Source organism: Albidovulum litorale (genome assembly GCF_025751495.1).
Lineage (GTDB): Bacteria > Pseudomonadota > Alphaproteobacteria > Rhodobacterales > Rhodobacteraceae > Albidovulum > Albidovulum litorale.
The window spans coordinates 334071-448217 of the sequence record NZ_JAOWKZ010000002.1 but is presented as its reverse complement, the minus strand read 5'-3'; the positions used below and the strand labels follow the sequence as shown (position 1 = coordinate 448217).

Annotated in this window: 102 protein-coding genes and 2 tRNA genes (1 of these 104 cut by a window edge); 52 read left to right on the top strand and 52 right to left on the bottom strand. The window is 63.3% G+C overall.

Features of this window, described 5'->3' with window-relative positions:
* Nucleotides 1–142: 142 nt before the first annotated feature.
* On the bottom strand, nucleotides 143–397 hold the full coding sequence (locus OEZ71_RS08025) for a hypothetical protein (protein ID WP_263739430.1): 255 nt from the start codon (nucleotides 395–397) through the stop codon (nucleotides 143–145).
* Nucleotides 398–884: 487 nt separating this feature from the next.
* Between OEZ71_RS08025 and OEZ71_RS08020 the strand changes: the two genes are divergently transcribed.
* The 6 genes from OEZ71_RS08020 to OEZ71_RS07995 all read left to right on the top strand — a co-directional run bounded on the left by OEZ71_RS08020 (nucleotide 885) and on the right by OEZ71_RS07995 (nucleotide 5250).
* The gene (locus tag OEZ71_RS08020; RefSeq protein ID WP_263739429.1) at nucleotides 885–1178 is read left to right on the top strand and encodes a ribbon-helix-helix domain-containing protein; all 294 of its coding nucleotides are present in this window, start codon (nucleotides 885–887) and stop codon (nucleotides 1176–1178) included.
* Nucleotides 1179–1266: 88 nt separating this feature from the next.
* A complete protein-coding gene (locus OEZ71_RS08015) occupies nucleotides 1267–1662 on the top strand; it encodes a VOC family protein (protein WP_263739428.1) in 396 nt (131 codons plus the stop codon).
* Between the two features lie 31 nt (nucleotides 1663–1693).
* The gene (locus OEZ71_RS08010; RefSeq protein ID WP_263739427.1) at nucleotides 1694–2215 is read left to right on the top strand and encodes a Twin-arginine translocation pathway signal; all 522 of its coding nucleotides are present in this window, start codon (nucleotides 1694–1696) and stop codon (nucleotides 2213–2215) included.
* Between the two features lie 12 nt (nucleotides 2216–2227).
* Nucleotides 2228–3796 (top strand): GMC family oxidoreductase, encoded by a 1569-nt coding sequence (locus tag OEZ71_RS08005; RefSeq protein WP_263739425.1) that lies wholly within the window; start codon nucleotides 2228–2230, stop codon nucleotides 3794–3796.
* Nucleotides 3797–3869: 73 nt separating this feature from the next.
* Entirely contained in the window at nucleotides 3870–5111 is a 1242-nt protein-coding gene (locus OEZ71_RS08000; protein WP_263739424.1) for a PQQ-dependent sugar dehydrogenase, read from the top strand.
* Nucleotides 5112–5174: 63 nt separating this feature from the next.
* A tRNA-Trp gene (locus tag OEZ71_RS07995) sits at nucleotides 5175–5250 on the top strand.
* Nucleotides 5251–5346: 96 nt separating this feature from the next.
* Here the strand turns inward: OEZ71_RS07995 and OEZ71_RS07990 are convergent.
* Nucleotides 5347–5964 (bottom strand): arylesterase, encoded by a 618-nt coding sequence (locus OEZ71_RS07990; RefSeq protein WP_263739422.1) that lies wholly within the window; start codon nucleotides 5962–5964, stop codon nucleotides 5347–5349.
* A gap of 79 nt (nucleotides 5965–6043) precedes the next feature.
* On the opposite strand from OEZ71_RS07990, the gene OEZ71_RS07985 reads away from it, so the two are divergent.
* Both OEZ71_RS07985 and OEZ71_RS07980 read left to right on the top strand, forming a co-directional pair.
* On the top strand, nucleotides 6044–6742 hold the full coding sequence (locus tag OEZ71_RS07985; protein WP_263739421.1) for an ABC transporter ATP-binding protein: 699 nt from the start codon (nucleotides 6044–6046) through the stop codon (nucleotides 6740–6742).
* On the top strand, nucleotides 6739–9267 hold the full coding sequence (locus tag OEZ71_RS07980; RefSeq protein ID WP_263739419.1) for an ABC transporter permease: 2529 nt from the start codon (nucleotides 6739–6741) through the stop codon (nucleotides 9265–9267). The genes OEZ71_RS07985 and OEZ71_RS07980 overlap by 4 nt, the downstream gene beginning before the upstream one ends.
* Nucleotides 9268–9335: 68 nt before the next feature.
* Here OEZ71_RS07980 and OEZ71_RS07975 read toward each other — a convergent pair whose 3' ends face one another.
* A complete protein-coding gene (locus OEZ71_RS07975; protein WP_263739418.1) occupies nucleotides 9336–11780 on the bottom strand; it encodes a heavy metal translocating P-type ATPase in 2445 nt (814 codons plus the stop codon).
* 219 nt (nucleotides 11781–11999) lie between these two features.
* The gene (locus OEZ71_RS07970) at nucleotides 12000–12833 is read right to left on the bottom strand and encodes a prephenate dehydratase (RefSeq protein WP_263739417.1); all 834 of its coding nucleotides are present in this window, start codon (nucleotides 12831–12833) and stop codon (nucleotides 12000–12002) included.
* A gap of 120 nt (nucleotides 12834–12953) precedes the next feature.
* Here OEZ71_RS07970 and OEZ71_RS07965 point away from each other — a divergent pair, with 120 nt between their 5' ends.
* From OEZ71_RS07965 to OEZ71_RS07940, 6 genes are all read left to right on the top strand, one after another.
* Nucleotides 12954–13478 carry a c-type cytochrome gene (locus tag OEZ71_RS07965; protein ID WP_263739416.1) on the top strand — a complete coding sequence of 175 codons (525 nt, stop codon included), beginning with the start codon at nucleotides 12954–12956 and terminating at the stop codon, nucleotides 13476–13478.
* 200 nt (nucleotides 13479–13678) lie between these two features.
* Nucleotides 13679–15556 (top strand): extracellular solute-binding protein, encoded by a 1878-nt coding sequence (locus OEZ71_RS07960; RefSeq protein ID WP_263739415.1) that lies wholly within the window; start codon nucleotides 13679–13681, stop codon nucleotides 15554–15556.
* Nucleotides 15557–15574: 18 nt separating this feature from the next.
* Nucleotides 15575–16660, top strand: coding sequence for a microcin C ABC transporter permease YejB (locus OEZ71_RS07955; RefSeq protein WP_263739414.1), 1086 nt, complete (start codon nucleotides 15575–15577; stop codon nucleotides 16658–16660).
* Complete coding sequence (locus tag OEZ71_RS07950; protein ID WP_263739413.1) at nucleotides 16660–17763, top strand: ABC transporter permease; 1104 nt, start codon at nucleotides 16660–16662, stop codon at nucleotides 17761–17763. Before OEZ71_RS07955 ends, OEZ71_RS07950 begins: the two co-directional genes overlap by 1 nt.
* Complete coding sequence (locus tag OEZ71_RS07945) at nucleotides 17760–19361, top strand: ABC transporter ATP-binding protein (RefSeq protein ID WP_263739412.1); 1602 nt, start codon at nucleotides 17760–17762, stop codon at nucleotides 19359–19361. The genes OEZ71_RS07950 and OEZ71_RS07945 overlap by 4 nt, the downstream gene beginning before the upstream one ends.
* Nucleotides 19358–20569 carry a glycosyltransferase gene (locus OEZ71_RS07940; protein ID WP_263739411.1) on the top strand — a complete coding sequence of 404 codons (1212 nt, stop codon included), beginning with the start codon at nucleotides 19358–19360 and terminating at the stop codon, nucleotides 20567–20569. The genes OEZ71_RS07945 and OEZ71_RS07940 overlap by 4 nt, the downstream gene beginning before the upstream one ends.
* Before the next feature lie 76 nt (nucleotides 20570–20645).
* Here OEZ71_RS07940 and hemN read toward each other — a convergent pair whose 3' ends face one another.
* Nucleotides 20646–22001, bottom strand: a complete 1356-nt coding sequence (hemN, locus tag OEZ71_RS07935; RefSeq protein ID WP_263739410.1) for an oxygen-independent coproporphyrinogen III oxidase — start codon at nucleotides 21999–22001, stop codon at nucleotides 20646–20648.
* A gap of 55 nt (nucleotides 22002–22056) precedes the next feature.
* On the opposite strand from hemN, the gene fnrL reads away from it, so the two are divergent.
* Nucleotides 22057–22803, top strand: coding sequence for a transcriptional regulator FnrL (gene fnrL, locus OEZ71_RS07930; RefSeq protein WP_263739409.1), 747 nt, complete (start codon nucleotides 22057–22059; stop codon nucleotides 22801–22803).
* Between the two features lie 279 nt (nucleotides 22804–23082).
* Here fnrL and OEZ71_RS07925 read toward each other — a convergent pair whose 3' ends face one another.
* From OEZ71_RS07925 to OEZ71_RS07905, 5 genes are all read right to left on the bottom strand, one after another.
* A complete protein-coding gene (locus OEZ71_RS07925) occupies nucleotides 23083–23709 on the bottom strand; it encodes a queuosine precursor transporter (protein WP_263739408.1) in 627 nt (208 codons plus the stop codon).
* An 87-nt stretch (nucleotides 23710–23796) separates the two neighbouring features.
* Nucleotides 23797–24690, bottom strand: a complete 894-nt coding sequence (locus OEZ71_RS07920) for an esterase-like activity of phytase family protein (protein ID WP_263739407.1) — start codon at nucleotides 24688–24690, stop codon at nucleotides 23797–23799.
* The gene (mepA, locus tag OEZ71_RS07915; protein ID WP_263739406.1) at nucleotides 24663–25559 is read right to left on the bottom strand and encodes a penicillin-insensitive murein endopeptidase; all 897 of its coding nucleotides are present in this window, start codon (nucleotides 25557–25559) and stop codon (nucleotides 24663–24665) included. The genes OEZ71_RS07920 and mepA overlap by 28 nt, the downstream gene beginning before the upstream one ends.
* Nucleotides 25556–26929, bottom strand: a complete 1374-nt coding sequence (locus tag OEZ71_RS07910) for an MFS transporter (RefSeq protein WP_263739405.1) — start codon at nucleotides 26927–26929, stop codon at nucleotides 25556–25558. The genes mepA and OEZ71_RS07910 overlap by 4 nt, the downstream gene beginning before the upstream one ends.
* 59 nt (nucleotides 26930–26988) lie before the next feature.
* A complete protein-coding gene (locus tag OEZ71_RS07905; RefSeq protein WP_263739404.1) occupies nucleotides 26989–27519 on the bottom strand; it encodes an acyl-CoA thioesterase in 531 nt (176 codons plus the stop codon).
* Between the two features lie 138 nt (nucleotides 27520–27657).
* Here OEZ71_RS07905 and OEZ71_RS07900 point away from each other — a divergent pair, with 138 nt between their 5' ends.
* Together OEZ71_RS07900 and recQ are read left to right on the top strand one after the other, a co-directional pair.
* Nucleotides 27658–27951 carry a YggT family protein gene (locus OEZ71_RS07900; protein ID WP_263739403.1) on the top strand — a complete coding sequence of 98 codons (294 nt, stop codon included), beginning with the start codon at nucleotides 27658–27660 and terminating at the stop codon, nucleotides 27949–27951.
* 62 nt (nucleotides 27952–28013) lie between these two features.
* A complete protein-coding gene (gene recQ / locus OEZ71_RS07895; RefSeq protein WP_263739402.1) occupies nucleotides 28014–30059 on the top strand; it encodes a DNA helicase RecQ in 2046 nt (681 codons plus the stop codon).
* A 67-nt stretch (nucleotides 30060–30126) separates the two neighbouring features.
* Here recQ and recR read toward each other — a convergent pair whose 3' ends face one another.
* From recR to OEZ71_RS07880, 3 genes are read right to left on the bottom strand one after another with little or no spacing between them, the layout of a single operon-like run.
* Nucleotides 30127–30726, bottom strand: coding sequence for a recombination mediator RecR (gene recR / locus OEZ71_RS07890; RefSeq protein WP_263739401.1), 600 nt, complete (start codon nucleotides 30724–30726; stop codon nucleotides 30127–30129).
* A gap of 7 nt (nucleotides 30727–30733) precedes the next feature.
* A complete protein-coding gene (locus tag OEZ71_RS07885) occupies nucleotides 30734–31087 on the bottom strand; it encodes a YbaB/EbfC family nucleoid-associated protein (protein WP_263739400.1) in 354 nt (117 codons plus the stop codon).
* Between the two features lie 10 nt (nucleotides 31088–31097).
* Nucleotides 31098–32843: a DNA polymerase III subunit gamma/tau gene (locus OEZ71_RS07880; protein WP_263739398.1), complete on the bottom strand. Its 1746-nt coding sequence runs from the start codon at nucleotides 32841–32843 to the stop codon at nucleotides 31098–31100.
* Nucleotides 32844–33042: 199 nt separating this feature from the next.
* On the opposite strand from OEZ71_RS07880, the gene OEZ71_RS07875 reads away from it, so the two are divergent.
* The 4 genes from OEZ71_RS07875 to OEZ71_RS07860 all read left to right on the top strand — a co-directional run bounded on the left by OEZ71_RS07875 (nucleotide 33043) and on the right by OEZ71_RS07860 (nucleotide 36552).
* Nucleotides 33043–33651: a dimethylsulfonioproprionate lyase family protein gene (locus OEZ71_RS07875; protein WP_263739397.1), complete on the top strand. Its 609-nt coding sequence runs from the start codon at nucleotides 33043–33045 to the stop codon at nucleotides 33649–33651.
* A gap of 66 nt (nucleotides 33652–33717) precedes the next feature.
* Nucleotides 33718–34461 carry a metallophosphoesterase gene (locus tag OEZ71_RS07870; protein WP_263739396.1) on the top strand — a complete coding sequence of 248 codons (744 nt, stop codon included), beginning with the start codon at nucleotides 33718–33720 and terminating at the stop codon, nucleotides 34459–34461.
* Nucleotides 34462–34507: 46 nt separating this feature from the next.
* Complete coding sequence (locus OEZ71_RS07865; RefSeq protein ID WP_263739395.1) at nucleotides 34508–35344, top strand: metallophosphoesterase; 837 nt, start codon at nucleotides 34508–34510, stop codon at nucleotides 35342–35344.
* A 29-nt stretch (nucleotides 35345–35373) separates the two neighbouring features.
* Nucleotides 35374–36552 carry an acetyl-CoA C-acyltransferase family protein gene (locus OEZ71_RS07860; RefSeq protein WP_263739394.1) on the top strand — a complete coding sequence of 393 codons (1179 nt, stop codon included), beginning with the start codon at nucleotides 35374–35376 and terminating at the stop codon, nucleotides 36550–36552.
* Nucleotides 36553–36646: 94 nt separating this feature from the next.
* Here the strand turns inward: OEZ71_RS07860 and pbpC are convergent, their stop codons facing one another.
* Nucleotides 36647–38680 (bottom strand): penicillin-binding protein 1C, encoded by a 2034-nt coding sequence (gene pbpC / locus OEZ71_RS07855; protein WP_263739393.1) that lies wholly within the window; start codon nucleotides 38678–38680, stop codon nucleotides 36647–36649.
* Entirely contained in the window at nucleotides 38677–44127 is a 5451-nt protein-coding gene (locus OEZ71_RS07850; RefSeq protein WP_459542629.1) for an alpha-2-macroglobulin family protein, read from the bottom strand. The genes pbpC and OEZ71_RS07850 overlap by 4 nt, the downstream gene beginning before the upstream one ends.
* Before the next feature lie 152 nt (nucleotides 44128–44279).
* Between OEZ71_RS07850 and OEZ71_RS07845 the strand changes: the two genes are divergently transcribed.
* Nucleotides 44280–46487 (top strand): response regulator, encoded by a 2208-nt coding sequence (locus OEZ71_RS07845; protein WP_263739391.1) that lies wholly within the window; start codon nucleotides 44280–44282, stop codon nucleotides 46485–46487.
* A 121-nt stretch (nucleotides 46488–46608) separates the two neighbouring features.
* Entirely contained in the window at nucleotides 46609–47001 is a 393-nt protein-coding gene (locus OEZ71_RS07840; RefSeq protein ID WP_263739390.1) for a carboxymuconolactone decarboxylase family protein, read from the top strand.
* A 76-nt stretch (nucleotides 47002–47077) separates the two neighbouring features.
* Here OEZ71_RS07840 and OEZ71_RS07835 read toward each other — a convergent pair.
* Nucleotides 47078–47154: transfer RNA gene (locus tag OEZ71_RS07835), tRNA-Met, on the bottom strand.
* Nucleotides 47155–47216: 62 nt separating this feature from the next.
* Nucleotides 47217–48227, bottom strand: coding sequence for an NAD-dependent epimerase/dehydratase family protein (locus OEZ71_RS07830; protein WP_263739389.1), 1011 nt, complete (start codon nucleotides 48225–48227; stop codon nucleotides 47217–47219).
* 116 nt (nucleotides 48228–48343) lie between these two features.
* On the opposite strand from OEZ71_RS07830, the gene selD reads away from it, so the two are divergent.
* Nucleotides 48344–50524, top strand: coding sequence for a selenide, water dikinase SelD (selD, locus tag OEZ71_RS07825; RefSeq protein WP_263739388.1), 2181 nt, complete (start codon nucleotides 48344–48346; stop codon nucleotides 50522–50524).
* A 108-nt stretch (nucleotides 50525–50632) separates the two neighbouring features.
* On the opposite strand, the gene mnmH is transcribed toward selD, so the two are convergent.
* The 4 genes from mnmH to nudC form a co-directional block, all read right to left on the bottom strand.
* The gene (gene mnmH, locus OEZ71_RS07820; RefSeq protein WP_263739387.1) at nucleotides 50633–51697 is read right to left on the bottom strand and encodes a tRNA 2-selenouridine(34) synthase MnmH; all 1065 of its coding nucleotides are present in this window, start codon (nucleotides 51695–51697) and stop codon (nucleotides 50633–50635) included.
* A gap of 37 nt (nucleotides 51698–51734) precedes the next feature.
* On the bottom strand, nucleotides 51735–52334 hold the full coding sequence (locus tag OEZ71_RS07815; RefSeq protein ID WP_263739386.1) for a L,D-transpeptidase: 600 nt from the start codon (nucleotides 52332–52334) through the stop codon (nucleotides 51735–51737).
* A gap of 152 nt (nucleotides 52335–52486) precedes the next feature.
* On the bottom strand, nucleotides 52487–52960 hold the full coding sequence (locus tag OEZ71_RS07810; protein WP_263739385.1) for an SRPBCC family protein: 474 nt from the start codon (nucleotides 52958–52960) through the stop codon (nucleotides 52487–52489).
* A gap of 39 nt (nucleotides 52961–52999) precedes the next feature.
* Nucleotides 53000–53959: an NAD(+) diphosphatase gene (nudC, locus tag OEZ71_RS07805; RefSeq protein WP_263739384.1), complete on the bottom strand. Its 960-nt coding sequence runs from the start codon at nucleotides 53957–53959 to the stop codon at nucleotides 53000–53002.
* Nucleotides 53960–54174: 215 nt separating this feature from the next.
* Between nudC and OEZ71_RS07800 the strand changes: the two genes are divergently transcribed.
* Together OEZ71_RS07800 and OEZ71_RS07795 are read left to right on the top strand one after the other, a co-directional pair.
* Entirely contained in the window at nucleotides 54175–56154 is a 1980-nt protein-coding gene (locus tag OEZ71_RS07800) for a bifunctional 2',3'-cyclic-nucleotide 2'-phosphodiesterase/3'-nucleotidase (RefSeq protein WP_263739383.1), read from the top strand.
* 83 nt (nucleotides 56155–56237) lie between these two features.
* Nucleotides 56238–56576, top strand: a complete 339-nt coding sequence (locus OEZ71_RS07795) for a hypothetical protein (RefSeq protein ID WP_263739382.1) — start codon at nucleotides 56238–56240, stop codon at nucleotides 56574–56576.
* A gap of 15 nt (nucleotides 56577–56591) precedes the next feature.
* On the opposite strand, the gene OEZ71_RS07790 is transcribed toward OEZ71_RS07795, so the two are convergent.
* The 16 genes from OEZ71_RS07790 to deoC form a co-directional block, all read right to left on the bottom strand.
* Nucleotides 56592–57872, bottom strand: coding sequence for an amidohydrolase family protein (locus tag OEZ71_RS07790; protein ID WP_263739381.1), 1281 nt, complete (start codon nucleotides 57870–57872; stop codon nucleotides 56592–56594).
* Nucleotides 57872–58816 carry an ABC transporter permease gene (locus OEZ71_RS07785; protein WP_263739985.1) on the bottom strand — a complete coding sequence of 315 codons (945 nt, stop codon included), beginning with the start codon at nucleotides 58814–58816 and terminating at the stop codon, nucleotides 57872–57874. Before OEZ71_RS07785 ends, OEZ71_RS07790 begins: the two co-directional genes overlap by 1 nt.
* The gene (locus OEZ71_RS07780) at nucleotides 58816–59865 is read right to left on the bottom strand and encodes an ABC transporter permease (protein ID WP_263739380.1); all 1050 of its coding nucleotides are present in this window, start codon (nucleotides 59863–59865) and stop codon (nucleotides 58816–58818) included. The genes OEZ71_RS07785 and OEZ71_RS07780 overlap by 1 nt, the downstream gene beginning before the upstream one ends.
* Nucleotides 59855–61399: an ABC transporter ATP-binding protein gene (locus tag OEZ71_RS07775; protein ID WP_263739379.1), complete on the bottom strand. Its 1545-nt coding sequence runs from the start codon at nucleotides 61397–61399 to the stop codon at nucleotides 59855–59857. The genes OEZ71_RS07780 and OEZ71_RS07775 overlap by 11 nt, the downstream gene beginning before the upstream one ends.
* Nucleotides 61399–62424 carry a BMP family protein gene (locus tag OEZ71_RS07770; RefSeq protein ID WP_263739378.1) on the bottom strand — a complete coding sequence of 342 codons (1026 nt, stop codon included), beginning with the start codon at nucleotides 62422–62424 and terminating at the stop codon, nucleotides 61399–61401. Before OEZ71_RS07770 ends, OEZ71_RS07775 begins: the two co-directional genes overlap by 1 nt.
* Before the next feature lie 96 nt (nucleotides 62425–62520).
* Complete coding sequence (locus tag OEZ71_RS07765) at nucleotides 62521–63216, bottom strand: ABC transporter ATP-binding protein (RefSeq protein WP_263739377.1); 696 nt, start codon at nucleotides 63214–63216, stop codon at nucleotides 62521–62523.
* Nucleotides 63217–63918, bottom strand: a complete 702-nt coding sequence (locus OEZ71_RS07760; protein WP_263739984.1) for an ABC transporter ATP-binding protein — start codon at nucleotides 63916–63918, stop codon at nucleotides 63217–63219. It abuts the gene before it with no gap.
* The gene (locus tag OEZ71_RS07755) at nucleotides 63915–64856 is read right to left on the bottom strand and encodes a branched-chain amino acid ABC transporter permease (protein ID WP_263739376.1); all 942 of its coding nucleotides are present in this window, start codon (nucleotides 64854–64856) and stop codon (nucleotides 63915–63917) included. Before OEZ71_RS07755 ends, OEZ71_RS07760 begins: the two co-directional genes overlap by 4 nt.
* Entirely contained in the window at nucleotides 64853–65734 is an 882-nt protein-coding gene (locus tag OEZ71_RS07750) for a branched-chain amino acid ABC transporter permease (RefSeq protein ID WP_263739375.1), read from the bottom strand. The genes OEZ71_RS07755 and OEZ71_RS07750 overlap by 4 nt, the downstream gene beginning before the upstream one ends.
* Nucleotides 65735–65774: 40 nt before the next feature.
* The gene (locus OEZ71_RS07745; RefSeq protein ID WP_263739374.1) at nucleotides 65775–67067 is read right to left on the bottom strand and encodes an ABC transporter substrate-binding protein; all 1293 of its coding nucleotides are present in this window, start codon (nucleotides 67065–67067) and stop codon (nucleotides 65775–65777) included.
* A 106-nt stretch (nucleotides 67068–67173) separates the two neighbouring features.
* Entirely contained in the window at nucleotides 67174–68532 is a 1359-nt protein-coding gene (locus tag OEZ71_RS07740; protein WP_263739373.1) for a hypothetical protein, read from the bottom strand.
* The gene (locus tag OEZ71_RS07735; RefSeq protein WP_263739372.1) at nucleotides 68532–69113 is read right to left on the bottom strand and encodes an amino acid synthesis family protein; all 582 of its coding nucleotides are present in this window, start codon (nucleotides 69111–69113) and stop codon (nucleotides 68532–68534) included. The genes OEZ71_RS07740 and OEZ71_RS07735 overlap by 1 nt, the downstream gene beginning before the upstream one ends.
* Before the next feature lie 240 nt (nucleotides 69114–69353).
* Nucleotides 69354–70052: a fumarylacetoacetate hydrolase family protein gene (locus tag OEZ71_RS07730; protein WP_263739371.1), complete on the bottom strand. Its 699-nt coding sequence runs from the start codon at nucleotides 70050–70052 to the stop codon at nucleotides 69354–69356.
* Nucleotides 70053–70156: 104 nt separating this feature from the next.
* Nucleotides 70157–70774, bottom strand: coding sequence for an outer membrane protein (locus OEZ71_RS07725; RefSeq protein WP_263739370.1), 618 nt, complete (start codon nucleotides 70772–70774; stop codon nucleotides 70157–70159).
* A gap of 176 nt (nucleotides 70775–70950) precedes the next feature.
* The gene (locus tag OEZ71_RS07720; RefSeq protein ID WP_263739369.1) at nucleotides 70951–73308 is read right to left on the bottom strand and encodes an aldehyde dehydrogenase family protein; all 2358 of its coding nucleotides are present in this window, start codon (nucleotides 73306–73308) and stop codon (nucleotides 70951–70953) included.
* Between the two features lie 7 nt (nucleotides 73309–73315).
* Nucleotides 73316–74290: a deoxyribose-phosphate aldolase gene (gene deoC / locus OEZ71_RS07715; protein WP_263739368.1), complete on the bottom strand. Its 975-nt coding sequence runs from the start codon at nucleotides 74288–74290 to the stop codon at nucleotides 73316–73318.
* Nucleotides 74291–74499: 209 nt separating this feature from the next.
* Here deoC and OEZ71_RS07710 point away from each other — a divergent pair, with 209 nt between their 5' ends.
* Nucleotides 74500–74838, top strand: coding sequence for a hypothetical protein (locus OEZ71_RS07710; protein WP_263739366.1), 339 nt, complete (start codon nucleotides 74500–74502; stop codon nucleotides 74836–74838).
* Between the two features lie 6 nt (nucleotides 74839–74844).
* On the opposite strand, the gene uraH is transcribed toward OEZ71_RS07710, so the two are convergent.
* Nucleotides 74845–75204, bottom strand: a complete 360-nt coding sequence (uraH, locus tag OEZ71_RS07705; protein ID WP_263739365.1) for a hydroxyisourate hydrolase — start codon at nucleotides 75202–75204, stop codon at nucleotides 74845–74847.
* A 146-nt stretch (nucleotides 75205–75350) separates the two neighbouring features.
* Here uraH and puuE point away from each other — a divergent pair, with 146 nt between their 5' ends.
* The 4 genes from puuE (at nucleotide 75351) to OEZ71_RS07685 (ending at nucleotide 79560) form a co-directional block, all read left to right on the top strand.
* Nucleotides 75351–76766, top strand: coding sequence for an allantoinase PuuE (puuE, locus tag OEZ71_RS07700; protein ID WP_263739364.1), 1416 nt, complete (start codon nucleotides 75351–75353; stop codon nucleotides 76764–76766).
* Nucleotides 76763–77599, top strand: a complete 837-nt coding sequence (locus tag OEZ71_RS07695; protein ID WP_263739363.1) for a bifunctional allantoicase/(S)-ureidoglycine aminohydrolase — start codon at nucleotides 76763–76765, stop codon at nucleotides 77597–77599. The genes puuE and OEZ71_RS07695 overlap by 4 nt, the downstream gene beginning before the upstream one ends.
* A 71-nt stretch (nucleotides 77600–77670) precedes the next feature.
* On the top strand, nucleotides 77671–78162 hold the full coding sequence (locus tag OEZ71_RS07690; RefSeq protein ID WP_263739362.1) for an ureidoglycolate lyase: 492 nt from the start codon (nucleotides 77671–77673) through the stop codon (nucleotides 78160–78162).
* Nucleotides 78163–78213: 51 nt separating this feature from the next.
* Complete coding sequence (locus OEZ71_RS07685) at nucleotides 78214–79560, top strand: uracil-xanthine permease family protein (protein WP_263739361.1); 1347 nt, start codon at nucleotides 78214–78216, stop codon at nucleotides 79558–79560.
* A 45-nt stretch (nucleotides 79561–79605) separates the two neighbouring features.
* Here OEZ71_RS07685 and OEZ71_RS07680 read toward each other — a convergent pair whose 3' ends face one another.
* From OEZ71_RS07680 to bhcA, 6 genes are all read right to left on the bottom strand, one after another.
* Entirely contained in the window at nucleotides 79606–80145 is a 540-nt protein-coding gene (locus OEZ71_RS07680; protein WP_263739360.1) for a hypothetical protein, read from the bottom strand.
* A 92-nt stretch (nucleotides 80146–80237) separates the two neighbouring features.
* Nucleotides 80238–81224 (bottom strand): type I glyceraldehyde-3-phosphate dehydrogenase, encoded by a 987-nt coding sequence (locus OEZ71_RS07675; RefSeq protein ID WP_263739359.1) that lies wholly within the window; start codon nucleotides 81222–81224, stop codon nucleotides 80238–80240.
* A 98-nt stretch (nucleotides 81225–81322) separates the two neighbouring features.
* The gene (gene bhcD, locus OEZ71_RS07670) at nucleotides 81323–82282 is read right to left on the bottom strand and encodes an iminosuccinate reductase BhcD (protein ID WP_263739358.1); all 960 of its coding nucleotides are present in this window, start codon (nucleotides 82280–82282) and stop codon (nucleotides 81323–81325) included.
* A gap of 77 nt (nucleotides 82283–82359) precedes the next feature.
* Entirely contained in the window at nucleotides 82360–83523 is a 1164-nt protein-coding gene (gene bhcC, locus OEZ71_RS07665) for a 3-hydroxy-D-aspartate aldolase BhcC (RefSeq protein ID WP_263739357.1), read from the bottom strand.
* A 10-nt stretch (nucleotides 83524–83533) separates the two neighbouring features.
* The gene (gene bhcB / locus OEZ71_RS07660; RefSeq protein ID WP_263739356.1) at nucleotides 83534–84502 is read right to left on the bottom strand and encodes a beta-hydroxyaspartate dehydratase BhcB; all 969 of its coding nucleotides are present in this window, start codon (nucleotides 84500–84502) and stop codon (nucleotides 83534–83536) included.
* Nucleotides 84499–85686, bottom strand: coding sequence for an L-aspartate--glyoxylate aminotransferase BhcA (bhcA, locus tag OEZ71_RS07655; RefSeq protein WP_263739983.1), 1188 nt, complete (start codon nucleotides 85684–85686; stop codon nucleotides 84499–84501). Before bhcA ends, bhcB begins: the two co-directional genes overlap by 4 nt.
* A 174-nt stretch (nucleotides 85687–85860) precedes the next feature.
* Between bhcA and bhcR the strand changes: the two genes are divergently transcribed.
* Entirely contained in the window at nucleotides 85861–86670 is an 810-nt protein-coding gene (gene bhcR / locus OEZ71_RS07650; protein WP_263739355.1) for an HTH-type transcriptional regulator BhcR, read from the top strand.
* A gap of 97 nt (nucleotides 86671–86767) precedes the next feature.
* On the opposite strand, the gene OEZ71_RS07645 is transcribed toward bhcR, so the two are convergent.
* The 3 genes from OEZ71_RS07645 to OEZ71_RS07635 all read right to left on the bottom strand — a co-directional run bounded on the left by OEZ71_RS07645 (nucleotide 86768) and on the right by OEZ71_RS07635 (nucleotide 89989).
* Complete coding sequence (locus OEZ71_RS07645) at nucleotides 86768–87253, bottom strand: hypothetical protein (RefSeq protein WP_263739354.1); 486 nt, start codon at nucleotides 87251–87253, stop codon at nucleotides 86768–86770.
* Between the two features lie 15 nt (nucleotides 87254–87268).
* A complete protein-coding gene (locus tag OEZ71_RS07640) occupies nucleotides 87269–89239 on the bottom strand; it encodes a protein meaA (RefSeq protein ID WP_263739353.1) in 1971 nt (656 codons plus the stop codon).
* 123 nt (nucleotides 89240–89362) lie between these two features.
* Nucleotides 89363–89989, bottom strand: coding sequence for a hypothetical protein (locus OEZ71_RS07635; protein WP_263739352.1), 627 nt, complete (start codon nucleotides 89987–89989; stop codon nucleotides 89363–89365).
* 168 nt (nucleotides 89990–90157) lie between these two features.
* On the opposite strand from OEZ71_RS07635, the gene OEZ71_RS07630 reads away from it, so the two are divergent.
* The 5 genes from OEZ71_RS07630 to OEZ71_RS07610 all read left to right on the top strand — a co-directional run bounded on the left by OEZ71_RS07630 (nucleotide 90158) and on the right by OEZ71_RS07610 (nucleotide 96473).
* The gene (locus tag OEZ71_RS07630; protein ID WP_263739350.1) at nucleotides 90158–91597 is read left to right on the top strand and encodes a 1-acyl-sn-glycerol-3-phosphate acyltransferase; all 1440 of its coding nucleotides are present in this window, start codon (nucleotides 90158–90160) and stop codon (nucleotides 91595–91597) included.
* A 96-nt stretch (nucleotides 91598–91693) separates the two neighbouring features.
* On the top strand, nucleotides 91694–92986 hold the full coding sequence (gene ccrA, locus OEZ71_RS07625; protein WP_263739349.1) for a crotonyl-CoA carboxylase/reductase: 1293 nt from the start codon (nucleotides 91694–91696) through the stop codon (nucleotides 92984–92986).
* Between the two features lie 497 nt (nucleotides 92987–93483).
* A complete protein-coding gene (locus OEZ71_RS07620; protein ID WP_263739348.1) occupies nucleotides 93484–94197 on the top strand; it encodes a helix-turn-helix transcriptional regulator in 714 nt (237 codons plus the stop codon).
* 71 nt (nucleotides 94198–94268) lie between these two features.
* A complete protein-coding gene (locus tag OEZ71_RS07615) occupies nucleotides 94269–94901 on the top strand; it encodes an acyl-homoserine-lactone synthase (RefSeq protein ID WP_263739347.1) in 633 nt (210 codons plus the stop codon).
* A 42-nt stretch (nucleotides 94902–94943) separates the two neighbouring features.
* Nucleotides 94944–96473 carry an ATP-dependent DNA helicase gene (locus OEZ71_RS07610; protein ID WP_263739346.1) on the top strand — a complete coding sequence of 510 codons (1530 nt, stop codon included), beginning with the start codon at nucleotides 94944–94946 and terminating at the stop codon, nucleotides 96471–96473.
* A gap of 46 nt (nucleotides 96474–96519) precedes the next feature.
* Here the strand turns inward: OEZ71_RS07610 and OEZ71_RS07605 are convergent, their stop codons facing one another.
* Nucleotides 96520–97305: a HalD/BesD family halogenase gene (locus tag OEZ71_RS07605; protein ID WP_263739345.1), complete on the bottom strand. Its 786-nt coding sequence runs from the start codon at nucleotides 97303–97305 to the stop codon at nucleotides 96520–96522.
* A 102-nt stretch (nucleotides 97306–97407) separates the two neighbouring features.
* Here OEZ71_RS07605 and OEZ71_RS07600 point away from each other — a divergent pair, with 102 nt between their 5' ends.
* Complete coding sequence (locus OEZ71_RS07600; RefSeq protein ID WP_263739344.1) at nucleotides 97408–98292, top strand: LysR substrate-binding domain-containing protein; 885 nt, start codon at nucleotides 97408–97410, stop codon at nucleotides 98290–98292.
* Here OEZ71_RS07600 and OEZ71_RS07595 read toward each other — a convergent pair.
* Nucleotides 98279–98599 (bottom strand): DUF1244 domain-containing protein, encoded by a 321-nt coding sequence (locus tag OEZ71_RS07595; RefSeq protein WP_263739343.1) that lies wholly within the window; start codon nucleotides 98597–98599, stop codon nucleotides 98279–98281. The two genes, OEZ71_RS07600 and OEZ71_RS07595, sit on opposite strands and share 14 nt — an antisense overlap.
* A 15-nt stretch (nucleotides 98600–98614) precedes the next feature.
* On the bottom strand, nucleotides 98615–99358 hold the full coding sequence (locus tag OEZ71_RS07590; RefSeq protein ID WP_263739982.1) for an N-formylglutamate amidohydrolase: 744 nt from the start codon (nucleotides 99356–99358) through the stop codon (nucleotides 98615–98617).
* Nucleotides 99359–99493: 135 nt separating this feature from the next.
* Between OEZ71_RS07590 and pyk the strand changes: the two genes are divergently transcribed.
* The 6 genes from pyk to pheT all read left to right on the top strand — a co-directional run bounded on the left by pyk (nucleotide 99494) and on the right by pheT (nucleotide 105751).
* Nucleotides 99494–100939: a pyruvate kinase gene (gene pyk, locus OEZ71_RS07585; RefSeq protein WP_263739980.1), complete on the top strand. Its 1446-nt coding sequence runs from the start codon at nucleotides 99494–99496 to the stop codon at nucleotides 100937–100939.
* Nucleotides 100940–101067: 128 nt separating this feature from the next.
* The gene (gene rpmI / locus OEZ71_RS07580; protein ID WP_263739342.1) at nucleotides 101068–101268 is read left to right on the top strand and encodes a 50S ribosomal protein L35; all 201 of its coding nucleotides are present in this window, start codon (nucleotides 101068–101070) and stop codon (nucleotides 101266–101268) included.
* A 12-nt stretch (nucleotides 101269–101280) separates the two neighbouring features.
* Nucleotides 101281–101643, top strand: coding sequence for a 50S ribosomal protein L20 (gene rplT, locus OEZ71_RS07575; protein ID WP_263739341.1), 363 nt, complete (start codon nucleotides 101281–101283; stop codon nucleotides 101641–101643).
* Nucleotides 101644–101773: 130 nt separating this feature from the next.
* The gene (gene pheS / locus OEZ71_RS07570) at nucleotides 101774–102856 is read left to right on the top strand and encodes a phenylalanine--tRNA ligase subunit alpha (RefSeq protein WP_263739340.1); all 1083 of its coding nucleotides are present in this window, start codon (nucleotides 101774–101776) and stop codon (nucleotides 102854–102856) included.
* Complete coding sequence (locus OEZ71_RS07565) at nucleotides 102853–103245, top strand: DUF2513 domain-containing protein (RefSeq protein WP_263739339.1); 393 nt, start codon at nucleotides 102853–102855, stop codon at nucleotides 103243–103245. Before pheS ends, OEZ71_RS07565 begins: the two co-directional genes overlap by 4 nt.
* Before the next feature lie 97 nt (nucleotides 103246–103342).
* Nucleotides 103343–105751, top strand: a complete 2409-nt coding sequence (gene pheT, locus OEZ71_RS07560; RefSeq protein WP_263739338.1) for a phenylalanine--tRNA ligase subunit beta — start codon at nucleotides 103343–103345, stop codon at nucleotides 105749–105751.
* On the opposite strand, the gene OEZ71_RS07555 is transcribed toward pheT, so the two are convergent.
* Nucleotides 105741–106652 carry a LysR family transcriptional regulator gene (locus OEZ71_RS07555; RefSeq protein WP_263739337.1) on the bottom strand — a complete coding sequence of 304 codons (912 nt, stop codon included), beginning with the start codon at nucleotides 106650–106652 and terminating at the stop codon, nucleotides 105741–105743. The genes pheT and OEZ71_RS07555 overlap by 11 nt on opposite strands.
* 85 nt (nucleotides 106653–106737) lie before the next feature.
* On the opposite strand from OEZ71_RS07555, the gene OEZ71_RS07550 reads away from it, so the two are divergent.
* Nucleotides 106738–107391, top strand: coding sequence for a class I SAM-dependent methyltransferase (locus OEZ71_RS07550; RefSeq protein WP_263739336.1), 654 nt, complete (start codon nucleotides 106738–106740; stop codon nucleotides 107389–107391).
* Nucleotides 107392–107417: 26 nt separating this feature from the next.
* On the opposite strand, the gene OEZ71_RS07545 is transcribed toward OEZ71_RS07550, so the two are convergent.
* On the bottom strand, nucleotides 107418–107699 hold the full coding sequence (locus OEZ71_RS07545; protein ID WP_412175611.1) for an Rdx family protein: 282 nt from the start codon (nucleotides 107697–107699) through the stop codon (nucleotides 107418–107420).
* 161 nt (nucleotides 107700–107860) lie between these two features.
* Here OEZ71_RS07545 and OEZ71_RS07540 point away from each other — a divergent pair, with 161 nt between their 5' ends.
* The 7 genes from OEZ71_RS07540 to ilvD all read left to right on the top strand — a co-directional run.
* Complete coding sequence (locus tag OEZ71_RS07540) at nucleotides 107861–109216, top strand: arylsulfotransferase family protein (protein WP_263739334.1); 1356 nt, start codon at nucleotides 107861–107863, stop codon at nucleotides 109214–109216.
* Entirely contained in the window at nucleotides 109209–109448 is a 240-nt protein-coding gene (locus OEZ71_RS07535; RefSeq protein WP_263739333.1) for a hypothetical protein, read from the top strand. The genes OEZ71_RS07540 and OEZ71_RS07535 overlap by 8 nt, the downstream gene beginning before the upstream one ends.
* Nucleotide 109449: 1 nt before the next feature.
* On the top strand, nucleotides 109450–109821 hold the full coding sequence (locus OEZ71_RS07530) for a hypothetical protein (protein ID WP_263739332.1): 372 nt from the start codon (nucleotides 109450–109452) through the stop codon (nucleotides 109819–109821).
* Entirely contained in the window at nucleotides 109814–110842 is a 1029-nt protein-coding gene (locus tag OEZ71_RS07525; RefSeq protein ID WP_263739331.1) for a sulfotransferase, read from the top strand. Before OEZ71_RS07530 ends, OEZ71_RS07525 begins: the two co-directional genes overlap by 8 nt.
* Nucleotides 110843–111002: 160 nt before the next feature.
* Nucleotides 111003–112484 (top strand): AMP nucleosidase, encoded by a 1482-nt coding sequence (locus OEZ71_RS07520; protein WP_263739330.1) that lies wholly within the window; start codon nucleotides 111003–111005, stop codon nucleotides 112482–112484.
* Between the two features lie 140 nt (nucleotides 112485–112624).
* Nucleotides 112625–112912, top strand: a complete 288-nt coding sequence (locus OEZ71_RS07515) for an HU family DNA-binding protein (RefSeq protein WP_263739329.1) — start codon at nucleotides 112625–112627, stop codon at nucleotides 112910–112912.
* A gap of 209 nt (nucleotides 112913–113121) precedes the next feature.
* On the top strand, nucleotides 113122–114147 hold the 5' portion of the coding sequence (ilvD, locus tag OEZ71_RS07510) for a dihydroxy-acid dehydratase (RefSeq protein WP_263739328.1). It continues 804 nt past the right edge of the window; the window shows 1026 of its 1830 coding nt (coding positions 1–1026); the start codon lies at nucleotides 113122–113124; the stop codon falls past the right edge of the window.

The window sequence follows — 114147 nt, the reverse complement described above, 5'->3', positions numbered from 1 at the left end:
TTTTCTTTGACCCACGTCCGGGTAACGAGGCGTCTGACCTTCACGTCAAAGGGGCGGCCGAACCGGCCGCCCCCTAACGCCCGACGGCCCTTTCAGCCGTTGCACAGATAGAACGTGCTCGCGACCTGTCGGGGATGTCAGGTCACTCGTTAATGATCGCCAGAACCTGACTGCGCGCGGCGTCACCCATTTCCTTGCTGTCGGCGATCTGCACGATACGCCGCGCCTGATCGATGGTCAGGTTGTCCACCTCACTGGAGGGTATACGCAGCTCGACCAGCAGACGGGTCACGGCATCGACGACCATGTTCATTTCGGCCTCAGCCGCGAAGGCGGCTCCGAAGGATGTGACGGAGATGATGGCTGCGGTCGCGCTGGCGGTGATAAGACGTTTCATGGAGTTGTCCTTTCAAGCAGTGATCTTGATGTTGCAGCGTCCTGCCGGCGGTTCGCGCCGACCGACCCCGGCTTATCCCGTCGTCAGAAGCTTGGAAAAACACGTTCCGGCTCACGCGAAGTCACGGCGATTTGGGCTTGACAGGTCAGGCCGGCAAAAAGCTCACACCGATGTTTGAGGTCCGAGATCAGCCCGTGACCGATTGTGCCTTCGGTGTCGGCCGAAAGGTGAAAATGACCGGTATTACCACGGTTCGGCAGTTGAAATATTTCAATCAATTCTGGTGCGAATTCTTGTCATTACCGGATCGCACAAGCGCGTGAATTCACGCTTTGAAGACCGAAAGGTCGATGTCCGCTCGCGTTTGGGTGAGAATGGATCGCATCCTTGTCAGAAATGACCCGCAGCCCGGGTTTTCAGCCAAAGTTGACGATTCGCCGCTTTGGTCGCAGGATCAGGGCTTGCACAGTCATGCAGGGGGCAGACCATGTGCCAGATCTTCGCCGGGCAAAAACCCGAACGCTATGAGTCCGAAACACGGCGCTTGCGGCTGAACGGCCAGAGCACTTCGATCCGGCTAGAACGTGCTTTCTGGCGCATCCTTGACCGGATTGCTGAACGTGAGGGACTGACGACTCCGGCCTTCATATCCAAACTCCACTCTGAAGTGCTGGAACTGCACGGAGAGGCGCCGAATTTCACGTCCCTCCTGCGCTGCGCCTGCACCATCCATCTTGGCGAGCTGGAGCAGGACGACACGGCGCGGTATGCCGCTGAATAGGCTAAAATGCCGCCTGTAGTATCGGGCTACTACCACAAGGCCAAATTGGTCATCTAGCCTTACCAAATCTGAGAGATTTGGAGGGCAGATGGCCAAGACGATCCACTCGATGATCCGCGTCCTGGATGAGGCGCGATCCGTCGACTTTTATTCCCGTGCGTTCGGGCTGAAGGTTGCCGATCGGCTCGACTTCGACAGTTTCACGCTGGTCTACATGTCGAATGCGGAAAGCGCGTTCGAACTGGAACTGACGGTCAACAAGGGTCGGACAGAGCCCTACGATCTTGGTGATGGCTACGGCCATCTGGCCGTGTCGGTCGACAATCTTGACGCGGAGCATTCCCGCTTAACCGAGGCCGGTCTGGCGCCCCGCAAGCTCGTCGAGTTCAAGAACGGCGACACGCTTGTCGCGCGGTTTTTCTTCATTGCGGACCCCGATGGCTACCAGATCGAGGTTCTTGAACGCGGCGGCCGGTTCCTGTGACCGGCCGCAATCATTTGTCAGGGAGGAGTGAATGACAAAAATCGAAAGGACCGGACTGACCCGGCGCGCGCTTCTGTCGCGGTCAGTCGCGGCGGGCGCGCTCTGCGTCACCGGAGCCGGTTTCATAGCGGCACCGAATGCGGCCTGGGCGGTAGAAGTTACGGTGATCACCGAACACCAGATGGCGACGCTGCTGCAGATGGCGCGCGACATCTACCCGCATGACCGGGTCGGCGATCAGTTCTACGCGGTTGCCGTGAAAGGTTATGATGCCGAGGACAAGAAGGCACTTGTGGATGAGGGCATTGCCGCCCTCGACGCCGCCGCGCAGGCGGCGGGTCATGCCGACTACGTCTCCATGGGTTGGGAAGAGGACCGGGTGAAAATCCTGCAGGGGATGGAAGATAGCGGGTTCTTTCAGACTGTGCGCGGCGGCCTCGTGACCGGCCTTTATAACCAGAAGGATGTCTGGCCAATCTTCGGCTATCAGGGCGAGTCCTTCAGCCAGGGCGGTTACATCGACCGTGGCTTCGACGACATCGACTGGCTGTGAGGGGGCGGAACCATGGCAGCACCATTTGATCTGAACGACGACTCGGTTGTCGTTGTCATCGGGACCGGCGCCGGCGGCGGGGTTCTTTCGAACGAACTGGCCCAGAAGGGTATCAGCGTCGTCGCGCTTGAGGCGGGTGGGCGTTACCTGCCTGAGGATTATATCAACGACGAGTGGGAGAGCTTCGGGCAGCTAGCCTGGCTTGACCCGCGCACCACGTCGGGCGACTGGCGCGTTGCCAAGGATTTTTCGGGCCTTCCGGCTTGGATCGTCAAGGCAGTCGGCGGCACTACGACTCATTGGGCGGGTGCGAGCTTGCGTTTTCAGGATCACGAGTGGAAGGCGTTGACGAGTTATGGCGCGGTCGAGGGGGCCAGCCTCCTCGACTGGCCGATCGATGGGGCGGAAATGGCGCCCTGGTACGAAAAGGCCGAGACCAAGCTGGGCGTAACCCGCACAGGCGACCGGGCGGGCCTGCCCGGGAACAACAACTTCAAGGTCTTTGAGAAGGGCGCCAAGGCGCTGGGCTATACCGAGGTCCATACCGGCCGAATGGCAATCAATTCCGCCGAATATGACGGTCGGATGGCCTGCCAGCAGACCGGGTTCTGTTTCCAGGGCTGCAAATGGGGGGCCAAGTGGTCCGCCGCCTATACCGACATCCCTGCGGGTGAGGCGACCGGCAATCTGGAAGTCCGCGAACGCGCCCATGTCGCGCGCATCCTGCATGACGACAGCGGCAAGGTTACCGGCGTCGAGTATTTCGACAAGGACGGCAACCTTCAGATGCAGAAGGCGCGGATCGTATGCGTTGCGGGCAACAGCTTCGAAAGCCCGCGACTGCTTCTGAACTCTGCCTCGAACATGTTCCCGAACGGGCTTGCGAACTCGTCCGATCAGGTCGGCCGCAACTATATGCGCCACATGACCGGTTCGGTCTATGCGGTCTTCGACAAGCCGGTTCGAATGTGGCGCGGCACGACCATGGCCGGGATCATTCAGGATGAGGCACGCCATGATCCAAGCCGTGGCTTCGTCGGCGGTTATGAACTGGAAACCCTCGCGCTTGGCCTTCCCTTCATGGCGGCCTTCCTCAACCCCGGCGGCTGGGGGCGCAGCTTCACCACCGCGCTCGACAGCTACGAAAACATGGCCGGTATGTGGATCGTTGGCGAAGACATGCCGCAGGCGACGAACCGGGTCACGCTGTCGGAGACAAAGGACCAGTGGGGCCTGCCGGTGGCCAATGTCCACTTCTCCGACCATGCGAACGATATCGCAATGCGTAACCATGCCTACAAGCAGGGTCAGGCGGTCTATGAGGCGGTGGGCGCAACCCGCACCTTCCCGACGCCGCCCTATCCTTCGACCCACAACCTCGGCACCAACCGGATGTCGGAGAAGCCCGAGGATGGCGTCGTCAACAAATGGGGCCAAACCCATGACATCGCCAACCTCTTCATATCCGATGGTAGCCAGTTCACGACTGGCGCCGCCGAGAACCCGACGCTGACGATCGTCGCCCTCGCCATCCGGCAGGCCGACCATATCGCCGGGGAGATGTCAGCGGGTAACCTCTGACCCTGTCGCGATGGCGTCTGCCCGGGACCCGTGCCCCCTGCACGGCCCGGGCAGACGTGCTAGTGATGGAACCATGTCGAGGATTCTTCTGACCCTTGCGGTTGTGGCGCTGACAGGTGCCGCTGCTCATGCCCAGACGGGTAACGCCACCAATGACCTTCCCAGAGTGCCGATGCGCGCTGACGCCAGTTTCACGCGCATCGAACAGAACGGCACCGGCGCGGAGGCTATCGGGAAAGTCCTGTCTCGGATTAGCCTTCCTGACGGCTTCGAGATCGCACTTTATGCCCGTGTTCCGGGTGCCCGGCACATCGCGGTCGCGCCGGGTGGGACGGTCTTCGTCGGCACGCGTGGGGACCGGGTCTGGTCAGTCACTGACACGGACCACGACGGAACGGCGGACGAGGTCCGGGATTTCGCTCCGGGGCTGGATTTTACCATGCCAAACGGTCCCTGCTTCGGGCCCGATGGCACGCTCTATATCGCGGAACAGAATCGGGTCATGGCCTTCCCTGAAGCCGAGGCAGCCGCTGACAGGCTCGACCCAATCGCCCTCGCACCGATAGCCGAGGGCGACCTGATCCCGCCCTCAGAAGAAAGCGGCAACCATTCCGCGCGGGTCTGCAGGGTCGGGCCGGACGGCATGATCTACATCTCGCTCGGCCAACCTTACAACGTGCCGCCGCCGCGAAAGCTAAGACTTTACGACACCTGGGGCATCGGCGGAATCATCCGGTTGCAGACGGACGGGACGGGCCGCGAAGTCTTCACCTACGGCATCCGGAACTCCGTGGGCCACGACTTTCATCCCGTAACCGGCGACCTCTGGTTCACCGACAACCAGGTCGACGGAATGGGCGACGATATCCCACCGGGTGAGATCAACCGCCAGACCGCGCCCAGTCAGCACTTCGGTTTTCCATGGTATGGCGGTGGGGATGTGCGTACCGACCGTTATGCCGGCACCAAGCCACCCGCCGGGTCGATCAAGCCGGTGGTGGAGACCGTGGCACATGCCGCCGATCTTGGCATGCGCTTCTACACGGGCGACATGTTCCCGGCAAAATACAGAAACGCTATATTCTCGGCGCAGCACGGGTCCTGGAACCGTTCCACGCCCGTCGGAGCAAGGGTCATGGTGACATTCATCACCAGTGAGGGTTCAGCGCGGACCGAGCCCTTTGCAGAGGGCTGGATCGCAGGTGACGGATCGTACCTCGGCCGCCCTGTCGATGTGGACATGTTGCCGGACGGGTCGCTTCTGGTCTCGGATGACCGCGCCGGGGCGCTCTACCGGATCAGCTATCGCGAATAGTGACTGCCAGCGTTTTCATTCTTGCAAAGCGCCGGGCCCGCGCGTAAGAACCGGCTCGGCCTTAGGGGTATAGCTCAGTTGGTAGAGCATCGGTCTCCAAAACCGAGGGTCGCGGGTTCGAGTCCTGCTGCCCCTGCCAGGCCTTCTTCCGAAAAGTCTCAGCGATTGCTCGGTCCGGTTGGTAAAAATCTTTGAAGATTTTTGCCAAGAAAATTTGAATTTTCTTGGTCCCGCCTCATTCGATGCGCTCCAGAAGGGTCAGGACCTCGGGCCCGAGCGTTTCGACGATAAGCGCGACGCCTTTCGCGTTCGGGTGCAGTCCATCTGCTTGTACGTAGTCGGCCAGCGCCTGCGAACGATCAGGCAGGGACAGTATGGGTTGCAGGAACGGCGGGGCGAGAAGTGCACCATGTTCCGCCGCGAGGTCAGGATAGACCGCATCGAAGGATGCCTTGTAGTCAGGCCCGTAATTTCCCGGCGCAGACATTGGAACGATCAGAACCGGAATTCCCCTGTCATTCGTGCGATCTAGGATCGCATCGAGGTTGGCCCGCGCGTCTTCGGGCTGCAACCCCCGCAACAGATCGTTGCCGCCAAGCGTCAGGATCATCGCGTCCACCTCAGGCGTCAGCGTCCAGTCGATGCGGGCCAGTCCGCCAGCGGTCGTGTCGCCGGAGACGCCTGCATTGACCACGATCGCCTCCGCCCCCTGACGCGTGAGCCATGCCTCAAGCTGGGCCACGAAGCCGTCCTCCGACGGCAACCCATAGCCCGCCGTCAGGCTGTCGCCAAAGGCTACTACTGTTACCGGTTCCGCCCGGACCGCACCGGCGGCCAGAGCCGAAAGGCTCAAAATCGTCGCAAGGGCGAGGTTGCCCTTCCGTCCGGTTGCCCCATATGCCTTAGAGCGGCAGAACGAGCGGAACGAGGCGATGAGCGAACCTATCCTTAAGCTTAACGATGCGCGGCTGGTGCTTGAGGGCAATGCCGGGCCGCTGGAAATCCTAAAGGGCATCACTCTTTCGGTCGCCCGCGGCGAGAGTCTGGGGCTTGTAGGTCCGTCCGGCTCGGGCAAGTCTTCGCTCCTCATGCTCATGGGCGGACTGGAACGTGCCACGTCCGGTCGGGTCGAGGCTTTGGGCCATGACCTGACAGCAATGGACGAGGACGCGCTGGCCCGGTTCCGCCGGGGTAATATGGGCATCGTTTTCCAGTCGTTCCACCTGATTCCGACGATGACGGCATTGGAGAATGTGGCGATCCCGCTAGAACTGGCCGGTGTTGCCGACGCCTTCGACCGCGCGGCGGCGGAGTTGCAGGCGATGGGGCTTGAGCCGCGGATGGATCACTACCCCGCGCAGCTTTCGGGCGGCGAACAGCAGCGCGTGGCCCTGGCCCGTGCCGCCGCGCCGCGACCCGCGATCTTTCTGGCCGATGAACCTACGGGCAATCTCGACGGCTCGACGGGCGAGGCGATCATGGAGCTGCTGTTCGGTTTGCGTGACCGGCACGGCGCGACGCTGGTCCTTGTCACCCATGCACCGGAACTGGCCGCGCGCTGCGACCGGGTGGTGCGGCTGATGGACGGGCAGATCGCGGGCGAGGATCTTGCCCGCAAGGTGGCCGAATGAGCCTGCCGCTCGCCGCACGCATCGCCCGCCGCGAGATGCGCGGAGGGCTTGGTGGGTTCACGGTCTTTCTTCTGTGCCTGATGCTTGGTGTTGCCGCCATTGCTGCCGTCGGCACGGTCCGTTCCGCGATCCAGACCGCAATCACCGATCAGGGTGCGGTGTTGCTGGGCGGAGATGCCGAGATGTCGTTCACCTACCGCTATGCAAGCGAGGACGAGCGCGCCTTCATGGAAGATCGGGCCACCCGCGTTGCTGAGATCGTCGATTTCCGCTCCATGGCCGTGGTCGGTGAAGGGGAAGGCGCCGAACGCGCTCTGACTCAGATCAAGGGGGTGGATGCGGCCTATCCGTTGACCGGTAAAGTCGTTTTGGATCCTCCCATGCCATTGGCCGAAGTCCTTGGAGACAAAGACGGCCTGCCGGGTGCGGTGCTTGATCCTGTGCTGGCCGACCGTTTGGGGCTCGGGATCGGTGACCGCTTCCGGCTGGGTGTGAAGGAATTCCGTGTCCGTGCAAGGTTGATGCGGGAACCCGATGGTGCGACGGCGGGATTCACCTTCGGCCCGCGCACCATCGTCAGGAGCGACGCGCTTGCCGGGTCGGGCCTACTGGAGCCAGGCAGTCTGTTCGACACCCATTACCGCCTGCTTTTACCAGAAGGCACAGATTTGCGGGCGATGAAGACAGAGGCCGAGGATGCTTTCAACGATACCGGAATGCGTTGGCGTGATGCGCGGCGCGGCGCGCCCGGAATGCAGCGCTTCGTCGACCGGATGGGGTCATTTCTAGTGCTGGTGGGACTCGCCGGGCTGGCGGTTGGCGGTGTCGGCATCGGTGCGGCGGTGACCTCATACCTTGACAGCCGGGTGGAGACGATGGCCGCCCTGAAGGCTATGGGTGCAGAAAGCCGGACGATCTTTGCGGTCTATCTCATTCAGGTCGGCGTTCTGGCGGTGATCGGCATCTTCGCGGGGCTGGCTCTGGGGGCGGCGCTGCCGGTACTGGCGGGACCGCTGATCGCCGCTCGGTTGCCGATCCCCGTTGAAATGGTCGTGGCGTGGAAACCGCTGGCCGAGGCGGGCTTTTACGGTGCTCTGGCGGCAGCGCTCTTCGCGCTCTGGCCCTTGGCGCGGACGCGCGACGTGCAGGCGGCGGCCTTGTTTCGTGATCTGGGGCCGGGGCGGCGGCGTTGGCCGGGTTGGCGGCTGGGGCTGATACTAGCCGGAGTAGCGGCCCTGTTGGTGGCGGTGGCGACAATCGCATCCGGCGTTCCGAGTCTTGCGCTCGGTACGCTGGGCGGGGTTGCGGCGGCGCTTCTGGTCCTGACGATCGCGGCTTTTGGTCTGAGCTGGCTCGCCCGGCGGACGGGCCATCACATGCGCGGCCGCCCGGCGCTGAGGCTTGCCCTCTCGGCCATTGGCGGGCCCAAGGAAGAGGCACGTGCGGTTGTGCTTTCACTCGGGCTTGGCCTGTCGGTTCTGGCCGCCGTCGGCCAGATCGACGCAAACTTGAGGGGTGCCATCGCGCAGGACCTGCCGGATGTGGCGCCCTCCTATTTCTTTGTCGATATCCAGCCTGATCAGATAGACGGGTTCCGCACACGGCTGGAAGACGATCCGGCGGTGACGAAAATCGAAAGCGCGCCGATGTTGCGGGGCGTGGTTACGAAGATCAACGGACGCGATGCGCGCGACGTGGCAGGTGACCATTGGGTTGTGCGCGGCGACCGGGGTCTGACTTACGCCGCCGCACCACCGCCCGATACCAAGGTCGTCGCGGGCGAATGGTGGCCCGAGGATTATTCCGGCCCGCCACAGATGAGTTTCGCCCTCGAAGAGGCGGACGAAATAGGCCTAAAGCTCGGCGACCGGGTCACGGTCAACGTACTGGGCCGCGAGATCGAGGCGGAGATCACTTCGTTCCGAGAGGTGGATTTCGGCACTGGCGGCATCGGCTTCGTGATGTCGCTGAACCCCGCCGCGCTGGCGGGCGCGCCGCATAGCTGGATTTCGACGGTCTATGCCGACGAGGCGGCAGAGGCGGTGATCCTGCGCGATCTGGCGTCGGCCTACCCGAACATCACCGCGATCCGGGTGCGCGATGTGGTAAACCGGGTGGCTGATGCACTGGCCGCGATTGCAAGGGCAACGGCGATTGCCGCAGGCGTTACGCTTCTGACCGGGGTCGTGGTTTTGATCGGTGCCGCGGCGGCGGGGGAGCGGGCGCGGATTTACGAGGCGGCGGTGTTGAAGACACTTGGCGCGACCCGAGGTCTGGTGCTGAAAAGCTTCGCCCTGCGCTCAGCCCTGATGGGGGCTGCGGCCGGGATCGTCGCGGTCGCCTTCGGCGCGGCAGCGGGCTGGGCGGTGATGGTCTTTGTTATGGAGGGCACGTTCCGGTTCGAACCGGTCTCGGCCATTTCGATCGTCACCGGCGGCGCGCTTGCCACGCTTCTCGCCGGGCTGGTCTTTGCGCTGCGGCCCCTTGCCGCGCGACCGGCGCAGGTGCTCAGGGCGCGGGACTGACGGTCAGCGCCCGGGGGTTTTCCACCCCCGGACCCCCGGAGAGTATTTCTGAACAGAAGAAACGGTGATCAGCTTTGTCTGCGCCACGGGCCTGCGCGGCGCAGGCGAAGAGCGTTGGTGACAACGAAGACCGATGAGAGCGCCATCGCCCCTGCGGCAAGCATGGGCGAGAGGAGCATGCCGTTCAGCGGATAAAGCAGCCCGGCGGCGACCGGGATCAGGACGACGTTATAGCCGAAGGCCCAGAAAAGGTTCTGGCGGATATTGCGCATCGTTGCGCGCGAGAGCCGCACCGCATCGGCCACCGCGCCGGGATCGCCGGTCATCAGCACGACCTCAGCCGCTTCGATGGCCACATCGGTGCCGGTGCCCATCGCGATCCCGATATCGGCGGCAGCGAGCGCCGGGGCATCGTTGATCCCGTCACCGGTGAACCCAATGGTGCCCTTTGCCTTGAGTGCTTCAAGTGCGGCGACCTTGCCTTCGGGCAGAACCTCTGCCTCGACATGGTCGATGCCGAGCGATGTGGCGATGGCCCCGGCTGTGGCGCGCGTGTCGCCCGAAATCATAGCGGTCTTCACGCCCATTGCGTGGAGCGCGGCGATGGCCGCCTTTGCGCCGGGCTTGACCGGATCCGCAACGGCGATCAGGGCGGCGGCGCGGCCGTCTAAGGCGACAAAGATCGGCGTCTTGGCTTCGGAAGCAAGACGCTGCGCCGTCCCGGTCAATTCGGATGCGTCAATCGCGGCTTCGTCCATGGCGCGGGCATTGCCGATCAGAATGTCGCGGCCCGCGACACGGGCCGTCAGGCCACGTCCGGCCTGCGCCTTGGTGGCATCGGCGTCATGCAGGGTCAGGCCGCGCGATTCGGCCTCCGAAAGGATGGCCAAAGCCAGCGGGTGTTCCGACCGGGCCTCGGCGCTAGCGGCGAGTGTCAGGACTTCAGCCTCGTCAAATCCCGCGGCAATCTCGATATCCGTCACCTTGGGGTGGCCTTCCGTCAGTGTCCCGGTCTTGTCGAAGGCGACGATCTGGACCTCTGAGAGCCGCTGCAATGCGTCTCCGCGCCGGAAGAGCAGGCCGAGTTCGGCCCCCCTGCCGGTCCCCACAAGGATCGACACTGGCGTTGCAAGGCCCATCGCGCAGGGGCAGGCGATGATGAGGACCGAGATGCCTGCGACCAGCGCATGGGTGAGCGCGGGATCAGGACCTATCGCGAACCAGACGATAAATGCGAGTGCGGCAAGGGTCATGACGGCGGGAACGAACCAGAGCGTGATCCGGTCGACCAGCGCCTGAACAGGCAGTTTTGCCCCCTGCGCGTCGGCGACCATCGCGATGATGCGGGCAAGCACCGTATCGGCACCAGTGGCGGTAACGCGATAGGTCAGTGCCGATTGACCGTTCACCGTGCCACCGGTAACGCTCGCCCCTTCCGCCTTTTCAACCGGTGCGGGTTCCCCGGTAAGCATGCTTTCATCGATCCAGCCGTGCCCGGTTACAATGATCCCGTCAACGGCCACTCTTTCGCCCGGCGCGAGGCGCACGACATCGCCCTGTTTCAGGTCTTCCACCCGAACTTCCGTCACGACGCCGTTGCGCTCGACCTGTGCCGTGTCGGGCCGGAGCCCGATGAGACGGCGGATCGCCTCGCCTGCCTGCCCCTTGGCGCGGGCTTCCAGCAAACGGCCAAGCAGGATCAGCGTGACGATGGTTGCCGCTGCCTCGTAATACACTCCGAGTGCCGCCTCAGGGAGAAGCGATGGGGCGAAGGTGGCGACGGTCGAATAGACGAAGGCAGCGAGGCTGCCCAAGGCGACGAGCGAATTCATTTCGGGCGCGCCGCGCAAGAGCGCGGGGAAACCATGCCGGAAGAAAAGCGCGCCGGGACCGACGAGAATCGCGGCCGTCAGCACGAACTGGATGCGCCAGGAAATGACCTCACCCAACGTGCCCATGACCCAGTGGTGGAAAGCGGGCACCATATGTGTGCCCATCGCCAGCACCACGACCGGGATGGAAAGCGCGGCGGAAATCAGGACCGAACGGCGCAGCTTTACCGCTTCATCGGCCTGACGGTCGGCAGGGGCGGCATCGTCCGTGATGGGCTTTGCAGCGTAACCGGCCGCAGTCGCCGCCGCAGCCAGTGCCTCTGCCGTCGTGGTGCCGGACAGGTAGTTAACGCGTGCGGACCCGGTTGCGAGGTTGACCTCGGCGCCGGTCACGCCAGGAACGGCCTTCAGCGCCCGCTCGACGCGCCCGACACAGGAGGCGCAGGTCATGCCTTCCACTTCCAGCCGTGCCTCGGCCCCGACCGCCGGATAGCCCGCCGCCCTAAGTGTTTCGGCAAGCGTACCAATATCGGTTTCCGAGAAATCGACACGGGCCGTGCCGTCGATCAGGTTGACCTTGGCATCTTCAACACCTGACACCGCTTTCAGCGCGCGTTCGACGCGGCCGACGCAGGAGGCACAGCTCATGCCCTGAACGGTGAAGGTGGTGTGGCTGGTCATCGGATGCTCCTTCAGCCGTTAAATGTGGGGCCGGGCAGCGATTGTCAAACCGAACTCATTCGTCGAGTTCGTCGGGCATTCCGAAACGGACTGCCAAGGCACGGCATGCCCTGAAGCGGCATGACTGCGCCAATGTGGAAAAAGCGAATGGGATTCGGTTGGCTTGACTGATTGAGAAACCGTACCGTCCGAGGGCCCAGAGCCTGACGATACCCGGCCTTAATGCCGACTTGGATCGGCCGGATAGACGCCAAGCAGCGTCATGGTGGAGGTGAAATAGTCCAGTTCCTCCAGCGCGCGCCGCACATTGGCGTCGTCGGGATGGCCTTCGATATCGGCATAGAACTGCGTGGCCGAGAATACGCCGTCGACCATGTAGCTTTCCAGCTTGGTCATGTTGACGCCGTTGGTCGCGAATCCACCCATCGCTTTGTAAAGCGCGGCCGGGATGTTGCGGACACGGAAGACGAATGTGGTCATCATGCCATGATCGCCCCGACGTTTGAGGTCGGGCTGCCGCGCCATGACGAGAAAGCGGGTCGTGTTGTGTTCGGCATCCTCAATATGACGTGCAAGCACATCTAGCCCGTAAATCTCTCCCGCGAGTTCAGAGGCCAGGGCTGCAACCGAACGATCCCCCCGCTCGGCCACGTCCCGCGCCGCGCGGGCATTATCGGAACTGATGCGGCCCTGAATGCCGTGTTCGCGCAGAAACGCCTCGCATTGCGGCAACAGCACCAGGTGGCTGTAAGCCTCTTTGATATCGCTGAGTTTTGCGCCCTTCACGCCAAGGACGTTGATATGTACGCGCACGAACGCCTCATCGACGATGTGCAGCCCGCTCTCCGGCAGAAGACGATGGATGTCGGCCACCCGGCCATAAGTCGAGTTTTCGACCGGCAGCATGGCCAGTTCCGCATCGCCCTTGCGCACCGCGTGAATAGCATCTTCGAAGGTGCGGCAGGGCAGGGGTTCCATGTCAGGATAGGCCTCGCGGCAGGCCTGATGCGAATAGGCTCCGGGCTCTCCCTGGAAAGCAATCCGTCCGGTCATGCGGGTGGCTCCTTGGCGACAGCCCGGGGGTCGGGCGATGTGCCGCGCTAACTATACCTTGAAACCCGGTAGGGGAAGCGGATAGATACGCCGCAACTCTATGCCATGGTGAGGCGCGACATGTTCGACACGATGACTTTAACGAAGGCTGGCGGCGCGCTCTGCGGCGCGTTCCTGATCTTCCTTCTGGGCAAATGGGCGGCCGAGTCGCTTTACCACACGGGCGCGGTGGCGCATGGCGATGAGGAAGTGGCGCAAGCCTATGTCATCGACACCGGCGCCGAAGAGGGCGGTGAGGCCGCTGCCGACGAGGGCCCGGATTTCGCGACCATCTATGCCTCGGCCGATGCGGCGGCGGGTGAGAAGGTCTTTGGCAAGTGCAAGGCGTGCCACAAACTTGACGGCTCCAATGGTACCGGCCCGCATCTCGACGGCGTTGTCGACCGGGCGGTCGGAGGTGTCGCCGGGTTCGGTTATTCCGACAGCATGGCCAGCCACGGCGGCAACTGGGACCCGGAGACGCTGAGCCACTTCCTCGAGAATCCGAAAGGTTTCATCGCCGGTACCAAGATGTCTTTCGCCGGTCTGAAGAAGATCGAGGACCGCGCCAACGTCATCGCCTATCTGGCGGCGAACGGCGGCTGATCCTCAAGAAATCAGAGTTTGAAAGGGTCGCTTATCAGAGCGGCCCTTTTTCTTTGGCTCACGGCCATTCTCACAAATTCGCAACTTGAAGCCCGCCCCCACAGCGTTCTAGGGTCCTTAACCAGAAAACCGGGCGTCGCTTAAGGCGTACCAAGGAGGAGGCGATGAGGTTGCAGGGTCCCCAAAAACCGGCCGGAAAAATGGCGCAGAGGCTCCACAACATGCGCGTTGCTGTGCTGTCGGCAATCGCGGCGTTCTCGTTTGGTCTTCCCACCACAGGTTTCGCGCAGGGAACCGTCACCACGTCGTACGGCTATTCCAATTTCGGCGAACTGAAATACCCTGCCGATTTCGAGCATCTCGACTACGTCAACCCCGATGCGCCCAAGGGCGGCGAGATTTCGATCTGGTCGCAGGGCAGCTTTGACAGTTTCAATCAGTATGCCAGCGACGGGGTTCCTGCGGCGCTGAACACGATCGGCAGCGAGGCGATCCTGACCTCTACTGCTGACGATCCCTATGGCTCATACTGCTTTCTCTGCACGACACTCGAATATCCGGAAGACCTGTCCTACGTGACGTTCAACCTGCGCGAAGACGTTAAGTTCGCAGACGGCACGCCGATGACGGCCGATGATGTCGAGTACAGTTTCAACCTGTTCCTGACGCAGGGAATCCTCGAATACCGCCGTGTGGTGGAAGGGTATATCGACCGGGTGGAAATCGAAGGGCCTTATCGCATCACCTTTTACTTCACCGACTCCGCCCCGATGCGGGACCGGGTGGGGTTCGCCGGTGGGACGCCCGTTTTCTCCAAAGCTTGGTTCGAAGAAACCGGAACACGGCTCGACAAGTCGACACAGCAGCCGTTCATGTCGACCGGCGCCTATGTTCTCGATAGTGCCAAGTTCAACAGCCGCATCGTCTACAAACGCAACCCCGACTACTGGGGCAACGACATCCCCTTCAACAAGGGGCGCAACAACTTCGATACGATCCGGGTGGAGTACTTCGCCGACAGTGACGCCGCCTTCGAAGGGTTCAAGGCCGGAGACTACACCTTCCGGACCGAAAACAATTCGCAGAACTGGGCGACGGGTTACGATTTTCAGGCGATGGACAAAGGCTGGGTGAGGCAAGAGGAAATCCCCGACGGAAATGTCGGTACACGGCTTTCCTGGGTCTTCAACCTCGACCGGCCGCACTGGCAGGATGCGAAGGTGCGCGAAGCGATCGGGATGATGTACAACTTCGCCTGGTCCAACAAGACGCTGCAGTACGGCTTTTTCCAAAACCCGACCTCCTATTGGCCGGGCTCTGACTTGGCCGCCAGCGGCGCGCCATCCGAAGGTGAAATCGCGCTTCTGAAGCCGCTGGTTGATGAGGGACTTCTTGATCCGGCGATCCTGACCGAAGACGCGAAAGTTCCGGTTACGCACGACGAAACCGCGAACCGCCCGTCGCGCAGCCTCATCCGGCAGGCAAGCAAGCTGCTCGACGAGGCTGGCTGGACAACCGGCAACGACGGGATCCGCCGAAATGAGAAGGGCGAGACACTGGATCTGACAATCATCCAGTTCAGCCCGACCTATGACCGGTTCGTCAATCCGTTCATCGAAAACCTCGCACTGATCGGCGTGCAGGGAAAACTCGACCGCATCGACATCTCGCAATATGTGGAGCGGCGCCGGAAGGGAGATTTCGACCTTGCCAATCAGGGATTCGATCTTGGATTTGAACCTTCCGGCGGGTTGGAGCAGTGGTTCGGGTCGAAAACCGCTGATGATAGTTCCCGCAATCTCATGCGGTTGCGCAATCCCGCCATCGACCGGCTGATAACCCATGTCGTGGCAGCTCAGACACTGGATGATCTGCGGACATCGGTCCATGCGCTCGACCGGGCGCTCAGGGCCGTGGGCTTTGATATTCCGCTCTGGTATCTGCCCAAGACCTGGGTTGCCTACTACGACTACTATCGACACCCTGAAAACCTGCCGCCGCTTTCCGTGGGCGAGTTGGATTTCTGGTGGTATGACGCGGAAGCCGCCGAACGGCTGAAGGCCGCTGGCGCCTACTAAGACCGGGAACACAGGACCGTGGGCGCCTATATTCTGCGAAGATTGCTGCTGATGATCCCGACCTTGTTCGGGATCATGCTGATCAATTTCACGCTCACGCAGTTCGTGCCCGGCGGGCCGGTGGAGCAGATCATCGCCCGGCTGGAAGGATCGGGCGACGTATTCCAGAACATCTCGGGCGGCGGCGATGTCGAAACCCAAAGCCAGACGGGCGGCGACGACCGTTATCTGGGCGCGCGTGGTCTGCCGCCTGAATTCATCGAAGAGCTGGAAAAGCAGTTTGGCCTCGATAAGCCAGCGCATGAGCGGTTCTTCAAGATGATGGGCGACTACCTGCGCTTTGACTTCGGCGAGAGTTATTTCCGCAAGATCTCCGTCGTCGATCTGGTGATCGAGAAGATGCCGGTTTCGATCACGCTCGGGCTCTGGTCGACGCTTCTGGCCTATCTGATCTCCATCCCGCTTGGCATCCGCAAGGCGGTGAAGGACGGGTCGGCCTTCGACACATGGACCTCGGGCACGATCATCGTCGCCTATGCGATTCCGGGGTTCCTCTTCGCGGTCCTGCTGATCGTCCTTTTCGCGGGCGGCAGCTACTGGCGCATCTTTCCGCTTCGGGGATTGACCTCGGACGGCTGGGAGCAGATGAGCATGATCGGCAAGGTGGCCGACTATTTCTGGCACATCACCCTGCCGGTTATCGCCTCGACCATCTCCAGTTTCGCTACGCTGACGCTGCTGACCAAGAACAGCTTTCTGGATGAGATCAACAAGCAATATGTCCTGACCGCCAAGGCCAAGGGTCTGAGCGAGGGCCGCGTGCTTTACGGTCATGTCTTCCGCAACGCGATGCTGATCGTGATCGCCGGGTTTCCCGGCCTCTTCCTCGCCGTCCTCTTCGGCGGCGGCCTTCTGATCGAGACGATCTTCTCGCTCGACGGGCTCGGGCGGCTTGGGTATGAGGCGGCGGTCGCGCGCGACTATCCGGTTGTCTTCGGCACGCTCTGGGTCTTTGGCCTGCTGGGCCTTCTGATCGGCATCCTGTCCGACCTCATGTATGTCTTCGTCGATCCACGCATCGACTTTGAAAAGCGGGCGGGCTGATGCGGTTGTCCCCCCTCAACCAGCGCCGCTGGCGCAACTTCAAGGCCAACCGCCGCGCGGTCTGGTCGCTCGGCATCTTCCTAGTGTTGTTCGTGTTTTCGCTGATGGCCGAGGTCGTGGCGAACGATAAGCCGATCGTCGTTTCCTATCGCGGCGGTTTGCATTTCCCGATCTACAAATTCTACCCCGAAACCGCCTTCGGCGGCGATTTCAGGACCGAGGCGGTTTATCGCGAACCGGAAGTGCGCTGCCTGATCGTCTCGGGCGGACTTGAGGACTGTTTCGACGACCCGGAAGGGGTGATCGAGGATGCCGCTGACGGCATCGTCAACGGCGAGGAGATCGAGAAAGGCTGGATGCTCTGGCCGCCGATCCCCTACCGCTACAATACGATCAACAACGTCGGTACCGCGCCCTCTGCTCCCGATGGCGATCACTGGCTGGGCACCGACGACACATCCCGCGATGTGCTGGCCCGGATCATCTATGGCTTCCGCCTGTCGATTCTCTTCACGCTGATCGTGACCACGATTTCCAGCCTCATTGGCATCGCGGCAGGTGCCGTACAAGGTTATTTCGGCGGCTGGGTTGATCTCGTGTTCCAGCGGCTCTTGGAAATCTGGGGATCGACCCCCGGCCTATACGTCATCATCATCCTCTTCGCGATCCTCGGACGCAGTTTCGGGCTTCTGGTCTTCGTCACCATCCTCTTCGGCTGGCCCGCATTAGTCGGTGTGGTCCGGGCGGAGTTCCTGCGTGCACGGAACTTCGAATATGTCCGAGCCGCCCGCGCGCTTGGAGTCAGTGACCGGGTGATCATGTTCCGCCACATCCTGCCCAACGCCATGGTGGCGACGCTGACCTTCCTGCCCTTCATCGTCACGGGTGCCATCGGCGGCTTGGCCGCCCTCGACTATCTCGGCTACGGCCTACCCTCTTCCCTGCCCTCGCTCGGTGAGCTTGCGTTGCAGGGCAAGTCAAACCTTCAGGCACCTTGGCTCGGCTTCTCGGCCTTTTTCACCTTCGCCATCATGCTCTCGCTTCTCGTCTTCATCTTCGAAGGCGTACGCGATGCGTTCGACCCCCGGAAGACCTTCAAATGAAGACCGTCCTCGATATCCGCGACCTGAAGGTCGATTTCCGGCAGGATGGCAAGCTGATCCATGCGGTGAAGGGGGTAAGCTTTACCGTCGGCAAGGGCGAAACCGTCGCCATTGTCGGGGAAAGCGGCTCGGGCAAATCGGTGACGGCTTTGTCGACCGTGGCGCTGCTCGGCGACAATGCCGAAGTGTCGGGCTCGGTCAAATATCTCGACCGCGAGATGATCGGCGCGCCGGAACCCGTGCTGCGCGACGTGCGTGGCAACGATATCAGCTTCATCTTTCAGGAGCCGATGACCTCGCTCAATCCCCTTCACACGCTGGAGAAGCAGCTGGCCGAAAGCCTGGCGCTGCATCAGGGACTGGTGGGCGAGGCCGCGCGAAAGCGGATCATCGAATTGATGGAGAAGGTCGGCATCGATAATGCCGAACGCCGTCTGGCCGACTACCCGCACCAGCTTTCGGGCGGCCAGCGCCAGCGGGTGATGATCGCGATGGCGTTGGCGAACGGGCCGGAGCTTCTGATCGCCGACGAACCGACGACTGCGCTGGATGTCACGATTCAGGCGCAGATCCTTGACCTTCTGGCCGAACTGAAAGAACGCGAAGGGCTGAGCCTTCTTTTCATCTCGCACGACCTCGGCATCGTCCGCCGCATCGCCGACCGGGTCTGCGTGATGCAAGGCGGCGAGATCGTCGAACAGGGGCCGGTGGAGCAGATTTTTGCGAACCCGCAGCACCCCTATACGCAAAAACTGCTCGCCGCCGAACCAAAGGGACGCCCTGATCCGGTGCCCGAGGGGGCCGAAGAGATCGTGCGCACGGACAACCTGCGCATCTGGTTCCCGATCCAGCGTGGGCTTCTGCGCCGCACGGTTGGTCATGTGAAGGCGGTGAATGCCGCGTCGATTTCCGTCCGGGCTGGCGAGACTCTGGGCATCGTCGGCGAAAGCGGTTCGGGCAAGACGACGCTCGCGCTCGCCATCATGCGGCTGATCGCGTCGGAGGGGCCGATCGTTTATCTCCGGCAAGATATCTCGGACTGGCGGCCACGCGATCTGCGCAAGCTGCGCCGCGACATGCAGATCGTCTTTCAGGACCCCTATGGCAGCCTCAGCCCCCGTATGACCTGCGAACAGATCATCGCCGAGGGCCTGACCGTGCACGGCGTGGAGAAGGGCCGGGATCGGCGCGAGATGGTGGCGGAGATCATGACCGAGGTCGGGCTGGACCCGGCAATGATGGAACGCTACCCGCACGAGTTTTCCGGTGGCCAGCGTCAGCGGATCGCAATCGCGCGGGCGATGATCCTCCGGCCAAGAGTCGTGGTGCTGGATGAACCGACCTCGGCTCTCGACATGACCGTACAGGTGCAGATCGTGGAATTGCTGCGGTCACTCCAGCGGCGTTACGGGCTCGCCTATCTCTTCATCAGCCATGACCTGCGGGTTGTCCGCGCTCTGGCGCACAAGGTTATCGTAATGAAGGCAGGTGACGTGGTCGAAGCCGGGGATGGCGACGCGGTCTTCGACAATCCACAAACCGGCTATACCCGCGAGCTGATGGCCGCCGCCTTCGGCCACGCGGTCCGCAGCGCATGAAGATCCTCCTCGTTCACCAGAACTTTCCCGGCCAGTTCCTGCACCTCGCGCCTGCGCTGGTCAGCCGCGGTCATCAGGTCGTGGGACTGACGGCTGCGCGCAACAAGCGCACCGCTCCCGTTCCGGTGCTGCGCTATCGCGATCCGGCCGAGAGAAAGGTGGAAGGTGCGGCCAAGACCTATGCCGAGATGTCGGAACGCGGCGTGTCGGTGGCGCGAGCGGCACTACAACTGACGCGACAAAAGGGATACGTACCCGACATCGTTTTCGGGCATGGTGGCTGGGGTGAAACGCTGTTCCTGCGCGAGGTTTGGCCTGAAGCGCGGCACCTGACCTATGCGGAGTTCTATTATCGCGCGAAGGGGGCCGATACCGGTTTCGACCCCGAATTCCAGAACGTCAATGGCCCGAACCTCTCGGTCGTTGCGCGGCGCGCGCATCTTTTGCAGGCGCTGGTCGAGGCTGATGCGGCACTCGCGCCGACGGCCTGGCAGGCCTCAACTTACCCTAAGGAACTGCGCAGCAAGATCAGCGTGATTCATGACGGTATCGACACCGACCGGGTCCGGCCCGATCCGGATGCACGGCTGTCTCTGCCGAACGGACGGATTCTGACGCCGGGGGACGAGGTTCTGAGTTTCGTGAACCGCAACCTTGAACCCTATCGCGGCTATCACATCTTCATGCGTGCCCTGCCCGAAGTGATGAAGGCGCGGCCCGAAGCTAAGATCGTGATCGTCGGTGGCGACGCACAGAGCTATGGGCCCGCGCCAGCCAAGGGCATGACGTGGAAGCAGATATTCCTCGACGAGGTGAAAGACCGGGTCGACCTCAGCCGCATCCACTTTCTTGGCAACGTTCCCTATCCTGAGTTCCTGTCGCTTTTGCAGGTCACACGCGTCCACGCCTACCTGACCTATCCCTTCGTCCTTTCGTGGTCGATGCTGGAGGCGATGAGCGCCGGGGCACTGGTCGTGGGCTCGCGTACGAAACCGGTCGAGGAATTAATCCGCGACGGGGAAAACGGGCGGCTGATCGATTTCTTCGACGTGGACGGCTGGGCAGAGGCCTTGACCGCTGCTCTGGCCGACCCGGAAGCGGCGGCACCCCTGCGTGCGGCGGCGCGGGCGACAATCAGCGACAGCTATGATCTGAAACGCCACAGTCTTCCGCGCCTTGTGGAATTCGTCGAGAACGCAGGTCGGTGATCGCGGTCGGCGTGGGACGGGTTTTGTTCCAAAATCCTTTCGCAGAAAAGTTTTGGAACAATACTTTTCTGCCCCGTCACACCGCCGGGCTGTGCCCCGCTTTTGACAGATCATAGGCGTCAAACGCCCGGGCAATCATCCGGGTCAGTGGCTTTGCGCGTTCCGGGATGCTGAACGCGTCGGGCCCTATATTGACCATATCGCCAAAGTCGCGTGCCGCAGTGTCGAAAAGCGTACGAAGCTGCTCTGCACTTATGTTGAAGTCTCGGCAGATCTCATTTGCGTCGATGCGGAAATCGCACATCAACGCCTCGATCATCCGTGCGCGCATCCGGTCCTGCCCTGCGAAACCATGGCCCTTTGCGGTGGCGAATTCGCCCGCCCTTACCGCCTTGGTATAGGCCGAGGTCGCAGACGCGTTCTGCGCATAGCCCTGCGGAAAGCGCGAAATCGATGACGCACCAAGGCCTATCAGCACCTCGGCCGTGTCATCGGTATAGCCTTGGAAGTTCCGCCTCAGACACCCCTCGCGTGCTGCCCGGGCCAGACCATCGGTCGGCAGCGCGAAATGATCGATGCCGATCTCGTCATATCCGTCAGCGACAAAGAGCTGGCGCGCCGTCTCAAACAGTTCCAGCCGTTCTTCCGGCCGGGGCAGGGTATCCGACGGGATCATCACCTGCCGCCGCGCCATCCAGGGGACGTGTGCATAGCCATAAAGCGCGACACGGTCGGGGCTGAGTGAGAGCAACTTCTGCACCGATGCCGCGATCCTGTCACGGTTCTGGCGCGGCAGGCCGAAAAGTATGTCGGCATTGAGTGATGCTACACCCCGATCACGAATCATGTCCGCGGCCTTCTTGGTGATCTCGAACGATTGATCCCGACCGATCATCTTCTGAATTGCCGGATCGAAGTCCTGTACCCCGATCGAGGCCCGGTTCATTCCCGCCGAGGCCAGTGCATCGAGTCGGTCGTCGTCGATCTCATTGGGGTCGATCTCTACCGAGAACTCCGCACCGTCGCCCAGCGGAACGACATCGAACACGGCGCGGGCAAGATCCTCCATGATCTGCGCAGGCATCAAGGTCGGCGTGCCGCCGCCCCAATGCAGCCGAGACAGGGTCACACCGGCGGGAAGCTGAGCCTTCAGCAACTGCAATTCGGCCTTCAGAACCTCGACATATGCCCGGACCGGGTCATCGGAAGTTGTTCCTTGTGTCCGGCAGGCACAGAACCAGCAAAGACGGCGGCAGAAAGGCACATGCAGATAGAGTGATATCCGCGCCCCTTCCGGGATAGCGCCGATCCAGTCCCGAAAATCTTCGGGACCGATGCACGAATTGAAATGCGGGGCGGTCGGATAACTTGTATAGCGCGGCACGCGCGCGTCAAAGAGTCCGAACCGCGAGAGTTGCGATTCAGCTGTCATGCGCCTAGCTTTAGACCGGGGTCGGTTCCCCACCTTGACACAGATCAAAATGCAGATGGCCCTTCAAGAAATCCCCCTCGCCCACCCGCAGTGCGGCTCTTGCCCGATCCGTCACAGGGCCGTTTGCGCGCGCTGCGAGGCCGATGAACTCATGTCCCTCGATGCGATCAAGTACTATCGCAGCTTCGAGGCGGGTCAGACCCTGATCTGGTCCGGCGACCGTATGGAATTTGTGGCCTCGGTCGTGACCGGCGTTGCGACGCTAAGCCAGGTAATGGAAGACGGTCGGACTCAGACCGTCGGGCTTCTTTTCCCGTCTGATTTTGTCGGCCGCCCGGGGCGCGATACTGCCCCCTACAATGTTGTGGCGACGACCGATCTTCTGATGTGCTGCTTCCGCAAGAAGCCGTTCGAGGACCTGATGGCGAAGACACCCCACATCGCCCAGCGACTTCTGGAGATGACGCTGGATGAGCTTGATGCGGCGCGTGAATGGCTTCTGCTCCTTGGCCGTAAAACTGCGAGAGAGAAAATCGCGAGCCTTCTGGCCATCGTCGCGCGGCGCGATGCGTCTTTGAAGATGCTGCCGGCCGCAGGCAAGCTTGTCATCGACCTGCCGCTGACGCGAGAGGCGATGGCGGACTATCTTGGCCTGACGCTTGAAACCGTTAGCCGACAGATGTCGGCACTGAAACGCGACGGGGTGATTGAGCTCGAAGGCAAGCGCCACGTGACAATTCCAAATTTCGACCGGCTTATAGAAGAGGCGGGCGACGATACCGATGGCGGTATACCAGGCTGAAAAGCCTCTCGCAGCACCGAATTTTCTTATAGCGTAAAACGGAAAGGGCCGCTCCGGGTTGGAGCGGCCCTCCGAGATCTACGGAGATGGGCCAGTTAGGGTGTCGAAGCTCGACAAGGCCCAGTCAGGGTTCAAAGCCCAAGCTGTTACCCTTGGGTCAACGCCCCCCTGACTGTCCCGACACCTCTCTCCAATATCACTCTAGACACTGGATCACCTCCTTTCTCTGCGTTGCCGTTATCCACAGGCTGCCACAGATTTTGTGTCTGTCAATTGTTTTTACGCAACGTTTGCCGTCAATCTTGTAACAATTGCCCGAAACGGCACAAGCGCCACCAGGGCGAGCGATAGTTTCACAATCCAGTCCGCAGTGGCCAGCGACACCCAGAGCGGCACCACTGCGCCCACGCCCAGAAGCGGGATCATCTCACCAGCCCAAGAGACGTCATTGGCCGGTTCAAGGAAGCTGAGCGAAGCGGCAAAGGCGATCGTGAAGAAGATCGCGGTGTCGACAGCCGACCCGACGAGGGTCGAAACCAGCGGTGCGCGCCACCAGGCGCCCTCGCGCATCCGGTCGAAGATCGCGACATCCAGAAGCTGTGCGACAAGGAAGGCAAGGCCGGAACCGATCGCGATGCGCAGGGTCACGAGCGGGCCGAACTCACCAATGATCTGCGTGCCGATCAGCGAACAGATCACGCCCACGACGAAACCGGCATAGACCACGCGGCGTGCGGCGGCAGGTCCGTGGATGCGGTTGGTGATATCGGTGACGAGGAAGGTGAAGGGGTAGGTGAAGGCGCCCCAGGTGAGGAACCAGTCCTCGATCACATATTGAACGAGGATGTTCGCGGCCACGACGATAGCGGCCATGGCAAGGATGCCAGGAAGAAGCTTGCGGGTCATGTTCTGTCCGTTTTTTACAAGGTCGCGGAGACTTGGTCCCATATCGGGAACGCGCGGCGTTTAAGCCCTCGTGCCTTGCCGGTCAAGTCATTCTGCGACGCGGTAGTCCACTATCTCGGTCCGCTGCACCGGCAGGAAGTTGTCATCCGAGATCATCGTCAGGCGGATCGCTCCCTCGGCGTCGCGCCAGACGGCGAGCCCTTCAAGGTTGTCATGAACCCCCGCGCCGGTTTGGAGGAGAACCTCGTCGCTGGCGACTCTGTCGCCATCGAGTGTGATACGCCTGACCCGGCTCATGAAACCGATCAGCGGCCAGAAATCGCGTTCGAGAAGGTACAGCCGCCCGTCCGGTCCGAAGTCCGCCCCAACCGGCAGCCAGTCGCCCTCCCGTCTCAGCAAGAAGGGAATATCGGCGGTTTCATTTTGCAGCCGGAAGACCGGAATGGGCGAGCCTGTGGCGGCCTCTAATTCAGGGATCGCGTAGAGGGCACCTCTGGCGTCAATTGCCAGCGCCTCAAGCCCTTTGTTCAGATTGAACCGGCGAAAATCGCGGGGGGCAAACTCCCGCACCCATGTCGCGCCGCGGTCACGGTATTCAACGATCCGGTCCTCGGTTTCATATGACAAGAATATTGTGCCGTCAGGACCGATGGCCAATCCCTCGGCATCGTCCATCGGATCGACGAGGCGTTGCCCGCTGCGGGAAGCCGGTATGATTGGTGTGGTGGCAGTGACCGAAGCGACCACGCCTCGCGCATCGCGGCTGAGTGTACCGGAATAGATTGCTGCGGTATCGGACACGGTGACGAAATGCAGCCCATCTTCGGCCAGATCAAAGCCCGAGAAGCCGCCGAAATGCGGATCGTCGTTCTGTTGCCAGACGAAGGTGCCAACATAATCGGCATGCGACGGAGCCGAGGCGCCGCCCGCGAGCGCCAACGCCGCGGCCGCGATCACTGCGAGGCGAGAACGACGGAGCATTGTTTTGGCAGGTCGGCCATCGTGAACTCACGCGCGCCTTTCTTGCGCGGTCCTTTTTTCTTCGATGGCTTAGGCGGATTCCGGAGCTGCTCCAGATACTCCGTCACCCACCAGGTCAGGGTCTCGTCGCAACCATTTCCGCCCTTGGACAGTTCGGAAACGGTCGGTGTCTGGGTCTGGCAAAGGCCCGACCCCGTCGGGCATTTCAGGCGCACATGGAAATGGGTGTTGTGACCGTAAAGCGGACGGATCTTCTGGAGCCAGGATTTGTCCGACCGCTTGGCGGTTCGGCACATCTCGATCTTCACTGCGGCGGCGACAAAGATGCGGTCGACGCGCGGATCGGATGCCGCTGCCTTCAATAGCGCGTGATGGGTAGGGGTCCAGTTGCCGTTGATCCGGGTCTGATCGTCGGTCCGCACGGAAACGGAACTGATACTCTCCCGCTCGCCCCGGCTTAGGTTCAGCCGTTTCGGCGGCAGCATCCAGATATCTGCATCCAGCCCGATCTGGTGGCTGGAATGGCCTGATGTCATCGGCCCGCCGCGCGGTTGGCTCATATCGCCGACGTAGAGCCCGGCCCAGCCAAGTTGCCGCGCGGCAACCGACAGGTCCATGACATATTGCACCAGTTCAGGATGACCCCAGTTGCGGTTCCGGGAAAGCCGCATCGCTTGCCAGGTCGGTCCGGTTTCCGGCAGTTGGACGAATCCCGCGCCGCAGCCCTTGGCGTAGGTGCCGATCGCATGTGCCTTATGCGCCGAGGCGGCCCGCTTCGCGCCAAAGAGCTGGTTCGCCAGCGGCTCCGCCACGGCGGGGCCGGTCCCTGCCAATGAGAAAGCAAGAATTGTTGCGAATATCTGCCTCACGCCATTCCCCTGTCGCCATCGGGTTTGACCCAGACTAACAAGATAAGACCGATGAGAAAAAGCCCGATGAGCGGAGTGATGCCGAGTTGCTGGCTGCCGGTCAGCGTCGACACCACCGCGATGAGTGCCGGCGCAAGGAATGACGTCGCCTTGCCCGATAGCGCGAAAAGGCCAAAGGCTTCGGCCGCGCGCTCGGGCGAAGTGTGGCGCACCATCAAGGTCCGGCTCGCCGCCTGAATCGTACCCCCGGCCGCGCCAATAAGGCCGCCGCAGATATAGAAGATCATGTCCGGCAGGGCCGAATTGGCCGCAATCGCGATGCCAAAGATGCTTTCCCGATTCATTCCCGCAACGATGCTGCAGACCGCGATAAGGACGAGGATCGAGGCTTTGATCACAGGCTTCGGCCCGAACCTCTGGTCCGCATAACCGCCCAGCCAGCTCGCCAGCGCCGCTGTTACGCCGCCGAGGATGCCGAAGATGCCGATCTGGGTGATCGACCAGTTAAGCACGCCCGAGGCATAGACCCCGCCGAAACCGAAGAGGCCGTTCAGCGCGTCGCGATAGAACATGGAAGAGCCGAGATAGGCGGCAAGGCTTCTGCGGTCTGCCAACCCGAGAACCGACTGCCAGAGCCCGGCAAGTGCCGCGCCCGCCCGCTGAACCATTCCCGCAGGGCGTTTTGGTTCGCGCACCCAGAGGAAGAACGGGATCATGAAGACGATGAACCAGATCGCCGAGAACGGTCCGACAAAGCGCGTGCCTTCCAGCGTTGAAGGATCAAGTCCGAGTGCCGGTGCCATGCCAATCAATGTCCGCCCGGTCTCGCCATTCTCGGCGAAGAACAGCAGCATGATGATCAGCGCGATCAACCCGCCGAGATAGCCAAAGGCAAAGCCGCTACCCGAAACCGAGCCGAGCTTTTCGTCTTCTACGAGGGACGGCATCAGGGCATTGGTGAAGGTCGTAGCGAACTCCATCGCGACGAAGCCGATGCCGAAGAAGAACACGGCCTGCGCCAGCATCGGCGCTTCGGGCGTGAGCTGCCAGATCCCGAGCGCGCCGACGACGTAGAGAACAGAGAAGAACCAGATCCAGATCATCCGCCTTCCGGACCCGTCGGCAATGGCGCCAAGGATTGGCGACAGGATCGCGATAACGACACCGCAGATCGTCAGTCCAAAGCCCCAATAGGCCTGCGCTTCGGCCTTGGCGACGGATTCGGTCATGCCCGAGGCCATGAACTCTGTCGTGGCGACCTTGGCGAAGTAGGGTCCGAAGATGAAGGTGAGTAGCAGGGTGTTGTACGGCTGGCTCGCCCAATCGAAGAACCACCAGCCCCAGATGCGCTTGCGTGCCGATAAGGTCATGTTCCTGCCCTCGCCTGTTGGCCGCGATCAAGCCCCAAAAGGCGCGCGCGCGCAAGCACTCAGCGTTCCGGTGGCCAGGGCCGTTCCGCATCGGCAGCGATCCAGGCGCGGGCCCAACTGGGCAGATCCGGGCTCGTCGTCACGAGACCCAGCGCCGCCAGAACCTCGGACGGGGGCACAATCCCTTTCGGCGACGTCACCGCTGAACGCAGCAGCATATGGCTTGTACATTCGCCTTTCCGCCACATGCTCTGCTCCATGTAGATGAAGCGCGCATCCCAGCCGATGCAGCGGCTGAGGATTTCCACACGGTCGAACATCCGCACTCGGCGGCGATAACGTACCGTATTACCCGCAACCGTGATGGCCCAGCGTTTCCGCCGCAAAACGCCCCCCAGACCGATGCGCATGGCAAGCGGTATACGCCCCAGATCGAAGAGCGTCAGTGTCCTGCCATTGTTCAACTCGGCCCAGAGGTCGAGGTCCCAGGGCCAGCAGATGTGATGCGAGACATGGGTGTCCGTGATCCCAAGCGGTTCAGCCCGGCTTGAGGTCCAGATTTCCTTGGTCATGCGCAGGAAAGGATACATCGGGCTCTCACGGGAAATGGCGCGCCGCTGGCCTGCCGCATGCGGGCCGCCCCGTCAATCAGTCACGTTGCGTAAGATGTTGCGCCGGGGCGTCCCGGCCATTACTTCTGGCCGGACCGAGACATGCCGGAGCACCTGATGCAGTCCTTGTACCAAATCCTGATGTTGATCCTTCAGATCGCCTGGGTCCTGATGATCGCGCATATCGTCATGTCGTGGCTGATCAGCTTTCAGGTGCTCAACCTGCGCCAGCCATTGGTGTCGCAGATCTGGTACGGGCTGAACCGGCTTCTGGAGCCGATCTATGCCCCGATCCGCCGGTTTCTGCCCCACACGCCGGGCCTCGACCTCGCGCCGCTTGTCGCCTTCATCGCCCTGATCGCGATCCGCATCGTTCTGACCAACAATGCGGGCTTCTTCTACGGCTACTGACCTTGCCCCCGGCGGGGCCATGTGAAAAAGTCCGGCCATCGAGCCAACAAGAACGCGAGCCAATGACCCGCGCAGAGGAACTTCTCTCCTCCGTTTTTGGATTCTCGGCCTTCCGACCCGGACAGGCCGAGATCGTCGCCGCCGTTGCGGGCGGGCGAAATACACTTGCGATCATGCCCACGGGCGGCGGCAAGTCTTTGTGCTTTCAGCTTCCGGCCCTGATGCGCGATGGCGTGACAGTGGTTATTTCCCCCCTGATCGCACTGATGCGCGATCAGGTCCGCGCGCTGCGCGAAGCGGGGGTGGAGGCCGGGGCGCTGACTTCGGGCAATACCGAGGATGAGACCGAAGAGGTCTTTCAGTCGCTGGATGAGGGGCGGCTCAGGCTGCTTTACATGGCACCGGAACGGCTCGCCTCGGGCGGCACCCTGACGCTGCTGAGACGGATCAGAACCAGCCTTATCGCGGTGGACGAGGCACATTGCGTCAGCCAGTGGGGCCATGATTTCCGCCCCGATTATCTTCGCATCGGCGAGTTGCGCCGGGCGCTGAACGTGCCCCTGGCCGCCTTCACCGCCACGGCGGATGAGGAAACGCGGGCCGAGATCGTTACCCGGCTGTTCGACGGGGCCGCGCCCGAAACCTTCCTGCGCGGCTTCGACCGCCCGAACATCCATCTTGCCTTTGAGGTCAAGGACCAGCCTCGCCGCCAGATTCTGACCTTTGCCGCTGCCCGAAAGGGACAGTCAGGTATCGTCTATTGCGGGACGCGCGCCAAGACCGAGACTTTGGCGCAGGCTTTAAGCGAGGCCGGGCACGTCGCCTGCGCCTATCACGCCGGGCTTGATCCCGATGCACGGCGCGAGGTGGAAAGCCGGTTCCAGCGCGAGGACGGGTTGATCGTTGTTGCCACCGTCGCCTTCGGCATGGGGGTCGACAAGCCCGATATTCGCTGGGTCGCCCATGCCGACCTGCCGAAGTCGATCGAGGCCTATTATCAGGAAATTGGCCGTGCTGGCCGCGACGGCGCGCCGGCCGAGACGCTGACGCTTTACGGTCCGGACGACATCCGCTTTCGCCGCACCCAGATCGATGAGGGGCTGGCGCCCGCCGACCGCAAATCCGCCGATCATGCCCGTCTGAACGCTTTGCTGGGACTGGCAGAGGCAACCTCATGCCGTCGTCGTCGCCTGCTGTCCTATTTTGGCGAAACCGCCGAGCCCTGCGGCAATTGCGACCTCTGCGATACCGCGCCGGATTTGTTCGACGGGACCGAGGCGGTCAGAAAGGCGCTGTCAGCGATCCTGCGGACGGGGGAAAGCTTCGGCGCCGGGCATCTCATTGACATCCTGACGGGCAATGAAACCGACAAGGTCCGCCAGCGTCGGCACGATGATCTGCCGACCTTCGGCGTGGGCCGCGACCTGCCCAAGGTGCAGTGGCAGGCGATCTTCCGGCAGATGATGGGCCATGATCTGATCCGCCCTGACCCCGAACGCCACGGCGCCTTCCGGATGACCGATGCAGCGCGGCCGATCCTGAAGGGCGAGGCGTCGATCACGCTGCGCCGCGATACGATCCGCAAGGCGGTCGGAAAACCGGTTGTAAAGACACTGGTTTCGGAAGAGGACGCACCGCTGCTATCCGCGCTGAAGGCTAAGCGGCGCGCGCTGTCCGAGGCCGCGCGGATGCCCGCTTACATGATCTTCTCCGACCGGACGCTGATCGAGATGGCCGAAACCCGGCCCGCAACTCTGGACCAGATGGCGCGGGTCAGCGGGGTTGGCGCGAAAAAGCTCGAAAGCTATGGGACAGCGTTTCTCGAGGTCATCACCGGCGCGGGCGAAGAGATGCACCCAGCCCGCCGCAAGCTTGCCGGCCGCGCAGCGGGTGAACTGTTCGATCGGCTGATGCAGGCTCAGGCTGAACTGTCGCGGGGCTCCGAAGGTATCGACAAATATCTAATCTGCACGAATTCGACGCTGCGAAAGATCGCGGAAATCCGGCCGAGGACACTTGCGGAACTGGAGCGTATTCAGGGCATGGGTGAACAGAAGGCTACACGGTTCGGCGCTGCCTTTATCGATATCCTCACCACGGAAGGCTGAATGAGTGTCAGATGCGGGCGGCTTCAACCCTCCTGGGGTACAGGCCCTGTTCCGACATTCCTCGCCGTCAGATCTTCTTTCGTGCCCGCAGCGCGGCTTGAATCGTGCCATCGTCGAGATAATCAAGCTCACCGCCAATCGGCACGCCTTGAGCGAGAGAAGTGACCGCGACACCGCTGCCTTCCAGCGTCTCGGCGATGTAGTGGGCGGTGGTCTGACCATCGACCGTAGCATTCAGCGCGAGGATCACCTCGGTGATGTCATTGTCGCGGATGCGGGTCAGGAGTTTCGGGATGCCGAGTTCTTCGGGCCCCACGGCATCCAGGGCTGAAAGCGTGCCGCCGAGCACATGATAGCGCCCCTTGAAGGCTTGCCCCCGCTCCATCGCCCAGAGGTCGGCCACATCCTCCACCACGCAGATCTCACCCGTCGCGCGGCGGTCGTCGCGGCAGATGTCGCAGATATCGGCGGTGCCGATATTGCCGCAGGTCGCGCATTCCCTCGCGGTGGCGGCCACTTCGGCCATGGCCTGCGCCAGCGGTGCCATCACCTTGCCGCGCTTCTTGATCAGATGCAGCACCGCCCGGCGCGCCGAACGCGGCCCAAGGCCCGGCAGCCGGGCCATCAGCTCGATCAGGGCTTCGATGTCGCGGGTCGCCTCGCTCAAATCCGCCTCAGAACGGCAGTTTCATGTCGGCGGGCAGGCCGAGGCTTTCATACAGCCGCTTCATCTCGGTCTGCGACCGGTCCGCAGCCTTCTTCTGCGCATCCTTGATCGCAGCGACGATCAGATCCTCGACAACTTCCTTCTGGCTCGGATCGAAAATCGAGGGGTCGATGTCGAGCGCCCTGAGATCGCCCTTGGCAGAACAGGTGGCCGTCACAAGGCCCGCGCCGCTTTCGCCGACGACATTGATCCGCTCGAAGCTTTCCTGAAGCTCCGCCATTTTGCCCTGCATTTCCTGCGCGGCTTTCATCATCTTGGTCATGTCGCCAAGGCCACCAAGCCCGCCCAAACCTTTAAGCATCTTTCTCTCCTTAACCTTCCTCGAACGGGTCCCATTCGTCCTCGACCTCGGGCAGGGCCTCTGCCTGCGCTTCGGCCTGAACCTCGTCCGGAGTTCTGATAGCGGTGATATGGGCCTTGGGGAAGGCCGCGAAAACCGCCTGCACCAAGGGATTTTCCTTTGCCTTCTCGCGGGCCGCGTCCTCGCGGGCGTTCCGCGCTTCGGCGATGGTCTTGGCACCGCCTTCGGACACCACCGAAACACCCCAGCGCACGCCGGTCCAGCTTTGAAGGCGCTGGGCGAGGGTCGCCGCCAGATCGCGCGGCGCATCGGCGGTTGGTTCGAACTCGATCCGGCCCGGGGCGTAGTGGACGAGGCGGATGTGGCTTTCCACCTCCAGAAGCAACTTCACATCGCGGTTGGCGCGGATCAATTCGACGACCGCCGGAAAGCTCGCATAGCGAGCAAGCGCCACTTCCGGCTCGCGGGCGAGCGCGGTGGCTGTGCCGTTGCCCGTGGGCGCGGAGGATACGCTTGCACGCGGCGCGGCATGGGTGACACCGCCGCCGGGGGCAGGGCCGCGCCCGGTTGGCGCGGGGGCCGAGGGGCCGGGGCCTTCTGCCATGCGGCGCATGAGCTGTTCGGGATCGGGCAGGTCAGCCACATGGGTCATGCGGATGACCGCCATTTCGGCCGCCATCATGGCGTTCGGGGCGGCGGCGACCTCTTCCAACGCCTTCAGAAGCATCTGCCACATCCGGGTCAGAACCCGCATCGGCAGCGCGTCCGCCATTGCGAGGCCACGGGCACGTTCCTCGGGCGGGACGGTCGGGTCGTCGGCGGCCTCGGGCGTGATCTTGATGACGCTGACCCAATGGGTGATCTCGGCCAGATCGCGCAGGACGGCCATCGGGTCGGCCCCGTCGCTGTACTGCCCGCCGATCTCGTTCAGAGCCCCGGCCGCATCGCCCTTCAGTATAAGGTCGAAGAGGTCGAGCACCCGGCCACGATCAGCGAGTCCCAGCATGGCGCGGACCTGATCGGCGGTGGTTTCCCCTGCGCCATGGCTGATTGCCTGATCGAGAAGCGAGGTTGCGTCGCGGGCGGAGCCTTCGGCGGCGCGGGTGATGAGCGCCAAGGCATCGTCAGTAATCTCAGCCTTCTCAGCCGTCGCGATCTTTTTCAGAAGTGCGATCATCACTTCGGGCTCGATCCGGCGCAGGTCGAAGCGCTGGCAGCGGGACAGGACCGTGACCGGGACCTTGCGGATCTCGGTCGTGGCGAAGATGAACTTCACATGGGCGGGGGGTTCCTCCAGCGTCTTCAGAAGCGCGTTGAACGCGCTTGTCGACAGCATGTGGACCTCGTCGATGATGTAGATCTTGTAGCGGGCTGAAGCGGCCCGGTAATGGACGCTTTCGATGATCTCGCGGATATCGCCGACGCCGGTGCGGCTGGCCGCGTCCATCTCCATCACGTCGACATGGCGGCCTTCCATGATCGCCACGCAGTGCTCGCACTTGCCGCAAGGGTCGGTCGTGGGGCCACCCTGACCGTCAGGGCCGACGCAGTTCATGCCCTTGGCGATGATCCGCGCGGTCGTGGTTTTCCCTGTCCCCCGGATACCGGTCATGATGAAGGCCTGCGCGATCCGGTCGGCGGCAAAGGCGTTCTTCAGCGTGCGCACCATCGCCTCCTGACCGACAAGGTCGGCGAAGGTTTCAGGGCGGTATTTACGGGCGAGGACCTGGTAGCGGGTCCCTGTCTCTTCACTCATCGGTCTTCCCGGGATTCGTATCGGGTGAAGACTAGGCGGGCGCGCCGCCGCCGTCCACCCGAAGGCTGCCGCGAACCGGTTGGAACGCGGTTTCCCTAGATCACGCATTAGCGACCGAGTTTCCGTCGCGATTGGATCAGTCACCGTCGAAAAAACAGCCCAAGACTGGCCCAACCGATTTGACTGTGAGGCCCGCGATATGCATCCGCCGGTTTTCGACGCTCTTCTGACCGCGCTTGCCGATATCTACCGCGCCGAGGGGCGGGACGCGGCAGAGCGGACAGCGCATGCCCTGACGACGACACCCGCGCCCGAGGCCTTCGAGCGTCAGACGCCCTGTGCGCTCGACGCGCTGATGCGTGATCTGCTCGCGACCTCGGATCACCCGGCGGCACAGGCCATCCTTGCCGCGCAAGACCTCATCCCCTGGGGCACCAATCCCGTGGCCGATCGGATGAGCGACGATGCCGCTGCCATCTGCGCCGTCACGACGCTGATGGGTCCTGACGGGCCGATCCCCGCGCCGGACCTGCGTCTCGGCCTCTTCTACCAGCGTCCGAACAGCTACTATGCCCTTCACAATCACGACGCGGACGAGACCTATGTGATCCTCGCCGGTGAAGCGTTCTGGACCGCCGGAGAGGATCGCCGCACCCGCCGCCCGGGCGACATGATCCATCACCCGAGCCTGATGCCCCATGCCTTCCGCACCGGCCCCGAAGGCGTTCTGGCGCTCTGGCGCTGGTCGGGCGATGTGAACACCCATTCCTACGCGTTCCTGCCCGACCCCGAGGCACAGGTCGCCTGACCGGGGCGGATTGCCCCCAACCCTATGCCGCGATAGGGTCCGCCCGCATTACCCGGACGGACAGACATGCGCACCTACGCGATCGGCGACATTCATGGCCATCTCGACAAGCTGGAAGAGGCGCATCGGCGGATTGCCGAGGACCGGGTGCGGGTCGGTGACACGGACGCGCCCGTGGTGCATATCGGCGATCAGGTCGACCGCGGTCCCGACAGCCGGGGGGTTATCGACTATCTGATAAGGGGGCACGAAGCCGGAAAACCCTGGGTGACACTCAAGGGCAATCACGACCGCATGTTCACCGGCTTCATGGCCGATCCCGACAGTCACGACGCGGGTCTCAGGGCAGAGCTGCACTGGATTCACCCCCGCCTTGGCGGCGAAACGACGCTGGCCTCCTATGGGGTCGAGCGGGCGGGTGAACGTCTGCTGCACGACCTGCACGAAGAGGCTTCTTCGAAAGTGCCCGGCGCGCATATGACCTTTCTGCGCGGCCTGCCCACGTCCTTTGCCCGGGGGGGAGTGCTTTTCGTTCATGCCGGTATCCGGCCGGGTGTTCCGCTTGCTGCGCAGAGCGAGGACGATCTTCTGTGGATCCGGCGCGATTTTCACGACTATCGCGGTGATTTTGGCTGTCTGGTCGTTCACGGCCATACGCCGGTCGATGCCGTCACCCACTATGGCAACCGTCTGAACATTGACAGCGGAGCAGGCTATGGCCATGCCCTGTCAACGGTGGTGATCGAGGATGACAAAGTCTGGCTGCTTGACGGGTTGGGCCGGGAAGCGATCCGACCCACCCTGTCATGATCGGACTGCATTCAGATCCAGCCATGACCGCCTTGGGTGACGTAAGGTGAAGACACGAAAATTCTTCGCGCCAGTCACGGCCTCCAGCCATCCGCGTATCGTCCGCCATGTCATCACCGATCCGCGTTGGACGTTGCCGGATCTGACCATGGCGATCTTCGCCGATCTGCATGTCTGCGATCCATGGACGTCACTTGCCGCGCTCCGGCGCATGATCGGTCAGGTAAACGGGCTTGGCGCAGACCTTATTCTGCTGCCAGGCGATTTCATTGTCGACCGAAAGCTGCCCGCACGTTTCATCGAGGCTGAGCGGATCATCGCAGAGCTTGCGGCGCTTTCCGCCCCGCTTGGGGTCTTCGCGGTTCTGGGAAACCACGACTGGTGGGATTGCAGGCTAGCGCGGCAAAGCCGTTTCGCCCGCAACTCGGTGGCCGAGGCGCTTGAGATCAGCCCTATCCGCCATCTGGCCAATCGTTCCAGCGAAATCGTCCATGGCGGCGGCAGCTTCTGGCTGGCTGGGATGGACAGCCAGGGCGCCCGAAAACATCTGCACCTGCCCGGCTTTCACGATCCAGAAGCCGCCTTCGCAGATGTGCCCGAGGGCGCAGCCACGATCCTGATGGCGCATGAACCCGACTATTTCGCCGAAGGTGATGGGCGGGCCTTTCTTCAGGTGTCCGGTCACACCCATGGCGGGCAGGCAAACATCTTCGGCTGGCGGCCAATGACACCGTCGCGCTACGGCGGACGGTATGCCTATGGCCATATCGAAGAGGGAGGCCGTCATCTGATCGTGTCGGGCGGGATCGGGTATTCCGGTCTTCCGTTACGAATTTTGCAGCCGCCCGAAATCACACTAGTCATGCTGCGCCGCGGCATCTAACATTCGCCCAACATCCATGGAGGGCTGACATGAACGACGACATCGTGATTCTTTCCGGCGCGCGCACCGCGATCGGGACCTTTGGGGGAAGCCTCGCGGGTATGGCCCCCATCGACATCGCCACCGTGGCCGCGAAGGCGGCCTTGGAGCGGGCAGGGGTCGAGGGTGAAAAGATCGGCCATGTCGCCTTTGGCCATGTCATCAATACCGAGCCGCGCGACATGTATCTGAGCCGCGTCGCCGCGATGCAGGCCGGTGTGCCGAACGGTACGCCTGCGATGAACGTGAACCGGCTTTGCGGGTCGGGTGTGCAGGCTATCGTCTCGTGCGTGCAATCGCTGGCCCTGGGTGACGCCGATTTCGCCCTTGCCGGCGGGGCGGAGAATATGAGCCGTTCGCCTTATGCGCTGCAGGCCGCCCGCTGGGGCCAGAAGATGGGCGACACCAAGGCGCTCGACATGATGACCGGGGCGCTGACCTGTCCGTTCGGCACTGGCCATATGGGTGTGACAGCCGAAAACGTGGCGGCTGAACACGGCATCACCCGCGAGGCACAAGATGCATTCGCGATGGAAAGCCAGGAACGCGCGGCGAAGGCGATCGCCGAAGGCCGGTTCAAGGACCAGATCGCGCCGGTCGAGATCACGTCGCGCAAGGGGACTGTGGTCTTTGATACCGACGAGCATCCGAAGGCCACAAGCCTCGAAGCGCTTGGCGGGTTGAAAACCGTGTTCAAGAAGGACGGCACGGTGACGGCAGGCAATGCGAGCGGCATCAATGATGGTGCAGGTGCGGTTGTGCTGGCCCGTGCCGATGCGGCGGCAAAGGCCGGTTTGAAACCCCGCGCCCGGGTTCTGGGTTATGCCCATGCCGGGGTGCGGCCGGAAGTCATGGGGATCGGCCCGGTTCCGGCAGTCGAGGCCCTTCTGAAGCGCACCGGCCTGTCGGTCGGCGATTTCGACGTGATCGAATCGAACGAGGCCTTCGCGGCGCAGGCTCTGGCGGTGACGAAGGGGCTCGGATTCGATCCAGCCAAGGTGAACCCCAACGGCGGCGCGGTGGCGCTTGGCCATCCGATCGGTGCGACAGGCGCGATTATCACCATCAAGGCGATGTACGAACTGGAGCGCATCGGCGGCAAGAAGGCGCTGATCACCATGTGTATCGGGGGCGGTCAGGGCATCGCACTGGCGATCGAACGGGTCTGACGGGCGTCTTTTAGGGGGGCATCGAGCCCCCCTCGCCGGGGCCGCGCGGTTGCGCGGCCTGCCTCCCGCGGGAGTATTTCAGAACAGAAGAAGATCAGGGATGGAGCGTCACATTGGCGGTGGCGCTCTGTCCGTTTGCGTCGATGACCGAAAGAGTGAGATAGCCTTGGCCGGGGTTGTAGATCGCGGTTTCACGGGCGCGGTCGGCGAGGATCAGCGGCGCGCCGTTGGCGAGCCATGTGAAGGGCGGCGTGCCGCCCCGGACCTTGAGCGCGAGCGTCGGACCGGCTTCCACCTCGGCCCCGTCGGGCGGAAAGGCGATTTCGGGGGCGTTGGGGGCGGTTGCGAAGGCCGCGCTGCGCGGGCGGAACTGTTGCAGGGGGTGCGGCAGGCGGGCAGTGGGCAGGATCAGCGTTGCCGGTGGTGGCGCGGGAAGGGGGTCGGGCACGGATTTGAGCCGTGCGAAAATGTCGAAAAGGATCGGTGCCGCAAGATCGCCGCCAAAGGCGCCGGGGACGGAGGCACCGTCCGCCCGCCCCATCCAGACGCCTGCGACATGCGCCCCGTCGAAGCCGATCGCCCAGGCATCGCGGTGGCCATAGCTGGTGCCGGTCTTGTAGGCGATCCGTTGGGCGGGCGCGCCTGCGGGCGGGGGAAGTCCCGCGAGGATATCGGCTGTGAGCCATGCAGCCTCGGGCCCAAAGAGGCGCTGGCCTGTCGCCTCGGGCGCGCCGGGTGTTGTGTGAAGCCGGATCGGCTGGCCGAGCCTTGCCAGCGCGGCATAGGCCTGAACGAGGTCTTCGAGCGTGATCCCAACGCCGCCGAGCGCTACGGCAAGGCCCGGCTGGCCACGCGGCAGGTCCGGATGCCCGCCGGACTTGCGCAGGGCGGCCAGAAGCCGGGCGGGGCCGAGCGCTTCGGTCAGGCTGACCACGGGAATGTTGAGCGAAAGTTGCAGCGCCTCGCGCGCGGTAATGGTGCCCCGGTACTGCCGGTCGAAGTTTTGCGGTGCGTAGGTGCCGAAGGCGGTGGGCCGGTCCTCGATCAGGGTTTCGGGATGGGCGAGGCCTTCGTCGAAGGCCAGCGCATAGACGAAGGGTTTCAGCGTCGAGCCGGGGGACCGTAGCGCACGCGTCATGTCGACGAACCCCGCGCGGCTGTTATTGGTCCAGTCCGGCGAGCCGACGGTGGCGAGGATGTCGCCGCTGCGGTGGTCGGCGACGAGGACGGCAAGCGAGGTCCGCGCCCCGCTGGCCCGCATGGCGCGGGCTGCGAGGGTTTCGAGTCTGGCTTGCAGGCGGGCGTCGATGGTGGTTTCGATCCGGTGTGTACCCGGCTTTCCGCTGGCGAGGCGTTCGGCGAGATGGGGAGCGAGCACTGGGAAGGGGTGGCGTGCCTCTGGCACGGTCTCCGTCAGCGCGGCGGACCGGCGCTCATCCTCCATCGCTCCGTCGGCGACCATCCGGTCGAGGACGCGGGTCCGGGCCTTGGCAGCCGCTTCGGGGAAGCGGTCGGGGCGGCGGGTTTCGGGCGATTGCGGCAGGGCCACCAGCAAGGCCGCCTCTGCGGGCGTCATGCGGCGGGGTTCCTTGCCGAAATAGGATAGGGTCGCCGCGCGGATGCCTTCGAGGTTGCCGCCATAGGGGGCGAGGCGCAGATAGAGCCCAAGGATTTCCTCCTTGGTCAGCCGCCGTTCCAGCGCCAGTGCAACACGGATCTGACGCAGCTTGCCCTCCAGCCTGCCGGTCCCGCTTTCCTCCAGCAACCGCGCGACCTGCATGGTCAGGGTCGAGCCGCCCGATACCACGCGGCCATTCCACGCGGCCTGCAAACCCGCACGCAGCATCGCCAGGGGGTCGACACCATTATGGGTGTGAAACCTATTGTCCTCATAGGCGATCAGCATCGCGACAAAGCCCGGATCGACCGGGCCGGGATCGAGCCGCCAGCGCCCGTCGGCCACGGTGAAGGCGCGCAGGAGTGTGCCGTCGCGGGCGACGACCTCGGTCCCGGTTTCCACCATCAGCGCAGGCAGGTCCGTGCGGTCGATCCATTGATCGACTTCGTCCCGCGCCAGCCCGGTCGCGAAGAGAAGACCGGCGAGCAGGAAGGACGCGTGACGTCTCACTCCGTCACCGTGACCTGCCCGACCGCCGTGCGCGCCCGGTAGTCGGGTCGGTACATATCCTCCACGCTGGCCGCCGGGTGGCGGAACGTGCCGGGGGTGATGGCACGCAGAATATAGGCCAGCCGGAAGGGCCGGTCCGATCCCCAGTCGACGGCGGCAAGGAAGCGTTCCTGGCGAAACTCGGTCATCCGTGTCTCCGCCGTCTCCAGCCAGTCGAGCGCGGCAATATCGCCCGCGCGCAGAAGCGAGGGGTTGTCGATTTCGAACCCGGCGGGCAACGGGTCATTGACCATCAGCCGCGCCTCGCTGCCGTCATGCGGTGTGACCACGATCACCGCGACAAGGCGAGTGCCCTGTTTGACTGTGGCGATGTCGGCGGGCGTGCCATCGAGCGTGTAGTAGCTGCGGGCAATCGCATAGCCCTTGCCGCCCGCTGGCTCGGGTTCGGTCGGCACTCCGAAGCTGGTCAGCGTGACCGTCGCATCGCGCCCCGTTGTGTTGGCGATCACCTGCGGGATCGCGGCATCGGCGTCCAGCACCCGGACCATCGGGCCGTCAACCGCGGCACCATTGACGGTGAAGCCCTCGGCCCCGGCCCGGTCAATGAGCGCATTCGTAGCCAGCAGCGCCCAGGTCGCTTCCTGCGTTGACAGTCGTTGCCCCGCCATCACGGCCGCGACATCGTTGCCGAGCATATCTGCATCGACCGCTTGTGATCCGGCTTCGGTAGCCAGTGTCAGAAGCGCCGTCGCATCGCGCAGGTTGGTGCCGTAATCGGCCCGCCAGATACGCTGTTCGTTGAAACCCCAACGGCTGAGCTGTTCAGCGGCCTGCCGGAACATAGCGTCCGCCCGTCGCTGATCGCCATAGGAGGCAAGCGCCGCGCCAAGCTGGGCCGAGGCGATAGGTGTGTCGAAAGCCCCGGATTTCACGTCGGCATAGTAGCGCAGGTCTCCCATCGCCGCCGCCCCTTCGCGCGCCAGCACCATCAGCGCATAGGCATAGGCTCCGCCGCCCTCGTCGAAATCGGGGGCGTAGTTCAACTGGTTGCGCAAGTTGTCCAAAGCGTTGCGAAAGGCGGTGTCGGGCACGGTGTAGCCCTGCGCTTTCGCCCGGCTGAGGAAGTCGGTGACATAGGCATCAAGCCAGAGGTCGCCCGTATCGGGATACCAGAGACCGAAAGAGCCGTTGGAGGATTGGTTGATCAGGATCTCCGAAACACTCTCCTCAACCCTCTTCCGAATATCTGACGCAGGTGTGCCGCCTATCGCCGAGGCGACCTGTTCGAAATAAAGAAGCGGCAGCGCCTTGGACGTCAGTTGCTCTGTGCAGCCATAGGGATAGCGGTCAAGCGATGCCAGAAGCCCCGGCGCGTCGAAGCGGGCGATCGGACCGGCGGCCAGAGTGGCGCGACCGGAGCCGGGCAGGAGGTCAGCGAAGACGTTCTGATCCAGCGTGAAACTTTGACCGGCGGCCAGGTCGAAGCGGGTCTGGCGCGCGGTTTCAGGATCGTTGACCTGAACCGGGATGGTCAGATCCTTGACCAGTTGTTTGCCGTCGGGCGTCGTCAGCGCGACGCGGATCGTGCCCAGCCCCTCCGCATTCGCCGCCGTGACAGGGACGGTGATCGCGGTCTTCGCCTTCTCCGCCAGATCGAGACCGGAGGGCGCATCGCCAAGGATCAGACCGGTTCCCGAGACATCCAGCCCCATAAGCCCCGCAGGCCCAGCGGCATGGACGATCTCCAGAAGCATCCGCGCCTGATCCCCCGGTGCAAGGAACCGGGGGACGGAGGCTGTGACGACGACCGGATTGCGGACCAGCACGTCGGTTTCGGCCTGTCCCACCGCCTTGTCGGACCAGACGACTGCCATCAGCCGCACAGTGCCGTTGAAGCTCGGCAACTGAAACTCGGTACGGGCATAGCCGTCGGCGTCAACTGTCAGGGGTCCGGAGAAATAGGCGACCAGTTCCTCGGTCGGCGGTGGCGATTGCAGTTTCATGCCCGCCGCCGCGTCGCCACCCGACCGCACAGCGCCCTTTGTGCCGGTCTGGCCGTCGATGAGCCGCCCGTAAAGGTCGCGGATGCCGATGCCGAGTTTCTGCTGGCCGAAATAGTGGCCCTCCGGGTCCGGTGACTCAAAAGCGGTCAGGTTGAGGATGCCCAGATCGACAGCGGCGATGGTGGCGAAGACCTCTGCCCCTTCCGCCGCATCGACCTTCAGCGCAACAGGCAGCGGCCCGCGCGGATCGGCCTCGGGCGCGACCTCGAATATGGCGGAAAGCCTGCGCGCACCGGGATCGACCGGCGCATAGGAAAGGCCCAGCGCCCGCGTCGGCGCGCGGCCCGCCTCCGCGTTCAACGGGCGGATGACCGAAGCGGTGACATAGGCCCCCGCGCCCCAATCGTCGGTCACGGGCAGGTCGATCACATTCTCACCCGCCTTCACCGGCACGGCCTTCATGTCAATCAGCCGGTTCGAGAGGACCGTGACCAAAGCCACGCCATCCGCGCGGGGTTCGATCCGCAGCCGCGCCGTGTCGCCCGGCCGATAGGCGTCCTTGTCGAGCGCGACGGTCAGCGTATCAGGCGTTTCCGCAGCATCGGCGGGAACATACCAGCCCGCATAGAATTCGACGGAGGATGAGGTATGGGCACCCTCCGTCGCCTCCACCACCAGTTCGTAATTGCCCCAGTCGACCGGGGCAGAAATGCCCACCGGCCCTTCGGGCGTCAGCAGTGCCTCGCCGCTCACCACGCGGGACCGGGTTGTGGTTACCTCCCAGTCCCAGTTGCCGTGGAGCGAATACCACTGATAGTTCCGTTCGATCCGGTTGATCGTCCAGTGGACGGCGCGCGTGGCCGGTTCTTCATCCGGCCCGACCGCGATCAGGTTGAACCCGGCCTCCGACCCCTGCGGCACCGTGCCTTCCTCAAACAAGGGTTTGATCCCGATGACCGGGTCATCGGGCAGGATGCGCCGGGCGATGCTGCGTTCGACCGGCCGGCCGGACCCTTCCTTGACCCGCACGGCAACGCTCGCCTCCAAAGGCCGGTTCGCGGCCTCACCGAGATCGGGGAAGCTGACCGACAGGACCGCGCTTCCATCGGCACCGGTCTTCGGTGCGTCCTCGAGCGCGTCGCGATAGGGCGAGAACGGCTCATCATAGCGCCCGAAAGCATAGCCGGGGAAGGCATCAAGCTGCGTCAGCGCGCTGATCCTCAGATCGCCCTCGACATCCAGTTCCGCCCCCGGCGCGCCAAAGAGGTAACGCGCCGCGACCGTCAGCGGCGGCCGGTCGGTCAGGCGCAGGGCACCCTCGGGCAGGGTCAGGTCAAAGTCGATGCGTTCGGGCAGGAAATCCTCGACAAGGAAGCTCTGTGAGGCGAGCAGCTTGCCCTCTTCGACAAAGCTTTCGATCCGCCAGGTTCCATGTGGCGCGCTTCCGGCAAGCGGCATTCTGGCGACGAAACCGCCTGCGCCCGCATGGTCGAGAAGCGCGCGGGAATATTCGACCCCGTCGGGCCGGATCAGACGCGCGGTCATCGGCAGCCCGGCCAGGCCGTCGACCTTCTGATCGCGGGCAAGGATGGTGGCGTTTACGGTTTCGCCCGCCCGGTAGGCGCCCCGGTCGGTCGAAAGGAACACGTCGATGGGCGGGGCGGCCTCACGCCCAGCGACGCCCCGGTCGGAAAGGTCGAACTCCGCCTCGGTCAGCGGCAGAAAGGCCATATCCTCGCCCTTCTCGACCATCACCAGCGCGGGTGCCGCGCCGCCGATTCCGGCGGCCAGCCCGGCATCGAAGCGGGCGTATCCTTCGGCATCCGTGGTCACGGCCCCGATCACCGCATTGGCGCGGGACAGCAGCGTTGCGGTCACGCCTTCGCTGGCCGACGCGTCAGACAGCGCGCGGACGAAGACATGCAGGCCGTCCACGCCCTCCATCGCCGTCAGTCCGAGGTCCGAGATCACGAACCACTGCGTCGCGGCAGGATCGTCATAGGGGTCCTTGCCCGGAATGGCGGCCTGCAGCGCGTAGATGCCGGGGCCGAGGTCGGACATGACGCCGTCGAGCGGCAGAAGCGTGGTCATATCGCGGTTGACTTGCATCCCGACCTCGCCGGTGCCGGTCCAGACCTCTTCGGCGACCTCGGATTTCAGGTTTTCCGCCGACCAGTAATCCAGTGGGCGGCCGAACATGCCGCCCTGAATCGCGCGGATCAGGTTGCGATCGGAGAGACGCAGCAGCGTCAAGTCGAGCGTTTCGGCATTCACCGTCTCGACCGGGATACCCTTCGTCCCCACACGCGGTAGAACATAGGCGCGGCCGGGGAAGCGCACGGCGGCGGACCGGTCGCGGATATATTGGGTGATCTGGGTATCCTTGGCCAGAACCTCGCCTGAGGCGGCAGGTAGGCCTTCGCGGAAGGTCAGCGTTGCCCTCGCGCCGTGGACAAAACCGGCAACGCAGATCTGGCGGCCAGAGGCTTCGACTGAAAGACCCGCCTCGGGCAGTTTCACGAAGGGTGCGTAGTCAGTGCCTGAGCGAACCAGATCCTCGTTGAAGAACGCGCAGATACGGGGGCTGGCACTATCCGCCTCGACCTGCGTTTCGGAAATGCGGAACCCGTATTTTCCGATCGCATCGTCCAGCATCGCCGCCGTATCGTCACGTGGTTGGATGCTTTGTGCGAGCCTTAGGAGCGGGATCATGTCGCGCCCGCGGCCGATCCGGTCGAAAGCGTTCGCCAGTGTGACCAAAGTGTTTGCACGCAGGGGTGCGGCATCAGCCCTGAGATATGCGTTGGTCGCGGCGCGCGCGGCACGCTCGGCATATTCCCGCATCCGACCGCTACTGTCGCTTTTGAGGTGCAACAGCGCATCGGCGTAATCTGCCCAGTCGCCCGCCAGATCGGTTATACCGGTCAGCATTCCCGCAAGTTCGGCGGCTCTCGGCCAGTTTGCATTCGAACGTGCGCTCTGTGCCAGACCCGCCAGTTCGTCTGCGGGCATTTCACCCGCGATATGAAGTGCCGTCAGGCCCTGCGCCTGATCATAGGCCGCGATCAAATCTTCGGGCCTAAGGAAGCCCAGTTCATCCGCCCGGAGCTGGGCGCGCTCTGAGGACCCCGGCGCGGCTTCCAGCATACGGCCCGAAATCGCGCCGATATAGGGCGCAGGTTCACCGGCACCGGACTTTGGGAAGCAGGAGGAGGCGCGGCGGTTATAGGTGAAGGCCGTGCAGGCGTTCTCGGAAAGGCAGGCCGCGCGGCAGGCGTCAAAACCGATGTCATAAAGCGCGCGCAGGTCGCCGCCCGGAAAGTCCATATTCTCGACCAGAACCGCGCGGCGTTCGGGGATCAGGTCCCGGGCTGGCGCTTGGCCCGCCACGAAAAGACTTGCCGCGAGGGCCGCGATTGCAAGGGCGCGCATCGAAATCCCCATTTCCGGTCAATGCCCTGATGCTCGCAGGCCCGGGCGGGATTCGCAACCGTGACGACCGCGACTGGGGCGGCGTTTAAGCGTTCCTTCACATGGTTGCGCGATGGTCGGAGTCGCGCGGGCGGTATTCCGCACGGTCGGGCCGGAGAAGGGATGTGAGCATAGCCGAGAAACTCGCCAAAGAACGGCGCGCGCGCCTAGCCGCCGAACGCCTGCTGGAACAGAAGAAGCGCGAGCTGTTCGCGGCCAATTCGCAGTTATCGCAACATGCGCGCAGCCTCTCTGACCAGATTGTCGAACAGCGTCACGGACTTGAACAAGCGCTTTGCGAAGCCGAATCGCTCAAAGGGCAGAACAATCACATCATGTCCGACCTTCGTCGCGCGACCGATGCGGCGGAAATTGCAGAACGGCGTCTGTGGGAGGCGATTGAGACCATTCAGGACGGATTCGCGGTTTTTGACACCGGGATGCGGCTTGTTGCTGCGAACGGGGCGTGGTTCTCGCTTTTCAATGACAGGACCGATATCCAGACCGGTATCCACTACGACATGATGATCGTAACACTGGCCGAGGCCGGAATTGTCGATCTGGATGGCAGAGACGTTCACGACTGGCGCCATGAGATGACCGAACGGATCGCTCGCGCCGATATTCCACAAAAGACGGTGCGGCTGACAGACGGCCGTCATATCCGCTTTATTGACCGACGCGGAAGCGAAGGCGATATGGTTTCGATGGCGCTCGACATCACCGAGGCGATGGAGCGCGAGGCAGAACTGGAGGAAGCGAGGGCTAGGGCTGAGTCCGCGAACCGCGCGAAATCGGCCTTCCTCGCGAATATGAGCCATGAGATCCGCACCCCAATGAACGGGGTCGTGGGCATGGCCGAACTCTTGATCGACACCGATCTGGGCGAGGAGCAGAGGCTCTTTGCCGAGACGATCAAGTCATCGGGCGAGGCGCTTTTAACGATCATCAACGACGTGCTCGACTATTCCAAGATCGAGGCGGAGAAGTTGAAGCTCTATCCCGAACCCTTCGATCTGGAACGCTGCCTGCACGAGGTGGTGCTGCTGCTGCAACCCTCGGCCCGCGACAAGGGCATCAAGCTTCTGGTCGATTTCGATCTCTTCCTGCCGACCCGCTATGTCGGCGATCCCGGGCGGATGCGGCAGATTCTTACTAATCTTCTGGGTAATGCGGTCAAGTTCACGTCCGAAGGGCATGTGCTGGCGCGCGTGGTCGGCTTGGAACTACCGGATAGCCGGTTCGACCTGCATGTCACGGTCGAGGATACCGGAATCGGCATATCGCCCGACTACATCGATCACATCTTCGGTGAATTCAATCAGGTCGAAGAGCAATCGAACCGCAAGTTCGAGGGGACCGGGCTCGGTCTCGCGATCACCCGTCAGCTGGTGGAACTGATGGGCGGAACGATCTGGGTCGACAGCGAGGCGGGGCAGGGATCGTGCTTTGGCTTTCGCGTGACCTTTGCCCCGGCTGAGCCAATACAGATCATCGACAAACCTGACCGCCCGATCCTTCTGAGACGAGCGCTCATCGTCGACGATGTGCAGATCAACCGGGTCATCCTGGAACGTCAGCTTCAGACCTACGGGCTAGAGGTCACGATGTGCCGCAGTGCCGGTGAGGCCTTGCAGGCGGTCGCCGCTGGCGGCTTTTTCGATGTTGTGCTCACCGATCACGACATGCCGGAAGTCGAGGGACCGGAACTTGCGGCCCAGTTGCGCGCGGTGGGGGTAACGGCGCCGATCCTGCTCCTCTCGTCGCATCCTGACGCCGCAGAAGGTGCGACTCGTGACATGGCAGCGGTTCTGCAAAAGCCAATCCTCCGCTCCGAGCTGTTCCGGACCTTGCAGCACCTCTCCTATCCCGGCACTAAAAACGAGGGGTTCTTGCCGCTCGATCCGGCGGAACCGGAATCCCCTGTCGGCGAGAAACGGCAGATGCGCGTGCTGGCGGCAGAGGACAATCGCACCAACCAGCTTGTCTTTCGCAAGATGGTGACGGATTTCGACATCGACCTGCAGTTCGCCGCCAATGGGCGCGAGGCGGTGGATCAGTGGCGCAGTTTCCGTCCCGATTTGATCTTCATGGATATCTCCATGCCCGAAATGGATGGTCGTGAGGCTGCCCGCGCCATCCGGTCTATCGAGGAAGAGCGCGGGCTGACCCGGACACCGATCGTTGCACTCACTGCCCATGCGATGGAAGGCGACAGTGACTCGATTCTCGCAGCTGGCATCGACCACTATCTGACGAAACCGCTGAAGAAAGTCGCGATTGCAGGAAAGATCGGTGAGTTCCGCCCTCTCGACGCGCGTCCGGCGACGTAAGAAACGCATTGCATGATGTGCTGCCGGTCAAGAGGTGTGGATCGGCGCTTTTCGGGGTGATCGCCCCTGTCAATCCCGACAAATCAGGCTAAGGTCGCCTGCGACAGGATCGGAGGGAACGATGAGCGCATTCGACGAAGACCTTTTCCTGAAAGGACTTGCACAACGCAAGGCGACACTCGGCGCGGATTATGTCGAAAGAAATCTGGCCGCTGCTGACGATTTCACGCGCCCGTTTCAGGAGGCGATGACCGCCTGGTGCTGGGGCTTCGGCTGGGGCGACGATGTCATCCCCGCAAAGACGCGGTCAATGATGAACCTCGCGATGATTGGCGCGCTCGGCAAGATGCATGAATGGGAGATCCATTGCCGGGGCGCAATCAACAACGGTGTCACCAAGGACGAGATTCGCGCGATCATCCATGTCGTCGGCATCTATTGTGGCGTACCGCAGGCGCTGGAATGCTTCCGCGTGGCACGGAAGGTGCTGGAAGACGGCAATAGCCCGACCTGATCTTTAGGTGGGTTTAACCCACCTTGTCCGGCAAGGTTGCTCGCCCTTTGTGCCGCGATTCAGAGTGAATGAAATGTGGTGGCGAGGGGGAGACTTGAACTCCCGACCCCACGATTATGAGTCGTGTGCTCTAACCAGCTGAGCTACCTCGCCACACCGGCGGTGTAGCTATGCCAGCCCCCGCCGCCCGTCAAGGGAGAATCTCCCCCAAAGGATCAAAGACGATAATAGTCGCGGTACCAATCGACGAAGCTTTGCATGCCGGTTCGGATATCGGTCTGGGGTCGGTAGCCGGTGAGGCGGCGCAGGAGGGTGTTGTCGGCCCAGGTGGCGCGCACATCGCCCTTCTGCATTTCCATCAGATTGCGCTTCGCGACCTTGCCCGTTGCCGCTTCGATCGCCGCGATGAAATCGCCAAGCGCCACCTTCTCGCCATTGCCGATATTGACGACCCGCCAGGGAGCGACCGGTGACAGGCTGTCGCCTGTCTCTATAGACTCGACTGTTGAAGGCCGCTCCGGCACGGCGTCCATCAACAGCCGGACCCCTCGCACAAGGTCCGTCACATAGGTGAAATCTCGGAACATCTCGCCATGGCCGTAGACGTCGATGGGTTCGCCGGCGAGGATCGCCTTGGTGAACTTGAAAGGCGCCATGTCCGGGCGCCCCCACGGGCCATAGACCGTGAAGAAACGGAAACAGGTCGTGGGCAGGTTGTAAAGATGCGCCCAGGAATGGCTAAGTGCCTCGGTCGCCTTCTTGGTTGCGGCATAGAGCGAGACCTGAGTGTCGACCTTGTCGGTCTCGCGGTACGGCATCTCGGTATTGGCGCCGAAAACCGATGAGGTGGAGGCAAGCAGCAGGTGCTTGACCCCCAGATCGCGCGACGCCTCCATCACGTTGAACGTGCCCTCGATATTCGAGGACAGATAACTGCGCGGCGCTTCCAGGCTGTAACGGACGCCTGCCTGCGCCGCGAGATGGACGACGATATCCGGTTTGAAGGCGGCCATGTCGGCAGCAAGTGTGGCGCTGTCCTCCAGCATGCATTCGGTGAATCCAAAGCCCGGTTTCTGGTTCAGAACCGCAAGGCGACCCCGTTTCAGATTGACGTCGTAATAATCCGTCATCCCGTCCATGCCATGGACCCGGATGCCTTCGTCAAGGAGAAGGTCCGCAAGGTGGAAGCCGATAAAGCCGGCGACCCCGGTGATATAGACGCGCATCCTCAGCTCCCTTTCCGGACCATCGGGGCGATGAATAGCCGCATCCCCGCCGATGCGAAAGTCCGGGCATCGCCAAATGCGCGCGCCCGCGCTAGGGATAGGCCGAAGGAGGCCCGATGCAGGTGCAGATCCCGTTCACCCGCGACCTCGTCCTGATTGGCGGCGGTCACACACATGCGCTCGTCTTGCGCATGTGGGGGATGCGGCCTGTGCCGGGGGTGCGGCTGACACTGATCAATCCCCTCCCGACGGCGGCCTATTCCGGCATGCTGCCCGGCCATATCGCCGGGCATTACGCGCGCGACGAATTGCAGATCGACCTTGTTAAACTTGCCCGCCACGCGGGGGCGCGGCTGATCCTCGGCCGGGCGACGGGTATCGACCTTGCGGCCCGCCGCATCACCGTGCCGGGTCGGCCTGACATTGCCTATGACATCGCCTCGATCGATGTTGGTATCACGTCAGAGATGCCCGGCCTTCCCGGCTTTGCCGATCATGCGGTTCCGGCCAAGCCGCTCGATGCCTTCGCTGACCGGTGGGAGAAGTTCGTCGCCGGTCACACAAAGCGCGATGCGGCACCATCGGTTGCGGTGATCGGCGGCGGCGTCGCTGGTGTGGAACTGGCGCTTGCCGCCCGCCACCGTCTGGGAGAGTCGGCCACGATCAGCGTGATTGAGCGGTCGCAGGCATTGTCTGTGATCGGGGCGGGGGCAAGTCGCGCGCTCCGGGCCCACATGACGCGGGCCCGCATTTCGCTGATCGAGGGGATGGAAGCGACAAGTTTTGAGCGGGGCGGCGTGCGGCTGGCCGATGGCCATCTGGTGCGCGCGGATTTCGTGATCGGCACGGCTGTGGCGCGCGCCGGGGGCTGGCTTGCTGATACCGGGCTCTCGCTGGAAAACGGGTTCGTGCAGGTCGGCCCGACCCTGCAAAGCCTGACCGATCCGGCGATCTTCGCCTGCGGCGACATCGCCCAGATGGGGTTCGCACCACGCCCCAAAGCCGGGGTTTTCGCCGTGCGGCAGGCGCCGGTGCTTGCGCACAACCTCGAAGTTGCCCTGACCGGGCGCGGGAATATGCAGGCCTACCGGCCACAGCGCGACTATCTCAAGCTCATTTCCACCGGGTTCAAGGGCGCGGTCGCCGACAAATGGGGCCTGCCGCTCGACGGCGCCTGGCTCTGGCGCTGGAAGGATCGGATCGACCGGAAATTCATGGAGAAGTTCCACGAATTGCCCTTCATGGACGCGCCGCCCTTGCCCGAACGCGTTGCTGCCGGGGTGCGGGACGAGCTTGGCAAGGGCAAGCCCCTTTGCGGCGGCTGCGGCGCCAAGGTCGGGCAGGCCGATCTGCGCGCGGCTCTCGCGGGCCTGCCGAGGCCGGTTCGGCCCGATGTGCTGTCGGGTCCGGGGGACGACGCGGCTGTGCTGGCGCATGGCAAGGACCAACAGGTCCTGACGACCGATCATGTCCGCGCCTTCACTGAAGACCCTTACCTTCTGGCGAAAATCACCGCGATCCATGCCATGGGCGACGTCTGGTCGATGGGCGCGTGTCCGCAGGCGGCGCTGGCGCAGGTGATCCTGCCCCGTATGTCGTCCCGGATGCAGGCGGATACCCTGCGCGAGATCATGACGGCCGCCGCCGAGACCTTCGGGGCCGAAGATGCCGACGTTGTGGGCGGGCATACCAGTCTCGGGGCCGAACTCACCGTGGGGTTCACGGTCACCGGGCTCACCGCTGGCGGCGCCGTAACTCAGGCCGAGGCGCGGCCGGGCGACTGGCTGATCCTCACCAAGCCGATTGGTACCGGCGTGATCCTCGCCGCCGAGATGGCCCGCGCCGCGCCGGGCGATGTTGTTGCCGGAGCGCTCGACTCCATGACCCGCCCGCAGGGCGCGGCGGCGCGTATCCTCGCGCCTGCGGCGGGTGCGATGACCGACATCACAGGGTTCGGCCTTGCCGGACACCTGATGACCATGATGGAGGCGTCTGGCACTGCGGCACGCATATCGCTCTCGCATGTGCCCGTCCTGCCGGGTGCCGAGGCACTTGCGGCAGCGGGCCATGGCTCCACGCTCCTTCCCGCGAACCGTGCAGTCATGGCGCGGATGTTCCTGACGGAAAGTCCGCGCGCTGATCTGCTCTTTGACCCCCAGACCGCAGGCGGGCTCCTGGCTGCGGTCCCGGCGGACAGCGCGATGGACCTTGTCCGGCGGCTCCATGCGGTGGGCGAGACAGCGGTGATCATCGGCGAGGTGCTGGAAGGCCCGCCCTTCCTCACGGTCGAGGACTGATCCCATCCATCTGCTTCTTCGGTTCAGAAAACACTCTGGCCCGGCGGGCTGCGGCGCGGAACGCGACGCCCGGTGAGGGGGGCTCGATGCCCCCCGAGACGGCATTTGTCAGCGCGTCGTGGTGAGCGCGCGCACCGCGTCTGCGATACGGGAGGCAACCGGGTCGAGCGTTGCTGCCGCGAGGTCGGCGGTCTCGATCACTGCCTCGCGCTCCGGCGCGAACCGGGCGCGGTGCTTTTCGTAGCGGGGGTCGTAATGGGCCGCCATCAGGTCCCGCGCCAGCCCGACAAAATCATCCCTCTCGGCGAGGGCGAGCCATGCCTCGATCCGCTCGGCCGGATGCAGCGGCTTCAGCCGCGCAACGACCGCCTTCAACCGGTCCCGGTCCCCGGTCACATCGGCATAGGCGCGGGCGAGGTAGTCGGCGCGCGCCTCCAACGGGGCGGCAACGCGGATCCGGGGCGCTGCACACATTGCAGCCCAGAGCTGTTTCGGCAAGGCGATATTGCCAACCCGAGAGCTTTCCGCTTCCACCACCACCGGCCGCGCCGGATCGAGGGTCGCAAGCGCCACGGCAAGCCGCCCCTCAAACCCCTTCTGCGTCGGCTGTCCACCCGGCATGTCGCCGAAGAGTGAGCCGCGATGATTGGCGAGCGCTTCAAGGTCGATGGTCTGAACCCCATGATCGCCAAGAAGCCCGAGCAGTTCCGTCTTGGCCGAGCCGGTATTGCCATCCAGCACCACGAGCGGAGACCGGACCGGCTGATCCTGCAGTTCCGCCACAACGAGCCGCCGCCAGCTTTTGTAGCCCCCTTCGACCAGTTCCACCCGCCAGCCGACCTGCGACAGGATCGATGCGAAGGACCCCGATCTTTGCCCGCCGCGCCAGCAATAGACCAGCGGCCGCCACCCCCCCGGCAGATCGGCCAGCGGTCCTTCCAGATGCTTGGCGGCATTGCGCGCCACCAGCGCCGCGCCGATCTTGCGGGCGAGGAAGGGCGATTGCTGCTTATAGACCGTTCCCACATGGGCCCGTTCCGCGTCGTCCAGCACCGGCAGGTTGATCGCGCCCGGCAGATGATCTTCGGCGAATTCCTGCGGTGCGCGCACGTCGATCACCGCGTCGAAGCTAAGCGCGGCGATCTGCTGAAGGGAGGTGAGGGTCAGGGCCATGGCCCCTCATAACGTCCCGCGCGATGCTCCGAAAGGGTCAGTAGACCGTGACCGGCGCGCCAAGTTCCACGCGGTTGTATAGGTCGATCACGTGATCATTGACCATCCTCAGGCAGCCGTTCGACACCGAATGCCCGATGGAGTTCGGTTCGGTTGTGCCATGGATGCGGATCGCCGTGTCGATGCCGTCGTGGTAAAGGTATAGCGCCCGCGCGCCCAAGGGGTTTTTCGGCCCGCCCGGCATGCCGTCGGCATATTTCTCATAGGCCGCCGGATTGCGTTCGATCATCTCAGGCGTGGGTTTCCAGCTGGGCCATTCGACCTTGCGCCCGACCACCGCCTCACCGCGATAGACAAGTTCTGACTTGCCGACCGCTACGCCGTAGCGGATCGCGGTTTGTGGCCGGACGATGTAGTAGAGGAAATGCTGGGACGAGATCACATGGATCGAGCCGGGTTCGAAGCTGCGTTTCACGCGCACGACGGTCGGATAAAGCTCGGGCGAGATGGTCAATCCGGCGATTGGTGCAGGTGGCAGGACGATATCGGTCTTGGTCAGTGCCGCGACCGGCGCGGCCCTACCACCGAACGCTGCGGCCGCGAAGGCCCCGGCCATGAGCGAACGACGATCCCTCATTCTCTCCTTCTGTCCCGCCTTTATTGTGCGGGGTTTTCTTACAATACCGTAAATCCAAAACGGATTGCTGCGATTTTGCCTATGAATGTGGCCTTGATAGGGCGCGCTTTGGCAGTCTTGCCGATAATGCGTTTTGTCACAGGGCGCGCTTTTCAGGATACCCCGTGCCCAAGATGCCTGAGCTCCAGGTCCGCCGCATATTTCTGCACCCGCGCCTCGAACCGGCGGACAAAACCAGCCTTGTTGATCCGGACAGACTGCAGCATCAGCCGCGCCGCCAGGGTACGCGGTTTTATTTCGGCGTCGACGGTCATACGGGTCCGCTTCGGCGAAAGCTCGACCAGTGCGACGGCAAGCGCGATATGAAAACCCGTGCTTTCGGCGTTGACGTTCAGGGCCTCGGGTCGGTCAAACCGGGCAAGCTCGCATAGCACCCGCCGCATCTTTCCGCGCATGGGAAAGCGGACGCTCCAGGTCAGGCCCGGCCCGACTTCGGCAATTCGGTCCACCCGTGTGACTTCTGCCCCGCGCCGTACCGCCGCCCTTTCGAATGAGCCGAAATCGGACAAGAAATCAAAGACTTCTCCAGCGGGCACTTCGACGTCTTCCTTCGTGGAAAACTTCACGCTTCTATTCTCCCCATTCTCCCGCGCCGACTATTGGCGTCAATCGAGCCGGTCCGCAACCCAGTTGGCAAGCAGAAAACCCGCGATCGCGCCGTTGCGCGGCCGCCGGATTGTCGGGTGCTCCCCGGACAGAGCCAGCGCCACATCTTCTCTGCTGACCCAGATCGCATCCTCGATCTCATGTGGGTCGACGGTGATCTCGTCCGTCACCGCTTCGCCCGTGCAGCCGATCATCAGCGACGACGGATAGGGCCATGGCTGGCTGGCAAGATAGCGGACGGGACCGACCCTGACACCGGTTTCCTCGGCCACTTCACGACGTACGGCTGCCTCCAAAGACTCGCCCGGCTCGACGAACCCGGCGAGGCAGGAATACATGCCCTCAGGCCAACCCGGCGAGCGGCCAAGCAATGTCTTGTTTCCCCGCGTGATCAGCATGATCACCACCGGATCGGTGCGCGGAAAATGGAACGTGCCGCAGGTCGCGCAACGGCGTTGCCAGCCACCATCCGCAACAGCGCTGGGCTGTCCGCAGGCCGAGCAGAAGCGGTGGCTGCGGTGCCAGCCAAGGATCGCCTTTGCGGTGGCCACCAGTTCGGCATCGCGCGGCGTAAGGTCCGCCATCACACCGCGCAGTTCAGCGAACCGGTAATCATCTGGCAGGGCAGGATGGCGTTGTTCGGTCGGGTCGAAGAAGACGCCCGCAGGCGGCGTGTCACCGGTCTCGGGCTCCCATGCCGAGATGTCGGCGGCGAACCGCGCCTGCCCTTCGTCAAGACCAAGAAAGACCGGCGTTTCCGCAGCCGTTTCGAGAACCGGGTGACCCCGCGCAACCCAAGCGGCCGCATGGCTCGCGAACAAAGGTTTGCCGCGCCAGATCGGCAGGATGCATGCGGATCCATCCGTCATGTGCGCAGACAGGTCCTCGGCTTTGCCCCGCAACCAGGCGGCGCGGTCCAGACCCGATCCGCCGAAAGTTACCGTTTCCGCCTTGCGCATGCTTCTCTCCTCAGGTCGGCTCAGATGTGGCACGGCGGAAAGGCGGGTGCAAACGGATCAATGCGTCTCTATCGCCCCTATTGAACAATCAAGAGTAGAAAATGTTACATATTTATCTCTTATTTGGTGACCCGATGAAATATCTCCGGTTAGAATCTCCGCAAAGTAATGGTACCTTGGCGTGATCCCTGACCATCACACCAAGGGAGGTTCCCGTGACAACCATCAACCCATCGACCCTTTCCCGTCGGGGCTTCCTCGCCGGGACGACTGCCGGAGTTTCCTTGATCGCGTTGCATCCCTATTCCGCCTTTGCCGCCGCCAACCAGGCACATCTGCGGATCATGGAGACGACCGACATCCACGTTCATGTTTTCCCCTACGACTATTACTCCGACAAGGCGATCGACACCGTGGGCCTTGCCCGAACCGCTGCGATCATCGAAGGGATCCGGGCCGAGGCGACAAACTCCATGCTCGTCGACAACGGCGATTTCCTGCAGGGCAATCCGATGGGCGACTATATCGCTTATGAGCGGGGGATGAAGGAGGGCGATCTGCACCCCGTCATCGCCGCGATGAACACGCTGAATTTCGACGCCTCCACGCTGGGCAACCACGAGTTCAACTATGGCCTGGACTTTCTGGCGAAGACTCTCGCGGGTGCCAACTTCCCGGTTGTCTCGGCCAATGTCGCAAAGACGCTCGGCGCCAGCCCGCGCGATGACGAAACACTGCTGAAGCCATACATCATCCTCGACCGGGAGGTCACTGACGGGGCCGGGAACGCGCATCCGATCCGCGTGGGCCTGATCGGTTTCGTGCCACCACAGATCATTACCTGGGATCGCCGCCACCTTGAAGGAAAGGTGGAAACGCGCGACATCGTCAGTGCTGCCGAGGCTTGGGTGCCGCAGATGCGAGAGGAGGGCTGCGATATCATCATTGCGCTCAGCCATTCCGGCATCGGTTCCGCAGAACACACTGACGGAATGGAGAACGCCTCTGTGCCCCTTGCACGCGTGGCGGGAATAGACGCGCTTCTCACTGGGCACAATCACCTCGTTTTTCCCTCGCCCGCTTTCGAGGGAATGGCCGAAGTCGACATTTCTAACGGCACACTGTCTGGTAAGCCCGCCGTGATGGCGGGGTTCTGGGGCTCGCATATGGGGCTCATTGACCTGCTGCTGGAACGTGACGGCAATGAATGGCGGGTGCTCAGCTTCACGACCGAGGCGCGGCCGATTTCCAAGCGGAACGAGGATCGGTCGGTGACGGCGCTGGTCGAAAGTGTGCCGGGCGTGCTGGCCTCGGTTCAGAAAGAGCATGACGAGACGCTCGGCTATATCCGCCGCGCGGTGGGCAAGACATCGGCGCCCCTCCATTCCTACTTTGCACTCGTGGCCGATGACCCTTCGGTGCAGATCGTCTCCATCGCCCAGAAATGGTATATTGAGGAGATGATGAAGGGCACCGCGCATGAGGGCCTGCCGATCCTCTCGGCGGCGGCACCTTTTAAAGCCGGTGGCCGGGGCGGACCGGACTATTACACCGATGTCGCACCCGGCGATGTGGCGATCAAGAACGTCGCCGACCTTTACCTTTACCCGAACACGATCCGGGCAGTGCGGGTTACCGGCGCGCAGCTCAAGGACTGGCTGGAACGATCCGCAGGTATCTTCAACCAGGTCACACCGGGCGAGGCCGATCAGGTCCTGCTGAACCCCGACTTCCCGTCCTACAATTTCGATGTGATCGATGGCGTGAGCTATGAGATCGATATCTCACAGCCCTCGAAATACGGGCCGAAGGGTGAGGATCTGAACCCCGATGCCAGCCGCATCGTCAACCTGATGTATGACGGCAAACCGGTCGACCCGGCGGCCGAGTTCATCATCGCGACGAACAACTACCGCGCCTCGGGCGGTGGAGATTTCCCGGGGGCAAAAGGCGACACGACCATCTTCGAGGGGCCAGACACCAACCGCGACATCATCGTGCGCTATATCGTTGAACAGGGCACGATCAATCCGGCGGCCGATTCAAACTGGCATTTCAAGGCCCTGCCGGGGACGAGCGTATTGTTCGACACCGCACCGAAGGCGGCCGATCATATCGGTGACGTCAAGGCCGTGAAGATCGAACCGGCGGGTGACGGGCCGGACGGCTTTGCTCGGTTCCGGATATCGCTTTGACCCTGGCGATGGATCAATAGCGGGGCTCGACAGCAACAGGTCCCGCAGGCATAACCATCGGCAATCTGCCGGTGGAGGTGCGTATGTTCAAATGGGTGGTTCTGCTGATTGTCCTCGCGGCGGGTGCGGCGTGGCTGATGAAACCCGGTGAAGCCGCCTTTGACGACATGCTGCGGGCAGAGCTTCAGCACCGGATCGCGACCGAGGATATCGGTCAGCAGGGTGACCCGATCGCAGCCATCGCCCTTGTTGCCTGCAAGCTCAGCCCGTCCGATTGCTTTTCGATGGTTCGCGACGGGTTGGACGTGTCGGTCGAGGACCGAGTGCTTTACACCCGTATCCGTGCCGAAGGTTTCGGGAAGCGCACCGTCTGTACCGGGGTCTTCACGAAGCTGATGTGCCAAGAAGCGGGCGAGGAATAACTGCCCCAGCGCAATCTAAGGCTTCGGCACCCCGTAGCGCCGCCGCACCGTCCCGGGCCGGTCTGCGAGCGCAAGTCGGGCGTCATTGCGGCTGCGGCGCGAGATGACCTTGCCCTTTGAAACCACCGCCAGCCTCTCGGCACGGAGCCTCAGCGCCTCGGTCGGGTTGCCCGCGTCAAGGATCACCAGCGAAGCGACATCGCCCTTATTCAGGCCATAGCCCTCCAGCCCCATGATCCGGGCATTGTCCTCCGTCACCATGCGGAAGCAGCGGGCCATCTCCTCGGGATGGGTCATCTGGGCCACGTGCAGGCCCATGAAGGCCACGTCCAGCATGTCGGCGGTGCCGAGCGAATACCAAGGGTCCAGAACGCAGTCCTGCCCCCAGCCGACGGTGATGCCATGGGCCTGCATCTCTTTCACCCGTGTCAGGCCGCGCCGCTTCGGGTAGGTGTCGTGGCGGCCTTGAAGGGTGATGTTGATCAGGGGATTGGGGATGGCGGTCATGCCGCTTTCGGCGATCAGAGGCAGGAGTTTGGACACATAGTAATTGTCCATCGAATGCATTGAGGTCAGATGGCTGCCTGCGGCCCTGCCACCCAACCCATGACGCGTGACCTCACGTGCGAGCGTCTCCACATGGCGGCTCATCGGGTCGTCGGTTTCGTCGCAATGAACGTCGATCATTAGTCCGCGTTCGGCAGAGATGCGGCATAGGTCGCGCATGGATTCCGCGCCTTCTTCCATCGTGCGTTCGAAATGCGGGATGCCGCCGACGACATCCACGCCCATGTCAAGCGCGCGGATCACGTTCTCGCGCCCGGTCTTCGTGCGGTAGAGCCCGTCCTGCGGGAAGGCCACGAGTTGCAGGTCGATGTAGCCTGCGACGCGGCGTTTCACCTCCAGCATCGCCTCGACTCCGCGAAGGTGGTCCGGCGTCGTATCAACATGGGTGCGGATCGCCAGAAGCCCCATCGAGGCCGCCCAGTCGCAATAGGTCAGCGCGCGGGCGATCATCTCATCCACCGTTGCGATCTCGCGCAGCTCGCCCCAAAGCGAGATGCCCTCCAAAAGCGTGCCCGACGCGTTCACGCGCGGCAGGCCGTAGCTGAGCGTCGCGTCCATGTGGAAATGCGGGTCGACGAAGGGGGGCGAGACGAGGTCGCCGGTCGCGTCGATCACCTCGCTTGCGTCGCCTTCGACGCGTCCGGTCGCGGCGATCCGGTCGCCCGCAATGGCGATATCGGACACCGTGCCATCCGGCAGCGTGCCGCCTTTGATCAGAAGGTCGAACATCACCGCTCCCCCTTGTTGAACGGAACCATCAGCGCGGCAGGCACCTCGGCGCGGCGCGACATGAGGATGAGGGCAAGGATGGATAGCACATAGGGCACCATCAGGAAGACCTGATAGGGCACCACCGCCCCCATCGGCGTCTGTTGCAGCCGAACCTGAAGCGCGTCGAAGCCTGCAAAGAGGAGTGCACCGAGAAGCGCCTTGCCCGGCCGCCATGCGCCGAAGACGACGAGCGCGATGCAGATCCAGCCGCGCCCGTTGACCATTTCGAAGAAGAAGCTCGAGAAGGCCGACATGGTCAGGAAGGCCCCGCCGATTGCCATCAGGCCCGATCCGACGATCACCGCCCCCATGCGGATCGCGGTGACGGAAAGCCCCTGCGCCTCGACCGAGGCGGGGTTTTCGCCTGCGGCCCGCAGGGCAAGGCCAAGTGGTGTGCGGTAGAGGATGAGCGAGACTACGATGACGAGGATGAAGGCCAGATAGGTCAGTGCGGTCTGGGAAAAGAGCGCGGGCCCAAGCAGGGGGATGTCCGATAGAACCGGGATTTCCCATGGCTGGAAGGGCGTGATCTTTGGCGGCGAGGTGACCTCGGGCAGCGACAGGCGGTAGGCAAAACTAGCCGTAGCCGTGGCCAGCAATGTGACGCCAAGGCCCACGACATGCTGCGAGAGCCCGAAGGGCACCGTCAGCGTCGCGTGCAGAAGGCCGAAGAGCATCCCCGCCAGCATGGCAACCCCGACCCCGACCCAGAGCCCGGTTCCCAGATAGACCGCCATCCAGCCCGCGAAGGCGCCGATCACCATGATCCCCTCGATCCCAAGGTTCAGCACGCCCGCGCGTTCGCAGATGAGTTCCCCCAAAGTCGCGAAGATCAGGGGCGAAGCGATGCGGATCACGGCGGCCCAGAAGGTGGCGGAGAGGAGGATGTCGAGAAGGTCCATCAGCGCCACCTGATCCGGGTTGTCGTGAGTTTCAGCGCCAGAACCATGGTCAGAAGCGCCGTCGCCATGAGGATATCGGCAATGTAAGTCGGCACCCCCGCCGCGCGGCTCATGCTGTCGGCACCAACAAAGACGCCCGCGACGAAGATGGCCGAGATAACGACGCCAAGGGGGTTCAGAAGCGCCAGCATCGCGACGATGATGCCGGTGTAGCCAAAGCCAGGCGAGAGGTCCAAGGTCAGGTTGCCCTTCAGCCCTGCAACCTCGGAAAACCCGGCAAGGGCGGCGAGCCCACCCGAGAGAAGTGCGGTCTTGACCATGACCTTGCCGACCGGAATGCCAGCGAACCGCGCGGCCTCGGCATTGAGGCCCACGGCGCGGATTTCATAGCCCAGTGTCGTGCGGGTCTGGATCACCCAGACCGCGAGGGCCGAGAGGATCGCCAAAGCAAAGCCCCAGTGCAGCCGCAGCCCCTCGACAATGCGCGGCAGGCGCGCGGCCTTGTCGAGCGCGGGGGATTTGGGCCAGCCCATCCCCATCGGGTCCTTCATCGGCCCTTCCAGCAGGTAGGAGACGAAGAGCAGCATGATGAAGTTGAAAAGCAGCGTGGTGACGACCTCATCGACGCCCAGACGTGTTTTCATCAACACCGGCCCAAGAAGGATCAGCGCCCCGGTCAGCATTGCTGCAACGGCAATGACCGGGATCAGCAACGCGGAGGGCAGGGGCAGCGCGCCGGTTCCGAGCAGGACGGTGACGATCGCCCCGCCGTAAAGCTGCGCCTCGGCGCCGATATTCCACAACTTGGCCCGGAAAGCGACCGCGACGGCAAGGCCGGTGAAGATCAGGGGCGTGGCGCGGTTCAGCGTCTCCAGAAGCGCGAATTTCGACCCCGCCGCGCCTTTCAGGATCAGGCCGAGCGTGGCGAAAGGGTTGGCACCCGCCAGAAGCGCGAGGGCCGAGGCGATGAGCACCGTCAGCGCCAGCGCCCCGGCGGGCAGGCCAAAGCGGCGCAGGGCCGTGGGATTGGGAATCGGTTCAAGCCGCATCGGCCCCCCCTTCAAAACCCTGCCCGGCCATCCAGACGCCAAGTTCGGCAGGCGTCTTTGAGCCGCGCGGGAAGGCGGGTGACAGGTGGCCTTCGTAGATGACGTGGATCACGTCAGAAAGCGCCATGACCTCGTCCAGATCCTCCGAGATCAGCAGGACCGCTGCGCCCGCGTCGCGCGCCGCGATCAGGCGGTTGTGGACGAAGGTGACCGCACCGATGTCGAGGCCGCGCACCGGCTGATTGGCAAGGATGATCTTCGGGCCCGCCTCCAGCGCGCGGCCAAGGATCAGCTTCTGCATATTGCCGCCCGATAGTAGCCGGATCGCGGCCCCGGGGCCCGGGCAGCGGACATCGTAGGTTTCGATGATCTTTCTCGCGAACCCTTCGGCAGCGGACCAGTCCATCCAGCCCTTCCGGCTGTAGGGGGCGTTTTCATAGCTCTCCAGAACCGCGTTTTCGGTCAGCGAGAAATCGGCGACCGTGCCGGTTTTGTGACGATCCTCGGGGATACGGGCGATTCCGGCGGCGAGGGCTGCGCGGGGCGACCAGTCGCCGGAACGGGCAGGATGAAGCTCCATCTGACCGCTGGTCGGCACCTCAAGTCCGCCAATCAGGTCGGCGAGTGCCGACTGGCCGTTGCCCGAGACGCCGGCTAGGCCAATGATCTGTCCTGCGCGCAGGGTCAGGTCCACACCTGCAAGACCCGGCGCATTGCCCCGCGGCGCGGTGCGAATCCCGCTCAGCGTCATCAGCGCCGCCCCCGGCGCGCGCTCGGCCAGTTTCGGCGCGGTGATCTCGGCGCCCACCATCATCTCCGCCAGTTTGTGGCGATCCGTGTCAGAGGTCGCAACCTCGCCAACCAGCTTTCCGTGCCTCAGTACAAGCACGCGCGAGGAGATTGCCATCACCTCGTTCAGCTTGTGCGATATGAAGATGATCGACAGGCCGAGCGCCACGGCCTTTCTAAGTGTGTCGAAAAGCGCCGTGGTTTCCTGCGGCGTCAGGACGGCGGTCGGTTCGTCGAGAATCAGGATGCGGGCATCGCGGTAGAGCGCCTTCAGGATCTCCACGCGCTGTCGTTCGCCGACCGACAGCGTCCCGACCTTGGCATCGGGATGGACCGATAAGCCGAAATCAGCAGAGAGCTTCTGTACCTTCGCCTTCGCAGCGCGGGCGTTCAGGCGGTTGGACAGAAGCGATCCGGTGCCCAGAAGGATGTTTTCCAGCACCGTCATGTTGTCGGCGAGCGTGAAATGCTGATGCACCATCCCAACCCCGGCTGCCAATGCCGCGCGCGGATGGCCGGGGGGCAGGGGCTGGCCAAAGACCTCCACGGCTCCCTCATCGGCGGTGTAATGGCCGAAAAGGATGTTCATCAGCGTCGTCTTGCCCGCGCCGTTTTCACCGAGAAGGGCGATGACCTCGCCCTTCTTCAGGTCGAAACTGATTGCGTTGTTGGCCACCAGCGGTCCGAACCGCTTGGTGATGCCGTCGAGGCGGAGGACAACCTCCGCCCCCTCGCGCCCCACCATCAGGACGACGTCGGTTCTTCGTCGTTGATCTCGACGGTGAAGCTGCCATCCCGGATCGCGGCCTCACGTTCGGCCACCAGCGCCATTGCTGCCTCAGGCACCTTGCCCTCGAACGTGCCAAGGGGGGCGAGCGAGCAGCCGCCTTCCTTCAAGAAGGAATAGGTGCCGTAATTGTCGGCCGTGAAGCTGCCGTCGGCGACCTTGGCCAAAGCCGCGTTCAGCGTCGGCTCGAAATGCCAGAGCGCCGAGGCGACGACGGTTTCGGGATAATCCGCTTGCGTGTCGATCACATTACCGACGGCGAGAATTCCGCGTTCCTGCGCGGCGTCGGAGACGCCGAAGCGTTCAGCGTAGAGCAGGTCCGCGCCGCCATCGATCATCGCGAAGGCAGTCTCCTTGGCCTTGGGCGGATCGAACCACGACCCGATGAACGACACCTGGAAGGTCGCGTCCGCGCGCATCTCGCGCACACCGGCCATGAAGGCATGGATCAGCCGGTTGACCTCCGGGATGGGGAAGCCGCCGACAATGCCGATATTGCCGGACTGGGTCATCGCACCCGCGATAATCCCGGAAAGATAGCTCGCATCCTGGATGTAGTTGTCGAAAACGGAAAGGTTCGGCAAAGCCGGGTCATGCAGGAAGCTTGAGCCCAATAGGAACGCGGTTTCGGGATAGTCGGCCACGACTTCGCGCGCTTCCTGCTCCACCCCGAAAATCTCGCCGATGATAAGCTTGTAACCCTGTTCGGCATATTCCCGCATGACGCGAGGATAGTCGGTATTAGCGGTGTTCTCGGTGTAGGTATATTCGGCTGCACCCGCCGCCACTGCGGCCTCGGCCGCGACATGGATGCGGCTCACCCATTGCTGTTCTACGGGCACAGTGTAGATGCCTGCGACCTTGATCGGGTCGGCGGCGAAGGCCCGCTTCGGCAGCCCGACGAGCCCCGTTGCAGCGGCCCCAGCAGCCGTCGCCATAAGATGCCGCCGGTTCAGCCCGGCCGGTTTGATCCTTGCAGTCATAGTCAGCCCCCTGTCGGTTGTTGCAGTCCTCGGTCCTAAATTTTATCAATTGGTAAAGTTTTTTAGGATTCGCGCAAGAAAATTCTGAATGCGATTTCAGACGCCGACATAGGTCGCGAATTGTGACGCGCTGGGCGTAAGGTCGCCCGCCTGTACCGTCTCGGCGATACTGCCCCCAACGGTAAAGGCGATCCTGTCAGCGACCGACAGGGCCGCATCCACGCGTTGTTCGACCAGCACCGTCGCCACCCCGGTTTCCTTCAGCGCCACGACCGTGTCGCGGATCAGCGCGATCATCGAGGGTTGTAGGCCCTCGGTCGGCTCGTCCAGCAGCAGGACCTTGGGTTCCAGACACAGCGCGCGGGCAATGGCCAGCATCTGCTGCTCGCCCCCCGACAAAGTGCGGGACATCTGCCCCATGCGTTCACGCAGGCGCGGGAAGAGGTCGAGCACATGGTCGCGCACCCGCGCGCCCCTCCCCCGTGTCATCAGCCCGACCTCGATATTCTCGGCCACGGTCAGATCACCGAAAAGCCGCCGCCCTTGGGGCACATAGCCAATCCCGTGGCGCGGCACTTCATGGGCGGGCAAGCCCTCGATCTGGGTTCCGTCAAGCTCGATCGCCCCGGCGCTCGCCCGGACCTGCCCCATGATCGTCTTCAGCGCTGTGGACTTGCCCGCGCCATTGCGGCCCATTAGGCACAGAACCTCCCCCGCCGCGACCGACAGCGTCAGCCCGCGCAGCACCCGCACCGCGCCGTAGCCTGCCTCGATGCCGTCGAGCTTAAGCATTCAGCCCCCCAGATAGGCGGTCTGTACCGCCTTGTCGGCCCGGATTGCCTCTGGCGTGCCGGTCGCCAGAACCTCGCCGAAATTCAGGACCGTGATGCGCTGGGCGAGGTCCATGACCACATCCATATTGTGTTCGATCAGCAGGACAGTCGCCTCGGGCACAACGCCGCGCACGATGTCCTTGAAACTCTCGATCTCGCCTTGTGCCAGCCCTTGCGTCGGCTCGTCGAGGATCAGCAGTTTTGGCTTCAGTCCCAGCCCCATGGCTACTTCCAGCAGCCGCTGGTGGCCGTAGCTCAGTGTCCCTGCCGTCTGATCGGCGCGGTCCTGAAGGCCGACACGGGTCAGGGCCTCAATCGCATCGTCGTGCAGGCGGTGCGAATGTCGGCTTTGCACGGCCAGCGCCACGTTGTCGAAGACCGTCAGCGCGCCATAGACTTGGGTGATCTGGAACGTATAGGCGATGCCAAGGCGGACGCGGGCATGGGCGGGCAGCTTCGTGATGTCTCGCCCGTCAAAGCGGATTGTACCGGACTGCACCGGGATGCGGCCTGAAAGAAGGCTGACAAATGTCGTCTTGCCTGCGCCGTTTGGGCCGATCAAGGCGTGGATCTCGCCCTGATGCAGGTCGAAATCCACCCCGTCGACGGCCTTCAGCCCGTCGAAATGGCGGGTGAGCTCGCGTGCCTCCAGAAGTGTCACGGCAGCCATTTGAGCCCCCGTTCGCGAATGGTGCCTAGGATGCCTTTCGGCGCGAAGAGGATCAGAAGGACCAATGCTGCGCCGGTGACGAATTGATGGGCGTCGGTGACTGAGGACGCATAGTCAATCAGGTAGAACATCAAAAGCGCGCCGAGGAACGGGCCGATGACCGTGCCAGCGCCGCCAAGAAGGACGTAGAGCAGCGGCAGGATCGAATACTGCACTGAGGCGAGGCTGGCGCCCGCATAGCCGAACATCAGCGCATAGGCAGCGCCGGAAAGCCCCGCGTAAAGGCCCGAGATTGTCAGTGCTGTCAGTTTCACCGTGTAGGGGTTGTAGCCGAGCATGCGGCTCCGTTCCTCATTTTCGCGCATGGCCACCATGATGCGGCCGCGCGGCGAGCGGGCGAGCCAGAGGTTGACCATGAGCGCTATAGCGAAGAGCGCAAGCGCAACGAGATAGCGGGTGTTGTCGTCCGAAAGGTCGAGCGAAGCCAGAACGCGTCCGGCTTTGGGGATGACGATGCCTTCGTCACCCCTCGTATAGCTGCCGAAATAGAGAACGGTCAGATAGCCCGCCTGTGCGAACATCAAGGTCACGATCATGAAGGCGACACCGGCGGTTCTGAGCGCGAAAAGCCCCAGCGCAAAGGCCACCACGCCACCGGCAAGAAGCCCCGCGATCAGGCCGGTACCGGCGGTTCCGTCCGCGTGATAGGCCAGAAGCCCGGCGGCATAGAGCCCCGCGCCGAAGAACAGCGCATGACCGAGGCTGAGGAGCCCCGTGTAGCCGAAAGCGATATTGTAACCCATCGCGTAGATCGCCAGCACCATGATCCGGGCGATATTGGTGTGGTGATAGGCAGGCGCCACGAAGTGGAACGCCAGAAGCGCGGCGATCAGGCCCAGATGCAGGATAAGCGCCCGGTCCGCCGTCATGCCGCGCGTTTCCCGAACAGCCCCTGGGGTCTGAGGACAAGTATCAGCCCGACCGCGAGCGTGGCGACGATCTTGGCCAGCGTCGGCGCGAAGAAGGTGGAGATGACGCCGTCCCCCAGCCCGATGATCAGCGCCGCGACCAGCGTGCCGCGCAAACTGCCAAGGCCCCCGATGATCACCACGATGAAGGACAGAAGCAGCGGATCGCCCCCCATCAGGTAATGTGCCTGCTGGATCGGCACGATCAGCACGGCGGCGATGGCGGCAAGCCCCGCGCCCATCGCGAAGACGCCGGCATAGACCCGGTCTACGTTGATCCCGAAGGCGCGGGCCGTGTCGCGGTCGATCTGGGTCGCCCGCATGATCAGCCCCGCGCGGCTGTGCTTCAGGATCAGCCAGACCATTAGCAGCACCAGAGCGGCCCCGACGACGACCGCCAGCTTGTAGCCGGAATAGCCGAACCACGGCAGCTGGATGCGGAAACTCAAGGGCGCGGGCACGGGCCGCGCATCGGGGCCGAAGAAACTCAGTGCCGCCTGTTCGAAGATGTAGAGAAGGCCGATCGTCGCGACGATGGTCGCCTCGGGTTCATAGTTCAGCCGTTTCAGCACGACCGTATCGGCCACGGCCGCGATGGCGCCGACGATCAGCGGGCAGAGGATGAGCGCCACGGCAAAGGACAGGCCCGCAGGACCCGGCACCCATTGCGAGACAAACCACGCCAGCACCGCGCCCAGCATGAAGAACGCGCCATGCGCCACGTTCACCACTCGCATGATGCCGAAGACCAATGACAACCCGGACGCCGTCAGTGCAAGCACCGCGGCGGTCACAAGCCCCTCCATCAGGGCGAGAAGCAGGAAAGGTCCGAAATCCAATCGCAATTCGGGCGGGGGCTCAGCCCCGCCCGTCCCGGTATCAGAAGCTCATCGTGGTGTAGTCAACCTCGTCGGGGTAGAACCCGTCTTCCATCGAAGTCTGATGGACGCGGATAAGCTTGCCGCCCTCGACTTTGGTGATCGACTGCAGCCCAAAAGCCTGATGTGTCTTGCCATTGAAGACTTTCGGCCCCTGCGGATGGGCCTGACCTTCGGCGAAGTCGGTCATTGCCTCGATCGCCTCGACCACCTTCTGCCGGTCGGCCGGACCCTGATAGCCCGCCGCCTCCATCGCATGCTTAACGACGAAGAGCGTCTCCCAGGTCGAGAACATATGGGCGTAGGTGGCGATATCGGCGGGGTCCGCGACCGATGCGCCGTTGTCGTCCACGCCGACGGCATTGCGGTAGAAGGTCTCGTGCTCGGACGCGTCCGCTTGCTTGTAGCGCGGATGGCCCTCCCAGAAATGCGAGCCATCTAGGAATTCGAGGCCGGGCGAGTTGATATCCACCGCCTCAAGCGAGTCGATGAAGCCGAAAAGCTGCGGCCGCGCGCCTGAGCCGTAGAACTCGCCCAGTTCCTTCACGAAGGTCAGGACGGCGGGGCCGACCATAACGTGGTAGAGCACCTCGGTGTCCGACGGAATCTGCGGGAAGTAGCGGGTGAATGAGGTTTCGGTCGGCGGGATCGCAATATGCTTGATTACCTCGCCACCCTGCGCGGCGACGGCGGCGGTGAAATAGTCACGGTGATCGTGGCCGAAGGCGAAGTCGGGGAAGATCATCGTGATCTTCTTGCCGAGGTTGGAGGTCACGAAGGGCGCCATGCCCTGCACCTGGCTTTTCACATCGGTGATGCCGGGCTGCATGGTCCAGCGGTTTAACATGCCCGAAGCGACGTGGTGACCTTCCGAACAGACGAGATAGGGCACTTTCAGCTCGCCCGCGCGGGGGGCAGAGCCGATCACGACGTGGCTGAACAGCGTACCCATCACCAGATCGCAGTTCGACTGGGTGGTGAGTTTCTCGACCACTTCCGAACCGCGCTTGGGATCGGTGCCGTCGTCCTCAAAGACCAGTTCAACGGGGCGGCCATTGATGCCGCCGCCTTCGTTAAGCACATTCAGCGCGGCGGTTGCGGTGCGTTCGTACCAGCGGCCATAGGAGGCGCCGATGCCGGTGCGGTGAAGCTGAAAGCCGATGCGGATCGGCTCGGACGACTGGGCTTGCGCGAAGCGCGCGCCGAGGCCCGTGGTCAAGAGGGCGCCGCCAGCGGCCATGCCCGTCAGAACCGAGCGACGGGTCGGGTTCAGGGGGGTTGATTTGTTTGACATCAAACATCTCCGCTGTTGTAAATAAGTGGTTTGCGCCGATTTTTGCCACGGCTTTCGTGTTTCTGTCGTAACGGAACACGGAGTCGCGCCATAATGCAACTCTTTCTTATCCGGCGGTCGGGGCAGAAAGCAGCCAGAGGCCGAACACCGTATAGCCGACCATCAGGAGTGTCATCGGAAGATGCGCCCGGAACCCACTCGCGCCGGGAATGCGGTCGGTCAGTTTCAGGTTAAGCATTACGGCCAGAAGATGTGCTCCGAGGATCGTGGAAAACTGCGCCGTCCAGATCGTCAATACACCGGAATGTGTCGCCAGGAACCCGAACGAAACCCAATGATCTGGCAGGCCAAGCAGTTGCCAGTTGCGCCCGAAGGGATCGTTAAGTGCGGCAATCGCATATTGCCCGTTGGTCAGAAGCGCGATGAGGTAATGCGCAACGTGGTAGCCTGCGGCTATCGGCAGGAAGGAAAGCATCACCGGTCCTGTGGCCTGGCTGAACGCACCCTTTGGCAGACCGGCCCGGATTGCCCCTAGAATCAGCGCGATGCTGACGCCCCAGAAGCCGATCAATGCGACGGAGTTGATGCCCCAGACCGCCGAGCGACCGGGGAATTCCAGGGGGTTGATGCCTAGCAATGCCAGCCAGCGGAACGTCTCGGAAAGCCCGTCGAAGCTGACTGAAGCAAGAACCAACGTGACGAAGGCTATGGTGGATGGTGAAAGCGGCGCGAGTCGAAGGACCTGCACCCCGGGCAGCCCCGCCATGACCTTCAGCCGCGCGCCTTCATGTTCGGCCCAGAAGGGGGCGATGCGGCCGATTATCGCGAAATAGACGGTCAGGAACTCACCCTGTTCCAGCCAGCCCTCGCCCTCAAGCACCGCCAGTGCAAGGATCAGGAGGTAATAGCCCGCAGCGGCACGGGCGAGCACATAGGGATCGGCGGGGGCGAGCGAGACGATCTCGAACCAGGCAAAACCCAGGTAGCCGATAACGGCGGGCCAGTGGCCGAGGCGGGTTAGTCCGATGCCGCCGGTGCGTCCGATCATCCGTCTTAGGGTGCGGACGGGGCCGCTCCAGGGCTCGATGTCGCGCCAGAGATTGCCGAAAAGGACGCAGGCCAGCGTGAGCCCGACCCACAGCACCGTCCAGACGGTCAGCGGCAGAAGGTTGGTCAGGGGATCGCGCGTGCCCCAGATGCCGGTCGCGATCAGTGCCCAGAAGGCGAGCGCGGCAATCCAGCTTGCCGCTGTCCGGGAAAGCACGACCCTCCGTTCGAACAGAAGCCGCGCACCGAAGCGCGGCAGACGCCCGGCCATCAGTCCGGCACCGGCCGTCAGCGCCACGGCGATGCCAGCGCCGATCATGTACCAGCCGGTGGGAAGGGTCAGGATCACCATGCGTTCCGAGGCATGGGCCAAAGCGGCACCGGGAATCAGCGCCAGGCAGACGGCAAGTCGCCGCATCAGCGCAGGCCGTCCTCGCCCTTGATCTGATGCGCCTCCAGCCCGCCCATCCGCGAATGCACGCGGGGGCCCTTTGCCATGCAAAGCGCAAAGACGATCTCATCCGGTTTCGGCCCGTCCGGCACCATCACCGTCATCGTGTCGAAATGGCTGCGCACATAGGCCGCGTTGATATGGGCGAGCGGCAGGTCGAGCGTGGTGCCCGCCGCGCCGACCTTCTTCGCCGAGGGCACGATCGCCTTGCTCTCCCCCAATAGCGCCCGCATCCCGTAGCCGCCCGGCGCATGCCATAGCGCGCCATGTTCCAGTTCGCCGTTCAGCCCGACAAGCGCGCCTTTGCCATAGGAATCAATGCCATCGGGACCGCCAAGCGCTTCGATCAGGCGTTTGCCCATGGTCAAAGCGAGCGGCTTCAGATCCTCCATTGCCGGTTGCAGATCGGGTTCGTAGCGGCCGGCAAATGGGTTCGAAACAACTGCAAGAACAGCCGCCCGCTGGCGTGGATTGGTCGCCTCGGGCCCGCCATCGTGATGGGTTTCGTCAAGGGCAAGACAGAGTTTGCGAAGTCGGAAATCGGCCACGGGATCGGCTCCTTCTGAATTGGGCCGACCCTGCCGCAACCCGATCCGCATGGCAATGCCGTCGTTCGGCTGCCTCGATATTTCAGAGAGGTTAACGATCTGCCTGCAGGCAGGTGTGATGAAGAGTTAAGTATTTATAATAAAATAAAAACAACGATCTGCAAAGCGTCGGCAAAGTGTCGGCAAAACGTATGGCAACCGTGAGCGGGACGAGTTGTGTTTTGCGCGGGTCAGCGAAGCCTATCCGGGGGCGGTGATCGTCAGGGTGACGGGCGCAAGCCCCTCCACCTCACCGTGCAGCACGTCACCCGGACTGACGGGGCCAACGCCCGCAGGCGTTCCGGTGAAGATCAGGTCGCCCGGTTGCAGGTGATAGAGTGTCGAGAGATGGGCGATCAGTTCGGTCACCGACCAGACCATGTCGGACAGTTGCGCCTGCTGTACCGGTTTGCCGTTCAGGTGCAGAGAGATCGCCTGCGGCCCCGGCGCGCCGAACTCCCCGGCGCGGGTGATCGGCCCGATCACGGCGGCATTTTCGAAATCCTTGCCGGTATCCCAGGGGCGGCGCTTGTCCTTCGCCGCGCCTTGCAGATCACGGCGGGTCATGTCGAGGCCAGCCGCATAGCCGAGGACCAGCCCCATGGCGTCGGCCTCCGCCACGCGGAAACCGGGCGCGCCGATGGCGACGACGAACTCCATCTCGTGGTGAAAATCGGCGGTGCCGGGCGGGTAGGGGATGGTCGAACCTGATCCGATCAGATGGGCAGGCGATTTGGTGAAATAGAAGGGGGCTTCGCGGTCGACCTCGTGCCCCATTTCCTTGGCGTGGTCGGCATAGTTGCGCCCGACGCAGAAGATGCGGGTAACGGGAAAGGCGGCATCCTCGTCCCGCAGCGGGACGGTAACCGGTTCGGAGGCGGGGAAAAGAAGCTTTGTCATTCGCCGTAATCCACCAATTGTGTCCCGCCACCACCGCCATTCCAGCACCGGCCGCGCTCCACCGGTGGTGGAGCGCACGCTAAGTCACCGGCGTTCCGGGATGATCAGAATGCCTTCAGATACGTAACCTTGACGCTCTTCGCCTCATACTGCGGTTCGTAGCTGAACCCGAAACCGTCGTCAGGCCTTACAAGCGTATCGCTGAAATCGTCGTAGATCGCTTCGACCCGCAATGCCGAGCCGCTCGCCAAGTCGCGCTGTACGCCGAGGCTCGCTGTCAGGCCCCCGGAAATCCCGCGATCCGTTGTGAACGAACTGGTCGCGCCCTGACCGATCACGACACCGTAGCCGGCCGTCCCGAACAGCTCATAGCCGTTTGCGAACGTATGCCCGACAACGCCACGTAACCGGAAGACGGCGCTTCTTGTGCAATAATACGGGCCGAATGCCACCGATGCGCAGGGCGTACCGATGAATTCAAGCTCGTCATCGAGAAAGATGTCGGCATCGAGTTCCGGTCCGAAAAAGAACTGCGCCTTTTCAGAGCGGTATCCCAGCGTCATGCCAAATGCTGCGCCTTCGTCCTCGGACGTGATACCAAAGAGATTGTCAAACGACTCCACCGAGCCATAGGACAGGCCGATCCCGCCATAAAGTCCTTCTTCAGCCTGTACGCCGGTTGCGGTCATCACTGCCAGCATGGTTGCGGTCATCATCCGCAATGTTTTTCCGTTTTTCACGTCATTTTCCCTTCGCCCCAATCCTTTGACGCTGTTACGACGGACGAAGGCGCAGCGCTACTGCGTGCTTGTTCCTGGATCGAATAACAAAATAGCTGTTGCGGCGACGATACGCGTTCCACATCCATTGATCGCTCTGTGGTTGAGTTGCCGAAGCGCTATTCGCCGTAGGGCACCCAGATGTTTTTAACCTGTGTTGCCCGTAGCAGGAAGTCGCGGCCCTGACCATCGGAACCGTGCCAGTCGCGGTTCGCGAAGGTCCATGTGACCTTAAGATTGCCCGCGCTTTCCGCCTCGGTCATCTTCGCGCCGTCCGGCCCGCCACAATACCATATCGCCGCGACGTCATCGTGGCCCGCCAGCGTTTTCGCCAATTCGTCCTTCGCACCCGTCACGATATTGACCACACCGCCCGGCAGGTCGGACGTGTCGAAGACCTGATAAAGATCGGTCGCGGCCAACGGCATCGACGCGGACGGTACGGCTACGACCCGGTTGCCCATGGCGATGGCGGGCAGGATCAGGCTCAGGAACCCCAGAAGCGGCGCATCATCGGGGCAGGCTACGCCCATCACGCCGAAGGGCTCGGGCATGGCCAGCGTCACATGCGCCGATTTGGTCGAATGCACCGCGCCGTCGAACTTGTCGGCCTGTGCGGCATAGTAGAAAGCCCGGCGGATTGAGGTTGCGACCTCATCACCGGGTTTCGCCACGCCCGCCGCTTTCAGGCGGGCGGCGAACTCGGCTTCACGGGCCGAGAGGTTTTCGGCAATGTAGTACAGCACCTGCGCCCGGTTATGCCCGGTGGCCTTGCCCCAGCCGGAGGCTTTATGCGCCGCCTCGACCGCATTGCGGATATCCTTGCGGTTGCCAAGACCTGCCAAACCGATCTCGTGCCCCTTGGCCATGACCGTGTAGGAATATCCGCTGTCGGGCCGCTTTTGTGCCCCGCCGATATACATCTTCGCGGTGCGGTCGATGGGGGCGGGGCCGTTCGATGGTGCGCCGGGAACGGGGGCTGCCGAGAGGTCGGGCGCGTCGGCCTCCGGTTTCGTCTTCACCACCGGCGTTGAGAGGTATTCCCGCATCCCCTCTCGCCCGCCCTCGCGGCCAAATCCGCTTTCGCGGTAACCCCCGAAGCCCGCACCGGCGTCGAAGATGTTGGTGGAATTGACCCATACGACGCCCGCCTTTACCTTCGCGGCGATGTCGAGCGTGAGGTTCACGTTTTCCGACCAGATCGAAGCAGCGAGCCCGTAGCGGCTGTTATTGGCCAGTTCCACCGCCTCGGCAGGGGTGCGGAAGGTGGTCAGCGTCGCGACGGGGCCGAAGATCTCGACCTCGGAGACGATATTGGCGGGTTGCACATTGGTCATGAAGCCAGGGGCAAAGAAGCATCCTTTGGCGGGCAATTGCGCCTCGGCCTGATGCAGCACCGCGCCCTCGGCCTCGCCTTTCGCCACGAGTTCACGGATGCGGGTGAGCTGGACCGGATCGACGATGGCGCCGACATCGGTGGACTTGTCGAGGGGGTCGCCGACGCGGAGCTTGGAAAGCCGCGCCTTGAGGCGGGTCTGGAAGGTCTGGGCGACGTTCTCCTGCACCAGAATGCGCGAGCCCGCGCAGCAGACTTGCCCCTGATTGAACCAGATCGCATCGACCACGCCCTCGACGGCGGCATCAATATCTGCATCGGCGAAGACGATGAAGGGCGATTTGCCGCCAAGCTCCAGCGTCAGCTTCTTGCCCGTTCCGGCGGTCGCCTTGCGGATCGCGCGGCCAACCTCGGTCGAGCCGGTGAAGGCGATCTTGTCGACCTCTGAGGCCACCAGCGCCGCCCCGGTTTCACCGTCGCCGGTGACGATGTTCACGACACCTTTCGGCAGGCCGATCTCGGCGCAGATCTCGGCGAAGGCGAGCGCGGTCAGGGGCGTGTATTCAGCGGGTTTCAGAACGACCGTATTGCCCGCCGCCAGTGCGGGCGCGATCTTCCACGCGAGCATCAGAAGCGGGAAGTTCCACGGGATGATCTGGCCACAAACGCCGACAGGTTTCGCGCCGGGGAATTCGTCCTCCAGCATCTCGGCCCAGCCGGCATGGTGGTAGAAGTGCCGCGCGACCAGCGGCACGTCGATATCGCGCGCCTCGCGGATCGGCTTGCCGTTGTCCATGACCTCCAAGACCGCAAGGAAGCGCTCCCGCTTCTGGATATGGCGGGCGATGGCATAGAGCCATTTGGCGCGTTCATGGCCCGCCAGTTTCGACCAGCCGGGCAGGGCGGCGCGGGCGGCCTTCACCGCCGCGTCCACGTCCTTCTGCGTTCCTTGCGAGACCTTGGCCAGAACCTCGCCATTTGCGGGGTTCGCGGTGGGGAAACCCTTTCCGGGCTTTGTGAACGCCCCGTCGATGAAATGGCCGAACTGCCCCCGCGCTTTCAGCCAGGCCGTCACCTCGCCCGAAGCTTCGGGGGCCGGTCCGTACTCCATCGTTTCCAGTATCTCGGTCACTGTCGGCATCGGTCCCTCAGGCAATCGCGTGGCGCGAGGACGCGGCATAGCGTCCGGTGATGTGGCGTTCCAGCTGGCGTTCGATATCGCCGAGCATCGAGGAAGCCCCGAGCCGGAACAGGTCGGAGCGCAGCCAGTCGTTGCCCATTTCCTCCTTCATCAGGATCTGCCAGGCGATGGCGTCCTTGGCGGTCTTCATACCCCCAGCGGGCTTGAAGCCCACACGGTCGCCGGTGCGGTCCGTGTAATCGCGGAGCGCCCGCACCATGATCAGCGAGACGGGCAGGGTGGCGTTCACGCCCTCCTTGCCAGTCGAGGTCTTGATGAAATCCGACCCCGCCTGCATCGCCACCATCGAGGCCTTGTAGACATTGCGCAGGGTCTGAAGATCGCCGGTCGCAAGGATCGCCTTCATATGCGCGGCCCCGCAGGCCTCGCGCATCGCCGCGACCTCGTCGTAAAGGGCCGCCCAGTTGCCATCCAGCACATGGGCGCGGGTGATGACGATGTCGATCTCTTCCGCGCCCTGATCAACGGCATAGCGGATCTCGGCCAGCCGCAGGTCGAGGGGCATCAGGCCAGCGGGAAACCCGGTGGCGACAGAGGCGACCGGAATGCCGGTGCCCGCCACGGCCTTGACGGCGGCAGCGACCATCGTCGGATAGACGCAGACCGCACCGGTCGTCAGATGCTCCAGCCCCAGCCCCGCCATGATGTGGTCGGCGAGCGGCCGCACCGCCTTGGCGCAAAGCCTGCGCACCCGATCCTCAGTATCGTCACCGGCGAGCGTCGTCAGATCGATGCAGCGGATGGCATTGACGAGCCACGCCGCCTGCCATTCCTTTTTCACAGTCCGACGCGTGGTCAGTGTCGCCGCACGGCGCTCGGCCGCCTGCGTGTTCACCGCGATCTGGTCGAACCAGTCGGTCCTGAGCGGCATGCCCGGATTGCGGTCGGTATTGGAAAGGGCGGGGGCCGCGCTTTGCGACATGGTTCAACCTGCGGTCACTGTGCATTGATCCTGACACATCACGCTAGCGTTTGTCCCGGTTAACTGCAACGCGAAAACTTGACCAAAAGGTCAAACATCGAGCGCGCCATGCCAAATCTGTTGACTCGCGGGACGAAAGCAAGGCCCAAGTGGCCCGGAATTGGGTTGAGGGATTTCAAGCCGGCAGGGGAATACAGTACGACCGGCGCATGTCAAACGGGGTGGCCGATTTGGAGAAGGTGCATTTCGCGATCGAGCAGTTGCTCGATACGCCGGAAGGCTGGCGACCGCTTGTCCGCAATCTCGTCGCGCGCTGGCCCGATGCGCCTGCCGCTGAACTGGTCTACGTTCTTGTGAGCGCCGCGACCGAGATCGAGGCCACCTTCGCCGATGGCAGTCCGGCCCGCGAAGCCGCCACAAAAGCCTGGCGGCTGGCGGCGCTGCTCGGCGTCGATTTCTACGCGATGGATGCGGCGGGACTGCCGCGCGACAGGGCCGCCGATATGGTCGATTACTGGAATATCGATCCCTATTTCCGCGATCTCTGAGCCAGTTCAGCTTCCCCGGTAGGTGGAATAGCCGAAGGGCGAGAGCAGAAGCGGCACATGATAATGCGCCGCGGGGTCCGAAATGCCGAAGCGGATCGGGATATCGGTCAGAAAGCGCGGGGATTCGGGGGGCACGCCGGTCGCGTCGAGATAGCTACCGGTGTGGAAGATCAGCTCGTACTGACCGGTGGCAAAGCGGTCCTTCGGCAGGATCGGGCTATCGGTGCGCCCGTCATCGTTGGTGACCGCCTCGGCGATCTTCTCGCGCCCCTCGCCAGACAGACGGAAGAGCGTGATGGCAATGCCCTTTGCCGGCACGCCCCGCGCGGTGTCCAGAACATGCGTGGTCAGATAGCCTTCGGCCATGGTGCCCTCCCTTTTGCGGCCCGCATCATGGCGCGGAACGGCGCGGAAGGCGACATCGCCAGAGCCAAATAAGTCTTTCAGTTTTTTATTGATAATGTTGCGACCGCTGCGAGACTAGGGTCGGGACAGTTTTGGGAATCCGACAGATGAACCGCTACCCTCGCGATATGTCCGGCCACGGGCCGACCCCTCCTGACGCCAAATGGCCCGGCGGTGCGAAAATCGCCGTCTCGCTCGTGCTGAACTATGAGGAGGGCGGCGAGAACTGCATCCTGCATGGTGATGCGGGGTCCGAGGCGTTCCTGTCGGATATTCCCGGCGCAGCACCATGGCAGGGCCAGCGGCACTGGAACATGGAATCGATTTACGAATACGGCGCGCGGGCCGGGTTCTGGCGGTTGCATCGGCTTTTCACCGGGATGGATATTCCGGTGACGATCTATGGTGTTGCCACCGCGCTCGCGCGTTCGCCGGAACAGGTCGCGGCGATGAAATCGGCGGGGTGGGAGATCGCGTCCCACGGTTTGAAATGGGTCGAACACCGGGACATGGCGGAAGACGAGGAGCGCCGCCAGATCGCCGAGGCGATCCGGCTGCATACCGAGGTGACGGGCAGCCGCCCGACCGGCTGGTATACCGGGCGTTGTTCGGTCAACACCGTGCGCCTCACCGCCGAGCAGGGGCTCGACTGGATTTCCGACACCTATGACGACGACCTGCCCTATTGGCTGGAGGTTGGCGAGCGCGATCAGTTGGTCATTCCCTACACGCTTGAGGCCAATGACATGCGCTTCGCCACCGCGCCGGGCTATATTACGGGCGAGCAGTTTTTCCAGTACCTGAAGGACGCCTTCGATACGCTCTATGCCGAAGGCGCGGCGGGGGCAGCCAAGATGATGTCGGTGGGTCTTCACTGCCGCCTGATCGGGCGACCGGGAAAGATCGCCGGGCTGAAACGCTTCCTCGACTATGCCAGGGGACATGAGGGCGTCTGGTTCCCCCGCCGCATCGACATCGCCCGGCATTGGGCCGCGACCCATCCGCCCCAGCGGTACGAACGGCCGAGCCGGATGGATAAATCCACATTCGTCACCCGCTTCGGCGGCATCTTTGAACATTCCCCCTGGATCGCCGAACGCACCTTCGCGCTGGAACTGGGGCCCGCCCATGACACGGCGACGGGCCTGCACAACGCGCTCGCCCGCATGTTCCGTTCCGCCTCGCGCGCCGAACGGCTGGGCGTGCTGACGGCGCATCCCGATCTTGCGGGCAAGCTTGCCGCCGCCAAACGGCTGACGGCGGAGTCCACGGCCGAACAGGCCAGCGTCGGGCTCGACGCGCTGACCGACGCGGAACGGAACGAGTTCACCGATCTCAACAACGCCTATACGACCCGCCACGGCTTTCCCTTCATCATCGCTGTTCGCGACAATACCAAGGCCTCGATCCTCGACGCCTTCCGGCGGCGGCTGGAACAGGACAATGAAACCGAGTTCGACGAGGCCTGCCGTCAGGTCGAACGCATCGCCGAATGGCGTCTGAAGGACATGCTGCCACGATGAGCCAATATTACGCCCCCGAAGGCGGCCTGCCGCCGCAGACGCAACTCATGACCGGCCGCGCGGTCTTTACCGAGGCCTATTGCGTGATCCCCAAGGGATGCTTTTCCGACATTGTCACCAGCGCCTTGCCCGGCTGGAAGAACACCCGCCTCTGGCTCATCGCCCGCCCGATGTCAGGCTTTGCTGAAACCTTCAGCCAGTATGTGATGGAGGTCGGCCCCGGCGGCGGCTCGGACTTGCCCGAACCCGATCCGGTCGCCCAAGGCGTGATCTTCGTCACCAATGGCGAGGTCCGGCTGTCGCTGGATGGCACCTGGCACGACCTCGGTCCCGGCGGCTACGCCTATATCCCGCCCGGCTGCGACTGGAAGCTGCATAACGGTACCGACCATCCGGCGCGGTTTCACTGGGTCCGCAAGCTCTATGAATACGCGCCGGGCATTGCCGCGCCCAAGGCCTTCGTGACCTCGGACAAGGACGTGAAGCCGGTGGCCATGCCGGACACAGGCGGGCGCTGGGCCACGACCCGTTTCGCCGACCCGGACGACATCGCCCATGACATGCATGTCAATATCGTCACCTTCCAGCCGGGCGGCGTGATCCCGTTCGAGGAAACCCATGTCATGGAACACGGGCTGTATGTTTTAGAGGGCAAGGCGGTCTACAGGCTCAACCGCGACTGGGTCGAGGTCGAGGCGGGCGACTTCATGTGGCTCCGCGCCTATTGCCCGCAGGCCTGCTATGCTGCGGGGCCCGGCCCCTTTCGCTACCTTCTTTACAAGGACGTCAACCGCCACGCCAAGCTCAGGGGTCCCGGTGCGTTCGGGCGCTGATCCCTCACTTTCTGTCCGGAAATACTCCGGGGGTCCGGGGGCAGCGCCCCCGGCCTGAGCCAAGGAAACCGATGACCGAGACGATCCTGACCGAAAAACTGACGGCAACCGCCTTCGCCCCGTTCGGCGATGTTTTGGACTCGTCGGGCGATCCGGACCGGATCATCAATCAGGGACTCTGCGGGCGCTATCACGACCGGGCACGTATGGATTTCGGTCCTGCGGGACGGGCGGGGATCTCGATCTTCAGGGCCGAACCGCGCGCGCTGCCCTACCGTCTCGACATGGTCGAACGGCATCCCGAGGGATCGCAGGCTTTCATCCCGATGTCGATGGACCCCTTTCTTGTGGTCGTCGCTGAAGACGAGGGCGGCGTACCGGGCCGCCCGCGCGCCTTTCTGACCCAGCCGGGACAGGGGATCAACCTCCTGCGCAATACCTGGCATGGTGTGCTGACGCCGCTTCACGCCCCCGGACTTTTCGCGGTGATCGACCGAATCGGCGACACACCCAATCTTCATGAACACTGGTTCCCGACGCCCTTCCTCGTGGCGTCCAATTGATGACGAAGGCCGGTCAACGGTCCGAAACGCGCGAAAAGGAGGGAGAGAGCCATGACCGATGCTTCTATCGGAACGGCGGAGCAACTCCGCGACCCCGACTATACGCCGCCCCTGGCGAAGGCGGTGCCGCTGGGCATTCAGCATGTGCTGGCGATGTTCGTCTCGAACGTCACGCCCGCGATCATCGTCGCCGGCGCGGCCGGGGTGGGCTTTGGCTCGGACGATCTGACGCCAATGCTCTACATGATCCAGATGTCGATGCTGTTTGCCGGTATCGCCACGCTTTTTCAGACGATCGGCATGGGACCGGTGGGCGCAAGGCTGCCGATTGTGCAGGGTACAAGCTTTGCCTTCGTGCCGATCATGATCCCTGCCGTTGCCGGGCTTGGCACAGCTGGGCTCGCCGGGTTGATGACCGGGGTTGTCATCGGCGGCTGCTTCCATTTCTGCCTCGGCTTCGTTATCGGCCGCATTCGTTACGCGCTGCCGCCATTGGTGACCGGGCTTATCGTCCTGATGATCGGGCTCGCGCTGATCAAGGTCGGCATTCAGTACGCGGCCGGCGGTGTGCCGCTGATCGGCAAGCCGGAATACGGTTCCCTCGCGATGTGGTTCCCCGCTCTGGTCGTCATCGCGGTAACCTTGGCACTGAAGTTCTTCACGCGCGGCTTCATGGCCGTGGCCGCTGTCCTGATCGGCATCATCGCGGGCTATATCGTTGCGGCGATGATGGGGCAGGTGAATTTTGGCCGGATCGGCGGCGCTGCACTGTTCGCCCCGCCCCTGCCCTTCAAATGGGGGTTCGAGATCAATGGCGCGATCATTATCGGCATGTGCCTGATGGCCGTCGTTTCGGCCATTGAGACCGTGGGCGACACGTCGGGCATCACCAAGGGTGGTGCGGGGCGTGAGGCGACGGATAAGGAAATCGCAGGCGCGACCTTTGCCGATGGTCTTGGAACGGCGGTGGCGGGAGTCTTTGGCGGATTGCCCAACACCTCCTTCAGCCAGAATGTCGGCCTGATCGCTATGACCGGATTGATGAGCCGCCATGTCGTCACCATCGGCGCGCTCTTCCTCATCGTCTGCGGGCTGATCCCGAAGATCGGGGCAGTGATCCAGACCGTGCCGATCAACGTACTTGGCGGCGGCGTCATCGTGATGTTCGGCATGGTCGCGGCGGCGGGGGTCAACATGCTCTCCGACGTGACATGGAACCGCCGCAACATGGTGATCTTTGCCATTGCGCTCTCGATCGGGTTCGGGTTGCAGCTTGAACCCGGCGCGTTGCAGCACCTGCCGAAAACGGCGCAGATTCTTCTGACCTCGGGCCTTCTGCCAACCGCGATCATCGCGGTGGTGCTGAACCTGATCCTGCCCGAGACGATCGACGAGTGATCCGGCGGCAGGTCCGCAGGGCAATCTGGCGTGGCGGCGGCGGTTCTAGGCCGTCGCCACGATCTCCACTTCGGCCGCCTCAAGCCGGCGCAGCAGCGCCAGACGCCGATAGAGCGGCCACCATTCATAGAGAAACGTCTCGGCCGGCTTCCAGTTCGCGACCCAGCCGAGGATCGACAGACCCTCGCCCAGGAACCGTGCCAGCGGTGTGTCACCCATCAGCGATGGCAGCGACTGCTTTGCCAGAAGGCAGAGGGCAAGCACGCTGAGGCCGATGGCGACATAACGCCGCCCAAGCCTGAACTGTTCGCGTCGGTCGCGCTGGACCGATCCGATCCAATAACCGAAATTCGCGCGGATCGCTGCTGCCACATCGACCGAATTTGCCCGCTCGGCCTCTGACGCAGGCAGATGCAGGCGCAGGTGGAAACGGTGGTCGGACGGATATTCCCGCGCCCAGCCGAGGATGTAGTCGAACGCTTTCTGGTCAAGGTCCCGTTCGTGGAAGGGCGAGGGATCGAGTGTTTCGAACAGCGACTCGATCCGCGTGATGCGGAGGTCGATCGTGGCGGTTGGGGGTGTCACTTGCGGCACCTTTCAGGCTCTGCTCATCGGGTTTGGCCGACATCCTAGCGCAACCGCACCGGGCTGGCCGAGAAATCCTTTGCGGCGGAACGTTAAGGGCTGACCATCAGCCGCGCGGCGTCGAGCATGCGGTTGGAAAAGCCCCATTCATTGTCGTACCAGCCGAAGACCCGGATCAGCCCGCCCGCCGTCACATGGGTTTCGGGCAGGGCCATGACGATGCTTTCGGGCCGGGCGCGCAGGTCGGACGAGACGAGCGGCTTTTCGGTGCAGCCGATCACCCCGCCCGCGTCTTGCAGCGCGGCATTCACGGCGGCGCGGTCCGGTTTTGCCCGCGTCATCACCGAAAGATCGACCGCCGAGACAGAGGCGACCGGCACCCGGACCGCCGCGCCCTCGATCCGACCCGCGATTTCGGGCAGGACCACATCGAGGAGCCGCTGGGCAGACGTTGTCGTCGGCACCATCGACAAAGCCGCCGCGCGGCTCCGGGCGAACTCGGCCCCCGGTGCATCTACCGTGGGCTGGCTGCCAGTGTAGCAGTGGATCGTCGTCATCCAACCGGTTTCCACACCCCATTGCCGCTCGATCAGCCGGGCAAGGGGCGCGAGCGCATTGGTGGTGCAGGACGCGTTCGAGACAATGCGGTGATCGGGGGACAAACGCTCCTCGTTCGCGCCGATCACGAGCGTGAAATCCGCCGTTTTCGAGGGCCCGGAAACCAGCACCCGCCCGGCACCGGCCCTGAGCCCTGCCTCGGCGAAGGAGCGTTCGCCGCCGAGGCCGGTGCATTCCATGACGATATCGATGCCGGACAGGTCGAGTGTCGACAGGTCGCGGGCGCCGGTCAGCCGGATATGACGCCCGTTGACCGTCAGCGCCCCGTCCGACAGCCGCACCTCACCCGCCCATGGGCCGAAGGTGCTGTCATATTCAAAGAGATAGGCCGCCATTTCCGGCTTCGCGATATCGTTCACCGCTATGATGTCGATATCGGCATGGGCCGGGTCGGACAGGGCCGCGCGCAGCACCGACCGCCCGATCCGGCCAAAGCCGTTGATTGCCACCCGAACCGTCATGCGTGGTCTCCGACTGCCCGCTTTACCCCCTCAAAGCACGAAGGCGCATCGTCCGAAACCCCGAATTTGTACCCGATACGCGGGGGCAGTGCCCGCGTTCAGACCTCGACCTTGATGGCAAGGCCTCTCTCTTCGGCGAGCCGGACGGCTGTGCTTGCGACGGCGAGGTCCTGGAGGCCGACGCCGGTGCCGTCGAAGAGTGTGATCTGGTCGTCCGACTGCCGCCCCTCGGCCAGACCGGCGATAACCGCGCCGATGGGGGTGATGTCCTCTGCCCGGATCAGCCCGGCGGCCACGGCATGTTGCGCCTCGCCGATGGTGACGGATTGGGCGACCTCGTCGGTGAAGACGCGCGCGCGGGCGAGGAGCGCGGGTTCTACCTCCTGCTTGCCGATCGTATCGGTTCCCATGCAGGCCAGATGCGTGCCCGGGCTGACATGGGCCGACATGAGGGATGCAGCGGGGGAGGAGGTGATGGTGACGATCACGTCGGCCTCCACCATCCGGTCCAGAGGCACGGCCTCGAAAGGCAGGCCGAGTTCGGCGGTGACCTCACCGAGTTTCGGCAGCATGTCGGGGTGGTAGTTCCAGGCGATGACCTTCTCGAACTCCCGCACCTTGGCGGCGGCGCGAAGCTGGAACTGGGCCTGATGCCCGGCGCCGACCATGCCCAGCACCTTCGCATCCTTCCGCGCTAGCCGGTCGATGGAGATGGCCGAGGCGGCGGCGGTGCGCAAAGCGGTCAGAAGGTTGCCGCCGACCATCGCTGTCGGCCGCCCGGTTTCGGGATTGAAGAGGAAGACCGAGGATTGGTGGTTGATCATGCCTTTGGCGGCATTGCCGGGGAAATAGCCCCCGGCCTTGACCCCCATCACGCCGCCCGCGCGGTCAAGGCCCGACTTGAACCCGTATTGCCGCCCTTCACCAAGCGCCTCGCGGATGACCGGGAAGTTATAGGCCTCGTCCCGCGCCATGGCGGCGAAGCAGGCTTCGATTGCGCCAAAGGCGTCTTCGGCGGTGACGAGCCCGGCGATCAGGGCCTCGGGGACGATGAGCATGGCGCACCTTTCAGTCAGAGAGTGTCGTAACAAAAGAGGGCCGGGCGTACCCGGCCCACAGTCTCAGGGAGGTTTTCTCAATAGGCCTTGCCACGGGCCGAGACCGGCCAGACGGTTTCGACCTTGCCGTTCCGTACGCCCACATACCAGTCGTGGACATTGCAGGTCGGGTCGCAATGGCCAGGCACCAGTTTCAGCTTGTCATTGACCTTCAGGGCCCCATTCGGGTCCTCAACCACACCATGTTCATCCGAGCATTTGATGTATTTCACGTCATCCCGGCCATAGACGAAGGGCAGGCCGCTATCGACCGACTGCGCCTTGAGACCCGCATCCACAATGGCCTTGTCGGCCTTGGCATGGCTCATCACGCTCGTCAGGATGAAGAGCGCGTTTTCCCATTCGCCCTGATCAATGCGCTTGCCATCCTTGTCGAGGATGCGACCGTAATCGGCATCCATGAAGGCGTAGGACCCGCATTGCAACTCGTTGTAAACGCCGGAATTCGACTCAAAATAATAGCTGCCCGTGCCGCCGCCGGACACAAGCTCCGGTTCCAGCCCGTTGGCCTTCAGCCCCTGTACCGCGTCCTTGACCATGGCGATGGCGGTATCGAGCTTGGCCTTGCGGTCCTCGTATTTGTCCATGTGCTGCATCGCGCCCTGATAGGCCTGAATGCCGGTGAACTTCAGCCCCGGAGCTGCATCGACCGCCTTGGCGATGGCGACCACATCCTGCGTCGTTGTCACGCCGCAGCGCCCCGCGCCACAGTCGATCTCGATAAAGACCTCCAGTTCGGTGCCATGTTTCTGAGCTGCCGCCGACAGGTCGGCCACGTTGTCCAGATCGTCGACACAGACGATGATCCGGCTCCCGAGTTTTGGCAGCCGCGCCAGCCGGTCGATCTTGGCCGGATCGCGCACCTGATTGGAGACGAGCACATCCTTGATGCCGCCCCGGACAAAGACTTCGGCCTCCGAGACCTTCTGACAGCAGACGCCGATCGCGCCGCCAAGGCTTTCCTGCAGCTTCTGCACATCGACCGACTTGTGCATCTTGCCATGGCTGCGGTGGCGCATGCCGTGGGCCTTGGCATAGTCGCCCATCTTCTTCACATTGCGTTCCAGCGCATCGAGATCGAGGATCAGGCAGGGGGTCTGGATATCGGCCTCATCCATGCCCGGCTTGGCGGGGATGTCATAGCCGACTTCGAAATTGGCGTAACGGTCCTGAGCGTTCATCTTGTTCTCCTCAGCCCTGCATCCAGGGCAGTTTGTCCAGATCGACATTGCCGCCGGTGATGATCACCCCGACGCGCTTGCCTTTGAAATAATCCTTATTCTTCAGGATGATGGCGAGCGGCACTGCCGAGGACGGCTCCATCACCACCCTGAGATGCTTCCATGTCAGCTTCATCGCCTCGATGATCTCGGGGTCGGACGCGGTGAAGATGTCGGCGACATGGGTCTTCACGAAGTGCCAGGTCAGGTCCTTGAGCGGCACCAGAAGCCCGTCGGCCACGGTCTTCGGCGCGTCATCGGCGATGATGTGACCGGCCTTGAAGCTGCGATAGGCGTCATCGGCCTGCTCCGGCTCGGCGGCGATCACCTTCGTCTCGGGCGCGAGCGTCGAGAGCGTCAGGCAGGTGCCCGAGATCATGCCGCCACCGCCGATGGGGGCGACGACCATGTCGAGCCCGTCGGTCTGCTCGATCAGTTCCTTCGAACAGGTTCCCTGACCGGCAATCACGCGCGGATCGTTGTAGGGATGGACGAAATCGCCCCCGGTCTCGGCCTGCACCTTGGCGAAAGTCTCCTCGCGCGAGGAGGTCGAGGGTTCGCACTCGGTGATCCGCCCGCCATAGCGGCGCACCGTGTCCTTCTTGGCCTGCGGCGCGGTGCGCGGCATCACCACGTTGCAGGGAATGCCGCGCAGCATGGCGGCATAGGAAAGGCAGGAGGCGTGGTTGCCGGATGAATGGGTTGCCACCCCGGCCTTGGCCTGTTCGTCGGAAAGGCCAAAGACCGCGTTGGTCGCGCCCCGCACCTTGAAGGCCCCCGGCTCCTGAAAGTTCTCGCATTTGAAGAAGAGTTGGCAGCCTGCCAGCTCGTTCAGGTAGTCCGAGGTCCGGACCGGCGTGCGGCGGATATGCGGCTTGATGCGTTCATGGGCATCCAGCATGTCCTGATAGGTCGGGATATACATGTCCAAGTCCTTCATGCAGCGGCCTTTTTCGCGGGTGCGCCGTGGCGGTACCAGTCCTGCGCGGCGGCGACACCAGAGCCGAGGCGGATCGGCAGGCCCAGATCGGCCATGACCATTTCGGCCGCCGCGATGCCCGAAAGGGCCATCACATCGGTCATCGAACCGAGATGCCCGATGCGGAACACCTTGCCCGCGACCTCGCCCAGACCGGTGCCGAAGGCGACACCATATTCCCTGGCGGCCCGCGTCACGATATCGGTGGCGTTGAAGCCGTCCGGTGTGCGGATCGCGCTGACCGTGTCGGACCAGAGGTCAGGCGAGGCGGCGCACAGTTTCAGACCCCAGGCATCGACGGCCCGGCGCACGCCTTCGGCGATGCGATGGTGGCGGGCGAAGACATTGTCGAGCCCTTCAGCCAGAAGCATGTCGCTGGCCAGCTTCAACCCGTTCAGAAGGCCGACAGCGGGCGTATAGGGATAGCCGTTCGCGGCGTAGCTTTTCTCCATGTCGCGGATGTCGAAGAAGGTGCGGGGCAGGGTGGCCGATTTGCCCGCCGCCATCGCTTTGGCGGAGAATCCGAGGATGGCGAGGCCTGCGGGCAGCATGAAGCCCTTCTGGCTGCCGGTCACGGCGATATCGACGCCCCAGTCGTCCATGCGGAATTCCATCGAGCCGATGGAGGACACGCCATCGACGAAGAGCATCGCGGGGTGCTTGGCGCTGTCCATCGCCCGGCGGACGGCGGCAATGTCAGAGCGGACGCCGGTCGCGGTTTCATTATGCGTCGCCAGAACCGCCTTGATTTGATGGCCTTTGTCGGCTGTCAGGATCGCCTCGAAACGGGCGGCGGGGATGCCCTCGCCCCATGGGGTTTCGACCACCTCGACCTCCAGACCATGGCGGCGGCACATGTCGATCCAGCGGTGGGAGAACATGCCATTCCGGGCGGCAAGGACCTTGTCGCCCGCCGAGAGCGTATTGGTCAAAGCGGTTTCCCAGCCACCGGTGCCGGTGGAGGGGAAGAAGAAGATCTCGGCCGAATCCGACCGCAGCACCTGTCGCACATTCGCACGCGCAGGGTGCAGCATCTCGCCAAAGAGCGGCGAGCGGTGGTCGATCGTCGGCATGTCGCAAGCCTTGCGGATCGCCTCGGGGATGTTGGTCGGGCCGGGAATGAAGACCGGATTCTGGAAGGACATGGCGGGCCTCTTTGCAGGGATGCGGCAAACGTAGACCCTGGCCATGCCTGAGTGCAATTTTTTCGAAAATATTTTTCGTAATGTGAAAAATATACTTTCCATATTGAAAAATAAGAAAAATTTGTTTTTCATGTGTCGAAATCGTTTTTCGACCATATAAGGAAAGGGCCCAGAATGGCCGAATCCCGCCCCCGGGGCCGCCCGAAAAGTTTCCATGACAAGACGGCCGACAATACGATCCAGTCGCTGGACCGGGCGCTGATGATCCTGACCGCGGTCAGCGAGGCGGGCGGGCTGACGCTGTCGGAACTGGCCAGCCGGACGGGGCAGTCGGCGCCGACCGTTTACCGGGTGCTGACCACGTTCCAGACCCATGGTTTCGCCGAGATGGAGGAGCTCGGGCAGCTTTGGCATGTGGGGGGCGGGGCGTTCCGGGTCGGATCGGCCTTTCTGCGCCGGACCAAGGTGGCTGAGCGGGCGCGGCCGGTGATGGACCGGCTGATGCGGGCGACCGGCGAGACGGCCAATCTGGGTGTCGAGATGCGCGATCAGGTCCTGTTCCTCAGCCAGGTCGAGACGCATGAGACGATCCGCGCCTTCTTCCCGCCCGGCACGCTGGGGCCGATGCATGTCTCGGGTATAGGCAAGGCTTTGCTGGCCTGGTACCCAGAGTCGCGAATTTTATCTATTGCAAAGAATGGCTTGCCGCGTTTCACCGAACGGTCCGTGGGCGAGGTCGAGGACCTGCTGGCCGACCTTGCCGCAACCCGCGCGCGGGGATATGCGCTGGATGATGAGGAGCGGGCAGAGGGGATGCGCTGCGTCGCTGCCCCGATCTTCAATGCTTATGGCGAGCCGGTGGCGGGGCTGTCGGTTTCGGGCCCGGCCTTCCGTCTGCCGCTGGAGCGAACCGGAGAGATCGGCGAAATGGTGCGGGCCGCCGCCGACGAGGTGACGGCGACGACCGGAGGAAGAAGCCCGTGACCGGGCCGCGATGTCACGGTCCGCAAAGCGTCGGCAAACTGTCGGCAAAACGTATGGCAACGTGTCGGGCGCGGTGACGGGCCGACCCTAATGAAGGTCACGCGAAAGACCGCGCCTCTTCCAGATAGCGGTGCAGGTAGGACAGGCTGTTCCCGTCGCCTGCCAGTTCGGCCCGGGCGAAGTCGATGATCGCGACTTCATGCGCGATCAGAAGGTCGGCATGGGGGCGGAAGTCGGGTTTGACGGCGGCGCGGATCCCTTTGAACTCCGTCACATAGGCGTCGTACCCGTCCCGCATGCTGGCAAGAAACTCCGTCCAGCTTGTGCCGCGAAGCGCTTCGGCGTCGTCGCGCCCTTCGCGCACAAGCTCTTCGGCGCTGCGCGGATGCAGCCCCGCCGCGTCGATCACGGGCCGGAACAGGCGCGCGGTCACGACCTCCATTTCGGCGATCAGCATCAGCGCTTCGCTGGCGCGGCCGTCATGCTGTTCGGCAAGCGCGGCGAAATAGGCCTCGCCCGAAACCTCTTCCTCATAGGCGGTCAGAATGGGTTCATTCGCATCCGCAAATACCCGGGGCTTCACCGCGTGTTCCTCTCGTTACTCGGCCGCGACGGCTTTGGGTTCGGCAAGTGCCACGATGTCGAACATGATGCGGTTCAACTCGAAATCCTTGGGCGTATAGACCCGGGCGACGCCCATTTCGCGCAGCCTTGCGGCGTCTTCGTCGGGGATGATGCCGCCGACGACGACGGGGATGTGGCCAAGGCCCGCCTCGCGCATCCGCCCCATCACCTCGGCGATCAGGGGCAGGTGGCTGCCCGACAGGATCGAGAGGCCGACGACATGGGCCTTCGCCTCTCCTGCCGCCGCGACGATTTCGGAGGGCGTCAGACGGATGCCTTCGTAATTGATCTCCATCCCGCAGTCGCGGGCGCGGGCGGCGATCTGTTCGGCGCCGTTCGAATGGCCGTCGAGACCGGGCTTGCCCATCAGGAACGAAAGGCGGCGGCCGAGCCGGGTGGAGACCTGATCCACCGCATCGCGGATATCGTCGAGCCCTTCGGTGCGGTTCGAGGGGCTTTTCGAGACGCCGGTCGGGCCGCGATACTGGCCATGAACCTGCCGCATCACGCCCGCCCATTCGCCGGTGGTGACACCTGCCTTGGCGCAGGCGACGGAGGCCGGCATGACATTCTGGCCGACGGATGCGGCGGCGCGAAGGTCGGCGAGTGCGGCATCGACCGCGGCTTGATCGCGGCTGCCGCGCCAGTCGTTGAGGCGGGCGACCTGATCGACTTCGACCGCCGGATCGACGGTCAGGATCGAGCCGTCGCCTGCGGTCAGCGGCGAGGGCTCGGCCTCCGTCCAGCGGTTCACGCCGACCACGGTGGTTTCGCCCGCCTCGATTCGGGCGAGGCGTTCGGAGTTGCTCTCGACAAGCCGCCCCTTCATGTACTCGATCGCCGCGATGGCGCCGCCCATGGCGTCGAGCGTCTTCAGCTCATCCCGCGCGCCTGCCTTCAACGCCTCAACCTTCGCGGTGATCGCCGGGTTGCCGTCGAAGAGGTCGCCATATTCCAGAAGATCGGTCTCGTAGGCGAGAATCTGCTGCATCCGGAGCGACCATTGCTGATCCCAGGGGCGGGGGAGCCCCAGCGCCTCGTTCCAGGCGGGCAGTTGCACCGCGCGGGCGCGGGCGTTTTTGGAAAGCGTCACCGCGAGCATTTCCAGAAGGATGCGGTAGACGTTGTTTTCGGGCTGCTGTTCGGTCAGGCCGAGCGAGTTCACCTGCACGCCATAGCGGAAGCGGCGATATTTCTCTTCTTCGATCCCGTAGCGGTCGCGGCAGATTTCGTCCCAGAGCTCGGTGAAGGCGCGCATCTTGCAAAGTTCGGTGACGAAACGGATGCCCGCGTTCACGAAGAAGGAGATGCGGCCGACCATGGCGGGGAAGCCTTCGGCCGGGACCTTGCCCTTGAGGTCGTCGAGCACCGCGATGCCTGTGGCCAAGGCAAAGGCGAGTTCCTGTTCCGGCGTGGCACCCGCCTCTTGCAGATGGTAGGAACAGACATTCATCGGGTTCCATTTCGGCAGGTGTTCCGCCGTGTAGGCCGCGACATCGGTGATCATCTTCAGGGAGGGCTTCGGCGGGCAGATATAGGTGCCGCGCGAGAGGTATTCCTTCACCAGATCGTTCTGCACGGTGCCCTGTAGCGCTGCCACATCGGCACCCTGCTCCTCGGCCACGGCGATGTAGAGCGCGAGAAGCCACGGCGCGGTCGCGTTGATCGTCATCGAGGTATTCATCTGCTCAAGGGGAATGTCCTTGAACAGGGTCCGCATGTCGCCGAGATGGCAGACCGGTACACCGACCTTGCCGACCTCGCCTTTCGCAAGTTCGTGGTCGCTGTCATAGCCCGTCTGGGTCGGCAGGTCGAAGGCGACCGAAAGACCGGTCTGGCCCTTGGCGAGGTTCGCCCGGTAAAGCGCGTTCGATTTTTCCGCGGTCGAATGGCCCGCATAAGTGCGGAACAGCCAGGGGCGATCACGCTCATTCTGGACGGTCATTGGCAAAACCTCGCGGCAACATAATTCCTTGTTGGCGAACCTAGACGGAAGAATGTTGCGCGTCCAGATGCTGCGGTGCAAAAAATTCAGAGCCGCACCGCAGCACCAGGGCCTGTGAAATGGTCAGTTCGTGGCGAAACAGTACAGGAGGCCGTCGCCACCCGTGCCGCGCAAGGCCTCCAGCCCGCATCCGCCGCGCGAGGAATGCGAGGAGTTCCACGATTTCGCGGCATCCGATTCGTCGAGGCCCATGCGGTCGTGATGGCCAACCATGCCAGCGGTGGTCTCGCCAGCCGAGGTCCAATCCTCGCAGGTCGCGCCCTCGGCCACCGTGCCGTCGGGCATCGAGCCGGTCAGGATGTCGTGCCGGTTCGGGTTGTCGCCGCGCCCGTTCACGACCTCACCCTTCTCGTTCAGGCCGGTTTCTTTGGTCAGGTTGTTGTCGGCGCTGTGCAACTGGTCCACGCTTTCGGCGATGGTGACGCCTGCGGCGTTCATCCACGGCCCGGCACCGATCCGGTCGCGGGCATTCTCGCTGCTGGTCGAGAGATAGGCATGCCATGTCTTGCCGGAGACACCGGCAGCTTCGGCGAGTGCGGCGCAATGGGCGTCGGCGCCGTCGATCCCGCCGAAATTGCCGCCGGTACCGGGGTTTTCGCTGGTGATGAAGAAGCTCATCCCTGCATCCTGTGCGGTCGCTGCGGTTGCCCCGAGTGCCATCGCGGCGGCCAGAACTATCCGTATCGTCATATCCAGTGCCTCCCTGTTCCTGTCACTTCATTGAAAAGGAAATGGTAGCTGACTGAGCGTGTATGGACAGTCTCAAAGGTTGCACTGGCCCTGTGAGGTTTTGCGGATTTCCCGTGATCCAATGTCCGCGATTTACGTGACGCGGATTTCCTGCCAGTTTTCCTCACGATGCTGCAACCGGTGACGCTGCCCCTTTGGCTTTTCGTGCTGATCCTCGTCTTCGCCGGGGTGACCTTTGCATCGCATTTCCTGTTTCCGTCGGTGCGCTGGTTCTTTCGTCACCGGATGGAACGGGTCGTCGCCAAGCTGAACACGCGGCTGGAACGGCCGATCCAGCCCTTCAAGCTGATGAAGCGGCCCGACATGATCATCCGTCTTGCCCATGATCCGAAAGTGGCCGAGGCGATCGCCGCCGAGGCGGCCGAGACGGGCATACCCGAGACGGTGCATCTGGAACGCGCGCGCCGCTATGCGCGCGAGATTGTGCCGGGCTTTTCGGCTTCGGTTTATTTCGGCTTTGCCGCGCGGGCGGCGAAATGGCTGGCGCGTCTGATCTACCGGGTCCGGGTCGGTCAGTTCGATGCCGAGGCGATTGCCGGGATCGACAAGGGCGACACGGTGGTTTTCGTCATGAACCACCGGTCGAACATGGATTACGTGCTGGTGACTTACCTTGCCGCCAGCCGTTCGGCGCTGTCCTATGCAGTCGGTGAATGGGCGCGGGTCTGGCCGCTTTCCTGGTTGATCCGGTCGTCGGGGGCCTATTTCATCCGGCGCAAATCGGGCAACCAGCTTTATCGCCGGGTGCTGGCGCGCTACGTGCAGATGGCGACCGAGGAGGGTGTGACGCAGGCGATCTTCCCGGAAGGGGGGCTGAGCCTTGATGGCCGGGTAGGGATGCCGAAGCTTGGGATCCTGTCCTATATCGTCGATGGCTATCGCGAGGGCGGGCGGGACGTCGTCTTCGTTCCGGTCTCGCTTTCCTATGACCGGATCATCGAGGACCGGGTGCTGGTCGCGGCCCATGCGATGGGGGTCAGACGGTTCCGCGCCTCTTTCTGGTCGATCGTGAAGTTCGTCGGGCGGCAGGTGCGGCGCGTCCTGACCGGGCGGTTCGAGAAGTTCGGGGTGGCCGCGGTCAGTTTTGGCGCGCCCCTGTCTCTGGCCGAGTTCCTGCGCGTCCCGCATAAGGATGTCACCGCCGAACTGGCCGACGAGATGATGGCGCGTATCGCCCGCAATGTCTCGGTCCTGCCGGTGCCCTTGATCTCGGCGGCAATCGGTGAGGATACGGATCTGCCGATGGATGCGTTGACCGAGCGGGTGCAGGCGCTGGCGGAGCGGCTTGGCGCGGCGGGTGTGCATCTTGAACTGCCGGACGGGTCGGTGGAAAAGGCGATCAAGCGGGCGCTGGACATCCTGACCTTGCGCAAGATCGTGCGGCGTGAGGACGGACGGATCACGGTGCCGCCGAAGGACCGGGCGCTGATCGGGTTCTATGCCGCCGCCGTGGAGCAGCATCTTGCTGCACCTGCGGCATCGGGAACCGGAAAAACCCGACCGAAACGCAGCGTTCTCGATCCGGCGAGACATAAAATTACAAAATAAGCGCTGCAACCTATTGCAATGTTACCGCGCCGATCATATTCCATGCCTTGAGCCCGCATTGATTCTGCGATGCGGCGAGAACATCAGGAGAGGTAGATGGCCTTGGATACGCAAACGGAAATCGCGCCCTACGACGCGCCCGAAAAAGACCTCTACGAGATCGGCGAGATGCCGCCCTTGGGCCATGTGCCAACGCAGATGTATGCCTGGGCGATCCGGCGCGAGCGCCATGGCGAGCCCGAAACCGCAATGCAGGTCGAGGTCGTCGATACCTGGAAGCTGGACAGCAACGAGGTGCTCGTGCTGGTGATGGCGGCGGGCGTCAACTACAACGGCGTCTGGGCCAGCCGGGGTGAGCCGATCAGCCCCTTCGACGTGCACAAGCAGGATTATCACATCGCCGGTTCGGATGCGGCGGGCATCGTCTGGGCGGTGGGCGAGAAGGTGAAGCGCTGGAAGGTCGGCGACGAGGTCGTGATCCATTGCAACCAGGACGATGGCGACGACGAACACTGCAATGGCGGCGACCCGATGTTTTCGCCCAGCCAGAGAATCTGGGGTTATGAGACCGGCGACGGTTCGTTTTCGCAGTTCACCCGCGTGCAGGCGCAGCAGTTGATGCCGCGTCCCAAGCACCTGACCTGGGAAGAATCCGCCTGCTACACGCTGACGCTGGCGACCGCCTACCGGATGCTGTTCGGCCACGCGCCGCATGACCTGCAGCCGGGGCAGAACGTGCTGGTCTGGGGCGCCTCGGGCGGTCTGGGCTCTTATGCGATCCAGCTGATCAACACCGCGGGCGGCAATGCGATCGGGGTGATCAGCGACGAGAGCAAGCGCGACTTCGTCATGGGGCTGGGCGCCAAGGGCGTGATCAACCGCAACGATTTCAAGTGCTGGGGACAACTGCCCAAGGTCAACAGCCCCGAATACAACGCATGGCTGAAAGAGGCGCGCAAGTTTGGCAAGGCGATCTGGGACATCACCGGCAAGGGCGTCAATGTCGACATGGTCTTTGAGCATCCCGGCGAGGCGACCTTCCCGGTTTCGTCGCTCGTGTGCAAGAAGGGCGGCATGGTGGTGATCTGCGCCGGCACCTCGGGTTTTAACTGCACCTTCGACGTGCGTTACATGTGGATGCACCAGAAGCGCCTTCAGGGCTCGCATTTCGCGCATCTGGCGCAGGCCTCGGCCGCGAACAAGCTGATGCTGGAGCGCCGCCTTGATCCCTGCATGTCCGAGGTTTTTCCGTGGGATGAAATTCCGGCCGCACATATGAAGATGCGCCGGAATGAGCATAAGCCCGGCAATATGGCGGTGCTGGTCCAGGCGCCGCGGACGGGCCTCCGGACCTTCGAGGACGCGCTGGAGGCAGGTCGCCGGGGCTGATGACCGGGCAGTCGGCATCAATCCGAACGACTGGATTTAGGAACAGGAACCAGTGCCGTTTGTAATGCGGCACTGGTTTCGTTTATGGGACAGGCTTTTGGCGGCAATCGCGGTGGTTGTGACGACGCAACTGCCGGCTGTTCTATGCTCTGCGCCCGTCAATATGCACGGTATTTTCGAAAAGATCACAAATCCAACTTACGAATCTAATAATATCAATAAGTTATAAACTTTACCCCCATCATATTCGGGGAGTTGATCGGACAGGCCCGCTAAGGAACATTTTACATGCTGGGGTTGTAGTAAGCTCGCCAAACCACTTTTCACGAGAGTAAAGATGCAATACGAATGGATCCTAGATGTGCTGACCGATCTCAGGGCGTTTGCACAGGCGAACGGATTGTCGTCATTGGCAGAGCAGCTTGACGACACATCGCTGGTTGCAGCAGCCGAGATCGCTCAGGTGGCTGGGGGGATGGCCGGAGGTTTCGCTGCGCATGCAGGCACGGCTGGCAGATTTCATAGACCGACTTCAGCGGGCGAAAACGCTTGATGATCTGCAGTCGGTGATCCTTGGCCTCAGGGATCACATTGCGGTCGAACATCTGGTCTATCACTCGGTAAACTCCACCGGTCAGCAATATGCCGTCCTGACATATGATCCGTCTTGGGTCGAACGCTATGTCGAGGAAGACTTCGCCCGGATCGACCCGGTTGTGCAGGGATGCTTCCGCCGCTTTCACCCGGTTGACTGGAAACGCCTGGACTGGTCGGGGCGACTGTCGCGGAACTTCCTTGGCGAGGCTCTGAATGCGGGCGTCGGCAATCAGGGATATTCGGTGCCGATCCGCGGCCCGAACGGCCAGTTCGCGATGTTTACGGTCTCCGATCATATGAGTGATACACGTTGGGAGAAGTTCACCGGCGAATACACCGGCGACCTGATCCTCGTTTCGCATTTCGTCAACCAGAAGGCGCTGGAGATCGAGCGGGGCACCGATTTCTACGCGATGCAGAACCTCAGCCCGCGCGAGGTCGATGTTCTGACCATGCTAGCGATGGGTCTGAACCGGGCGCAGGCCGCCGACAGTCTGGCCATTTCCGAGCATACGCTTCGCGCCTATGTCGAGAGCGCGCGCTTCAAGCTGGGCGCCAGCAACACGACGCAGGCCGTGGCGCGCGCCATCGCCGAAGGCCTTGTGTTGCTTTAGCCTTAACGCTGCCCTAGCCGCGAATTAACCAAGTTTCGCTAAGCCCTTCCGTCATCCTGATGGAGGGCACGATGCTGCGATTTTTGACGGCCGAAGAACTCGGCCACTACCCGCTGTTGCGGGACACGATGTTTGCCGACCGCGCGACGCAGTTCCGCGAAAGGCTGGGCTGGGCGGTCAGCGTTGACCGCAACGGCTGGGAGCGCGACGAGTACGACGCGCTGAACCCGACCTATGTGATCTGGCAGATGCCGGACGGGCGCCATGGCGGGTCGATGCGGTTCCTGCCGACGCTGGGACCGACGATGGTCAACGATCATTTCTCATCGCTGGTGGCGGGGCGCAAATTCGCCCATCCGAAGGTCTGGGAATGCACCCGCTTCTGTCTTGCCGAACATGTTCCGCCGACGACCTCGGCCGCGCTGATGCTGGGCGGCGCGCAGCTTGGCGTGGGCTTCGGGCTGGCCCGTGCGGTCGGGGTCTTTGATGCGCGCATGGTTCGGATTTACCGCTTGCTCGGCTGGCAGCCGACGGTGCTGGGCACCGAGGGGCAGGGGGCCGATGCAGTCAGCCTTGGCATCTGGGAGTTTTCCGAGGAAATCCGCCGCAAGATGGCGCGCAAGGCGGGCATTTCGCCCGAGGTGTCGCAGCTCTGGTTCAACCGCGCCTTTGGCGACCGCACGGACCTTCCGGCGGCAGGCTAAACCGGCTGGCATCCCCCGGGCGCGGCCTATAGGGTCGCGCCCATGTCCGGGTCCGCCCTTACCTTTTCCGACGATCAGGCCGAGGCCTGGGACCGCGTTGCCGATGTTCTCGGCGGCGCGGGCGTCGATCTGATCGGCGGCACGCTGATGCCCGCCGCGACGGGCCGGTCGAGCGTTTTGGCGGTGATCGGCAAGGCGGGGTCGGGCAAGACGATGCTGCTGGCCGAACTGACCAAGGCCTTGGGTGAGGCCGGGGTCGATACAATCTCCGGCGACTATGAGGGCAAGCGCCGCAAGGACCGGCGCACGCTGGCGATCCTTGCCCCGACGAACAAGGCGGCGAGCGTCTTGCGCGGGCGGGGCGTGCCCGCGACGACGATCCACCGCATCCTCTACACCCCGGTCTATGACCCCGAATACGAAAAGATTGCCGAATGGCTGGCCGGAAACGGCGAACGCCCGGTGGTCGAGGGGCTGACCGATATCGCGCTCGACCGTGCGAAGGCGTTCTACGATCAGGTCAAGTCGATCCCCGGCGCGCTGGCCGCCGCTGGCCTCAGGGGCTCGGATTTCATCAAAGGTTGGAAACGGCGCGAAGACCCGCTGGATATCGGCTTTGTCGATGAGGCCTCGATGCTGGACGAACGCCAGTTGGAGGATCTGAAGGAGATCTTCCCGACGCTTGTCCTCTTCGGCGATCCGGCGCAGTTGGCGCCGGTGGGGCAGTCGGGCGAGATGGTCTTTGACCGGCTCGCGGAGGGCCGCAAGCTGGTGCTGCACCGCGTCCACCGGCAGGAAGCGGACAACCCGATCCTCGATCTGGCCCATGCTTTGGCCGATCCTGACCTGACCTTTGAAGGCTTCGAGCGGATGGTGGCCGAGGCCGCGCGGAAGGATGAGCGCATTCAGTGGGCCGAGCGGGTCGATGCCGGGCTGATGGCGCGGTCGCCGGTTCTCGTGTGGCGCAACCAGACCCGCATCCGGCTGATACAGGCCTTCCGGGCGGCCTATGGCGCACCGCCGGACGATCTTCTGCCCGGTGAACCCCTGATCTGCGACGGGATCGAACTGCCGCTGAAGCATCGCAAGAAGCGCATCGATCTGGAGGCGCGCGGCCTGATCAAGGGCGCGCAGGTGATCTATCTCGGCCCCGGCAAGAAGGCGGGCTTCGCGAAACTGCATGTCATCGGCGCCGAGGACCCGCAGGTTTCCGCCGCCTCGATCATCAAGATCGAATTGCCGGATGAGGAAGAGCCCTTCATTCCGTCCGCCGCCCATATGGGTGCGGCCTTTCTGCATGGCTCGGCGGTGACGATCCACAAGGCGCAAGGCTCGCAATGGCCTGACGTTCAGGTCTTTGCGCCCGACCTTTTCGTCGCCGCGAAGGTGGGACGGATGGAGGCGGGCATCCCCTTGTGGAAGCGCCTCGCCTATGTCGCGATCACGCGGGCCGAAACGCGGCTGCACTGGGTCGTCCGGAACCGCCTTGCCCGGCCGACCGAGGCGCTGACCACGGCCGACCTGCCGAAGGGCGTGGCGCCGCTGTCGCTTGTCGCCGAGGCGGAAGAGTGATCCTAGAAACGGCGGGCCGTCTTTCCGGCTGCGGAGACATCACCGTTCATGCCGCGCGCCCGTAGAATCCGATGTTTTCCTCGTCGGTGAAGCGAACGCCCGGGCGCTCGTAATAGGTCAGGACCGTGATGATCCGGGCGCGGCCGCCCTTCACGGGCGTGACGCGGTGGGCGGTGTTCTTGCCCTTGAAGACGTTGAGTGTGCCCGGCGTCACGGAGAGCCGGTGGAGTTTCGGGTCTTCGCCAGCCAGAAGTTTCGCGACGCCGTCGTAGTTCGGGTCGTCGTCGCTCCTCAGGTCCGAGCGGTATTCGAATTCGCCGCCTGCTTCTGGGGCCTGCAAAAGAAGGGTCGTGGTGAATTCCGACCGGTCGAAATGCCAGTTCAGCGCCTGACCATCATTGTAGGACATGAGGTTGACGCAGGCGAGCGGGTCGGCCATCGGATGAAGCTGCGGCTTTTCCATCGTCGCGGCGATGAAGGTGGCCAGTTCCGGCCAGCGGTACATCTCGGTCAGCGGGCCTTCGAGCTGGTCGCCGCAGAGGGTGCGGTTGCACGTCTCGAACTGGCGCAGGGCGGGGTGATCGGGGGCGAGGCCGGGGACGTCTTTCTTGAAATAGATGTTGTGGCGGCGGGCATGGGTGAAGCTCTCGGTGTCGAATTTCGGTGCGAGGTCTGCCACGACGGACGCGATCATTTCCGGCCGCATGAACCCTTCGAGGTTGAACATGCCATTCGCGGCGAGGTCGGCGCGGGCCCGGGTCACGAGCGCCTGCCATTCCGGGCTGCCGGGGCGGTCGAGCGGGTAGCGGTCGAGATCGAGGATATGGTGCATCGGGGTCTCCCTTGGATTGCGGCGAGGGTGGCTTTGAACCGGGCGCCTTGCAACGGGAGAAAATTTCCCGGAGCATAAGAAAAACTTTCGAAAGGTCGGGCAATGCTTCCGCCGCTGAACGCGATGCGCGCATTCGAGGCCGCCGCCAGAACCGGCAGTTTCGTGCAGGCGGGGGTGGAACTGGGCGTGACCTCGGCCGCTGTCAGCCAGCAGGTCCGGGCGCTGGAGCAGCATCTTGGAAAGCACCTGTTCCTGCGGCAGGGCAACCGGATCACGCTGACCGATGCTGGGCGGGCGATCTATCCGCGGATCGAGCAGGCGCTGACCGATCTCGCCTCGGTCGCCGACGAACTTGCCGAAGGGCGCAACCGGGCGCGGCTGGTCGTGTCGGTTTTGCCGAGCGTGGCCGAACTGTGGCTCGCGCCGGCCATGGCGGGCTTTTCGTCAGACGGAAAGGTGGAAATCCGGGTGGAGGATGACCCCGTCGCATTCGCCCGTGACGGCGTGGACCTGAGGATCACCTATGGCGCGGATTATTATGCTGACCATGTCACCGAGGTGTTGTTCCGTGACCGGATCATGGCGGTCGCCGCCCCCGGTTTCGTCCTGCCTAAGGGCGGGGTGGAGGCCCTGCCCGACAGCGCTTTCATCCATACCGACTGGGGACCGGCCTTCGCCACCCAACCGGCCTGGAATGCGTGGTTCGCCGATCGGCTGAGTGACCGGCGGCCCGATCCGGGCGCCGGGCTGAAGGTTGGCATGATCGCGGTCGCAGCCGCGCTTGCCCGGGCCGGTCTGGGTGTTGCGCTGGTGCCCGAGCGCATTGCCGGGGACGATATCAGGTCGGGACGGCTTCGGGTGGTGGAGCCGCATTCACTGCCGATGTCACGCGACTATGTGATGGTCTGGCCAAGCGCGATCGCGCGGCGCCCGTTGCTGCGGGCCGTAACGGCGCATCTGCGGGAGGCGGCTGTCAGGGTTTCTTGAGCTCGCCGACGTTCTCGGCGAAGGCCTTCTTGAAGGCCTCCTGCTTGATGGCATCGGCTTCGGTCTGGTTCGCCGCGCGCCAGTCCTCGTAGGGCATCCCGTAATAGACCTCGCGCGCCTCGTCCTTGGTCATCTCGATGCCGCGCTCGGCGGCGGCCTCTTGATACCAGCGGGCTAGGCAGTTGCGGCAGAAACCGGCGAGGTTCATGAGGTCGATATTCTGCACGTCGGCGCGCTTCTCCATCAGGTGGTGGCGGAGCGTCCGGAAAGCGGCGGCTTCGATCTCGATGCGGGTCTGGTCGTCCATGATCTTCTCCTCGTCTCAGAGATTGGTATCCGCCAGCGCGGCTTCAAGGATCGGTGCCAGCCGATCAGCCCAGGCGATCTGGCCGTCCCCGGTGCGGATCAGATCGTGGCGGATCTCGATCAGCACGTTGGGGCGGCCCTTCTTCAGTGCGTGCCGGTCGATGGAATCGCCGTCGAGATGGCCGCCATAAGGCTCATTCTCGCCCACGTTCAGATCGGGCTCGGCCCGCAGCCGCTCAAGAATGGCGAGCGACAGTTTCGGATCGAGATGGGAATAGAGGATGCCCACCTGCCAGGGCCTGTCGCCGCGCCCGAAAAGCCGGGGCGTGAAGCTGTGGACAGCGCAGATGACGGTTTCGGGCCTGCGGATCGCCAGCCCTTCCAGCGCGTCGTGATAGGGCCGGTGGAAGGCGTTCAGGCGGCGCTCGGTCTCATCGGCATTCACATCGCGGTTCACCGGGATGATCGTCTGGTCGTAAAGCTTCATCACCAGCGTCGGATCGTCCTCGCCCCGGTTGGGGTCGATGACGAGGCGCGAGAAATCCGACAGGATCGCGGGCGCGTTCAGCCGCTCCGCCAGCCGCCGCGTCACCCCCGCCGCGCCGATATCATAGGCGATGTGGCGTTCCATATCGCCGGGCGAGATGCCAAGGCTGCCGCCGCCGATGCAGTTGGGCACCCGGTTGGTCGCATGGTCGCAGGTCACAAGCCAGCGCGAGGGGCGTTCAGCGCCGACGATCTCGAAAGGTTGTGTCGTCATCTCACCGTCATCTTGGAATGTCATCCGTCCCTTACCCCGGCGGACGGCAAAGCGCCAGTTGCCGTGACGCGGCTTTTCGGCCATAGAGGGGCGGATTTCGATGATAGCGCAAACGGAAGAGATGCCATGGCCGGGATGAGACGCCTCAGGAACGTAAAGATCGTTGCCACCCTCGGCCCCTCGTCGAGCGATTATGAAACGATCCGGGCGCTCTTTGAGGCGGGCGCGGACGTTTTCCGCCTGAACATGAGCCATGGCAGCCATGCCGAACAGGCCGCCCGCCATGCGATCATCCGCAAGATCGAGGCCGATACCGGTCGGCCGATTGCGATCCTGGCCGACCTTCAGGGTCCGAAGCTGCGCACGGGTGTCTTTGCGAAGGGCGAGGAGGAACTGGCGGAAGGGGCTGCTTTCCGCTTTGATCTCGACCCGGCGGAAGGCGACAAAACCCGCGTCTGCCTGCCGCACAAGGAGATCTTTGCCGCCCTCGAACCGGGGGCCTCGCTTCTGGTCAATGACGGCAAGATCCGGCTTAAGGTCGAGACCTGCGGCGCCGATTTTGCCAATTGCACCGTGACGACGGGCGGCACGATTTCGAACCGCAAGGGTGTGAACGTGCCAGACGTGGTGCTGCCGCTGGCGGCTTTGTCCGACAAAGACCGGGCCGATCTGGAATTTGCCTGCGAACTGGGGGTCGACTGGCTGGCCTTGTCCTTCGTGCAGCGCCCCGAAGACGTGCAGGAGGCGCGCGCGCTTGCCAAGGGCCGGGCCGCGATCCTCTCGAAGATCGAAAAACCCGCCGCCGTGAAGGCCTATCCCGCGATCCTTGCGGCCTCCGACGGGATCATGGTGGCGCGCGGCGATCTGGGCGTGGAACTGCCGGTCCATTCGGTGCCGCCGATCCAGAAGCAGTTGGTGCGCGGTGCGCGGGCGGCGGCGAAACCGGTCATCGTCGCCACCCAGATGCTGGAATCGATGATCGAAAGCCCGATGCCGACGCGCGCCGAGGTCTCTGACGTCGCGACCGCGATCTACGAGGGCGCCGATGCGGTCATGCTCTCCGCCGAAAGTGCTGCCGGTGAGTATCCGGTGGAGGCGGTCACGACGATGGACAGCGTGGCGAAATCGGTGGAGGCCGATCCGACCTACCGCGAGGTGATCGAGGCCTCACGCCGCGTCAGCCGCACCACCATCGCCGACGGCATCGTGGCGGCGGCGCGCGAGATTGCCGAGGCAACCGACATCCACGCAATCTGCTGTTTCACGCAGTCGGGCACCACGGCAAGCCTTGTCGCCCGCGAACGGCCGAGCGTGCCGATCATCGCGCTGACACCGATCCCGGCGACGCTCCGCCGCCTTTGCCTGACATGGGGGGTGCATTGCGTGCGGACGGAGACTATCGACCGCTTCAAGATGGCGGTGGTCTGGGCCGCCCGCGCCGCGCGGGAATACGGCTTCGCGACCGAGACGGACCAGATCGTCGTGACAGCGGGCGTGCCCTTCAACGTCAAGGGCACGACGAACATCCTGCGCGTCGCGCCCTGCGACGAACGGCTGATCTTCCGGACCGATCCGGAATAGTACCGCCCGTCGGACGCGGTACTTGCCAAACCCCTCCCGCCCGTCTATACGCCGCCTCTCGAATACCCCGCGCTTCCGGCCAAGTGGCATTGCCGAGTCGCGCGTTCACTCTGACCAAGGAGATGAAAATGCCCAAGATGAAGACCAAATCGGCCGCCAAGAAGCGGTTCAAGATGACGGCCTCGGGCCGCGTCAAGGCTGGTGTCGCCGGCAAGCGTCACGGCATGATCAAGCGTTCGACGGACTTTATCCGCAAGGCGACGGGCACCATGGTGCTCTCGGATGCGGATACGAAGATCGTCAAGAAATACATGCCCTACGACCGCTGAGGAGAGAGACACATGGCTCGCGTTAAATCCGGCGTCGTCACGCACGCCCGTCACCGCAAGGTCATCAAGAAGGCGAAAGGCTACTACGCCGCGCGTTCGACCAACTTCCGCACCGCCACGCAGGCGGTGGACAAGGCGCAGCAATACGCCACCCGCGACCGCAAGGCCCGCAAGCGCAATTTCCGCGCTTTGTGGATCCAGCGGATCAACGCGGCTGTGCGTGCGGTTGACGCCGACATGACCTATTCGCGCTTCATCAACGCGCTCGGCCTTGCCGGGATCGAAGTGGACCGCAAGGTGCTCGCCGATCTCGCCGTGCATGAGCCGGCGGCGTTTGGGGCCATCGTCGAAAAGGCGAAGGCCGCGCTCGCGTAACTCCTCGTATCCGAGGGACAGTTGAAACCCCGCGAGTGGCCTTGATGGGCCTCCCGCGGGGTTTTTCTTTGGGCAGCTTGAATTCGGGCCGCCCTGTGATAGCAGAAGGCCGGTGATGCCGGAGGGACCGATGGACGGATTGGACGCGCTGAAGGGCAAGTATCTGGAAGGGATTTCCGGGGCGGGGGATGAGGCCGCTTTGGAAGAGCTTCGCGTTGCCGCCCTTGGCAAGAAGGGCGAGATCAGCCTGAAGATGCGCGAGCTTGGCCAGATGGACCCCGCCGTGCGGCAGGCCGCGGGGCAGGCGCTGAACCGGCTGAAGGATGAGATCGACGCCGCTTTGCGCGCCAAGAAATCGGCGCTGGCCGATGCGGCGCTGGATGAGCGGCTGAAATCCGAATGGCTCGACGTCACGCTGCCGGGCCGTCCGCGCCGTCAGGGCACGATCCACCCCGTGTCTCAGGTCACTGAGGAAATCACCGCGATCTTCGCCGATATGGGCTTTGCCGTTGCCGAGGGCCCGCAGATCGAAAGCGACTGGTACAATTTCGACGCGCTCAACATCGCGCCTGAACACCCCGCGCGGCAGGAGCACGATACGTTCTTCATGGCGCGCGCGGAGGGCGACAACCGCCCGCCGCATGTGCTGCGCACCCATACCTCGCCGGTCCAGATCCGCGCGATGCAGACCCATGGCGCGCCCCTGCGCGTCATCGCGCCGGGCCGCGTCTACCGCATGGACATGGACCAGACCCATGCGCCGATGTTCCACCAGATCGAGGGGCTGGCGATCGACCGCGACATCTCCATGGCCAACCTGAAATGGGTGCTGGAGGAGTTCTGCCGCGCCTTCTTCGAGGTCGACGATGTGGAACTGCGCTTCCGCGCCTCGCATTTCCCCTTCACCGAACCGTCGGCCGAGGTCGATATCCGCTGTTCCTGGGACAAGGGCCAGCTGAAGATCGGCGAGGGCGACGGATGGATGGAGATTCTGGGCTCCGGCATGGTCCACCCGCATGTGCTGCGCTCCGCCGGCGTCGATCCCGATGAATGGCAGGGCTTTGCCTTCGGCATGGGGATCGACCGGCTGGCAATGCTGAAATACGGCATCCCCGACCTGCGCGCGTTCTTCGAGAGCGACCTGCGCTGGCTGAGGCATTACGGCTTCGCGAGCCTCGACATGCCGACGGTGGCCGGGGGGCTGAGCAGGTGAAGCGTGATCTCGACCTTGTTCGCAGTATGCTCATAAAAGCGGAAGATTCCGATGAGCGATACTTTGATATCGGGGTGTGGGATTGGACTGACCATGACATGCGAGACCGAGAGCTTGATACCAAGCTTAGCCAAACAGAACTCTTCCATTTGGACTTAATGGAGCAGGGTGGACTGATAAAGAAATCTGTCTGCGAGCATTCAGATTTCGCGATGTGGGAGATTACGTGGCACGGCTATGATTTTCTGGATGCCAGCAGATCTGAAAAACTGTGGAACCGGCTAAAGAGAGAAGCCAAAGCACAGGGTATATCTCTGACGGTCAACGGAGCCATATCCGCCGTAAGAGTTCTAAGTGCGGAACTGCTTTCAGTAGGAGCGGCTCAATGAAGCTCGACAACAATCCTTACCGCTCCGTAGGGCGGGGTTCACCCCGCCGCGCGCTGGAATGGCGGGGTGAACCCCGCCCTACTCATGGGACGATACGATGAAATTCACCCTCTCTTGGCTGAAAGACCATCTCGAAACCGAGGCGACGCTCGACGAGATCCTCTATGCGCTGACCGATCTTGGCCTTGAGGTCGAGGAGGTCGAGGACCGCGCCGCACGGCTTTCGGCCTTCACGCTCGCCAAGGTCCTGCATGCCGAACAGCATCCCGATGCCGACAAGCTCAGGGTCTGCCGGGTTCTGACCGATGAGGGCGAAAAGCAGATCGTCTGCGGCGCGCCGAACGCGCGGGAAGGGATCACGGTCGTCCTCTGCAAGCCCGGCGACTATGTCCCCGGCATCGACGTGACCCTGGGCGTCGGCAAGATCAGAGGCGTCGAGAGCCATGGCATGATGGCCTCCGAACGCGAGCTGGAGCTTTCCGACGAACATGACGGCATCATCGAACTCCCGTCGGGCGAGGTCGGTGAGAAGTTCGTGGACTGGCTCGCGAAGAACCGCCCCGGCGCGGTCGATCCGATGATCTATATCAAGATCACCCCGAACCGCCCCGATGCGCTGGGCGTGCGCGGCTTGGCGCGCGATCTGGCGGCGCGGGGTCTTGGGGTGCTCAAGCCGCTGAATGTCGAGCCGGTCAAGGGCGGATATGAAAGCCCGATCAAGGTGGTGATCGCCCCCGAACTGAAGGAAAAGGGCTGCCCGTTCTTCGCCGGGCGCCTGATCCGTGGCGTGAAGAACGGGCCGAGCCCGGCATGGTTGCAGGCGCGGCTGAAGGCCATCGGGCTGCGGCCGATCTCGGCGCTGGTCGACATCACCAACTTCTTCACCTTCGACCAGAACCGGCCCTTGCACGTTTTCGACGCGGGCAAGGTGAAGGGCGATCTGCGCATCCATCCGGCGGCGGGTGGCGAAACCATCGAGGCGCTCGATGAAAAGACCTACACCTTCCGTCCCGGCATGATGGTGATTTCGGACGACAATGGCCCCGAAAGCATCGCCGGTGTGATGGGCGGCGCGGTTTCCGGCTGCACCGAGGAAACCACGGATGTCTTCCTTGAAAGCGCCTATTGGGACCCGATCACCATCGCGACGACGGGCCGTGCGCTGAAGATCAACTCCGATGCCCGCTACCGGTTCGAACGCGGCGTGGACCCTGAGTTCACTTTGCCGGGGCTGGAACTGGCCACGCGGATGATCCTTGATCTTTGCGGAGGTGAGGCGTCCGAGGTGGTGATGGACGGTGCGGTGCCGGTCAGTGACCGGGCCTACAGGTTCGATCCGAAGAAGGTGGTGAGCCTTGTCGGCATGAACATCGCCGAGGGCGATCAGCGGGCGACTTTGGAGGCTCTGGGCTTCACCCTGAAGGGCGACATGGCCCATCCGCCGTCCTGGCGGCCGGATATTCTGGGCGAGGCCGATCTGGTCGAGGAAGTGGCGCGCATCGCCTCGCTGACGAAGCTGGAAGGCAAGCCGATGCGGCGGGCGAAACCGGGCGTGCCGAAGCCGATCCTGACGCCGATGCAGGTCCGCGAAAAGGCGGCGCGGCGGACGCTGGCGGCGCTGGGCTACAACGAATGCGTGACCTATTCCTTCATCGACTCCGCCTCGGCCGAATTGTTCGGTGGCGGCGACGAGGCGACGCGGCTGGAAAATCCGATCTCGTCGGAAATGACCCATATGCGGCCCGACCTGCTGCCGGGGCTCTTGCAGGCCGCCGCCCGCAACCAGGCGCGCGGCTTCATGGACCTCGCGCTGTTCGAAGTCGGCCCCGCCTTCCATGGCGGTGAGCCGGGCGAACAGGCGCTGATGGCCACCGGCCTTCTCGTGGGCGCGACCGCGCCGCGCGACCCCTATGATTCGCGTCGGATGGCCGACCTTTACGACGCCAAGGCCGATGCCGAGGCGGTGCTGGCCGCTTTGGGTGCGCCGCAAAAGGTTCAGATCAGCCGCAAGGCGGATGCCTGGTGGCATCCGGGCCGGTCGGGCGTGATGGGCCTGGGGCCGAACGTGCTTTGCACCTTCGGCGAGGTGCATCCGAAGGTTTTGAAGGCGATGGATGTGAAGGGGCCTGCGGTCGCCTTCACGATCCGGGTGGAGGCGGTGCCCTTCCCGAAATCGAAAACCACGACCCGCGCTGCCCTTGGCCGGTCGGACCTTCAGGCGGTTGAGCGCGATTTCGCCTTTGTCGTCGACAAGGGGGTCGAGGCGCTGACGCTCGTGAACGCCGCGCAGGGCGCGGACAAGGCGCTGATCGAAAGCGTCGCGGTCTTCGACCAGTTCACGGGCGAGAAGGCCGAGGCGCAGATGGGGGCGGGCAAGAAGTCGCTCGCCATCTCGGTCCGCCTGCAACCGCGTGACAAGACCCTGACCGACGAGGAGATCGAGGCGACAAGCCGGAAGATCGTCGAGAAGGTGGCGAAGGCCACCGGCGGCACGCTCAGGGGCTGATACCGGTCAGGGGCTGCTGCGACAGGAACCCGGCCAGATGGTCGAAGACCAGCCGGATGCGCCGGCTGGTGTGCAGTTCGCGGTGGGTGGTCAGCCAGATCGGGAAGGTGATCGGCGGAAGCTCGGGCAGGATACGCTCCATTTCGGGGTTAAGCCGCGCAAGCTCATCCCACATCGGCGCAATGCCGAAGCCCTGCCGTGCCAGTTCCCAGGCGACGATGCCATTGGCCGAGCCGATGCGGAAATTCGCCTCGGTCAAGGGCAGGCCAAGCGGCACGAGATAGTCGAGCATCTGGCGGTTGTCGCCGAAGCCGATGAAATCGTGGCGGGCGAGGTCGGCAGGCGTTTTCGGCCGTCCCCGTTCCGAAAGATAGGAGCCGGAGGCGTAGAAATACGCCTTCGCCTCGCGCACCAGCCGGGCGATGAGGTCGGGCTGTTCGGGGCGGACATGGCGGATGGCGATATCGGCCTCACGCCGCATCAGGTCGCGGATATCGTTGGCGGCAACGATGTCAATCTCCAGCCGGGGCGCCACCTCGCGCAGGCGTTTCAGCGCGGCGGGCAGGATATAGGCGGAAAGCCCTTCGCTCGCCGTTATCCGGACCTTGCCCTCGATCGACTGCGACTGACCGCTGGCCGCTAGCGCAACCCGATCGGCGGCCGCCCCCATCGCCCGGACATGGCCCAGAAGATCGCGCCCCGCCTCGGTCAGTTGCAGCGCGCGGCCGACACGTTCGAACAGCAGGATGCCAAGGTCATTCTCCAGCGCCGAGACCTGGCGGCCAAGCGTCGGCTGGGTCAGGCCAAGAACCCGCGCCGCAGCCGAGAGTGAGCCTTCCTCGGCCGTGGCGAGGAAGGCGCGGATATGGTTCCAGTCGAAGCCGCTCAATCGTTGATCCATGCATAGATGTATAAAGAAACAACGTATTTCGGCAATTTCTTTGTGAAATCCGCATGGGTATTGATGGGCTCAAAGGAGATACATCATGCAGAATGCAGCAAAATTCTGGGACGGCATTGCCGAGAAATATGCCAAATCGCCCATCAAGGACGTGGATGCCTACAACTACACATTGGAGCGGACCCGCTCCCACTTGGCCAAAACCGACCGGGTGCTTGAACTGGGTTGTGGCAGCGGTTCAACCGCGCTCCTCCTCGCGCCGGGCGTGGGCGAGATCACGGCGAGCGATGTTTCGCCCGGCATGATCGCGGTTGGCAAGTGCAAGGCCGAAGTGGAAGCGGTGAAGAATATTCGCTTCGTCGCCGCCGGTGTCGATGACGAGGTGCTGGACGACGGACCCTATGATGCCGTGCTGGCCTTCAACATGCTGCACCTGCTGCCCGACCTGCCGAAGGCTCTGGACCGGGTGAACCACCTCCTGAACCCCGGCGGCCTGTTCATTTCAAAAACGATCTGCCGACCGGTCGCGGGCTCCGGCTGGTCACGTGAAAGGTTGTTTCTGACCTTCATGATGGGCGTTCTGCCGCTGATGCAACTGCTCGGCAAGGCGCCCTTCGTGCGGATCGGGCGGATCGCGGAGTTGGAAGCGGCGGTGATGAAGGCCGGCTTCGAGATCATCGAGACCGGCAACCACCCCGCGCAGCCGCCGCGCCGCTTCATCGTGGCCCGCAAGGTCTGAGAAAAACGATGCGAAGGGGCTGTTGATCAGCCCTTCGCGCGGTCGATATGGCCCAGATCGCGATCCGGGTCGATCCGGTCGCGGATCATCTGCTTCAGTACCTTCACGTCTGGAAAGCCGCCGTCGCGCTTGCGTTCCCAGACCAGCTCATCCCCGACCCGGATTTCGAAGATGCCGCCGGTTCCGGGGATCAGCGTCACGCTGCCGATATCGGTGCCAAAGGTCGACAAAAGCTCCTGCGCCATCCACCCGGATCGCAAGAGCCAGTTGCAGCCGGTGCAGTAGGTGATCGAGATTTGAGCGTTCACCGTTGACAATCTCTTCCTCCGTGCGGGTTTCGTTCAGCGACTTCTGCCGGGGACCCTGATTGTACCCGGAAAAAGTGCCCTGCTATTGACGTCCTTTGGTTTTCTTCATCTCATGGCCGCAATGACAGTAGCAGCCTTACTAGACGTTGTGGTCCGGTTTTATGAAGAGATTTCTGTTCGCGCGTATCGAAGCTTGGATATTGTGCCTGTTTGCCCTGGTTGGCCTTTTGGGGCTTATCGCCTTCGGCGGACTTGTCCTGTTGCGCGAGCGCGGGTCTTCGTTTGCGGGTGGTGTTGGCGCCGCTGCGCATGGGCTGGCCGAACTGCCGCTCGTCTTGAAGCGACTACGCGAACCCGATTCCAGAATCTATCGCTGGTCAAAGCGCTTTAACGAGATTCCGAGCGGCTGGTCCTTCGGCGAGGTCGGGCGGCCCGGAGCTTTGGATGGTTACGTGCTGCTGAGCCGCATCGACGGAAATAGGCAGCGCGCGGTGGTCGAACTCGTCGATCTGAGCGACATGGCGGTCGTACATACATGGCTGCCGGATGTGGAGGAACTCCTTGCAGTGGTGAAGGAGCTTCCGGAAAACGCCGAGAAATTGAACTGGGCCCAGCCTTACTTTCGGTTCGTCCATCCATTTATTCATAGCGACGGCGGCCTGACCATAAAGAACCACGACAGCCCGCTTATTCGGACCGACGCTTGTTCTCGCCCACTCTGGGCGTTCTCAAAGAGCGTGTTTTCGCATTCTACGGAAGTGGATGCGAATGGCGATTACTGGCTTGTGGCCCATCCGGATCTAAAGCCGGATAGCCGCTGGGCCGAGCCGTTCAGCAATGATTCGCTTGCACGCGTGTCGGCTGACGGACATCTCGTCGAGCTCATTGACCTCGCCGAGGTTTTTGAAAGTCTTGGCCATTTTGGTCGATTGTTTCCGGTCAACCAGTACATCGACGACCCTTTACACCTGAATGACATTCAACCTGTTCTCAAAGATGGGCCCCATTGGAAGAAAGGCGATCTGTTCCTCAGCTTGCGCGAACCGTCAATCATCATGCTTTACCGGCCTTCCAGCGACGAGATTCTCTGGATGAAGGATGGGCCGTGGCTGAAACAGCATGACGTTGACATACTCGACGACCACCGGATCTCGGTTTTCAGTAACAACACAAGGAATTACGGTTCGGGAACGCGTGTTGAGGACGCCGTGGACGTGATGATCTATGACTTTTCAAATGGAGAAGTCACCATGCCGTGGCGGGAGTCTTTCAGAAGGCTTGACATCGAGACGACTTTCGAGGGCCTGGCTCAGTTGCTTCCAGACGGAAATCTCATGGTTGAGGAGACGCACAGCGGAAGACTTCTGATCATGGACAAGGATGGTGCGGTTCTGGGGCAATTTCTGAATCGGGCGGATGACGGGCAAGTTTACGTAATGGCTTGGAGCCGCTACATTGAGCCAACTGTCGGAGACGCATTGGTGAAGGTACTTCAAAAGGTAGACTGCAATGGTTAAGCGCGAAGTTCTGATCGTAACACTTGCCGCGGCGATCCTGTTGTCGCCACAGATGGCGATGGCCTATATCGGCCCGGGTGTCGGCGCGGGGGCGATCGCGGCGGTTATCGGCGTGATTGGGTCGATCTTCCTCGCGATTGTCGCCGTGCTTTATTATCCGATCAAACGGATGATGAAGAACCGCAAGGCAAAGGCGGCCAAAGGATCGGGCGGCGGCGAGCCCGCGGAATAAGATGATCTGGCTCTTTGTCGTCCTCGCCGGCGTCCTTGCCAGCGAGGCTTTTCTCCGCCTGCCGCTTTTGCCGGTGATCCGCAAGGTCACGACGACGGCGCAGAAATCCGGGCGGGTGTTGAAGAGCAAGCGCATCTCGGATCATTGGAAGGAAAGGATTCTGCCTTCCTATTCCTGGGTGATCGGCAAAGGCTCAATCCAGTTCTTTCTGATGTTGATGCTGGCGCTTGCGCCGGTGGTGCTTCTTGGCCTCGCCTTTCCCGGCGGCATGGCGGCATGGGGTGAAGCGCTTCTGCGCCCTTCGGTGATCGGCGCCCTGTGTGTCGTCTCTATCCTGTACATCTGGATCCGGCTCAAGGTGAAGCGTGTCTGACTATTCCGCGCTCGACCGGATGCTGCACCGGCTGGCGCTGGCATCGCCTGCCACGGCCGAGATGATGCATGACATGGAACGCGGCATGCATCTGAAGGCGGCCCCCGAAGATACCGGCCGCCATGTCTTCGTCACCGGCCTTGCCCGCGCGGGCACGACAATCCTGATGCGCGAGATTCATCGCACCGGCGAATTCGGTTCTCTCACCTATGCCGACATGCCCTTCGTGCTGGCCCCGAACCTTTGGGCGAAGCTCAGCCGCAAGGGACACAAGCCCGGTGTGAAGGCCGAACGAGCCCATGGCGACGGGATCGAGGTCGATACCCAGAGCCCCGAGGCGCTGGACGAGGTCTATTGGCGCATCTTCGACGGCAAGAGCTATATCGGTGCGGACGGGTTGAAGGTGCACGGCCCTGATGCCGATTTGATCTCAGGGTACCGCGACATGATCCGGCTGGTGCTGAAAAAAACCGGCAAGACCCGCTATGTTTCGAAGAACAACAACAACATCCTGCGGCTCGGAACGCTGGCCAAGGCCATGCCTGAGGCCGAATTTCTCGTACCGCTGCGCCGCCCGCTTGACCACGCGGCGAGCCTTCTGGGACAGCATCAGCGCTTTCTCGATGCCGATCCCTTCATCCGCGATTACATGACATGGCTTGGCCACCATGAATTCGGTGCGACGCACAGGCCCTTCCTGTTCGGTGGTCGGCCCGAGGGCGATCCGGGCAGCATGGATTACTGGCTGCGCGTCTGGATCGCGGCCTATTCGGCACTCGACCCGGTCGAAGCCGCCGCCGGGAACGTGACCTTCGTGCCCTATGAGGCGTTGAGTTCGGATCCCGCCGTCTGGCAGGCCGTGGCAAAGCGGATCGGTGTAGCGCCCGATATGCCGCAGGAATTGCGCCCGGTCGCCGACCGCGCGCCGGAGGCGCATGATGCCGGTCTGGCCGCCGAGGCCGAGGCGCTGCATGCGCGCCTTTCCGATCGCGGCTTCGCGACACTTGGGCTTGGCACGTAACTGCCAATCCTTCCGGTAAGGTGGGTTTAAACCCACCATACGTCTGCGTCCGGCCTTGCGGGCGCTGGGCCGATCTGCCAGATTTCGGCATGTCAGACCGAAGCCAGCCCCACATCCCTTATCCCGACCCGTCGCGCCGGATCTTAGCGGAGCTTTACGCATGAACGCACAAGGCGAATTACCGGTCCTGATGCCGCAGGTCGCAGCACCCGAGGCCTTTACAGATGCCGAGGCGGCGGTGTCGCGGCTGGAGGCGCTTTACACCCAAGCGACGCGGTTCCTGTTTGACAAGTTCAGCGAAACCGTCGCGGGTGCGCGCCCCAAGGCCCGGGTCCGCGCCTTTTACCCCGAGGTTCGGATCACCACGACCAGCCATGCCAAGGCCGACAGCCGCCTCAGCTTCGGCCATGTTGCCATACCGGGCACATATGCCGCGACGGTCACCCGACCGGACCTGTTCCGGAATTATCTTGTCCAGCAACTGGACCTGTTGATTCAGAACCATGGCGTACCGGTCATCGTCGGCCCCAGCGCTACGCCGATCCCGATCCATTTCGCCGTTGCGTCAAACCCGGCGATTTCGGTGCCGCAGGAGGGCGTGCTGGATTTTCCGCTTCGCGACGTTTTTGACGTGCCGGATCTGGCGACGACCAACGACGACATCGTCAACGGCACCGCCGCGCTCAATGCCGACGGATCGGGGCACCTTGCACCCTTTACAGCGCAGCGGGTGGATTATTCGTTGGCGCGTCTCGCGCATTACACCGCGACCGATCCGGTGCATTTCCAGAACCACGTCCTCTTCACCAACTACCAGTTCTACGTGGATGAGTTCGAGGCCTTCGCCCGCAAGGCGCTGGGCGATCCGGCCTCGGGCTACACCGCCTTCGTCGCACCCGGGAACCACGAAATCACGGCCGAAGACGGCGACATCCCGCAACTGCCGAAACTGCCGCAGATGCCGACCTATCACCTCAAGCGGCGCGGCGGGCAGGGGATCACGCTCGTGAATATCGGGGTGGGCCCGTCGAACGCTAAAACGGCGACTGACCATATCGCGGTTCTGCGTCCCCATGCCTGGCTGATGGTCGGCCATTGCGCGGGCTTACGGAACAGCCAGTCGCTTGGCGATTTCGTGCTCGCCCATGCCTATCTGCGGGAAGACAAGGTGCTGGATGACGATCTGCCGGTCTGGGTGCCGGTGCCCGCATTGGCGGAAATCCAGATCGCGCTTCAGGAAGCCGTCGCCGAAGTGTCCGAGATCGACGGATTTGAGCTCAAGCGCATCATGCGGACAGGCACCGTCGCCACGGTCGACAACCGCAACTGGGAACTGCGCGACCAGACCGGCCCGGTGCAGCGTCTCAGCCAGTCGCGCGCCATCGCTCTCGACATGGAAAGCGCGACGATCGCGGCCAATGGTTTCCGTTTCCGGGTGCCCTATGGCACGCTCCTCTGCGTTTCGGACAAGCCGCTGCATGGCGAGTTGAAGCTGCCCGGCATGGCCACGGATTTCTACCGCACCCAGGTCAACCGCCACCTTCTGATCGGGATTCGCGCCATGGAGCGCTTGCGCGAAATGCCGCTGGAGCGTATCCACAGCCGCAAGTTGCGCAGCTTTGAAGAGACCGCTTTCCTCTGAGACCCCACGGAAAGGGCAAAAAAACGCACAAACAAGCGGAAAACGCTTGCCAGAGGCCACAAAAGATTGTGTAGCAACACTACATGACGCTAAATGGCGCAGGATTACCCCAACCGACGGGGCACAGTGAGGAGACAGATATGTCCAAACCGATGACCAAGACCCAGCTCGTCGCCGCTCTGGCCGAAGAGATGGGCTCGGACAAGAAAACCGCCTCGGCGGCTCTCGACGCAATCTCGGCCGTTGTAACCCGCGAAGTCGCTGGCGGCGGTGCCGTCACCCTGCCGGGCATCGGCAAGGTCCAGTGCCGCGCCCGTCCCGAGCGCCAGGTCCGCAACCCGGCCACCGGTGAGACGATGATGAAGCCCGCCGACAAGGTCGTGAAGGTTTCCATCGCCAAGGCGCTGAAGGACAGCGTGAACGGCTGATACCTTTCCAAGTCTTTTTTTAGCAAGACCGCCCCTTTGGGCGGTCTTTGTTTTTGGCACCGTCAATCCGCCTCAGGCGGCGAACCGTCTTTCCTTGGGCGCATTCCGGATATGGCCAAAATTTTCGTGCGGCTTATCAAATCATGCGTTTCGGCATGGAAACCCTCAGGTTCCTCGGCTAGTGTCGCGCCGCTTCAGGAGGAACGACCATGCCCGCATATCGCTCTCGCACCACCACGCACGGACGTAACATGGCTGGCGCGCGCGGCCTTTGGCGCGCGACCGGGATGACCGACAGCGACTGGAACAAGCCGATCATCGCCATCGTGAACTCGTTTACCCAGTTCGTGCCCGGCCATGTGCATCTGAAGGACCTTGGTCAGATGGTGGCGCGCGAGGTGGAAGCCGCGGGCGGTGTCGCCAAGGAGTTCAACACAATCGCTGTCGATGACGGCATCGCGATGGGCCATGATGGTATGCTCTATTCGCTGCCCTCGCGCGAGGTGATCGCCGACAGCGTAGAATACATGGTCAACGCGCACTGCGCCGATGCGATGGTCTGTATCTCCAACTGCGACAAGATCACGCCGGGTATGCTGATGGCGGCGATGCGGCTGAATATCCCGGCAATCTTCGTTTCCGGCGGGCCGATGGAGGCGGGCAAGATCAGCCCCGACGTGATCGACCATGACCTTGATCTGGTCGATGCGATGATCGTGGCCGCCGATGACAGCTATACCGACGAGCAGGTCCTGGAGATCGAAAAGGCCGCCTGCCCGACCTGCGGGTCATGCTCGGGCATGTTCACCGCCAATTCGATGAACTGTCTGGCCGAGGCGCTGGGTCTGGCGTTGCCGGGCAACGGGTCGATGCTCGCCACCCATGCCGACCGCAAGGCCCTGTTCCTGCAAGCGGGGCGCACCATTGTCGAGGTTGCCCGGCGCCATTACGAGGTGGAGGACAAGGGCCTGCTGCCGCGCGATATCGCGACCTTCGAGGCGTTCGAAAACGCGATGAGCCTCGATATCGCCATGGGCGGGTCGACCAACACGGTTCTGCACCTTCTGGCCATCGCCCATGAGGGCGGGGTGAATTTCACCATGGAGGATATCGACCGGCTCAGCCGCAAGGTGCCGGTGCTCTGCAAGGTGGCACCCGCCAAGCAGGACGTGCATATGGAGGATGTCCACCGCGCGGGCGGCATCATGGGTATCCTCGGCGAGATGGGGCGCGCG

What these genes read in the sequence shown, in the direction of transcription:
- OEZ71_RS08025 (WP_263739430.1), bottom strand. Translation starts at nt 397, where the DNA reads ATGAAACGTCTTATCACCGCCAGCGCGACCGCAGCCATCATCTCCGTC.
- OEZ71_RS07730 (WP_263739371.1), bottom strand. Translation starts at nt 70,052, where the DNA reads ATGACAAAGCTTCTTTTCCCCGCCTCCGAACCGGTTACCGTCCCGCTG.
- OEZ71_RS07690 (WP_263739362.1), top strand. Translation starts at nt 77,671, where the DNA reads ATGACCGAGACGATCCTGACCGAAAAACTGACGGCAACCGCCTTCGCC.
- OEZ71_RS07770 (WP_263739378.1), bottom strand. Translation starts at nt 62,424, where the DNA reads ATGACTGCAAGGATCAAACCGGCCGGGCTGAACCGGCGGCATCTTATG.
- pheS (WP_263739340.1), top strand. Translation starts at nt 101,774, where the DNA reads ATGGACGGATTGGACGCGCTGAAGGGCAAGTATCTGGAAGGGATTTCC.
- OEZ71_RS07780 (WP_263739380.1), bottom strand. Translation starts at nt 59,865, where the DNA reads ATGCGGCTTGAACCGATTCCCAATCCCACGGCCCTGCGCCGCTTTGGC.
- OEZ71_RS07605 (WP_263739345.1), bottom strand. Translation starts at nt 97,305, where the DNA reads ATGCACCATATCCTCGATCTCGACCGCTACCCGCTCGACCGCCCCGGC.
- OEZ71_RS07925 (WP_263739408.1), bottom strand. Translation starts at nt 23,709, where the DNA reads ATGACCCGCAAGCTTCTTCCTGGCATCCTTGCCATGGCCGCTATCGTC.
- OEZ71_RS07975 (WP_263739418.1), bottom strand. Translation starts at nt 11,780, where the DNA reads ATGACCAGCCACACCACCTTCACCGTTCAGGGCATGAGCTGTGCCTCC.
- OEZ71_RS07920 (WP_263739407.1), bottom strand. Translation starts at nt 24,690, where the DNA reads ATGCTCCGTCGTTCTCGCCTCGCAGTGATCGCGGCCGCGGCGTTGGCG.
- OEZ71_RS07875 (WP_263739397.1), top strand. Translation starts at nt 33,043, where the DNA reads ATGCATCCGCCGGTTTTCGACGCTCTTCTGACCGCGCTTGCCGATATC.
- selD (WP_263739388.1), top strand. Translation starts at nt 48,344, where the DNA reads ATGCAGGTGCAGATCCCGTTCACCCGCGACCTCGTCCTGATTGGCGGC.
- OEZ71_RS07960 (WP_263739415.1), top strand. Translation starts at nt 13,679, where the DNA reads ATGGCGCAGAGGCTCCACAACATGCGCGTTGCTGTGCTGTCGGCAATC.
- OEZ71_RS07830 (WP_263739389.1), bottom strand. Translation starts at nt 48,227, where the DNA reads ATGCGCGTCTATATCACCGGGGTCGCCGGCTTTATCGGCTTCCACCTT.
- OEZ71_RS07815 (WP_263739386.1), bottom strand. Translation starts at nt 52,334, where the DNA reads ATGAGGGATCGTCGTTCGCTCATGGCCGGGGCCTTCGCGGCCGCAGCG.
- OEZ71_RS07710 (WP_263739366.1), top strand. Translation starts at nt 74,500, where the DNA reads ATGTCAAACGGGGTGGCCGATTTGGAGAAGGTGCATTTCGCGATCGAG.
- OEZ71_RS07775 (WP_263739379.1), bottom strand. Translation starts at nt 61,399, where the DNA reads ATGGTGGGGCGCGAGGGGGCGGAGGTTGTCCTCCGCCTCGACGGCATC.
- OEZ71_RS07980 (WP_263739419.1), top strand. Translation starts at nt 6,739, where the DNA reads ATGAGCCTGCCGCTCGCCGCACGCATCGCCCGCCGCGAGATGCGCGGA.
- OEZ71_RS07900 (WP_263739403.1), top strand. Translation starts at nt 27,658, where the DNA reads ATGCAGTCCTTGTACCAAATCCTGATGTTGATCCTTCAGATCGCCTGG.
- mnmH (WP_263739387.1), bottom strand. Translation starts at nt 51,697, where the DNA reads ATGGCCCTGACCCTCACCTCCCTTCAGCAGATCGCCGCGCTTAGCTTC.
- OEZ71_RS07540 (WP_263739334.1), top strand. Translation starts at nt 107,861, where the DNA reads ATGAAGAGATTTCTGTTCGCGCGTATCGAAGCTTGGATATTGTGCCTG.
- OEZ71_RS07615 (WP_263739347.1), top strand. Translation starts at nt 94,269, where the DNA reads ATGCTGCGATTTTTGACGGCCGAAGAACTCGGCCACTACCCGCTGTTG.
- pyk (WP_263739980.1), top strand. Translation starts at nt 99,494, where the DNA reads ATGAGACGCCTCAGGAACGTAAAGATCGTTGCCACCCTCGGCCCCTCG.
- OEZ71_RS07755 (WP_263739376.1), bottom strand. Translation starts at nt 64,856, where the DNA reads ATGACGGCGGACCGGGCGCTTATCCTGCATCTGGGCCTGATCGCCGCG.
- bhcA (WP_263739983.1), bottom strand. Translation starts at nt 85,686, where the DNA reads ATGTCCTTCCAGAATCCGGTCTTCATTCCCGGCCCGACCAACATCCCC.
- OEZ71_RS07685 (WP_263739361.1), top strand. Translation starts at nt 78,214, where the DNA reads ATGACCGATGCTTCTATCGGAACGGCGGAGCAACTCCGCGACCCCGAC.
- OEZ71_RS08010 (WP_263739427.1), top strand. Translation starts at nt 1,694, where the DNA reads ATGACAAAAATCGAAAGGACCGGACTGACCCGGCGCGCGCTTCTGTCG.
- OEZ71_RS07950 (WP_263739413.1), top strand. Translation starts at nt 16,660, where the DNA reads ATGCGGTTGTCCCCCCTCAACCAGCGCCGCTGGCGCAACTTCAAGGCC.
- rpmI (WP_263739342.1), top strand. Translation starts at nt 101,068, where the DNA reads ATGCCCAAGATGAAGACCAAATCGGCCGCCAAGAAGCGGTTCAAGATG.
- OEZ71_RS07985 (WP_263739421.1), top strand. Translation starts at nt 6,044, where the DNA reads ATGAGCGAACCTATCCTTAAGCTTAACGATGCGCGGCTGGTGCTTGAG.
- OEZ71_RS07635 (WP_263739352.1), bottom strand. Translation starts at nt 89,989, where the DNA reads ATGACGATACGGATAGTTCTGGCCGCCGCGATGGCACTCGGGGCAACC.
- OEZ71_RS07620 (WP_263739348.1), top strand. Translation starts at nt 93,484, where the DNA reads ATGCAGGCACGGCTGGCAGATTTCATAGACCGACTTCAGCGGGCGAAA.
- OEZ71_RS08005 (WP_263739425.1), top strand. Translation starts at nt 2,228, where the DNA reads ATGGCAGCACCATTTGATCTGAACGACGACTCGGTTGTCGTTGTCATC.
- OEZ71_RS07965 (WP_263739416.1), top strand. Translation starts at nt 12,954, where the DNA reads ATGTTCGACACGATGACTTTAACGAAGGCTGGCGGCGCGCTCTGCGGC.
- OEZ71_RS07880 (WP_263739398.1), bottom strand. Translation starts at nt 32,843, where the DNA reads ATGAGTGAAGAGACAGGGACCCGCTACCAGGTCCTCGCCCGTAAATAC.
- bhcC (WP_263739357.1), bottom strand. Translation starts at nt 83,523, where the DNA reads ATGAACGCTCAGGACCGTTACGCCAATTTCGAAGTCGGCTATGACATC.
- OEZ71_RS07640 (WP_263739353.1), bottom strand. Translation starts at nt 89,239, where the DNA reads ATGACCGTCCAGAATGAGCGTGATCGCCCCTGGCTGTTCCGCACTTAT.
- fnrL (WP_263739409.1), top strand. Translation starts at nt 22,057, where the DNA reads ATGGCCCTTCAAGAAATCCCCCTCGCCCACCCGCAGTGCGGCTCTTGC.
- OEZ71_RS07595 (WP_263739343.1), bottom strand. Translation starts at nt 98,599, where the DNA reads ATGGACGACCAGACCCGCATCGAGATCGAAGCCGCCGCTTTCCGGACG.
- OEZ71_RS07970 (WP_263739417.1), bottom strand. Translation starts at nt 12,833, where the DNA reads ATGACCGGACGGATTGCTTTCCAGGGAGAGCCCGGAGCCTATTCGCAT.
- OEZ71_RS07720 (WP_263739369.1), bottom strand. Translation starts at nt 73,308, where the DNA reads ATGCCGACAGTGACCGAGATACTGGAAACGATGGAGTACGGACCGGCC.
- OEZ71_RS08020 (WP_263739429.1), top strand. Translation starts at nt 885, where the DNA reads ATGTGCCAGATCTTCGCCGGGCAAAAACCCGAACGCTATGAGTCCGAA.
- deoC (WP_263739368.1), bottom strand. Translation starts at nt 74,290, where the DNA reads ATGTCGCAAAGCGCGGCCCCCGCCCTTTCCAATACCGACCGCAATCCG.
- nudC (WP_263739384.1), bottom strand. Translation starts at nt 53,959, where the DNA reads ATGCGCAAGGCGGAAACGGTAACTTTCGGCGGATCGGGTCTGGACCGC.
- OEZ71_RS07530 (WP_263739332.1), top strand. Translation starts at nt 109,450, where the DNA reads ATGATCTGGCTCTTTGTCGTCCTCGCCGGCGTCCTTGCCAGCGAGGCT.
- OEZ71_RS07765 (WP_263739377.1), bottom strand. Translation starts at nt 63,216, where the DNA reads ATGCTTAAGCTCGACGGCATCGAGGCAGGCTACGGCGCGGTGCGGGTG.
- OEZ71_RS07695 (WP_263739363.1), top strand. Translation starts at nt 76,763, where the DNA reads ATGAGCCAATATTACGCCCCCGAAGGCGGCCTGCCGCCGCAGACGCAA.
- recQ (WP_263739402.1), top strand. Translation starts at nt 28,014, where the DNA reads ATGACCCGCGCAGAGGAACTTCTCTCCTCCGTTTTTGGATTCTCGGCC.
- OEZ71_RS07940 (WP_263739411.1), top strand. Translation starts at nt 19,358, where the DNA reads ATGAAGATCCTCCTCGTTCACCAGAACTTTCCCGGCCAGTTCCTGCAC.
- OEZ71_RS07910 (WP_263739405.1), bottom strand. Translation starts at nt 26,929, where the DNA reads ATGACCTTATCGGCACGCAAGCGCATCTGGGGCTGGTGGTTCTTCGAT.
- OEZ71_RS07905 (WP_263739404.1), bottom strand. Translation starts at nt 27,519, where the DNA reads ATGTATCCTTTCCTGCGCATGACCAAGGAAATCTGGACCTCAAGCCGG.
- OEZ71_RS07630 (WP_263739350.1), top strand. Translation starts at nt 90,158, where the DNA reads ATGCTGCAACCGGTGACGCTGCCCCTTTGGCTTTTCGTGCTGATCCTC.
- OEZ71_RS07795 (WP_263739382.1), top strand. Translation starts at nt 56,238, where the DNA reads ATGTTCAAATGGGTGGTTCTGCTGATTGTCCTCGCGGCGGGTGCGGCG.
- OEZ71_RS07550 (WP_263739336.1), top strand. Translation starts at nt 106,738, where the DNA reads ATGCAGAATGCAGCAAAATTCTGGGACGGCATTGCCGAGAAATATGCC.
- bhcD (WP_263739358.1), bottom strand. Translation starts at nt 82,282, where the DNA reads ATGCTCATCGTCCCCGAGGCCCTGATCGCCGGGCTCGTCACCGCCGAA.
- pheT (WP_263739338.1), top strand. Translation starts at nt 103,343, where the DNA reads ATGAAATTCACCCTCTCTTGGCTGAAAGACCATCTCGAAACCGAGGCG.
- bhcR (WP_263739355.1), top strand. Translation starts at nt 85,861, where the DNA reads ATGGCCGAATCCCGCCCCCGGGGCCGCCCGAAAAGTTTCCATGACAAG.
- hemN (WP_263739410.1), bottom strand. Translation starts at nt 22,001, where the DNA reads ATGACAGCTGAATCGCAACTCTCGCGGTTCGGACTCTTTGACGCGCGC.
- bhcB (WP_263739356.1), bottom strand. Translation starts at nt 84,502, where the DNA reads ATGAAGGACTTGGACATGTATATCCCGACCTATCAGGACATGCTGGAT.
- OEZ71_RS07860 (WP_263739394.1), top strand. Translation starts at nt 35,374, where the DNA reads ATGAACGACGACATCGTGATTCTTTCCGGCGCGCGCACCGCGATCGGG.
- OEZ71_RS07885 (WP_263739400.1), bottom strand. Translation starts at nt 31,087, where the DNA reads ATGCTTAAAGGTTTGGGCGGGCTTGGTGGCCTTGGCGACATGACCAAG.
- OEZ71_RS07555 (WP_263739337.1), bottom strand. Translation starts at nt 106,652, where the DNA reads ATGGATCAACGATTGAGCGGCTTCGACTGGAACCATATCCGCGCCTTC.
- OEZ71_RS07785 (WP_263739985.1), bottom strand. Translation starts at nt 58,816, where the DNA reads ATGGACCTTCTCGACATCCTCCTCTCCGCCACCTTCTGGGCCGCCGTG.
- OEZ71_RS07740 (WP_263739373.1), bottom strand. Translation starts at nt 68,532, where the DNA reads ATGCGGCGACTTGCCGTCTGCCTGGCGCTGATTCCCGGTGCCGCTTTG.
- OEZ71_RS07870 (WP_263739396.1), top strand. Translation starts at nt 33,718, where the DNA reads ATGCGCACCTACGCGATCGGCGACATTCATGGCCATCTCGACAAGCTG.
- puuE (WP_263739364.1), top strand. Translation starts at nt 75,351, where the DNA reads ATGAACCGCTACCCTCGCGATATGTCCGGCCACGGGCCGACCCCTCCT.
- OEZ71_RS07535 (WP_263739333.1), top strand. Translation starts at nt 109,209, where the DNA reads ATGGTTAAGCGCGAAGTTCTGATCGTAACACTTGCCGCGGCGATCCTG.
- OEZ71_RS07850 (WP_459542629.1), bottom strand. Translation starts at nt 44,127, where the DNA reads ATGGGGATTTCGATGCGCGCCCTTGCAATCGCGGCCCTCGCGGCAAGT.
- OEZ71_RS07745 (WP_263739374.1), bottom strand. Translation starts at nt 67,067, where the DNA reads ATGTCAAACAAATCAACCCCCCTGAACCCGACCCGTCGCTCGGTTCTG.
- OEZ71_RS07840 (WP_263739390.1), top strand. Translation starts at nt 46,609, where the DNA reads ATGAGCGCATTCGACGAAGACCTTTTCCTGAAAGGACTTGCACAACGC.
- uraH (WP_263739365.1), bottom strand. Translation starts at nt 75,204, where the DNA reads ATGGCCGAAGGCTATCTGACCACGCATGTTCTGGACACCGCGCGGGGC.
- OEZ71_RS07600 (WP_263739344.1), top strand. Translation starts at nt 97,408, where the DNA reads ATGCTTCCGCCGCTGAACGCGATGCGCGCATTCGAGGCCGCCGCCAGA.
- OEZ71_RS07790 (WP_263739381.1), bottom strand. Translation starts at nt 57,872, where the DNA reads ATGTTCGACCTTCTGATCAAAGGCGGCACGCTGCCGGATGGCACGGTG.
- ccrA (WP_263739349.1), top strand. Translation starts at nt 91,694, where the DNA reads ATGGCCTTGGATACGCAAACGGAAATCGCGCCCTACGACGCGCCCGAA.
- OEZ71_RS07515 (WP_263739329.1), top strand. Translation starts at nt 112,625, where the DNA reads ATGTCCAAACCGATGACCAAGACCCAGCTCGTCGCCGCTCTGGCCGAA.
- OEZ71_RS08015 (WP_263739428.1), top strand. Translation starts at nt 1,267, where the DNA reads ATGGCCAAGACGATCCACTCGATGATCCGCGTCCTGGATGAGGCGCGA.
- OEZ71_RS07590 (WP_263739982.1), bottom strand. Translation starts at nt 99,358, where the DNA reads ATGACGACACAACCTTTCGAGATCGTCGGCGCTGAACGCCCCTCGCGC.
- OEZ71_RS07945 (WP_263739412.1), top strand. Translation starts at nt 17,760, where the DNA reads ATGAAGACCGTCCTCGATATCCGCGACCTGAAGGTCGATTTCCGGCAG.
- OEZ71_RS07675 (WP_263739359.1), bottom strand. Translation starts at nt 81,224, where the DNA reads ATGACGGTTCGGGTGGCAATCAACGGCTTTGGCCGGATCGGGCGGTCG.
- OEZ71_RS08000 (WP_263739424.1), top strand. Translation starts at nt 3,870, where the DNA reads ATGTCGAGGATTCTTCTGACCCTTGCGGTTGTGGCGCTGACAGGTGCC.
- OEZ71_RS07520 (WP_263739330.1), top strand. Translation starts at nt 111,003, where the DNA reads ATGAACGCACAAGGCGAATTACCGGTCCTGATGCCGCAGGTCGCAGCA.
- OEZ71_RS07610 (WP_263739346.1), top strand. Translation starts at nt 94,944, where the DNA reads ATGTCCGGGTCCGCCCTTACCTTTTCCGACGATCAGGCCGAGGCCTGG.
- rplT (WP_263739341.1), top strand. Translation starts at nt 101,281, where the DNA reads ATGGCTCGCGTTAAATCCGGCGTCGTCACGCACGCCCGTCACCGCAAG.